This is a genomic window from Bradyrhizobium sp. USDA 4501 (genome assembly GCF_054062115.1).
In genome coordinates, this window is sequence record NZ_JBSSEX010000001.1 from 115,343 (window position 1) to 227,880 (window position 112,538).

General features: G+C 64.8%; 104 protein-coding genes, 1 tRNA gene and 4 pseudogenes (2 of these 109 running past the window's edge). 44 read left to right on the forward strand and 65 right to left on the reverse strand.

Features of this window, described 5'->3' with window-relative positions; all coding sequences use genetic code 11:
- The 6 genes from exbD to ACVWZM_RS00535 form a co-directional block, all read right to left on the reverse strand.
- Positions 1–443, reverse strand: the 5' portion of a protein-coding gene (gene exbD / locus ACVWZM_RS00510) for a TonB system transport protein ExbD (RefSeq protein ID WP_168855707.1). The gene continues 22 nt to the left of window position 1, outside the view; the window shows 443 of its 465 coding nt (coding positions 1–443); it begins with the start codon at positions 441–443; its stop codon lies beyond the left edge, outside the window.
- A 3-nt stretch (positions 444–446) separates the two neighbouring features.
- Positions 447–1,490 carry a tonB-system energizer ExbB gene (gene exbB / locus ACVWZM_RS00515; RefSeq protein ID WP_310884785.1) on the reverse strand — a complete coding sequence of 348 codons (1,044 nt, stop codon included), beginning with the start codon at positions 1,488–1,490 and terminating at the stop codon, positions 447–449.
- 3 nt (positions 1,491–1,493) lie between these two features.
- Positions 1,494–2,183 carry a Fe2+-dependent dioxygenase gene (locus ACVWZM_RS00520; RefSeq protein ID WP_456851434.1) on the reverse strand — a complete coding sequence of 230 codons (690 nt, stop codon included), beginning with the start codon at positions 2,181–2,183 and terminating at the stop codon, positions 1,494–1,496.
- A gap of 20 nt (positions 2,184–2,203) precedes the next feature.
- Positions 2,204–4,771 carry a TonB-dependent receptor gene (locus tag ACVWZM_RS00525; RefSeq protein WP_229189754.1) on the reverse strand — a complete coding sequence of 856 codons (2,568 nt, stop codon included), beginning with the start codon at positions 4,769–4,771 and terminating at the stop codon, positions 2,204–2,206.
- Between the two features lie 259 nt (positions 4,772–5,030).
- Positions 5,031–5,270: a hypothetical protein gene (locus tag ACVWZM_RS00530; protein WP_028344615.1), complete on the reverse strand. Its 240-nt coding sequence runs from the start codon at positions 5,268–5,270 to the stop codon at positions 5,031–5,033.
- 127 nt (positions 5,271–5,397) lie between these two features.
- Complete coding sequence (locus ACVWZM_RS00535; RefSeq protein ID WP_016841339.1) at positions 5,398–5,859, reverse strand: MarR family winged helix-turn-helix transcriptional regulator; 462 nt, start codon at positions 5,857–5,859, stop codon at positions 5,398–5,400.
- Positions 5,860–6,041: 182 nt separating this feature from the next.
- Between ACVWZM_RS00535 and ACVWZM_RS00540 the strand changes: the two genes are divergently transcribed.
- From ACVWZM_RS00540 to ACVWZM_RS00550, 3 genes are all read left to right on the forward strand, one after another.
- Positions 6,042–7,211: an efflux RND transporter periplasmic adaptor subunit gene (locus tag ACVWZM_RS00540; RefSeq protein WP_456851436.1), complete on the forward strand. Its 1,170-nt coding sequence runs from the start codon at positions 6,042–6,044 to the stop codon at positions 7,209–7,211.
- Positions 7,208–10,360, forward strand: coding sequence for an efflux RND transporter permease subunit (locus ACVWZM_RS00545; RefSeq protein WP_456851438.1), 3,153 nt, complete (start codon positions 7,208–7,210; stop codon positions 10,358–10,360). Before ACVWZM_RS00540 ends, ACVWZM_RS00545 begins: the two co-directional genes overlap by 4 nt.
- A gap of 104 nt (positions 10,361–10,464) precedes the next feature.
- Positions 10,465–10,971, forward strand: a complete 507-nt coding sequence (locus tag ACVWZM_RS00550) for an invasion associated locus B family protein (protein WP_225160697.1) — start codon at positions 10,465–10,467, stop codon at positions 10,969–10,971.
- Between the two features lie 10 nt (positions 10,972–10,981).
- Here ACVWZM_RS00550 and ACVWZM_RS00555 read toward each other — a convergent pair whose 3' ends face one another.
- The 4 genes from ACVWZM_RS00555 to ACVWZM_RS00570 form a co-directional block, all read right to left on the reverse strand.
- Positions 10,982–11,389 carry a GNAT family N-acetyltransferase gene (locus ACVWZM_RS00555; RefSeq protein ID WP_253587135.1) on the reverse strand — a complete coding sequence of 136 codons (408 nt, stop codon included), beginning with the start codon at positions 11,387–11,389 and terminating at the stop codon, positions 10,982–10,984.
- Between the two features lie 175 nt (positions 11,390–11,564).
- Positions 11,565–11,638: transfer RNA gene (locus tag ACVWZM_RS00560), tRNA-Gln, on the reverse strand.
- A gap of 218 nt (positions 11,639–11,856) precedes the next feature.
- Positions 11,857–12,060 (reverse strand): hypothetical protein, encoded by a 204-nt coding sequence (locus ACVWZM_RS00565; RefSeq protein ID WP_253587136.1) that lies wholly within the window; start codon positions 12,058–12,060, stop codon positions 11,857–11,859.
- A gap of 210 nt (positions 12,061–12,270) precedes the next feature.
- Positions 12,271–14,751 (reverse strand): penicillin-binding protein 1A, encoded by a 2,481-nt coding sequence (locus ACVWZM_RS00570; protein WP_456851440.1) that lies wholly within the window; start codon positions 14,749–14,751, stop codon positions 12,271–12,273.
- Between the two features lie 464 nt (positions 14,752–15,215).
- Here ACVWZM_RS00570 and ACVWZM_RS00575 point away from each other — a divergent pair, with 464 nt between their 5' ends.
- Positions 15,216–15,644: a hypothetical protein gene (locus tag ACVWZM_RS00575; protein ID WP_456851442.1), complete on the forward strand. Its 429-nt coding sequence runs from the start codon at positions 15,216–15,218 to the stop codon at positions 15,642–15,644.
- Positions 15,645–15,762: 118 nt separating this feature from the next.
- Here ACVWZM_RS00575 and ggt read toward each other — a convergent pair whose 3' ends face one another.
- The 8 genes from ggt to ACVWZM_RS00615 all read right to left on the reverse strand — a co-directional run bounded on the left by ggt (position 15,763) and on the right by ACVWZM_RS00615 (position 25,364).
- Positions 15,763–17,499 (reverse strand): gamma-glutamyltransferase, encoded by a 1,737-nt coding sequence (gene ggt / locus ACVWZM_RS00580; RefSeq protein WP_456851444.1) that lies wholly within the window; start codon positions 17,497–17,499, stop codon positions 15,763–15,765.
- Positions 17,500–17,583: 84 nt separating this feature from the next.
- Positions 17,584–19,083: an amino acid permease gene (locus tag ACVWZM_RS00585; protein ID WP_456856584.1), complete on the reverse strand. Its 1,500-nt coding sequence runs from the start codon at positions 19,081–19,083 to the stop codon at positions 17,584–17,586.
- 146 nt (positions 19,084–19,229) lie between these two features.
- On the reverse strand, positions 19,230–19,538 hold the full coding sequence (locus ACVWZM_RS00590) for a BA14K family protein (RefSeq protein ID WP_063607138.1): 309 nt from the start codon (positions 19,536–19,538) through the stop codon (positions 19,230–19,232).
- A 136-nt stretch (positions 19,539–19,674) separates the two neighbouring features.
- Positions 19,675–20,172 (reverse strand): c-type cytochrome, encoded by a 498-nt coding sequence (locus ACVWZM_RS00595; protein WP_057020025.1) that lies wholly within the window; start codon positions 20,170–20,172, stop codon positions 19,675–19,677.
- Between the two features lie 34 nt (positions 20,173–20,206).
- The gene (gene soxC, locus ACVWZM_RS00600; protein ID WP_168855715.1) at positions 20,207–21,484 is read right to left on the reverse strand and encodes a sulfite dehydrogenase; all 1,278 of its coding nucleotides are present in this window, start codon (positions 21,482–21,484) and stop codon (positions 20,207–20,209) included.
- Between the two features lie 221 nt (positions 21,485–21,705).
- Entirely contained in the window at positions 21,706–22,176 is a 471-nt protein-coding gene (locus ACVWZM_RS00605) for a DUF1801 domain-containing protein (RefSeq protein WP_076826501.1), read from the reverse strand.
- A gap of 157 nt (positions 22,177–22,333) precedes the next feature.
- Entirely contained in the window at positions 22,334–23,290 is a 957-nt protein-coding gene (locus tag ACVWZM_RS00610; protein ID WP_253587141.1) for a catechol 2,3-dioxygenase, read from the reverse strand.
- 181 nt (positions 23,291–23,471) lie between these two features.
- Positions 23,472–25,364, reverse strand: coding sequence for a putative bifunctional diguanylate cyclase/phosphodiesterase (locus tag ACVWZM_RS00615; RefSeq protein ID WP_456851447.1), 1,893 nt, complete (start codon positions 25,362–25,364; stop codon positions 23,472–23,474).
- A 398-nt stretch (positions 25,365–25,762) separates the two neighbouring features.
- Here ACVWZM_RS00615 and ACVWZM_RS00620 point away from each other — a divergent pair, with 398 nt between their 5' ends.
- The 3 genes from ACVWZM_RS00620 to ACVWZM_RS00630 all read left to right on the forward strand — a co-directional run bounded on the left by ACVWZM_RS00620 (position 25,763) and on the right by ACVWZM_RS00630 (position 28,709).
- Positions 25,763–27,511 (forward strand): ATP-binding protein, encoded by a 1,749-nt coding sequence (locus ACVWZM_RS00620; protein ID WP_137479616.1) that lies wholly within the window; start codon positions 25,763–25,765, stop codon positions 27,509–27,511.
- Between the two features lie 98 nt (positions 27,512–27,609).
- Positions 27,610–28,188 carry a peroxidase-related enzyme gene (locus ACVWZM_RS00625; protein WP_076826497.1) on the forward strand — a complete coding sequence of 193 codons (579 nt, stop codon included), beginning with the start codon at positions 27,610–27,612 and terminating at the stop codon, positions 28,186–28,188.
- Between the two features lie 8 nt (positions 28,189–28,196).
- Complete coding sequence (locus tag ACVWZM_RS00630) at positions 28,197–28,709, forward strand: MgtC/SapB family protein (protein WP_456851449.1); 513 nt, start codon at positions 28,197–28,199, stop codon at positions 28,707–28,709.
- On the opposite strand, the gene ACVWZM_RS00635 is transcribed toward ACVWZM_RS00630, so the two are convergent.
- Positions 28,670–29,296, reverse strand: coding sequence for a ParB-like protein (locus ACVWZM_RS00635; RefSeq protein WP_057019711.1), 627 nt, complete (start codon positions 29,294–29,296; stop codon positions 28,670–28,672). The genes ACVWZM_RS00630 and ACVWZM_RS00635 overlap by 40 nt on opposite strands.
- 436 nt (positions 29,297–29,732) lie before the next feature.
- Between ACVWZM_RS00635 and ACVWZM_RS00640 the strand changes: the two genes are divergently transcribed.
- From ACVWZM_RS00640 to ACVWZM_RS00665, 6 genes are all read left to right on the forward strand, one after another.
- Positions 29,733–30,074, forward strand: a complete 342-nt coding sequence (locus ACVWZM_RS00640) for a hypothetical protein (RefSeq protein WP_057019710.1) — start codon at positions 29,733–29,735, stop codon at positions 30,072–30,074.
- A gap of 181 nt (positions 30,075–30,255) precedes the next feature.
- Positions 30,256–30,555, forward strand: a complete 300-nt coding sequence (locus ACVWZM_RS00645) for an acyl carrier protein (protein ID WP_024582229.1) — start codon at positions 30,256–30,258, stop codon at positions 30,553–30,555.
- 9 nt (positions 30,556–30,564) lie between these two features.
- Positions 30,565–31,041 (forward strand): 3-hydroxyacyl-ACP dehydratase FabZ family protein, encoded by a 477-nt coding sequence (locus ACVWZM_RS00650; protein WP_057019709.1) that lies wholly within the window; start codon positions 30,565–30,567, stop codon positions 31,039–31,041.
- A complete protein-coding gene (locus tag ACVWZM_RS00655) occupies positions 31,034–32,218 on the forward strand; it encodes a beta-ketoacyl-ACP synthase (RefSeq protein ID WP_057019708.1) in 1,185 nt (394 codons plus the stop codon). Before ACVWZM_RS00650 ends, ACVWZM_RS00655 begins: the two co-directional genes overlap by 8 nt.
- Before the next feature lie 106 nt (positions 32,219–32,324).
- Positions 32,325–33,602 (forward strand): beta-ketoacyl-ACP synthase, encoded by a 1,278-nt coding sequence (locus ACVWZM_RS00660; protein WP_028344597.1) that lies wholly within the window; start codon positions 32,325–32,327, stop codon positions 33,600–33,602.
- Between the two features lie 17 nt (positions 33,603–33,619).
- The gene (locus tag ACVWZM_RS00665; RefSeq protein WP_456851451.1) at positions 33,620–34,555 is read left to right on the forward strand and encodes a lipid A biosynthesis lauroyl acyltransferase; all 936 of its coding nucleotides are present in this window, start codon (positions 33,620–33,622) and stop codon (positions 34,553–34,555) included.
- Positions 34,556–34,647: 92 nt separating this feature from the next.
- Here ACVWZM_RS00665 and ACVWZM_RS00670 read toward each other — a convergent pair whose 3' ends face one another.
- The 7 genes and pseudogenes from ACVWZM_RS00670 to ACVWZM_RS00700 form a co-directional block, all read right to left on the reverse strand.
- Positions 34,648–35,757: a polyamine ABC transporter substrate-binding protein gene (locus ACVWZM_RS00670; protein WP_456851453.1), complete on the reverse strand. Its 1,110-nt coding sequence runs from the start codon at positions 35,755–35,757 to the stop codon at positions 34,648–34,650.
- A gap of 6 nt (positions 35,758–35,763) precedes the next feature.
- On the reverse strand, positions 35,764–36,933 hold the full coding sequence (locus tag ACVWZM_RS00675; RefSeq protein WP_456851455.1) for an aminotransferase: 1,170 nt from the start codon (positions 36,931–36,933) through the stop codon (positions 35,764–35,766).
- Between the two features lie 8 nt (positions 36,934–36,941).
- Positions 36,942–37,271 carry a rhodanese-like domain-containing protein gene (locus ACVWZM_RS00680; RefSeq protein ID WP_016848419.1) on the reverse strand — a complete coding sequence of 110 codons (330 nt, stop codon included), beginning with the start codon at positions 37,269–37,271 and terminating at the stop codon, positions 36,942–36,944.
- Between the two features lie 136 nt (positions 37,272–37,407).
- The gene (locus ACVWZM_RS00685; RefSeq protein ID WP_092085565.1) at positions 37,408–39,333 is read right to left on the reverse strand and encodes a potassium transporter Kup; all 1,926 of its coding nucleotides are present in this window, start codon (positions 39,331–39,333) and stop codon (positions 37,408–37,410) included.
- A 155-nt stretch (positions 39,334–39,488) separates the two neighbouring features.
- A pseudogene (locus tag ACVWZM_RS00690) lies at positions 39,489–41,388 on the reverse strand (potassium transporter Kup).
- A 112-nt stretch (positions 41,389–41,500) separates the two neighbouring features.
- Entirely contained in the window at positions 41,501–42,331 is an 831-nt protein-coding gene (locus ACVWZM_RS00695) for an OmpA/MotB family protein (protein WP_016848417.1), read from the reverse strand.
- 28 nt (positions 42,332–42,359) lie between these two features.
- Positions 42,360–43,133, reverse strand: coding sequence for a motility protein A (locus ACVWZM_RS00700; RefSeq protein ID WP_016848416.1), 774 nt, complete (start codon positions 43,131–43,133; stop codon positions 42,360–42,362).
- A gap of 374 nt (positions 43,134–43,507) precedes the next feature.
- On the opposite strand from ACVWZM_RS00700, the gene ACVWZM_RS00705 reads away from it, so the two are divergent.
- Together ACVWZM_RS00705 and ACVWZM_RS00710 are read left to right on the forward strand one after the other, a co-directional pair.
- On the forward strand, positions 43,508–44,488 hold the full coding sequence (locus ACVWZM_RS00705) for an NADPH:quinone oxidoreductase family protein (protein ID WP_456851457.1): 981 nt from the start codon (positions 43,508–43,510) through the stop codon (positions 44,486–44,488).
- 296 nt (positions 44,489–44,784) lie between these two features.
- Positions 44,785–44,973 (forward strand): hypothetical protein, encoded by a 189-nt coding sequence (locus tag ACVWZM_RS00710; protein WP_016848414.1) that lies wholly within the window; start codon positions 44,785–44,787, stop codon positions 44,971–44,973.
- A gap of 6 nt (positions 44,974–44,979) precedes the next feature.
- On the opposite strand, the gene ACVWZM_RS00715 is transcribed toward ACVWZM_RS00710, so the two are convergent.
- Positions 44,980–45,291, reverse strand: coding sequence for a hypothetical protein (locus ACVWZM_RS00715; protein WP_229189756.1), 312 nt, complete (start codon positions 45,289–45,291; stop codon positions 44,980–44,982).
- 42 nt (positions 45,292–45,333) lie between these two features.
- Here ACVWZM_RS00715 and ACVWZM_RS00720 point away from each other — a divergent pair, with 42 nt between their 5' ends.
- Entirely contained in the window at positions 45,334–45,567 is a 234-nt protein-coding gene (locus tag ACVWZM_RS00720; RefSeq protein WP_057019701.1) for a hypothetical protein, read from the forward strand.
- A gap of 20 nt (positions 45,568–45,587) precedes the next feature.
- Here the strand turns inward: ACVWZM_RS00720 and ACVWZM_RS00725 are convergent, their stop codons facing one another.
- Positions 45,588–46,859, reverse strand: coding sequence for an NAD(P)/FAD-dependent oxidoreductase (locus ACVWZM_RS00725; protein ID WP_168855720.1), 1,272 nt, complete (start codon positions 46,857–46,859; stop codon positions 45,588–45,590).
- 42 nt (positions 46,860–46,901) lie between these two features.
- Positions 46,902–48,563 (reverse strand): thiamine pyrophosphate-binding protein, encoded by a 1,662-nt coding sequence (locus ACVWZM_RS00730; protein WP_456851459.1) that lies wholly within the window; start codon positions 48,561–48,563, stop codon positions 46,902–46,904.
- A gap of 882 nt (positions 48,564–49,445) precedes the next feature.
- Between ACVWZM_RS00730 and ACVWZM_RS00735 the strand changes: the two genes are divergently transcribed.
- Positions 49,446–50,936, forward strand: coding sequence for a methyl-accepting chemotaxis protein (locus ACVWZM_RS00735; RefSeq protein WP_063790157.1), 1,491 nt, complete (start codon positions 49,446–49,448; stop codon positions 50,934–50,936).
- Between the two features lie 151 nt (positions 50,937–51,087).
- Here ACVWZM_RS00735 and ACVWZM_RS00740 read toward each other — a convergent pair whose 3' ends face one another.
- The 5 genes from ACVWZM_RS00740 to ACVWZM_RS00760 all read right to left on the reverse strand — a co-directional run bounded on the left by ACVWZM_RS00740 (position 51,088) and on the right by ACVWZM_RS00760 (position 55,339).
- Positions 51,088–52,233, reverse strand: a complete 1,146-nt coding sequence (locus ACVWZM_RS00740) for an acyl-CoA dehydrogenase family protein (protein ID WP_057019698.1) — start codon at positions 52,231–52,233, stop codon at positions 51,088–51,090.
- Positions 52,234–52,245: 12 nt separating this feature from the next.
- A complete protein-coding gene (locus tag ACVWZM_RS00745) occupies positions 52,246–53,073 on the reverse strand; it encodes an SDR family NAD(P)-dependent oxidoreductase (protein ID WP_076826488.1) in 828 nt (275 codons plus the stop codon).
- Between the two features lie 217 nt (positions 53,074–53,290).
- A complete protein-coding gene (locus ACVWZM_RS00750) occupies positions 53,291–53,695 on the reverse strand; it encodes a MaoC family dehydratase (protein WP_076826486.1) in 405 nt (134 codons plus the stop codon).
- Positions 53,692–54,147, reverse strand: a complete 456-nt coding sequence (locus tag ACVWZM_RS00755) for a MaoC family dehydratase N-terminal domain-containing protein (protein ID WP_456851461.1) — start codon at positions 54,145–54,147, stop codon at positions 53,692–53,694. Before ACVWZM_RS00755 ends, ACVWZM_RS00750 begins: the two co-directional genes overlap by 4 nt.
- A gap of 7 nt (positions 54,148–54,154) precedes the next feature.
- A complete protein-coding gene (locus tag ACVWZM_RS00760) occupies positions 54,155–55,339 on the reverse strand; it encodes a lipid-transfer protein (RefSeq protein WP_076826483.1) in 1,185 nt (394 codons plus the stop codon).
- Positions 55,340–55,434: 95 nt separating this feature from the next.
- Between ACVWZM_RS00760 and ACVWZM_RS00765 the strand changes: the two genes are divergently transcribed.
- From ACVWZM_RS00765 to ACVWZM_RS00775, 3 genes are all read left to right on the forward strand, one after another.
- Positions 55,435–56,229, forward strand: coding sequence for a TetR/AcrR family transcriptional regulator (locus tag ACVWZM_RS00765; protein WP_076826481.1), 795 nt, complete (start codon positions 55,435–55,437; stop codon positions 56,227–56,229).
- Positions 56,159–57,715: an acyl-CoA synthetase gene (locus ACVWZM_RS00770; RefSeq protein WP_076826479.1), complete on the forward strand. Its 1,557-nt coding sequence runs from the start codon at positions 56,159–56,161 to the stop codon at positions 57,713–57,715. Before ACVWZM_RS00765 ends, ACVWZM_RS00770 begins: the two co-directional genes overlap by 71 nt.
- Before the next feature lie 194 nt (positions 57,716–57,909).
- Complete coding sequence (locus ACVWZM_RS00775) at positions 57,910–58,506, forward strand: DUF2889 domain-containing protein (protein ID WP_456851464.1); 597 nt, start codon at positions 57,910–57,912, stop codon at positions 58,504–58,506.
- 116 nt (positions 58,507–58,622) lie between these two features.
- Here the strand turns inward: ACVWZM_RS00775 and ACVWZM_RS00780 are convergent, their stop codons facing one another.
- Complete coding sequence (locus tag ACVWZM_RS00780; protein WP_244558753.1) at positions 58,623–60,236, reverse strand: winged helix-turn-helix domain-containing tetratricopeptide repeat protein; 1,614 nt, start codon at positions 60,234–60,236, stop codon at positions 58,623–58,625.
- A gap of 79 nt (positions 60,237–60,315) precedes the next feature.
- The gene (locus ACVWZM_RS00785; RefSeq protein ID WP_456851466.1) at positions 60,316–60,576 is read right to left on the reverse strand and encodes a hypothetical protein; all 261 of its coding nucleotides are present in this window, start codon (positions 60,574–60,576) and stop codon (positions 60,316–60,318) included.
- Positions 60,577–60,604: 28 nt separating this feature from the next.
- Here ACVWZM_RS00785 and ACVWZM_RS00790 point away from each other — a divergent pair, with 28 nt between their 5' ends.
- Together ACVWZM_RS00790 and ACVWZM_RS00795 are read left to right on the forward strand one after the other, a co-directional pair.
- Complete coding sequence (locus tag ACVWZM_RS00790) at positions 60,605–61,618, forward strand: methyltransferase (protein ID WP_456851468.1); 1,014 nt, start codon at positions 60,605–60,607, stop codon at positions 61,616–61,618.
- A gap of 92 nt (positions 61,619–61,710) precedes the next feature.
- Positions 61,711–63,033 (forward strand): MFS transporter, encoded by a 1,323-nt coding sequence (locus ACVWZM_RS00795; RefSeq protein ID WP_456851470.1) that lies wholly within the window; start codon positions 61,711–61,713, stop codon positions 63,031–63,033.
- A gap of 34 nt (positions 63,034–63,067) precedes the next feature.
- On the opposite strand, the gene ACVWZM_RS00800 is transcribed toward ACVWZM_RS00795, so the two are convergent.
- Together ACVWZM_RS00800 and ACVWZM_RS00805 are read right to left on the reverse strand one after the other, a co-directional pair.
- Complete coding sequence (locus ACVWZM_RS00800; RefSeq protein ID WP_057017277.1) at positions 63,068–63,538, reverse strand: carboxymuconolactone decarboxylase family protein; 471 nt, start codon at positions 63,536–63,538, stop codon at positions 63,068–63,070.
- Complete coding sequence (locus tag ACVWZM_RS00805; protein ID WP_057017276.1) at positions 63,535–63,942, reverse strand: cupin domain-containing protein; 408 nt, start codon at positions 63,940–63,942, stop codon at positions 63,535–63,537. Before ACVWZM_RS00805 ends, ACVWZM_RS00800 begins: the two co-directional genes overlap by 4 nt.
- An 88-nt stretch (positions 63,943–64,030) precedes the next feature.
- On the opposite strand from ACVWZM_RS00805, the gene pdxR reads away from it, so the two are divergent.
- The gene (gene pdxR, locus ACVWZM_RS00810) at positions 64,031–65,485 is read left to right on the forward strand and encodes a MocR-like pyridoxine biosynthesis transcription factor PdxR (protein WP_456851472.1); all 1,455 of its coding nucleotides are present in this window, start codon (positions 64,031–64,033) and stop codon (positions 65,483–65,485) included.
- Here pdxR and ACVWZM_RS00815 read toward each other — a convergent pair.
- Positions 65,463–66,290 carry an SDR family NAD(P)-dependent oxidoreductase gene (locus tag ACVWZM_RS00815; protein ID WP_076826468.1) on the reverse strand — a complete coding sequence of 276 codons (828 nt, stop codon included), beginning with the start codon at positions 66,288–66,290 and terminating at the stop codon, positions 65,463–65,465. The genes pdxR and ACVWZM_RS00815 overlap by 23 nt on opposite strands.
- 274 nt (positions 66,291–66,564) lie before the next feature.
- Here ACVWZM_RS00815 and ACVWZM_RS00820 point away from each other — a divergent pair, with 274 nt between their 5' ends.
- Positions 66,565–66,918, forward strand: a complete 354-nt coding sequence (locus ACVWZM_RS00820; protein WP_082653787.1) for a hypothetical protein — start codon at positions 66,565–66,567, stop codon at positions 66,916–66,918.
- A gap of 178 nt (positions 66,919–67,096) precedes the next feature.
- Positions 67,097–67,729: a TerC family protein gene (locus ACVWZM_RS00825; RefSeq protein WP_076826466.1), complete on the forward strand. Its 633-nt coding sequence runs from the start codon at positions 67,097–67,099 to the stop codon at positions 67,727–67,729.
- A 207-nt stretch (positions 67,730–67,936) separates the two neighbouring features.
- On the opposite strand, the gene ACVWZM_RS00830 is transcribed toward ACVWZM_RS00825, so the two are convergent.
- From ACVWZM_RS00830 to ACVWZM_RS00845, 4 genes are all read right to left on the reverse strand, one after another.
- Positions 67,937–68,656: an RraA family protein gene (locus ACVWZM_RS00830; RefSeq protein ID WP_028344569.1), complete on the reverse strand. Its 720-nt coding sequence runs from the start codon at positions 68,654–68,656 to the stop codon at positions 67,937–67,939.
- 406 nt (positions 68,657–69,062) lie between these two features.
- Positions 69,063–69,944 (reverse strand): CDP-diacylglycerol--serine O-phosphatidyltransferase, encoded by an 882-nt coding sequence (gene pssA / locus ACVWZM_RS00835; RefSeq protein WP_057017306.1) that lies wholly within the window; start codon positions 69,942–69,944, stop codon positions 69,063–69,065.
- Between the two features lie 77 nt (positions 69,945–70,021).
- Positions 70,022–70,720 (reverse strand): phosphatidylserine decarboxylase, encoded by a 699-nt coding sequence (locus tag ACVWZM_RS00840; RefSeq protein ID WP_456851475.1) that lies wholly within the window; start codon positions 70,718–70,720, stop codon positions 70,022–70,024.
- Between the two features lie 53 nt (positions 70,721–70,773).
- On the reverse strand, positions 70,774–72,762 hold the full coding sequence (locus ACVWZM_RS00845; protein ID WP_456851477.1) for an ABCB family ABC transporter ATP-binding protein/permease: 1,989 nt from the start codon (positions 72,760–72,762) through the stop codon (positions 70,774–70,776).
- A gap of 213 nt (positions 72,763–72,975) precedes the next feature.
- Between ACVWZM_RS00845 and ACVWZM_RS00850 the strand changes: the two genes are divergently transcribed.
- Positions 72,976–73,581 (forward strand): LOG family protein, encoded by a 606-nt coding sequence (locus ACVWZM_RS00850; RefSeq protein ID WP_141340547.1) that lies wholly within the window; start codon positions 72,976–72,978, stop codon positions 73,579–73,581.
- Positions 73,582–73,774: 193 nt separating this feature from the next.
- Positions 73,775–74,610: pseudogene (locus tag ACVWZM_RS00855) on the forward strand (IS5 family transposase).
- Positions 74,611–74,668: 58 nt separating this feature from the next.
- On the opposite strand, the gene ACVWZM_RS00860 reads toward ACVWZM_RS00855, so the two are convergent.
- The 4 genes from ACVWZM_RS00860 to cysS all read right to left on the reverse strand — a co-directional run bounded on the left by ACVWZM_RS00860 (position 74,669) and on the right by cysS (position 78,669).
- Positions 74,669–75,046, reverse strand: a complete 378-nt coding sequence (locus ACVWZM_RS00860; RefSeq protein WP_229192507.1) for a VOC family protein — start codon at positions 75,044–75,046, stop codon at positions 74,669–74,671.
- A 109-nt stretch (positions 75,047–75,155) separates the two neighbouring features.
- Entirely contained in the window at positions 75,156–76,754 is a 1,599-nt protein-coding gene (gene cimA / locus ACVWZM_RS00865) for a citramalate synthase (RefSeq protein ID WP_456851480.1), read from the reverse strand.
- Positions 76,751–77,257 carry a GNAT family N-acetyltransferase gene (locus ACVWZM_RS00870; protein WP_310884805.1) on the reverse strand — a complete coding sequence of 169 codons (507 nt, stop codon included), beginning with the start codon at positions 77,255–77,257 and terminating at the stop codon, positions 76,751–76,753. Before ACVWZM_RS00870 ends, cimA begins: the two co-directional genes overlap by 4 nt.
- On the reverse strand, positions 77,254–78,669 hold the full coding sequence (cysS, locus tag ACVWZM_RS00875; RefSeq protein ID WP_456851482.1) for a cysteine--tRNA ligase: 1,416 nt from the start codon (positions 78,667–78,669) through the stop codon (positions 77,254–77,256). The genes ACVWZM_RS00870 and cysS overlap by 4 nt, the downstream gene beginning before the upstream one ends.
- Positions 78,670–78,963: 294 nt before the next feature.
- Between cysS and ACVWZM_RS00880 the strand changes: the two genes are divergently transcribed.
- The gene (locus tag ACVWZM_RS00880; RefSeq protein WP_057017266.1) at positions 78,964–79,287 is read left to right on the forward strand and encodes a hypothetical protein; all 324 of its coding nucleotides are present in this window, start codon (positions 78,964–78,966) and stop codon (positions 79,285–79,287) included.
- A 143-nt stretch (positions 79,288–79,430) separates the two neighbouring features.
- Complete coding sequence (locus ACVWZM_RS00885; protein ID WP_076826456.1) at positions 79,431–80,597, forward strand: DUF2865 domain-containing protein; 1,167 nt, start codon at positions 79,431–79,433, stop codon at positions 80,595–80,597.
- A 7-nt stretch (positions 80,598–80,604) separates the two neighbouring features.
- Here ACVWZM_RS00885 and ACVWZM_RS00890 read toward each other — a convergent pair whose 3' ends face one another.
- The 3 genes from ACVWZM_RS00890 to ACVWZM_RS00900 all read right to left on the reverse strand — a co-directional run bounded on the left by ACVWZM_RS00890 (position 80,605) and on the right by ACVWZM_RS00900 (position 84,297).
- A complete protein-coding gene (locus ACVWZM_RS00890) occupies positions 80,605–82,356 on the reverse strand; it encodes an NAD+ synthase (protein WP_456851484.1) in 1,752 nt (583 codons plus the stop codon).
- A 149-nt stretch (positions 82,357–82,505) separates the two neighbouring features.
- The gene (locus ACVWZM_RS00895; RefSeq protein WP_028334253.1) at positions 82,506–82,859 is read right to left on the reverse strand and encodes a diacylglycerol kinase; all 354 of its coding nucleotides are present in this window, start codon (positions 82,857–82,859) and stop codon (positions 82,506–82,508) included.
- Positions 82,860–82,908: 49 nt separating this feature from the next.
- A complete protein-coding gene (locus tag ACVWZM_RS00900) occupies positions 82,909–84,297 on the reverse strand; it encodes a class II 3-deoxy-7-phosphoheptulonate synthase (RefSeq protein ID WP_028334252.1) in 1,389 nt (462 codons plus the stop codon).
- Positions 84,298–84,448: 151 nt separating this feature from the next.
- On the opposite strand from ACVWZM_RS00900, the pseudogene ACVWZM_RS00905 reads away from it, so the two are divergent.
- Positions 84,449–85,376: pseudogene (locus tag ACVWZM_RS00905) on the forward strand (alpha/beta hydrolase family protein).
- A gap of 186 nt (positions 85,377–85,562) precedes the next feature.
- Here ACVWZM_RS00905 and ACVWZM_RS00910 read toward each other — a convergent pair.
- The 6 genes from ACVWZM_RS00910 to ACVWZM_RS00935 form a co-directional block, all read right to left on the reverse strand.
- Positions 85,563–85,916, reverse strand: a complete 354-nt coding sequence (locus ACVWZM_RS00910) for a cupin domain-containing protein (RefSeq protein ID WP_456851486.1) — start codon at positions 85,914–85,916, stop codon at positions 85,563–85,565.
- Between the two features lie 57 nt (positions 85,917–85,973).
- The gene (locus tag ACVWZM_RS00915) at positions 85,974–86,183 is read right to left on the reverse strand and encodes a DUF2934 domain-containing protein (protein WP_057017262.1); all 210 of its coding nucleotides are present in this window, start codon (positions 86,181–86,183) and stop codon (positions 85,974–85,976) included.
- A 473-nt stretch (positions 86,184–86,656) separates the two neighbouring features.
- A complete protein-coding gene (gene gor / locus ACVWZM_RS00920) occupies positions 86,657–88,042 on the reverse strand; it encodes a glutathione-disulfide reductase (RefSeq protein ID WP_456851488.1) in 1,386 nt (461 codons plus the stop codon).
- A 215-nt stretch (positions 88,043–88,257) separates the two neighbouring features.
- Positions 88,258–88,788 (reverse strand): DUF2059 domain-containing protein, encoded by a 531-nt coding sequence (locus ACVWZM_RS00925; protein WP_057017260.1) that lies wholly within the window; start codon positions 88,786–88,788, stop codon positions 88,258–88,260.
- A gap of 23 nt (positions 88,789–88,811) precedes the next feature.
- Complete coding sequence (gene rpiA / locus ACVWZM_RS00930; protein ID WP_156436204.1) at positions 88,812–89,510, reverse strand: ribose-5-phosphate isomerase RpiA; 699 nt, start codon at positions 89,508–89,510, stop codon at positions 88,812–88,814.
- Positions 89,511–89,618: 108 nt separating this feature from the next.
- The gene (locus ACVWZM_RS00935) at positions 89,619–90,452 is read right to left on the reverse strand and encodes an SDR family NAD(P)-dependent oxidoreductase (protein WP_168858327.1); all 834 of its coding nucleotides are present in this window, start codon (positions 90,450–90,452) and stop codon (positions 89,619–89,621) included.
- Between the two features lie 76 nt (positions 90,453–90,528).
- On the opposite strand from ACVWZM_RS00935, the gene ACVWZM_RS00940 reads away from it, so the two are divergent.
- The 6 genes from ACVWZM_RS00940 (at position 90,529) to ACVWZM_RS00965 (ending at position 97,124) form a co-directional block, all read left to right on the forward strand.
- Complete coding sequence (locus tag ACVWZM_RS00940; protein WP_092084387.1) at positions 90,529–91,209, forward strand: HAD hydrolase-like protein; 681 nt, start codon at positions 90,529–90,531, stop codon at positions 91,207–91,209.
- A 161-nt stretch (positions 91,210–91,370) separates the two neighbouring features.
- Positions 91,371–91,859 (forward strand): hypothetical protein, encoded by a 489-nt coding sequence (locus tag ACVWZM_RS00945; RefSeq protein WP_456851490.1) that lies wholly within the window; start codon positions 91,371–91,373, stop codon positions 91,857–91,859.
- 252 nt (positions 91,860–92,111) lie between these two features.
- A complete protein-coding gene (gene moaA, locus ACVWZM_RS00950) occupies positions 92,112–93,146 on the forward strand; it encodes a GTP 3',8-cyclase MoaA (RefSeq protein ID WP_168858324.1) in 1,035 nt (344 codons plus the stop codon).
- A gap of 342 nt (positions 93,147–93,488) precedes the next feature.
- Positions 93,489–94,028: a TRAP transporter small permease subunit gene (locus ACVWZM_RS00955; RefSeq protein ID WP_028334243.1), complete on the forward strand. Its 540-nt coding sequence runs from the start codon at positions 93,489–93,491 to the stop codon at positions 94,026–94,028.
- Positions 94,025–95,626 (forward strand): TRAP transporter large permease, encoded by a 1,602-nt coding sequence (locus ACVWZM_RS00960; protein ID WP_057017254.1) that lies wholly within the window; start codon positions 94,025–94,027, stop codon positions 95,624–95,626. Before ACVWZM_RS00955 ends, ACVWZM_RS00960 begins: the two co-directional genes overlap by 4 nt.
- Before the next feature lie 217 nt (positions 95,627–95,843).
- Positions 95,844–97,124, forward strand: a complete 1,281-nt coding sequence (locus ACVWZM_RS00965) for a M20/M25/M40 family metallo-hydrolase (RefSeq protein ID WP_456851492.1) — start codon at positions 95,844–95,846, stop codon at positions 97,122–97,124.
- A 33-nt stretch (positions 97,125–97,157) separates the two neighbouring features.
- Here ACVWZM_RS00965 and ACVWZM_RS00970 read toward each other — a convergent pair whose 3' ends face one another.
- The 7 genes from ACVWZM_RS00970 to ACVWZM_RS01000 all read right to left on the reverse strand — a co-directional run bounded on the left by ACVWZM_RS00970 (position 97,158) and on the right by ACVWZM_RS01000 (position 104,346).
- Positions 97,158–98,486 carry a sensor histidine kinase gene (locus ACVWZM_RS00970; RefSeq protein ID WP_253623955.1) on the reverse strand — a complete coding sequence of 443 codons (1,329 nt, stop codon included), beginning with the start codon at positions 98,484–98,486 and terminating at the stop codon, positions 97,158–97,160.
- A 2-nt stretch (positions 98,487–98,488) separates the two neighbouring features.
- Complete coding sequence (locus tag ACVWZM_RS00975; RefSeq protein WP_028344544.1) at positions 98,489–99,163, reverse strand: response regulator transcription factor; 675 nt, start codon at positions 99,161–99,163, stop codon at positions 98,489–98,491.
- Positions 99,164–99,552: 389 nt separating this feature from the next.
- Positions 99,553–100,641 carry a TRAP transporter substrate-binding protein gene (locus tag ACVWZM_RS00980; RefSeq protein ID WP_028334238.1) on the reverse strand — a complete coding sequence of 363 codons (1,089 nt, stop codon included), beginning with the start codon at positions 100,639–100,641 and terminating at the stop codon, positions 99,553–99,555.
- Positions 100,642–100,881: 240 nt separating this feature from the next.
- On the reverse strand, positions 100,882–101,970 hold the full coding sequence (locus ACVWZM_RS00985; RefSeq protein WP_092084399.1) for a TRAP transporter substrate-binding protein: 1,089 nt from the start codon (positions 101,968–101,970) through the stop codon (positions 100,882–100,884).
- A 308-nt stretch (positions 101,971–102,278) separates the two neighbouring features.
- Positions 102,279–102,515 (reverse strand): hypothetical protein, encoded by a 237-nt coding sequence (locus ACVWZM_RS00990; protein ID WP_076826437.1) that lies wholly within the window; start codon positions 102,513–102,515, stop codon positions 102,279–102,281.
- Positions 102,516–102,720: 205 nt separating this feature from the next.
- Positions 102,721–103,851 (reverse strand): Mrp/NBP35 family ATP-binding protein, encoded by a 1,131-nt coding sequence (locus tag ACVWZM_RS00995; protein ID WP_456851495.1) that lies wholly within the window; start codon positions 103,849–103,851, stop codon positions 102,721–102,723.
- Between the two features lie 57 nt (positions 103,852–103,908).
- On the reverse strand, positions 103,909–104,346 hold the full coding sequence (locus ACVWZM_RS01000; protein WP_016843272.1) for a VOC family protein: 438 nt from the start codon (positions 104,344–104,346) through the stop codon (positions 103,909–103,911).
- 203 nt (positions 104,347–104,549) lie between these two features.
- Between ACVWZM_RS01000 and ACVWZM_RS01005 the strand changes: the two genes are divergently transcribed.
- The 4 genes from ACVWZM_RS01005 (at position 104,550) to ACVWZM_RS01020 (ending at position 108,401) form a co-directional block, all read left to right on the forward strand.
- Positions 104,550–105,422, forward strand: a complete 873-nt coding sequence (locus ACVWZM_RS01005; RefSeq protein WP_076826435.1) for an NAD(P)-dependent oxidoreductase — start codon at positions 104,550–104,552, stop codon at positions 105,420–105,422.
- A gap of 295 nt (positions 105,423–105,717) precedes the next feature.
- Positions 105,718–107,325 (forward strand): sensor histidine kinase, encoded by a 1,608-nt coding sequence (locus ACVWZM_RS01010; RefSeq protein WP_057017245.1) that lies wholly within the window; start codon positions 105,718–105,720, stop codon positions 107,323–107,325.
- 256 nt (positions 107,326–107,581) lie between these two features.
- A complete protein-coding gene (locus ACVWZM_RS01015; RefSeq protein WP_028334232.1) occupies positions 107,582–107,785 on the forward strand; it encodes a DUF1289 domain-containing protein in 204 nt (67 codons plus the stop codon).
- 25 nt (positions 107,786–107,810) lie between these two features.
- Positions 107,811–108,401 (forward strand): TIGR02281 family clan AA aspartic protease, encoded by a 591-nt coding sequence (locus tag ACVWZM_RS01020; RefSeq protein WP_076826434.1) that lies wholly within the window; start codon positions 107,811–107,813, stop codon positions 108,399–108,401.
- Between the two features lie 22 nt (positions 108,402–108,423).
- Here the strand turns inward: ACVWZM_RS01020 and catC are convergent, their stop codons facing one another.
- Positions 108,424–108,714: a muconolactone Delta-isomerase gene (gene catC / locus ACVWZM_RS01025; protein ID WP_141342335.1), complete on the reverse strand. Its 291-nt coding sequence runs from the start codon at positions 108,712–108,714 to the stop codon at positions 108,424–108,426.
- Positions 108,715–108,802: 88 nt separating this feature from the next.
- The gene (locus ACVWZM_RS01030) at positions 108,803–110,380 is read right to left on the reverse strand and encodes a 4-hydroxyphenylacetate 3-hydroxylase N-terminal domain-containing protein (protein WP_141342334.1); all 1,578 of its coding nucleotides are present in this window, start codon (positions 110,378–110,380) and stop codon (positions 108,803–108,805) included.
- 251 nt (positions 110,381–110,631) lie between these two features.
- Here ACVWZM_RS01030 and ACVWZM_RS01035 point away from each other — a divergent pair, with 251 nt between their 5' ends.
- The 4 genes and pseudogenes from ACVWZM_RS01035 to ACVWZM_RS01050 form a co-directional block, all read left to right on the forward strand.
- Entirely contained in the window at positions 110,632–111,249 is a 618-nt protein-coding gene (locus tag ACVWZM_RS01035; RefSeq protein WP_246786706.1) for an FAD synthetase, read from the forward strand.
- The gene (locus ACVWZM_RS01040; RefSeq protein ID WP_141342333.1) at positions 111,246–111,770 is read left to right on the forward strand and encodes a flavin reductase family protein; all 525 of its coding nucleotides are present in this window, start codon (positions 111,246–111,248) and stop codon (positions 111,768–111,770) included. The genes ACVWZM_RS01035 and ACVWZM_RS01040 overlap by 4 nt, the downstream gene beginning before the upstream one ends.
- 176 nt (positions 111,771–111,946) lie before the next feature.
- Positions 111,947–112,060: pseudogene (locus ACVWZM_RS01045) on the forward strand (dioxygenase); the annotation flags it as partial.
- Between the two features lie 119 nt (positions 112,061–112,179).
- Positions 112,180–112,538: the 5' portion of a dioxygenase family protein gene (locus ACVWZM_RS01050; protein ID WP_456851497.1), read on the forward strand. The gene runs 181 nt beyond the window's last position; 359 of the gene's 540 nt are visible here — the first part of the coding sequence; its start codon is at positions 112,180–112,182; the stop codon falls past the right edge of the window.

A 112,538-nucleotide genomic window follows, 5' to 3' on the forward strand; every position in this document is an offset into this window, starting at 1 on the left:
TGCGCCGCCGCGGGCGCTCCCGGAACGCCCTCGAGCGCGACCAGCTTCACGTGCGTGTAGCCGCCGGCGCGCAACAGCTCCATCACGCCCATCAGCTCGCCATAGGGTACCATCCGATCGGCCCGCAGGAACACGTATTTGTCCCGGCTCATGTCGGGCACGGCATCCAGCGAATTGACCAGGTCGACGCGCTTCACCGCGTTCTCCCCGATCGCCAGCGTCAGATCGGGCTTGATGCTGAGATAGGTCGGCTTGTCCGGCTTCTTCTGCGGCGTCGCGCTGGAGGTCGGCAGATCGATCGGAAGATCGACGGTCGAAAGCGGTGCCGCCACCATGAAGATGATCAGCAGCACCAGCATGACGTCGATGAACGGCGTGACGTTGATCTCGTGGGATTCCGCGAAATCGTCGTCGCCATCGTTCTCGGAGATCGAGACTGCCATCGCCTACTCCGCCGCCGCGGCGCGCGCATGCGCGTTGCGCGGAACGTCGCCATGGGTGCGGTCGAGATCGCGCGACAACAGCCGTCCTGCGGCACCCGAGGCGCGGTTGACGAGCTCGAGATAGACCTTCGTGACGCGCGAGAAATGGTTGTAGATGATGACCGCGGGGATCGCCGCGACGAGGCCGATCGCGGTCGCGAGCAGCGCTTCCGCGATGCCCGGCGCCACCACGGCAAGGTTGGTCGTCTGCGACTTCGAAATGCCGATGAAGCTGTTCATGATGCCCCAGACGGTGCCGAACAGGCCGACGAAGGGCGACGTCGCGCCGATGGTCGCGAGCAGGCCCATGCCGATGCGGATCTTGCGGGCTTCGGCGCGCACGATCTCGGCGAAGCTCGACGCCGCGCGCTCCTTGATGCCGCTGTCGCTCGAGATGCCCGCCGACAGGCGCCCCTCCCGCATCGCAGCTGCGATGAATGACGACAGCACGCTGCCCTTGGCACCGAGCGCGAACTGCGCTTCGGCCAGCGAGCGGGATTCAGCGATCTTGGCCAGCGCGCCACGCAGCCTGCGCTGCGCTACCGTCAGCTCGACCATCTTGGCGATGAACACCGTCCACGTGACGAGCGACGCGAATGCCAGACCGAGCATCACCGCCTTCACAATGATGTCGGCGTTTAAGAACATGTTCCACGGCGACAATTCGTGCAGGCCGGTCGAGGTCGACTTCAGCGACTTGCTGTCGCCGCTCGCGGGCGCAGCCAGGGACGCCTCGTTCGCCGTCGGTGCCGGAGCCGCCGCGGCAGGGGCCGGCGCGGCCTGAGCCTGCGGCGCCGCTTGTGCCGGCTGGGCGGCCACCGGCGCGGCCTGGGCAGCCGCCGCAGGCTGGGCCGCCGCCGGCTGGGCGGGTGCGGCCTGAGGCCGGGTCACGGGTGCGGGCTGCGCTACAGGCGCCGTTTGCTGCTGCGCCGAAGACGGCGCGGCCAGCATCAGCATCGCCAGCGAGGCGATCATGGCGGATGCAGCGGGGAACTTGAATGTCATCATCAGTTACACTTCAGCCCAGTGACGGATCAGGTTGTGATAAATCCCGGTCAATTTGACCGTTTCGGGGTCATCGCGCCCCAGCCGCTCCACCAGAGCCTGGATCGCGGTATCGAGATCAAAGATCAGGCTGCGCCCGTGTGCATCCCGTATCATGCTCTGCAGCCAGAAAAAAGACGCTACCCGGGTCCCCCGCGTGACCGGCGTGACCAGATGCAAGCTGGAAGCAGGATAAACTACGAGATCGCCCGCCGGCAGCTTGATTTCATGGGATCCGTAGAGGTCTTCGATGACGAGCTCGCCGCCGTCGTAGTCCTCCGGCTCCGATAAAAACAGCGTGACCGAGAGGTCGGTGCGGATCCTCATGCCCGTCAGCCTGTCGCCGCGCACCGCATTGTCGACGTGCAGGCCGAAATGGTGCCCGTCGCTGGCGGCATAGCGGTTGAACAAGGGGGGAAAGATTCTAAGCGGGATCGCCGCCGAGATGAAGCGCGGGCTCGCCGACAGCGCCGACAGGATGCGGTTGCCGAGCTGCCGCGCGACCTCGCCGTCGGGCGGCAGCTGCTCGTTGCGCTTGACCATCGCGGACGCGGCGCCGGCGGTCGAGCGGCCGTCCTCCCATTCGGCTTGCGCCATGATGCGGCGGAAGTCCGCCACATCAGCCTTGCTCAATACGTTGGGAACACAGACCAGCATCTCGTGCCGCGAAGCCTCCGTCAGTAACGCGCAGAAACAACCAGATACGCGGCGCGTCCCGGCGCTTCGAGCACGAACGGCGCCGCGCTCTGGTACAGCGCGTCGTAGTAGCGCTTGTCGAAGATGTTGTTGACGAACAGCTTCATGGTCCAGTGCTTGTCGATCTTAGCTTCGGCAAAGGCGTCGAAGCGCCAATAGCTCGGGATCGAGGTGCCCTGGTTGGCCGCGAGCAGCGTGCCGCCGTAGACCTTCGAGCGATACACCGCCTGCCCGCCAAGCTCCCACATGTCGGTGAGCTGGTACTTGGTCAGCATGCTGAACGACTGATGCGCGACGTTGGCGAGCGGCAGTCCGACATTGCTGGAATACAGGATGGTGTTGGCCGGCGGCGCCAGCGACCTCGTCACTGCCGACTGCATCAGCACGAGACCGCCGAACACGCTCCATTTGTCGGTGATCTTGCCGCCGACGCCGAGATCGATGCCGCGGATGCGGTAGGCTGCGCCCGCGGTGATGCAGGAGATATTGCCGGTCGTCCCGGTCGGATAGGAGCAGCCAAGCGCCGCGGCCGCGGTTGGGTTGTTCACGTTCTGCGATTCGCGCGCATTTTCCTTCTCGGTCTGGAACAGCGCCGCCGTCACCAGCAGATGACGATCGAACAATTCCCACTTGGTGCCGACTTCGATCGCCTTGTTCTTTTCCGGCCCGAAGATCTGGGTATTGCCGCCGTTCAGGACGGGAGACAAGCCGCCATACGCCGTGCTGGTGCCGTCGAATTCGGCGCCGACTGGGTTGGATGAGGTCGCATAGGCCGCATAGACGCTGCCGTTCGGCAACGGCTTCAAGGTGAGGCCGAGGTTGAAGTTCGGCATCCCGAAGTCGGCCGACTGACTGCCGAATGTGGTCCTGCCGCCCGAAGTCAGATAGCCTGACGTGTTGATCTTGTAGTCGTCGTAGCGGATGCCGCCATTGAGGATCACGAAGTCATTGTAGTTCGCGGTATCCATGATGTAGCCGCTGGTGGTGTCGATCCCGATCTTGGTCGGCAGCCCGGACAGCCCCGACGGAATCGGGAACGGAATGTTGGTGTATTGCGGATTGAACACGCTGACGCCGGAGAGCGATCCGCTTCCCGTGAATGCCGATGTGCCGGTCGTTATTTCCGAGCTCAGGCCGAGATATCTGTCGATCGACGACCGCTCGTTGTCGTATTCGACGCCGGCCGTCGTCGTGTGCTTGAAGCCGAGCCCGTCGACCGACTTGTACGTCGCCTCGGTCTGGTTGGCGAACACGTCGGTGACCTGGTAGCGGCTTTGCGGATTGGCGCTCAGCGTATACGCCGTGAACGGAGCGCCGGCGGCCAGCGTCGGCGCTTCCGGCAGCGTGCCGATGTAGTTCTGGGTCGAACGCGATTCCCGGATCTTGTTGCTGACCACGAGGTCCGGCGTGATCTGCACCTCGGCGTTGATGGTGCCGATGTCCTGCCCGGTCCTGAAGAAGTCGCGGTTGACGAAACCGTACCAATTGTTGCGGTTGACGCCGAAATCCGGGAACGGGCCGCCGGCCGTGCTCGCGGTGCTCGGCCGATAGTACGGCACGCCGAAATCCGGGAGTCCGGTCAGTTCGGTGTGGATGTAGTTGCCGGTGATCTTCACCGCATCGACCGGCTTCCATGTTCCGGCGACGAACGCGCCGTTGCGGTCGTCGGTGACATAGCTGCGGCCGGCGACGCCGGCATCCTGGAACAGGCCGCCGGCGCGGATCGCCAGCGTCGGGCTGATCACCTGGTTGACGTCGAGCGTCACGCGCTTGGTGCGATCGGTGCCGAACGTGGTGTCCATGTTGTAGAAGCTGTTCTGCGTCGTCGCCTGCTTGGTGACGATGTTGATCGCGCCGCCGGTGGTGCCGCGGCCGGCAAAGGACGAGCCCGGGCCGCGCAGGATCTCGACCTGCTCGGTGAAGAAGTTCTCGCGGACGCTGACGCCGGAGTCGCGCACGCCGTCGATGAAGATGTCGTTGCGCGCATCGAAACCGCGGATGAAGAAGCGGTCGCCGAAGGCATTGCCGCCCTCGCCCGTGCCGAGCGTGACGCCGGCCGTCGACAGGATCGCCGACTTCAGCGATGTGGCGTTCTTGTCTTCGAGCACGTCCTTGGTCAGCACCGTGACCGATTTCGGCGTGTTCAGGATCGGCTCGGGATATTTCCCGGACGACTGCAAACGGTCGCCCTTGTACGGCGCGGCCGGATCCGCATAGGGATCGCGGTCGGCGGGAAGACCGCCGGCGTTGGGAAACGGCACCGGCGCTTGCTGTGCCTGCTGGTTGTTACGGCGCGCGGCGCGGCGCAGCGCGTTGCGGGCGCGGACCTGGTCCGCAGTGGGCCTTGACGTCACGGGCCGCGGGCGAGCGACCGGCGCATCGACATTCACCGGCGGCAGGTTGGATTGCTGCGCTTCAGCCCCCGAAAACGACGCCACCGCGATCAGGCTCGCGACTGCGGAGACCTTCGTGGCGGAATAACCGGTGTCATCAGCCGAACCGATCGCTGCATCAAAGCGCAGCGATCTCGGCGCCTTCACATTGCTCATGTCTTGCTCGCCCCAGAAAAATCAGCTCGTTCGCGAAATGAAGCTGCGACGAACTGTCTCCATCGGTTATCGAGCGTGACCTTTTTTATCAATGCGACGAGCGCAACAGTCGGCTTGAATCGCCCCAATTCAAAGCGATTCTAATCTACGGTTTGAAATCGTTCTAAACTGTAGTTTTTAAGTGTTCTAATAATCGTTCTAAATCGATGCCGCCCGTCATTGGCTGCCGCGTGCGGGCGCTGTCCATGCGACCACGCGATTACTCGGCGCTTGGCGGCTTCATCAGCGAAAACAGCTCGTCGATCGTCCGCTGCGCGACCTGCCGCACGCGGTCGCTGTTCTCAAGGCCGGCGATGTTGACGCCGTTGACGACCGCTTTGATCTCGTCGCGGAAGTCGGTGAGAAAGCGCAGCGGGTCGCGCTGCTCGTTGGCGACGCGCGCGATCAATCCTGTAACCAGGATCTGGCATGCCATCATGCGCCCGTTCAACTCATCCATCGCAGCCCTCGTCCTCTCGCATCGTCGCTGCGCGATATGGACGACATCCCGCGACGATTCAACCGGCTCGCGCACGCTGCAACGGGTGAATGGATGGAGCGAAGGAATCTGCGCACGATGAGATGCGCTATTTCGCGGCGATGCGCTCCGCCTCCTCGCCGAGCGCCTTGATGCGATCCTTGACCTCGCGCAGCGTGGCGAGGCCGCTTTCGACATGCTTGTCCGAGACGTCGCGCAGCACATCGCCGGCGATCGCGTCGCGCAAACTGTCGAGATCGTCGACGAGACGGCGCCCGCTCCGGGTCAGGAACAGGCGATTGGCACGGCGATCCCTGGGATCGGGACGCCGTTCGAGCAGGCCATGCTCGACAAGGCGGTCGAGCAGCCGCACCAGCGAGATCGGCTGCAATTCGAGGACGTCGGCGAGATCGACCTGGGACAGTCCCTCCTGCTCGCGCAGGCGGAACAGCACGATCCATTGCGCACGCGTGGTGCCTCGCGCCTTGGCGCGATGATCGATATAATTGCGCAGCAGCCGGGAACTCTCGACGAGCTGCGCGATAAACTGGCGTTTGAGATCGAGCGACATAGGGGTCCTCGGTGCGTTTCCCAGGCGAATTGTTTCTGCTCGTTTCTGACCTAAACCTTTCCAAATGTTTAGGATTCTCAAGCCTTGGTGTGTTTACACATTAAGTGCACGCATATTATATCCGCAAGCTCTGTGAACCGTTTCGATCAGCCTTTATTGTTACGTCGAACCCAAGAGTCCGCATGTCAAAGTCACGCACCATCGGTTGGGTTTTAGTGATCGCTGCGGTCGGCGCCGCCGGTTATTTCGGCTGGCAGAAACACACGAGCAACCAGCAGGCGATCGAAGCCGCGCAGAAGCGATCCGCCCAACGCCCGGCCGTTCTGGTCAAGATCTCGCCGGTCGAGAAAGCCGACTTCCCGGTCTATCTCACCGGCCTCGGCACCGTGCAGGCGTTCAACACGGTCCAGGTCCGCACCCGGGTCGACGGTCAGATCACCAGGATCGCTTTCAAGGAAGGCCAGTTCGTCAAGGCCGGTGACACGCTGGTCGAGATCGATCCGCGGCCCTATCAGGCGACGCTCGACCAGGCCAAGGCCAAGAAGGCCCAGGACGAAGCCAATCTCGCCAACGCCAATCTCGACCTGCAGCGCACCACCAGGCTCGGCGAGTTCGCGACACGCCAGCAGCTCGACACCCAGCGCTCCACGGTGGCCCAGCTGACCGCCCAGATCTCGGCTGACGAGGCCGCCATCTTCAACGCCCAGACCCAGGTGGACTACACGACCGTCAAATCCCCGATCGACGGGATTGTCGGCCTGCGACTGGTCGATATCGGCAACATCGTCAATGCCTCGGCCCAGACCGGCATTGTCACGATCACCCAGATCGAGCCGATCACGGTGATCTTCACCGCGCCGGAAGACCAGCTGCCGGATATCAAGGCGGCGCTGGCCGTGGCGCCGCCCAAGACCATTGCCCTGACCACCGACGGCAAGCGGGTGCTATCCACGGGAACCCTGGCGCTGATCAACAATCAGGTCGACACGTCAAGCGGGACTGTCCGGCTGAAGGCGGTGTTTGATAACAAGGACCACGCGCTGTGGCCGGGCCAGTCGGTCTCGACCCGCCTTCTGGTCAGGACCTTGAAGGATGCCACCGTCGTCCCGGATGACGCGGTGCAGCATGGCACCGATGGCCTCTACGCGTATTCAGTCAATCAGGAGAACAAGGCCGAGCTTCGCAAGATCAAGGTCAGCCAGTCGATCGACGGCAAGTCGGTGATCGACGAGGGCCTGTCGCCCGGACAGCAGGTGATCACCGCGGGGCAGTACAAGGTCTCGCCGGGAACCCCGGTGACAACGGCAGTGGCGAGCTCGGATCCGTCCCAGTCGAAGGTTGCGCAGGAATGAGCGTCGGCGCCGGAATTTCCGCACCATTCATTCGTTTCCCCATCGGCACCTCGCTGCTGATGGCGGGCATCCTGTTCGTCGGTCTCGTCGCCTATCCCCTGCTGCCGGTCGCGCCGCTGCCGCAGGTCGACTTCCCCACCATCCAGATCACTGCGACCCTGCCCGGCGCCAGCCCGGAAACGATGGCGACATCGGTCGCCCAGCCGCTGGAACGCCAGTTCGCGCAGATCCCCGGCATCGCGCAGATGACCTCGACCAGCTATCTCGGCACGGCGGCGGTCACCATCCAGTTCGACCTCAACCGCAGCATCGACGGCGCCGCCAACGACGTGCAGGCCGCCATCAACGCGGCCAGCGGCCAGTTGCCGAAAACCCTTCCCTCGCCGCCGACCTACCGCAAGGTCAACCCGGCGGACTCGCCGATCATGCTGCTGTCGGCGACATCGGACACGCTGCCGCTGACGACGGTCAGCGATGCCGTCGACGCCCAGCTGGCGCAGCAGATCAGCCAGATCTCGGGCGTTGCGCAGGTCATCATCGGCGGCCAGCAGAAGCCGTCGGTTCGCGTCCAGATCGACCCCGCCAAGCTCGTCGCCAAGGGCCTGTCGCTGGAGGACGTCCGCGCCGCGATCAACATCGCCACCGTCGACAGTCCGAAGGGCAACATCGACGGCGCCACCCGCGCCTATACCATCTACGCCAACGACCAGCTGCTCACGGCGAGCCCGTGGAACGACGTCATCATCGCCTACCGCAACGGCGGGCCGCTGCGGATCCGTGACATCGGCCAGGCCGTCACCGGGCCCGAGGACGCCAAGCAGGCCGCCTGGGCCAACGGCAAGCGCGGCGTATTCCTGGTCATCTTCAAGCAGCCCGGCGCCAACGTCATCGACACCGTCGACAAGATCAAGGCGGCGCTGCCCCGACTGGTCGCCGCGATCCCGCCGGCGATCAAGATCGACGTGATCAGCGACCGCACCACCACGATCCGCGCGGCGGTCGAGGACGTCCAGTTCACCCTGCTGCTGACCATCTTCCTGGTCGTGATGGTGATCTTCGTCTTCCTGCGCAGTTTCTGGGCGACCGTGATCCCGACGGTCACGGTGCCATTGGCGCTGCTCGGCGCCTGCGCGCTGATGTGGGTGTTCGGCTACACGCTCGACAATCTGTCGCTGATGGCGCTGACGATCGCGGTCGGCTTCGTGGTCGACGACGCCATCGTGATGCTGGAGAACATCAGCCGCTACATCGAAGAGGGCGAGAAGCCGATGGCTGCCGCCTTCAAGGGCTCGCAGGAAATCGGCTTCACCATCGTTTCGATCAGCATCTCGCTGGTCGCGGTGCTGATCCCGCTGCTCCTGATGGGCGGCATTATCGGCCGCCTGTTCCGCGAATTCGCGGTCGTGCTGGCGATGACCATCTTCGTCTCGATGTTCGTGTCGCTGACGCTGACCCCGATGATGGCCTCGCGCTTCCTGCGCGCCCACAATGACGAGAAGCACGGTCGGTTCTACCAGCTCAGCGAGCGCGGCTTCGACGCCATGCTGCGCGGCTATCAGAGCGTGCTCGACCTCGCGTTGCGCTGGAAGTTCACGACGCTGATGATCTTCTTCGGGACGCTGGCGCTGTCAGTCTACCTGTTCGTCGTCATCCCGAAGGGCTTCTTCCCGCAGCAGGACGTCGGCCTGATCACCGCGACCTCGGAAGCCAACCAGGACATCTCCTTCGCCGACATGAAGCGGAAGCAGGAGGAACTCGGCAAGATCGTGCAGCAGGATCCCGCGGTGGCGACGGTGGCGATGGCGATCGGCGGCAGCGGCCGCGCCGGCAACAACGGCGCGATGTACATCACGCTGAAGCCGCTGAAGGATCGCGACGCCAACGCGCAGCAGGTCATCGCCCGGCTGCGGCCGAAGCTGGAGAAGGTCGAGGGTGCCCGGCTGTTCATGCAGGCGGCGCAGGACGTCCGCCTCGGCGGCCGCCCGACCCGCACCCAGTTCGAATTCACGCTGCAGGATGCCAACCTCGCCGAATTGAACGAATGGGCGCCGAAGATTCTCGGCAAGATGCAAACGCTGCCGCAGCTGCGCGACGTCGCCACCGACCAGCAGACCAACGGCACCACGCTCGAATTGAAGATCAACCGCGACACCGCCTCGCGCTATGGCATCCAGCCGCAGCTGATCGACGACACGCTCTATGACGCGTTCGGCCAGCGCCAGGTGACGCAATATTTCACCCAGCTCAACAGCTACCACGTCATCCTCGAGGTGTTGCCTGAGCTGCAGGGCGCGATCGACACGCTGAACAAGATCTACATCAAGTCGCCGCTGACCGGCGAACAGGTGCCGATCTCGACCTTCGCGACCTGGACCAGCGTGCCGGTACGGCCGCTCTCGATCAGCCATCAGGGCCAGTTCCCGGCGATCACCATCTCGTTCAACCTGGCGCAGGGTGTTGCGCTCGGCCAGGCGACGGAAGCGGTGCAGAAGGCGATGGTCGACCTCGGCGCGCCGCCGACACTGAGCTCGAGCTTCCAGGGTACCGCGCAGGCGTTCCAGCAATCGCTGTCGACCGTCCCGCTGTTGATCCTCGCGGCGCTCGTGGTCGTCTACCTGATCCTCGGCATTCTCTACGAGAGCTACATCCACCCGATCACGATTCTGTCGACGCTGCCGTCGGCCGGCGTCGGCGCGCTCGCGATCCTGATGGCGGCCGGCTTCGACTTCTCGCTGATCGCGCTGATCGGCATCATCCTTTTGATCGGCATCGTGAAGAAGAACGGCATCATGATGGTCGACTTCGCGATCGCGGCCGAGCGCGACCAGCACATGGAGCCTGTGGCGGCGATCCGCCAGGCCGCCCTGCTCCGCTTCCGCCCGATCATGATGACGACGATGGCCGCCTTGCTCGGCGGCGTGCCGCTGATGTTAGGGACCGGCACCGGTTCGGAAATCCGCCAGCCGCTCGGCTACGCCATGGTCGGCGGCCTGATCGTCAGCCAGGCGCTGACGCTGTTCACGACGCCGGTCGTCTACCTCTATCTCGACAGGCTCTCGAATGCGTTTGCGAACTGGGGCCGCTCGGTGCGCACCGACCACGATGCTGACGACGACGAGCATGGATCGGTCAAGGAGGCCGCCGAGTGACTTGACTTTGCTGGCATCCCGGCACATCCGAAAGATGTCCATTCGGAGCCGGTACCGTGAAGATTGTCGCCAAGTCGCTCTTCGTCCTGCTGACCGCGTTCGGCATGGCCCACTCTGGCCACGCCCAGACGGCCAAGAGCAAGAACGCGCCCGCTCCGGCAGCTGCGCCCGCGGCTCCTCAGGGTGATACAGCAGCCCCCAACAATTCCGGCTGGATTGCGCGCTGCACCAGTGCGAGCCGCGACGCTCCGCTCGAATGCGCGATGGAACAGACCGCGGTGCTCACCAAGACCGGCCAGCTCATCGTGCTGGTCAATATCCGCGTTCCCGGCGACACCCGCACGCCGGTGGCGCTGATCCAGCTTCCACTCGGATTGAACCTGCCTGTCGGCGCCAAGCTGCAGGTCGACGACGGCAAGGCCGTCGACGTGCCGATCCAGACTTGCGAGGCGCGCGGCTGCTACATCAATACGCCGATCGCCGCCGATGTCCTGACCCAGCTGAAATCGGGCAAGCAGCTCAAGGTGTCGTTCCAGAATCTCGGCAAGGAAACCATCTCCATCCCGATGCCGCTCGCCGACTTCGCGACGGTCTACGACAAGATCAAGTAACGCCGCGCAGTTATCGCTCCCGCTTGTAGAGGAACGCGTTGTCCGGCTGCGGCATGCCGATGGTCTTGTAGAACCCGATCGAGTCCGGCGCCGACAACAGCAGGCACATCGATTCAGGTCCGGCGAGGCGCCGCGTTTCCGCGATCAGACGCTTGCCGATGCCATGTCCCTGGTACCCGCGATCGACCGCAAGGTCCGACAAATAGCAGCAATAGGCGAAATCGGTCAGCGCGCGCGACACGCCGACCAGCTTGCCCGCCTTCCGCGCCGTCACTATCAGATTCGCATTGGCGATCATGCGCTCCATCCGGTCGGTATCCGCCAGCGGTCGCCGCTCGCCGAGGCCGGACTGCCGCAGCACCTCGACGAACTCATCGACGCCGATCGACGCCTCGCGGGCATAGAGAATTTCGTCCATCAGCCTAAACCTCTGTTGCAACGAGCCGGACCACACGCGCGAGACCATGGTGGATTACGCCGGACCAATCCACCCTCATGCCGTGATGGCACACATACGACTGGACCTCCGTCGGCAGCTGCAGCCGGCAATCTCGTCGGGATTTGAGAGGCTGATTCACGCCACCGAGGCGGATTGGCTGGGGAACCTGGATTCGAACCAAGACAAACAGAGTCAGAGTCTGTTGTGCTACCGTTACACCATTCCCCAAGAATAGTCCGTGGTATCAACAGCTTAGCTGGATGACTGGACATCTCGGTGCAGCGGGTTCGCCTGCCAAACTAGCGCCCGCGCGAGAGCGACCTTCTACCCGCTTCATCCCAGCCTTGGCAAGCATAGTTGGCGGGGAATGGGCGTGAAAATCGCGGACGGACCGCGGAGCCGGATGCGACCATCGACAGGCGGCAGCTTCCCCTTCGGTCGCGGTGTCAAACGCCCCCGTGAAGGAATTCAAGAACAATGAGCGGATCGATGGCAAGGAATGCCCCGACGCTGAACCCAACAATGCCGAGCGCGATCGCGCCGATCCAGCCGTGATGCGCCCACCCATAGCTCGCGCCGATCAGCGTCCCGAGCCCGATCATGGAAACCGCCCACACGATGTGGGCGACGACCTTGAGCACCTTGATCATTCGCGATCCACCGTCGGGACACACCGCCCACGCGGAAGCCGTTGCTCAATCTCCGGCAATTCTGCCGACCTCTCCGATAGGTCGATCCCGCAAGCCGCGCGTTCAACCGCTGCGCCCCGCACGTCCCCTGACAAAGCGCCGCACCGTCGCGTTGCCGCGGCGGTGCACGAGCTGCAGGGCTTCAGTCGGCGGATGCCCCGCCGGCGGGCGTCAGTACAGCCCGCCCGTCCCTGACCGCATCACGGCCCGATCGGCGTCCGGAGAAATGCCCTGCTGGGTTCCGTCGATCACGTCGGTGCCGGCGACCATCCCGGGATCATTGAACGGCGGCGCCTGGCCCGGCTTGAAGGCTTCGAGCACCACGCCCTTGTTCTGACCGGGCGCGGCGCGCTGGCCGGTCTTGGCATCGACCAGGACCAGCCGGATGCCGACCGGCTGCTTGAACGGGGTGGCGGGCTTGTCGGCCAGAGCGAGCTTCAGGAAGTCGCGCGCGATCGGCGCCGCGGTATGGCCGGCCTGCGCGTTGCGGCCGAGCGAGCGCGGCTTGTCGTAGCCGACATAGAGACCGACCACGAGGTCCGGCGAGAAGCCGACAAACCAGAGATCCTTGGCCTCGTTCGAGGTGCCGGTCTTGCCGGCGAGCGGCTTGCCGACATCCTTCAGCGCGGTGCCGGTACCGGCCTGAATCACGCCCTCCATCAGCGAGGTGATCTGGTAGGCGGACATCGCGTCGAGCACCCGCTCGCGGCGGTCGACGAGCTGCGGCTCCGGCTGGTTCTTCCAGCCCTCCGGCGCGTCGCAGCCGCGACATTCGCGCTGATCGTGCTTGAAGATGGTGTGGCCGTAGCGGTCCTGGATGCGATCGATCAGGGTCGGCTTCACGCGGACGCCGCCATTGGCGATCATCGAATAGGCCGTGGCCATCCGCATCACCGTGGTTTCGCCGGCGCCGAGCGCGTAGGCGAGATAGTTCGGCAACTCGTCATAGACGCCGAAGCGCTTTGCATATTCGCCGATCAGCGGCATGCCGATTTCCTGCGCCAGCCGCACGGTCACCGTGTTGAGCGACAGCCGCAGCGCGTTGCGCAGCGTCACCTGGCCCTGATACTTGCCGGTGGAGAAGTTTTCGGGCCGCCAGATGTTGCCCTGCCCCTGGTCGATCTCGATCGGGGCGTCGATCATCATGGTCGATCCGGTGTAGCCGTTGTCGAGCGCCGACGAATAGACGATCGGCTTGAAGGTCGAGCCGGGCTGCCGATAGGCCTGCGTCGCGCGGTTGAACTGGCTCTGGTCGAACGAGAAGCCGCCGACCATCGCCAGCACGCGGCCGGTGTGCGGATCCATCGCCACCATCGCACCCGACAGCTCAGGGATCTGTCGCAGCCGGTACTGGCCTTCGACGCGCTGGCCGTCCTTGCTGAAGAGCGGGTCGGCGTAGATCACGTCGCCTGGCTGCAGCACCTGCGCCACCGATGTCGGCGTCTTGCCCTTGCTCTTGGCCCAGCGCGCGCCGTCCATCGTGATGATGCCGGTCTCGCGCTGCTTGCTGATGGCGCCGCCGAGCTCGCGGCCCGGCTGGAAGCCGATCCGTGCCGACTGGTCGTTGCTCTCCAGCACCACCGCCATTCGCCACGGCGAGATGTCGGACAGCGATTTGATCTCGGCGAGCGGCACGCCCCAGTCACTGGTCAGGTCGAGCTTTTGGATCGCACCGCGATAGCCCTGCTGCTCGTCATAGTTCACGAGCCCAGCCACCATGGCCTTGCGCGCCATCACCTGGACCTTGGGGTCGAGCGTGGTGCGCACCGACAGGCCGCCCTCATAGAGCTTCTTCTCGCCATAGCGCTCGAAGATGTCGCGGCGGACTTCTTCCGAGAAATATTCGCCGGCGAAGGTGTGCGCGCCATTGCTGCGGTTGGTGACGGTCAGCGGCTCCTTGCGCGCCTTGTCGGCGTCGGCCGCGGTGATCCAGCCGTTCTCCTGCAGGCGGTCGATCACGTAGTTGCGGCGCTCGACGGCGCGCGCGCGGTTGCGCACCGGATGCAGGCTGGCCGGCATTTTCGGCAGCGCCGCCAGATAGGCCGCTTCCGCGACCGTCAGCTCATTGACGGACTTGTCGAAATACACCAGCGAGGCCGCCGCGATGCCGTAGGCGCCAAGGCCGAGATAGATTTCGTTGAGATAGAGCTCGAGGATCTTGTCCTTGGAGTAAGCCCGCTCGATTCGCATCGCCAGCAAGGCTTCCTTGATCTTGCGGGTGAACGACACCTCGTTGGTCAAAAGGAAGTTCTTGGCGACCTGCTGGGTGATCGTCGAGGCGCCCTGCGGCCGCCGGTTGGAACCGAAGTTCTGGATGTAGGCGACACCGGCGCGCGCCATGCCGGTGTAGTCGACGCCGCCATGCTCGTAGAAATTCTTGTCCTCGGCGGCGAGGAACGCGTTGATCACGAGCTTCGGCACCGCCTGGATCGGCAGATAGAGCCTGCGCTCCTTGGCGTATTCGCCGAGCAGCGAGCCGTCGGCCGCGTGCACGCGGGTCATCACCGGCGGCTCGTAGTTCTGGAGCTGCGAATACTCGGGCAGGTCCTTGGAGAAATGCCAGAACAGCCCTGCGACCGCGGCCAGACCAGCCAGGAACAGGATGGTGCCTGCGGTGAACAGGAACCCGAAGAACCGCAACAGAAATTTCATCGACCAGATTTCCGTGGCGAATACGTCGCTCGTTCTGAGCGCGCTGCGTGCCACTTAGGCCGCCCGGTATATCGGTCGCTCCATGGACCTGCAATTCAACACCGGAGAATTAAAGCAAGCCAGGCGTCAAACTTATGCCATAGAGCCCGGCTCGCGCCCGCAGCCAAATCGGCAGACCTCGCCGACTGGCGGTGCCCGCGGGGCTGCATCGATCTCCGCTGCAGCGCTGCGCGGTTCGCGCGCCGCGCCTGATAGCGCTGCGGTCCCGATACGCTTGCGCGGAGAGCACGTTCCGAAAGAAAAGCGCGGGCCGGACGGATCGATTCCCCGATCTGGCCGACGATTTGGGTGCTGCGACATCAGAAACCGGTGGACAGCGCCGGCGCGCCAATCACATTAAGGATTTGTTAACTATAACTACCGCAAGTTGTTGGCATACACCGACTCGCGACGGGCTGATTTGGATGGCACTGCGCGGATTTAAACGGCCATTTACGGCCGACCCTAACGTTCTTGGATTTCCAAGACCACCCGCATCGGCCATGGGCACAGAAGCCTTGGACCTCGTCTACCAGGCGGCGGATTTGTTCCGCAGCATCGAGGACAGGGCTCGCGCCGGCGAAGCGCGCGCCGAGGCCGCCGAACAGGCGCAGCTCGAAATCATTGCCGCCACCGAGCGCAAATTGAGGGATGCGTCGCGGGCGCTTGAGGAAGCCCGACGGCGCATCGAGTCCCAACAGGAGCAACTCGATGCGGTCGAATTCCGCGCCCAGGCCGCCGAAGCCGAGGCGCGCGAAGCCAAGCAATCCCTGGCTCTGATCGAAGACGCGATCCGCCAGCGCTTGCTGCTGACCAGCGGGCAAAAGGACGGCAGGTCGACTGCCGTCGCCTGACCGCAGCGCGGATCAATTGGAGCGGCAGCCCGCACGAGCGGAGCGACATGCGGGAGCTCAACAAGACCCGGATATCGCTTCGCTCATCCGGGCTACGGATTGTCGCTAGCCGTCACGATCAATAGCCCGCGGCGAGCCCCGAATTGCGCCGCGGGTCGTTCGCGCCATAGAAGCGGTTGTTGCCGACCGGCTTGCCGCCCAGCGACGGCGCGCCGATGATGATCACCGCGAGGTGGTTGGCCGGATGCGGCGGGCCGAATTTGTGGCCCATGCCCTCCAGGATCTTCCGCGTATCCGGCGACAGCGTGTAGTCCTCGAGGTTGGTCACCTCGGGAAGCCACTGCTGGTGGAAGCGCGGCATGTCCACGGCCTCCTGCGCGTTCATGCCATAGTCGATCGCGTTGATCATCGTCAGCAGCACGGCGGTGATGATGCGGCTGCCGCCCGGGGTGCCCATCACGATGACCGGCTTGCCGTCCCTGGAGACGATGGTCGGACTCATTGAGGACAGCGGACGCTTGCCGGGGACGATCGCGTTGGCCTCCCCCTGCACCAGCCCATACAGGTTCGGCACGCCGACCTTGGCGGTGAAGTCGTCCATCTCGTCGTTGAGCAGCACGCCGGTCTTGGCCGCCGTCACCTTGGCGCCGAACCAGTCGTTCAGCGTGTAGGTGACCGACACCGCGTTGCCGTCCTTGTCGGCAATCGAATAGTGCGTGGTGTTGCTGCCCTCATGCAGCGGAACGCCGGGCTTGATGTCGCTCGACACACCGGCCTTGGCCGGGTCGATCGCGGCACGGATCTTCGCGGCGTAGGTCTTGTCGAGCAGGCGCTCGAGTGGATTTTTCACGAAGTCCGGATCGCCGAGATAGCTGTTGCGATCGACGTAAGCGTGGCGCATCGCCTCGATCTGGTAGTGCACCGCTTGCGCCGAGTGGTAGCCGAGCTCCTTCAGCGGATAGCCCTCGAGGATGTTGAGCATCTCGCAGATCACCACACCGCCCGAACTGGGCGGCGGCGCCGAGACCACGTGGTAACCGCGATAGTCACATTCGACCGGCGCCAGCTCGCGAACCCTGTAGTTGTCCAGATCCTCCTGCGTCAGCAGTCCCTTGCCGGCCTGGCTCGCGGCGACGATCGCAGCACCAACCCAGCCCTTGTAGAAGCCATCACTGCCGCGCTTGCTGATCTCGCGCAGCGTCTCGGCGAGCTCATGCTGCGTCAGCCGTTCGCCGACCTGGAACGGCTTGCCGTTGTTGAGGAAGATCGCGGCCGAGGCCGGATCGTCCTGAAAGTCCTTGGTCGAGGTCTGCAGCATGCTGACGTCGCCCTGGTCGAGCACAAAACCATCCTCCGCCAGTTGCAGCGCCGGCGCGATGACGTCAGCGCGCTTCATTGTGCCGTATTTCTCGCGCGCATACTCCATCCCGGCCACCGAGCCCGGTACGCCGACAGCGAGATGCCCCTTGGTCGAAAGGCCGGGGATAACGTTGCCGTCCTTGTCGAGATACATGTCGGCTGTGGCGCCTTTCGGCGCGGTCTCGCGGAAATCCAGGAAGGTCTTGCGGCCGTCGGCGAACTGGATGGTCATGAACCCGCCGCCACCGAGATTGCCGGCGGCGGGATAGGCCACCGCAAGCGCGTAACCAACGGCGACCGCCGCATCGACCGCATTGCCGCCCCGCTTCAACACCTCGACGCCGACCTGGGTCGCGAGATGCTGCGCGGAGACCACCATGCCGTTCTCGGCAGCGGCCGGCGCAACCGAGGCTGCGCGACCGGGCGCAGCCGACGCGATGCTGATCGAGACGAGCGCGGCGACCATCCATCGCGCGCCTGCCGTTGGATTTTGCATGGAAGTCTCCCCGGGGAATGCCGGCCTGTCGCGGCTTGCGGTGCTATCTCAACGCGTACATCTAGCAGGCCGCACGCGCGCGCACTATAGGCCCGCGCGGTCCCCGCCGCCTGCCAGCAGCCGGCTGTGCCGTCTGCCATAGGCCGCATAGATCACAAGCCCGATCACGAGCCACACTGCGAGCCTGATCCAGGTGTCGAGCGGCAGGCCGAACATCAGGAACAGCGAGGTTGCAGCGGCGGCGGGGGCCACCAGCCAGATCGCCGGCGCCTTGAACGGACGCGGCAATTCCGGATCGCGCACGCGCAGCACCAGCGTGCCGATCGAGACCACCGTGAACGCGAACAGCGTGCCGATCGAGACCAGTTCGCCGACCAGCCCGATCGGCAACAGCCCACCGAGAAGAGCGGCCACGGTGCCGGCGAAGATGGTCGAGACATAGGGGGTCTGGAAGCGCGGATGGATTTTGGCGGCAAAGCCCGGCAGCAATCCGTCATACGCCATGGCGCGAAAGATCCGCGGTTGCGCCAGCAGCATGATGAGGATCACCGATGTCAATCCGAACAGGATGCCGAGCTTGATGAACGGACCGAGCCAGCCGATACCGATCGCATCGATGCCGACCGCGATCGGATCGGGCACGCTGAGCCGGTCATAGGGCACGATGCCGGTCAGCACGAATCCGACGGCGACATAGAGCGCGGCGCAGATCACGAGCGAGCCGAGAATGCCGATCGGCATGTCGCGCTCCGGCGTCTTCGCTTCCTGCGCCGCGGTGGAGATCGCGTCGAAGCCGATATAGGCGAAGAACACCACTGCCGCGCCGCGGACCACGCCGGACCAGCCGAACACGCCAGGACCGGCATTCGGCGGGATCAGCGCGCCCTCCGGGTTGCTCGCCGTTACCCAGTTCGCCAGGGTCACCGAGGAAGCCGCGGTAGCGAGGAACAGCGCGATCACAACGAGCTTGACCACGACGACGAAGCTGGTGAAGCGCGCGGACTCGCGAATGCCGACCACCAGCAGCGTGGTCACGAAGGCGATGATCGCCATCGCCGGGATGTTGATGACCGCACCGGTCGATGACCACGCGCCGGTGTTGACGTCGTAAGCGAGCGGCGCCGAGGTGAATTGCTGCGGCAGGTTGATGCCGAAATCGCGCATCAGACTGACGAAATAGCCGGACCACCCGACCGAGACCGCGATCGCGCCGACCGCGTATTCGAGGATCAGGTCCCAGCCGATGATCCAGGCGATCAGCTCGCCGAGCGTGGCGTAGGCATAGGTGTAGGCGCTGCCGCAGATCGGCACCGTCGACGACATCTCGGCGTAGCACAGGCCGGCGAAGGCGCAGGCCACCGCACCAAGCATGAAGGAGAGCGTGACCGCGGGACCGGCATTGGCGGCGGCCGCGTGGCCCGTCAGCACGAAGATGCCGGCGCCGATGATGCCGCCGATGCCGAGCGTGACCAGTTGCAACGCCGACAGCGAGCGCCTGAAGATCGGCGTCTCCGCGTCGCCATCGGCCCGCGCCGCCTCCCGCAATAGGTCCGAGGTCGACTTTCGGTCCCAGAAACCGGCCAGAGCGTCTGTCACGCCGGGTGTCCTCCGCTGCTCGGGTCCGGCGGGACCCGACACGATCGGCGGACTATAACGCGCCTAACGTCCAGTCGTTCGCACGCCGGGCGAATGCCGGCGCCCTTATCCACCGCCAAGCGCGGTGCAGGGCCTTATCGGCAGGGATGGCGGCGGCCGTCGCGGCCAAGGAAGGTGCCGGACGCCGGATCGAATGAACGGTAACGCGCGCAGGCGGAAGATGGCTCCGCCGCAGGCATGGCACCGTAGGCGTTCGCCGGATTGCGCCCGCGCTGCGCGGCCTCCTGCGCCTCACCCCATGGCGTCAACGCGCCGCCGTTGATCGCGCTGCGTCCTGGATTTTGCGCGTCGAAATATGCCGGCTCCGACATCTGGGCCGCGACCGGCGTGAACGTCATTCCCACGAGCAGCATGGCGGCTGCGACTGCCCATGACCTGGTCATGCGGCCTCTCCTATCGATCATAAACGTGTGCCGGATGACGGCCGAGCCGCCCCCAAACGGACATAGGGACGGCAATCCTCCGGGCACAGGGGCCACGACGTCACGATGCTGCGAGCCACCCGGCCGTGCCTGCCGCTCAGTGGTTGTGCACGTCGGGCCGCGGGTCGGAGACGAAGCCGTCGCGGTTCGGCATCTTGATGGCGGCCAGCGACTTGGCGTCGAGCACCGCATTGGCCGGCACGATGCCGTTCAGACTGAGGATGTAGGCGGACACCGCGTAGACGTCCTCATTGCTCAGCGATTGTGGCGCGTTCTGCGGCATCGCGCGGCGGATGTAGTCGAACAGCGTCGGGGCATAGGGCCAATAGCTGCCGACGGTGCGGATCGGTTTTGGGCTCGCCAGCGTGCCCTGTCCGCCGACCAGGCGATCGCCGATGCCGCCCTGCCCGCTGTCGCCATGGCACGCAGCGCATTGCTCGCTGAACACCGTGCGGCCGTGCTCGACACTGCCGCTGCCCGGCGGCAGGTTGGAGCCGTCACGGCCGATATCGATGTTCCAGCCGGCGATCTCGGCAGGCGTCGCCGCACGCCCGATGCCAAAGCGATCCTCGGCCTGCCCGGCAGTGGCGAGCATCGCGATCGCACTCACAACGAACGCCGTCTTGAGCTTACGCCTGGCCATTGCTCACCTCACCATTCGCATCGATGCGCCAGGGCCAGATCGCGTTGTTGTGGTAGAACGAGTTGAGACCGCGCACCTTGACCAATTCCGCCAGCGTCGGCTGCACGTATCCGGTCTCGTCGATGGCGCGGCTCTGGATCACGGCAGGTTTGCCGTCCCAATGCCAGGGCAAGCGAAAGCGCGTGAGCGCGCGCGTCAACACCGGCTCCTGCAATTCGGCCTGCTGCCAGCTTTTGCCCTCGTCGAGCGAGACCTCGACGCTCTTGATCTTGCCGTGACCGCTCCACGCGATGCCGGTAATCTCGTGAAAGCCCTGCGCGGTCAGCTTCTGCCCGCCGGACGGCCGTGTGATGATCGACTTGGCTTCCATGTAGAAGGTGAATTCGCGCGACGTGCCGTCAGGCATCGGGTCGGTGTATTTCGAGGTCTCCTCGCGCGAATAGGCCGGCTCGGCGACGACCTTGAGCCGGCGCAGCCACTTCACGTTCATGTTGCCCTCGAAGCCGGGCAGCAACAGGCGCAGCGGATAGCCCTGCTGCGGGCGCAGCCGCTCGCCATTCTGGCTGTAGACCAGCATGGCGTCGTCGAGGCATTTCTCGATCGGGATCGAGCGCGTCAACGCAGCGGCGTCGGCGCCTTCGGCCACGATCCATTTGGCGCCGGTCTGCAGGCCCGCTTCGTCCAACACCGTCTTGAGCGGCACGCCGGTCCATTCCGCACAGCTCAGCAGGCCGACGAGGTCGGAGGCCGTCTTGCCGTACGGCTTGGTGTAGACCGGATTGCCGGAGCACTCGAGGAAGTGGATGCGCGACTGCGACGGAAAGCGGCGGATGTCCTCCATCGTGAACACCAGCGGGCGATCGACCATGCCATGCAGCACCAGCCGGTGCTCGGCCGGGTCGATGGTCGGCACGCCGCCATGGTGGCGTTCGTAGAACAAACCGTTCGGCGTGATGATGCCGTCGAGCTCCTGCAGCGGCGTGCGGCCCGAAGCGGAGATGTATTGCGGCAGCGTCTTCGAGATGTTCTTGACGACAGCCTTCTCGTGAACCGACGGCGTGCCATAGGGCTGGCTTCCCATCGGGTCGCCGGGCGCTTTCATCCATTCCGGCACATTGGGCGGAAGATTATTCCCCTGTTCGGCAAGCGCGGTAGAACCGGCAACTCCCGATATGGCGGAGCCACCGGCCAGTGCTGCGCCGGCCTGAAGGAATCGCCTGCGAGACGCCTCTCGCACGCGCTTGTCCGTCGTGTGTTCGCTCATCGACGTTTTCCTCTGACGTTACCAGAGCATGATCCGGAAAAGTGCGAAGCGGTTTTCCGAAAAGATCATGCCAGGACAACAATCCAAAGCGCGATGGCGATTCATCGGGCTTTGGTGCAGCCTAACACCAAAGGGCTGAGGCGAGGCAATGCTCTATCGCGCAGAGCTGCATCGACAGCGCGTCGTGGCCGCTGCTTACCGGTCCTGACCTGCGTTGCCACTCACATCCGTTCGCCGGGCAATTGACTGGCTTGCTTCACCCACGCGGTGAACTGGGCTTCGTCGAGCTCGTCGTTCTCGTGAATGTCGAGATAGCGCGTGTGCTGCTGCTTGGACTCGCCCGGCGGCACCGGATGCAGCGACGCACCGCGAAAGAAAGCCACCTTGACGTAGCGCGTGAAGACATGGATGCCGAGGAACCAGCCGTCGCCTTCCATGCCGTAGAGCGGCGAGTTCCACTTCACCGCCTTGTGCACGCCGGGGACGGCACGCACGATGAGCGCGTCAAGCTTGCGCCCGACCTCGCGCTTCCACCCGGGCATCGCGGCGATATAGGCTTGCACCGGAGCATCGCCATAGCCTTTTGCGATCTGCGGATTGCCGCCCGCGAGCAGGCGCGGCTTTGCAGAGACACGCTTCGCGGCGCTCTTTTTCGCCCCCTTCGCCGACGTCTTTCGCGTCTTGCCAGCCATTGTGCCCGCTCTCACCGGTTCAAATTTCGCGCGGCGCAGAGTCCGCCGCCGCGAACCGGATCATATCGGTTGCGCGTCGGCGCTGTCGTCAGCGACCGCGGGTGTTCGCGGCGGCGTATCGACGCGCTCGGGCGGCCTTCGTGCGGCGGTCTCGCATCTAGTCGATCACGGGCGGGGTGCCGTGGGTGTGAAACGACTCGATCGTCTTCAACCCCCACGCCTGTCCCTTCCTGCGCTCTTCCTCGGTCCACACGATCGGCTTCCAGTCCGGCGCAAGGATCAGGCGTGCGCCGGCGTTGGCGACCTCGACGCGGTTGCCGCCGGGTTCATAGACATAGAGGAAGAAGGTCTGCTGGATCGCGTGCTTGTGCGGCCCGGTCTCGATATGCACCCCGTGCTCGAGAAAAATATCCGCAGCACGCAGGATCTCCTCGCGGCTGTCGAGCGCGTAGGTAACATGGTGAAACCGGCCGCGCTTGCCGTAATGGTCGCGCGCATAGGCGAAGTCGTAGCTCTTGTTCGACATCGTCATCCACATCGCGGCTTCCGTGCCGTCGTTGAGTACGATCTGCTCGGTGGTGCGGCAGCCGAGGTAGTCTTCGAAGAACAGACGGTTGGCCTTGATGTCGACCGCGAGGCAATTGAGATGGTCGAGCCGGCGGACATTGACGCCGCGCGCCGGAAAGCGCTGCGCCTGGTTTTTCAGCGCGGGCTTCAGCTCGGCCGGCGCCTCGTACCACTCGGTCTCGTAATAGAGCTCGATGACATGGCCGTCGGGATCGCGGCAGCGGAATGCCGGCCCCTGCCCCATGTCACCGTCGATCCAGCCGATATCGAAGCCCGAGCCCTTCAGCGCGGCAACGCGGCGTTCGAGCGCCTGCGGGCTGCGCGCCCGCAGCGCCATGTGCTCCATCCCCGAAGTCTTCGACGCCGTCAGCTTCAGCGAATAGCGCTCGTAATCGTCCCAGCCGCGCAGATAGACCGACTTGCCCTTGCGGCCGCTGACGGTCATGCCCATGACGTCGACAAAGAATTTCAGGCTCTCGTCCGGCTTCGGCGTCAAAAGCTCCATGTGCCCGAGATGCGCGAGATCGAAGATCGGTTCCGGCTGCATGGACGGTCTCCCTCCGCGACGACGCCGGATCGACGACTTGCGGTTGGACAGGTGAGCGGCGCGCCGATTTGTACTAGTGTACAAATGATTAGGTCCCGTCAACAAATTACTGGCGACGGCAATTGCGCTCGCAGGGCATTCCATGGCCGGAATCACCTCGTGAAAGCGGTCAAGGCAGGCGTCAGGCGACCGAGACAGCCTTCTCGTGATCCGACGACAGGAGCTTGCGGATTTCAGCCGATGACACCGGCCGGCTGAACAGATAGCCCTGCATCTCGGTGCAGCCGAGGATGCGCAGCAGGTTGCGCTGCTGCTCGGTCTCGACGCCCTCCGCGGTCGTGGTCATGTCGCTGGCAGCGGCGATGTTGACGACGGCCTGGACGATCGTGGACGACGCGCCGGTCCCGGCGAGATCCTTGATGAAGGCGCGATCGATCTTGATCTTGTCGAAGGGGAAGCGCTGCAGATAGCTCAGCGAGGAATAGCCGGTGCCGAAATCGTCGAGCGCGATACGGACGCCGAGTTCGCGCAGCTGATGCAGGATATCGAGCGCAGCCTCGTCGTCGCGGATCAGCACCGCCTCGGTGATCTCGAGCTCGAGCCGCGAAGGTGCCAGACCTGTCGCGGCGAGCGCGGCGGCGACGTTGAGTGCCAGCGTCTGGCTCTTGAACTGGATCGGAGACACGTTGACCGCAACATGAACATGCTCCGGCCAGTTCATCGCCTCGCGGCACGCGGTGTTGAGCACCCAGTGACCGAGATCGTTGATCAGGCCGGTGTCCTCGGCGATCGGGATGAAATCCGCCGGCGAGATGGTGCCGCGTTCGGGATGACGCCAGCGCACCAGCGCCTCGCAGCAACTGACCTGCCCCTCCTCGAGATGGAGCAGCGGCTGATAGTGCAGCTCGAAGCTGCCGTCGGCGATCGCCTGGCGCAGCTCGAGCTCGAGGCTGCGCCGCGCCTTGGCGCGTGCATCCATGCCGGTCTCGAAGAACCGGTAGGTGCGGCGGCCGTCGCTCTTGGCCCCGTAGAGCGCGAGGTCGGCATTGCGCAGCAATTGATCGATGTCGAGGCCGTCGGCGGGCGCAACGGCGATGCCGATGCTGGCATCGGTGGTGATCAGATGCCCGCTGCAGTCGATCGGCCGGCGGATCGACTGATAGATCGCAGCGAGGAGCTGCATGGTCTCGGTCTGATCGCGGACGGTGGTCTGGATCACGGCAAACTCGTCGCCGCCGAGCCGCGCCGCGACGTTGGTGTCCCCAACGCAGCCGCGCAGGCGGTCGGCGATCGCCCTGAGCAATTCGTCGCCGATCTGATGGCCGAGCGCGTCGTTGACGGCCTTGAACTCGTCGATGTCGATATACATGACCGCGAGCTGCTGATCCGGCCGGATCGCCTTCAGCGCCCGCTCCAGGCGTTCGCGGAACAGCACGCGGTTCGGCAGGTCGGTCAGCGCATCATAATGCGCCATGTGGGCGATCTTGTTCTCGGTGCGCGCACGCTCGGTGACATCCTGGATGGTCGCCACCCAGCCGCCTTCCGGCAGCGGCTTGTTGACGATCTCGATCGCGCGCCCGCCCGGCGCCTGCGTCAGCTGACGCGTGGCGCGGCCAAGCTTCACGTTGCCGATGATGGCGTCGCAGAAGTCGTCGACATCGCCGTCGAACGAGCCCGTCTCCTGTCTATGCGCAATCAGCCGGTGCATCGTGCAGCCGGGCTTGGCGACGTCGGGCGAAAGCCCGAACATCTCGATGTAGGGGCGGTTGCAGATGATGATGCGCGCCGATGCATCGTAGAGCACGAGGCCCTGCGGAATGTTGTTCACGGCGGTCATGAGATTGCGGCGTTCGCTGGCGAGCCGCTCGTCGGAGATTTCGTGCCGCTTGAGCAACAGGAAGACGATCACGGCCATGATCGCGAATGCCGCCATCAGCAGGCCTTCGCGCTCACTCCATTGCGCGGTCGCGCTTCCGAGCAGGCTGCCGACCAACAGGCCGGCACAGAACGCCAGCCCCTTGGTCGAGCCAGCATCGGCATTTCCTGACGATGAATTGCGGTATTCGATGCGCACGCTGATCTCTCCCAGGGCGCGGCATCGTTACGCAGCACAAATGGAAAGGTCGTTACAACTCGCAGTTAGCAATCGGTTACGCGATACCGGGCGACAGGGTATGACAAATCGCGCCCAATGCCCCGTAAACCTACGGAGCTGCCGATGCACTCCTCAGAGATGGTGAATCCCGCCTTAACGGAAAAACCGGGAAACAAACGCGGCTGTGCCGGAAAGCGACGATTCCGCCGCCGATGCGCGCGACAGCGCGTAATCTCCCGGTACGATAGAAACAAATCGTCACCGGGAAGGTGTAGATTTAGCCGATGCGGAACCCCGGCGATTTAACGGTTTTTCCAATCCCGGGCGGGCATATTGGTCCGGACATTTAGATTTTGAGAACGAGCCAGGCTGGAACTGTGACACCCTTCGGACGTGTGATCTCTGTGCGCGGCTCGCAGGCCCGGGTTGGGCTGCTGGCGGGCGGCCAGATGCAACTTTCGGAAATGCGAGCGACCGTCGGCCGGTTCGTCAGTATCCGCTGCGCGAGTTCGGTCATTGTCGCTATGATCACCGAAGTGACGTGCGAGAACCTACCGGCGTCCGACGAATACATGGCGACCGCCTCGGTCGACCTGCTGGGCGAGATCCTGGGCGGCGACCGCCCGAAATTCCAGCGCGGTGTCACCCACTATCCGACCATCGGCGACAGCACCGATCTGATCACGAACCAGGAGCTGCGCACGGTCTATGCGCCGAGCGGCTCGGACCAGATCAATGTCGGCACGCTGCAGCAGGATCGTTCTGTCATCGCCTATGTCGACGTCGAGGAGATGCTGTCCAAGCACTTCGCGGTGCTCGGCTCGACCGGCGTCGGCAAGTCGACCGGCGTGTCGCTGCTGCTCAACGAGATCCTGAAGTCGCGGCCGAACCTGCGCATCTTCCTGCTCGACGTGCACAACGAATACGGCCGCTGCTTCGGCGAGCGCGCCCAGGTGCTCAACCCGCGGAACCTGAAGCTGCCGTTCTGGCTGTTCAACTTCGAAGAGATCGTCGACGTGCTGTTCGGCGGCCGGCCCGGCGTGCCCGAGGAGCTCGACATTCTCGCCGAAGTGATCCCGATGGCGAAGGGCATCTACACCCAGTACCAGAACTCCGACCGGGTCGGTCTCGGGCTGAAGCGCATCGACCCCAAGCAGGTCGGCTACACCGTCGATACGCCGGTGCCCTATCGCCTCGTCGACCTGATCTCGCTGATCGACGAGCGCATGGGCAAGCTGGAGAACCGCTCTTCGCGCATCATCTATCACAAGCTGATCTCGCGCATCGACGCGGTGCGCAACGATCCGCGCTACGCCTTCATGTTCGATAATGCCAATGTCGGCGGCGATACAATGGCCGAGGTGATCAGCCATCTGTTCCGCCTGCCCGCCAACGGCAAGCCGATGACGATCATGCAACTCGCCGGCTTCCCCGCCGAAGTCGTCGATTCCGTGGTGTCGGTGCTGTGCCGCATGGCGTTCGATTTCGGGCTGTGGAGCGACGGCGTCTCGCCGATGCTGTTCGTCTGCGAGGAAGCGCACCGCTACGCCTCGGCCGACCGCAATATCGGCTTCGGGCCGACCCGCAAGGCGGTGTCGCGCATCGCCAAGGAAGGCCGCAAATACGGCGTCTATCTCGGCCTGATCACCCAGCGTCCGGCCGAGCTCGACGCGACCATCATCTCTCAGTGCAACACGCTGTTCACAATGCGCCTCGCCAACGACCGCGACCAGGCGCTGCTACGCTCCGCGGTCTCGGATGCCGCCGCCAACCTGCTGTCCTTCGTGCCCTCGCTCGGCACCCGCGAGGTGCTGGCGTTCGGCGAAGGCGTGGCGCTGCCGACCCGGCTGCGCTTCAAGGAGGTGCCGCCGCACCAGCTGCCGCGCGGCGAGGCCACCATCGCCACGGTACCGTCGGTCACCGCCGGCCATGACATGCATTTCGTCAGCGCCGTGCTGGAGCGCTGGCGCGGCGCCACCTCGCATCGCGATAGCCCGAGCGGCGACGCCAACTTCAACTCTCCGGCGCCGGCGCGCACCATGGCGCCAGCCGAGGCGCCGATGCTGCAGCCCTCGCTCGGCCTCGATCCGGACCGCTTCTCGCTGCTGAAGAAGCCGCTGCGTTAGCCGAATTCCGCCAAGGCGCCGATGCGCCTTGCGCCCAAGGCGTCATCCACTATGGTCTCGCGTGACGCCGCATCCAGGCGGCACGCCGGAACCATCTCATGACGCAGCCGACCGCAAAACGCTTCCCGACGCCCGCTCTCGACAAGCTCCCCGAGGACATCCGCGCCCGCATCCTGGCGGTGCAGGAGAAATCCGGCTTCGTGCCGAACGTCTTCCTCACCTTGGCCTATCGCCCCGACGAGTTTCGCGCCTTCTTCGCCTATCACGACGCGCTGATGGAAAAGGACTCCGGCCTCTCGAAGGCCGAGCGCGAGATGATCGTGGTGGCGACCAGCGCCGCCAACCAGTGCCAGTATTGCGTGATCGCCCACGGCGCGATCCTGCGCATCCGCGCCAAGAATCCGGAGATCGCCGACCAGATCGCGGTCAACTACCGCAAGGCCGACATCACGCCGCGGCAGCGCGCGATGCTCGACTTCGCCATGAAGGTGAGCCGCGCCGCTGAGGAAGTCTCGGAGGCGGACTTCGCCACGCTTGCGGCCCACGGCTTCAGCGACGACGACGTCTGGGACATCGCCGCGGTTGCGGCATTCTTCGCGCTGTCGAACCGGCTCGCCAACGTCACCGGCATGCGGCCGAACAGCGAGTTCTACATGCTCGGCCGGCAGCCGAAATAGAGGACGCCTTGGCGGACTGGAGCGAGATCGTCCTGCGTCTCGGCTCGGCCACCCTTGCCGGTTGCGCGATCGGGCTCGACCGTGACCTGCGCGGCAAGCCGATCGGCCTGAAGACGCTGGGTCTCGTCAGCCTTTCGACGGCCATGGTCGTGCTGCTGGCATTGCAGGCCGTCGAGCCCGGCAAATTCACCGACGCGGTGAGCCGCGTGATCCAGGGCGTGCTGACCGGCATCGGATTCCTCGGCGCCGGCGTGATCGTGCGGCAGGGCGACCGCTTCCAGGTCCGCGGCCTGACCAGCGCCGCATGCGCTTTCTTCGCCGCTTGCGTCGGCATCGTCTGCGGCGCCGGACATTGGCCGCTCGTCGTCACCGCCGTCGCGCTGGCGTTCCTGCTGTTGACCTTCGGCAAGCGGACCGAGCGGTGGCTGCACCACTTGCTCGGCGGCAGGGAGGATCAACACGGGCCGGCGGTCGCGGCAGATCAGTCGTCAGATGCCGGCCCGCACCAGCCGGGCAAATAGACCGCGTCCTTGCTGCGGCCGAGCGCCAGTCCCTTCTCCAGCGCCTTGGCGAAATTGTTCTCCACCGTCTTGCGCGGGATGTGGCGGCGCAGGAAATCGGCCCACAGGAATTCGCTGAACGGCGTCGTGTCCTTGGCAAAGCCGCCCGCCCGGCGCATCTCGCCGGCGAGGCTGCGGAACGGATCGTCCCTGAGGTCCTTGATCGATTTCGGAATGTCTTTGAAGTGGCGGCGCTCGCCCTTGGAATCGTAGGGATAGACCCAGCGCTTGTTGTCCATCACGCCCCAGAACACGTCACGCTCGACCATCGTGAGATCGCCGATCACCGTGACCAGGATGTCCTTGACGCCCTCGTCGTGCAGCGCCCGCGCCATGTGATGGTGATCGACCACGTAGTAGCGATCGTCGGGACCATGGACGACCGGGATCATGTGCTTGCCCAGCAGTTCGGCGCGCTTCTTGTCCGACTTGTGCTCGCGCCAGCGCTTCCGCTTCTCCGTCACCTCCTGCATGCCGACCGTCATCTGGGTCGGCCGCAGCGACAGGATCGGGACCGGTTTGACGTAAGGCTCGCGCGTGTGGGCCATGACTTATGCTCCCTTTTGACCGGCACTCCGGAACGGGTTCCACTATGTCATGAGCCCGCAGGCGGGTGAAAGAGTCCGGTGTGCCGGAATGGCTTCACGAAGCGGTGGGGGCCGATGGCCGGATGGTCCGCCCTCGGCTGTCGATGCTCCCGGGCTGTCAATGCCCGGGCTGCCAATGCCCGGGCGCGCAGCCTCAACCTCCGTGACGGCGTTGCAGCGCAAACTGTGCATGCGCGAAGGTCGAACAAGTGTGTCGACATCGGCTTGGTCATCGCAATGCCGAGCATCCCGCGCTCCGCAGCAGCCGCCTCGACGGCAAGCCAGTTCCTGGAGGTGATCGACGCATGAATACCACCTCTGCGCGCACCAAGATTTTAGGTGTGAAGTGCAGCGAACATGCTAAACATAACCGGCGACGCGACCGGACTGACAAACAGTGAAGACGCAGCGGCCAATCTCCTCGGATGCCGAGCACGTGGTGCTCAAATTCCGGCCGCGTACCTCGGCGCAGCCGCCCGGCAAGCGCGAGGAGCCGCACCGAACGACGCGCCCGGCTTCCGTTGCCAACGATCTCTCTCGCTATGAGAAGCCGCGCGAGGAGCCCGACGATTTCCGCCAGCGCATGCTCGCCAACATCGCCGCCTTCGCCTTCACGGTGGCGCTCACCGCGATCGGCATCTGGCTTGCCATGAGCATCGCCGATTTGCGCAAGACCCAGGATTGCGTGCTGATGGGCCGCCGGGATTGCGCGAAGATTACGGTGATGCCGCGCAGCTAGGCTGGCCGGAACCCTGCCCAAAAACCGTCCTTGCGATGCCGGCCAAGCTCCATTGAACTAACGGCCCTGCTCCGATATACGGGCACACGACTCCGGCACCAGCAATCGGGCATTCCGGGGCAACGCGCCCGCCTCCTCTGAGCCGACCCGGAATTACCTTCAATATATCAAAGGCTTAATGATGTCCTCCACATTCGAGCAGATCGCCAACATTATCGCGGAGACCTGCGACATCCCGCGCGACACGATCAAGCCGGAGAGCCACGCGATCGACGATCTGGGGATCGACAGCCTCGACTTCCTCGACATCGCCTTTGCCATCGACAAGGCCTTCGGGATCAAGATGCCGCTCGAAAAGTGGACCCAGGAGGTCAACGACGGCAAGGCCACGACGGAGCAGTATTTCGTGTTGAAGAATCTCGCCGACCGCATCGACGAGCTGGTTGCAGCCAAGAACGCGGGCACGGGCACGGGCTCGTAATCGCCCATCATGCAGCTCGAGATCTTTCAGCTGATTGATCGGATCGTCGACCTCAACCTCGACGCAAGGACCATTGTCGTCGAGGCGGATGTTCCGCCCGACAGCCATTCGGTGTTCGCGGGGCACTTCCCGGGCTACCCGATCATGCCCGGCGTGCTGCTGACCGAAGCAATGGCCCAGAGCTCGGGCTGGCTGATCCTTGGTCTGACCAAGTTCGAGCGCATGCCCTTCCTCGCCATGGTCAAGGAAGCCAAGATGCGCGGCTTCGTCAGCCCCGGCTCGGTCCTGACCATCGAGGCCAAGATCGAGCACGAAGGTTCAGGCTTCGCCGTGACCTCGGCGAAGGTTCGCGTCGGCAAGGAGCTCAAGTGCAATGCCGAGCTGACCTTCCGTCACATCCCCTTCCCCAGCCCGGACTTGCGCGTGCACATGGATGCGATGGCCGCCAAGATCGGGTTTCCGCAGCAGGCAATGAGTAATGGCTGAGAAGGAAGTCTGGATCACCGGCGTAGGCCTGCTCTCCTCGCTTGGCGAGGGACTGGATGCGCATTGGGAGGCGCTCGGCGCCCGGCGCGTCAATGCCGACGAGAAGCGTCTCGCGCCATACGTGATCCATCCGATCGCTCCCGTCAGCTTCGACGCCCAGATCCCGAAGAAGGGCGATCAGCGTCAGATGGAAACGTGGCAGCGGATCGGCACCTATGCCGCCGGGCTGGCGCTCGATTCCGCCGGCGTCAAAGGCAATCAGGAAATCCTGTCGCGGATGGACATGATCATCGCAGCCGGTGGCGGCGAGCGTGACCTCACTGTCGACCTCGCGATCATGAACGCCGACGCACAGGGCAAGTTGCCGCCAGCCCTCCTCAACGAGAAGCTGATGAACGAGCTGCGCCCGACGCTGTTCCTGGCGCAGCTCTCCAACCTGCTCGCCGGCAACATCGCGATCGTTCACGGCGTGTGCGGGACCTCGCGCACCTTCATGGGCGAGGAAGCCTCGAGCATCGACGCGGCACGGATCGCGGTCGCGCGCATCGGGGCCGGCCAGAGTGACATCGCCTTGGTCGGCGCCGCTCATAACGGCGATCGCGGCGACCTCTTGATGCTCTATGCATTCGGCGATCTCGCCCTCAAGGACCAGCATAGCTCGGTCTGGGCCCGCAGGAACAACCCGGGCTTTGCCATCGGCTCCGCCGGCGCCTTCCTCGTGATGGAATCGCGCGAACATGCCGAGGCCCGCGGCGCAAAGCCGTACGCCAAGCTGACCAAGGTTGTCGCCGACCTTGCCCGACGCAAGGAGCCGGGCGCCGTGACGAAATCGCTGCAGGCGTTGTGGCCGCAGCTCGGCGTCAGCGGCGACAACGGTATCCTGATCACGGGCGCGACCGGCGCCGAGCCTGCGACCGCCGAAGAGCGCGCATTCCTCAGCCAGCATGCCGGCTTAGCCGTCCGCGCCACCGGAACGACCTTTGGCCACACCATGGAGGCGCAGTTCCCGCTTGGGCTCGCGCTGGCCGCGTTGTCGATCTCGCGCGGCGCGCTCTATCCGGCCAACGACCCGACCGGGCTGGAGGTTGAAAAGACCGAAGCACCAACCCAAATTGTGGTGTTGGGGGTCGGCCACTGGCAGGGCGAAGGCATGGCACTGGTCGAGGCCGTCAGTTAGAGCATGATCCGGAAAATTGTTTCCGAACATCATGCTCGAACAAACAACTAGGGTGCGATGAAGCTCATCGCGCTTTAAGTCCGGCGCAAGCACCGACGGGGAAACCATGACAGCACCACGCGATAAATTCGGCCGACCGATCGTCGTCGTGACCGGCATGGGAATCGTGACGTCGCTCGGCGGCGGCAAGACCGACAATTGGAAGCGCCTCACCGCGGGCGAGTCCGGCATCAAGACCGTGACACGCTTCCCGCTCGACAGTATGAAGACGACGATGGCCGGCGCCGTCGATTTCGTCACCGTCGACCCGTTCTCCTCGACCAGCCTGTCGCAGCGTCTGGCGGAGATCGCGACCGAAGAAGCGCTCGAGCAAGCCGGCATCGGCAGCAAGGGCGACTTTCCCGGCCCGCTGTTTCTGGCAGTCGCCCCGATCGAGACCGAGTGGCCGCAGCGGCTCGAAGTCGCGCGCGAGGTTCCGACCAAGGACTTTGGAATCATCGAATACCTGGCGACCTGCAGTGGCGGGAAGTTCGCGCACTTTCACCGGCGCTTCACCTTCGGCTCCGTCGCGCTCAACCTCGCCGAGACCTTCGGTACCAAAGGGTCCCCGATTTCGCTGTCGACGGCTTGCGCCTCCGGTGCGACCGCGATCCAGCTCGGCGTCGAGGCGATCCGCCGCGGCGAAACCGATGCGACGCTGTGCGTCGCAACCGACGGCTCGGTGAACCCGGAAGCCATGGTGCGCTTCTCGCTGCTGTCGGCTCTCTCCACCCAGAACGACCCGCCGCAGGCCGCCTCGAAACCGTTCTCGAAGAACCGCGACGGCTTCGTGATGGCCGAAGGCGCCGGCGCGCTGGTGCTCGAGAGCTACGAGGCCGCGATGGCCCGCGGCGCGCGCATCCTCGGCGTCGTCGCCGGCTGCGGCGAGCTCACCGATTCCTTCCATCGCACCCGCTCGGCCCCGGACGGCAAGCCGGCGATCGGCTGCGTGCGCAAGACACTCGCCGATGCTGGAATGGAGCCCGAGCAAATCGATCACATCAACGCGCACGGGACCTCGACGCCGGAAAACGACAAGATGGAGTATCTTGCGACGTCTGCCGTGTTTGGCGAACACACCAAAAACATTCCGGTGTCGTCGAACAAGTCGATGGTCGGCCACACTATCTCGGCCGCCGGTGCAGTCGAGGCGATCTTCTCGCTGCTCACGCTCGAGCATCAGCGGATTCCGCCGACGATCAACTACGAGGTGCCTGATCCCGCGATCCCGTTCGACGTGGTCGGCAACAAGGCGCGCGATGCCAAGGTGACCGCCGTGATGTCGAACTCGTTCGGGTTCGGCGGGCAGAACGCCTCACTGATCTTGACGCGCGAGCCGGCCTAGCGCCCTCGCCTCATCAGATGAAACGTCTGCTCCTTCGCACCAGGGCGCACCTGCGTGACGCCGCGAAGCCCGTGACCGACGCGGCGATCGGCGGGCTGACGATCGGCCTGCTGCGCACGACGCGCTATTTCGATCCCGAGAAGACCGCAAGGTTCTTCGGCCGCGCCGCCCATTTCATCGGCCGCCGGCTGCGCGAGGATCGCATCGGCCGCGAGAACCTCAAGGCCGCCTTCCCGCAAAAGTCACCGGAGGAGATCGAGGAGATCCTGACGGGCGTCTGGCACAACCTCGGACGCATCGGCGCTGAATTCGCGCACATCGACCGCATCTGGGACCACGATCCCCAGAATCCCGACAAGCCGGGTCGCGTCGAATTCTCGGCGCGCAGCAAGCAGCTGTTCGATCAGTTGCGTGACGACGGCAAGCCGGCACTGTTCTTCGCCGCACATCTCGGCAACTGGGAGCTCTCTCCAATTGCCGCCGCAGCGCATGGGCTCGACGCCACCATCCTGTTTCGCCGGCCGAACATCGAAGCCGCCGACCGCGCCATCGAACGCATCCGCGCGGTCAATCTGGGCACGCTGGTGCCGGCCGGCCGTGACGCGCCGCTCAGGCTGGCGCAGGCGCTGAAGAACGGCCAGCACGTCGCGATGCTGGTCGATCAGTATTTGACCAACGGCGTTCCCGTCACCTTCTTCGGCCGCAAGACCACGGCGAATCCGCTGCTGGCGCGCCTGCGCCGGCAGATCGATTGCCCCATCCACGGCACGCGGATCATCCGCCTGCCCGACGGCCGCTTCCGCGGCGAGGTCACCGAGGAAGTCAAGCCGGTGTTCGACGCATCCGGCCAGATCGACATCCAGGGCACCATGCAGGCGATCACCGACGTGGTCGAGGGCTGGGTCCGCGAATACCCGGATCAGTGGCTCTGGCTGCACCGGCGCTGGCGGTAGGCTGGCAGCCCTACCTCGTCATTGCGACGAGCGAAGAGCCTGTCGTCGGGCGCGCGTTCGCGCGATCCGTTGGCTCGCAATGACGGATAGACCTACTTCCCGGTCTTCACCCGCGTCCACAGGCGATTGATGATCCGCTGCGTCGCCGGATCGCGCGCGGTGATCACGAACAGCTTCTTCTGCATCGCTTCGTCGGGATAGATATTCTTGTCGTTGAAGATCTTCGGGTCGATCAGCTTCTGGCTCGCCAGATTGCCATTGGCGTAGGACAGGAAGTTCGAGTTCTTCGCCGCGACCTCGGGACGGTAGAGGTAGTTGATCAGCTCGTAGGCCTCGGCGACATTCTTCGCATCCGCGGGGATCGCGAGATTGTCGAAGAACATCTGCGCGCCCTCCTTCGGGATCGTGTAACCGATCTCGACGCCGGTGTTGGCTTCCGCCGCCCGGCTGCGCGCCTGCATGATGTCGCCCGACCATCCGACCACGAAGCAGATCTCACCCGAGGCCAGCGCGCTGAGATATTCGGATGAGTGGAATTTGCGCACATAGGGCCGGATCTTGATGACGAGATCGGCGGCCTTCTCGAGGTCGGCCTGCTTGGTCGAATTCGGATCGAGGCCGAGATAACTCAGCGCCGCCGGCAGGATGTCGTCGGCGGAATCCAGCATGTGGATGCCGCAATCCCTGAATTTGGCGAGGTTCTCCGGCCTGAACACCATGTCCCAGCTGTCGATCTTCGCGTCCGGACCGAGTATCTTCTGCGCGATCCTGACGTTGTAGCCGATGCCGGTGGTGCCCCACATGTAGTTGGCGCCGTAATTGTTGCCGGGATCGTAAGTCGCAAGCTGATCCGTCACCACAGGCCATGCATTGGCGAGGTTCGGCAGCTTCGACTTGTCGAGCCTGAGGAACACCTTCGCGGTGATCTGGCGCTGCAGGAAGTAGCCGGTCGGCACCACGACGTCGTAGCCCGACTTGCCGGCGAGCAGCCGCGTCTCCAGCGTCTCGTTGGCGTCGAACGTATCGTAGACCACCTTGATGCCGGTTTCCTTGGTGAAGTCCTCGAGGACTCCCGGCGCCATGTAGTTCGACCAGTTGTAGAAGTTGACCGTGCGCTCCTCGGCGTCGGCGGACGCCGAGAGCAGCAGGACCGTCGCGACCGCGCCGACGAAGCTGACGAGACGACGGTTCTGCTCTCGCATTCTGGCCTACCTCTTGCGGCGGTGGACAGCGTCCGACAACCGCTCCAACGCGGCGTCGAGCGTCGAGTCTTTCTTGGCGAAACAAAAGCGCACGACCGACATCACCGCATCCTGCTCGTAGAACGCCGACACCGGGATCGCCGCGACCTTGTAGTCCTGCACGATCCGCCAGCAGAACTCGGCATCGGTCTCGTTGAGCCCGAGAGGCGACAGGTCCACGGTGAGGAAGTAGGTCCCCTGCGACTTCAGCACCGGAAAGCCGATGCTCTCCAATCCCTTGGTCAGGCGGTCACGGCTCCGCGCCATGTCCTTGCGCATGTCGAGGAAATAGTCGTCGGGCTTGCCGAGGCCAAATGCCACCGCCGCTTGCAAATTGGGCGCCGTCGTGAAGGTGAGGAACTGGTGCACCTTCGCAGCGACGCGCAGCAGCGGCGGCGCGGCGCAGACGAAGCCGATCTTCCATCCGGTCAGCGAGAAGATCTTGCCGGCGCTGCCGACCTTGATGGTGCGGTCGCGCATGCCCGGGATCGTGATCAGCGGGATGTGCTCGCGGCCGTCGAACACCACGTGTTCCCAGACCTCGTCGCAGATCGCAACCGCGTCGAATTCCTGGCAGAACCGCGCCAACAGTTCGAGGTCCTCGCGCGGATAGACCACCGCCGCCGGATTGAGCGGATTGTTGAACAGCACCGCCTTGGTCTTGTGGTTGAAGACGCTGCGCAGCATCTCCTCGCTCAGCCGCCACTCCGGCGGTTCGAGCCGCAGCAGCCGCGGAATGCCGCCGGCCTGGCGGATGATCGGCAGATAGGAATCATAGACCGGCTGGAAGCACACCACCTCGTCACCGGGCTCGACCACGGAGAGGATCGAGGCGGTCAGCGCCTCGGTGCCGCCGGAGGTGACCATCACCTCGGTCATCGGATCGAGCTTGAGTCCGTGCCAGTGGCCGTAATGCGATGCGATCGCCTGACGGAGTTCCGGGATGCCCATCATCGACGGATATTGATTGTAGCCGTTGATCGAGGCGTCCGCGGCGGCGCGGCGGATGTCCTCCGGACCGGGATCGTCGGGAAAGCCCTGGCCGAGATTGATGGCGTTGTTGTCGCGCGCGGCCTGCGACATCGCCTCGAAGATGGTGACAGGAAGGTCCGCGAAGACCTTGTTCATGGAGGTCATGTCAGGGATCAGCCGCCGGTCTTGGTCGGCAGTCCCGCCGCCTTCCAGCCGATGATGCCGCCCGCCAGGTGCTTGTCGTAGGGCAGGCCCGCGGCCTGGGCGGCCAGCGAAGCCGTCACCGAGCGCTTGCCGGAGCGGCAGGCGAACACCACCTGCTTGCCCTGCGGATCGGGAATCGCCGCCGGATCGAACGTCGACAGCGGCACTACGACGCCATCGGGATAGGCCTCGACGGCGACCTCGTTGGGCTCGCGGACGTCGACCAGCAGATAGCGGCCTTCCGCTATGCCCTTCGACACCTCGTCCGGAAACAAATCTTCCACCTTGTGGTCCGCCACGGAAATATCCTCCCGATATCAGCTTGGCGAGCGTCGCGCGGCCCGCCGTTCCGGGCCGCAAAGTCGCCTCTTGCGCAGAGAAAATCAAGCGTCCGAAACGGGTTAGATGCCACGCGGAAAAGCTGGATCGTGGCCTCTAGATCGTGACCTGCGTGCCGACCTCGACCACCCGCCCGGTCGGAATCTGGAAATAGTCGGTGGCATCGTTCGACGAGCGGCTCAGCGCGATAAACAGATGGTCCTGCCAACTCGGCATGCCCGAATGCGCCGCCGGCTTCAGCGCACGGCGGGACAGGAAGAACGAGGTCGACATGATGTCGAACTGCCAGCCGAGCTTGCGGGCGATCGCCAGCGTCTTCGGCACGTTCGGCTGTTCCATGAAACCGAACTTCAGCGTCACCTTGGAGAAGGTCTCACTCAGCTGCTCCATCCGCACCCGCTCGGACGGATCGATGCGCGGCGTCGGCGCGGTCTCGATGGTCAGGATGACGTTCTTCTCGTGCAGCACCTTGTAGTGCTTGAGGCTGTGCATCAGCGCGGTCGGCGCGCTGACGGGATCGCTGGTCAGGAACACCGCGGTGCCGGAGACCCGCTGCGGCGGCCGCTTCTCCAGCATCGCGACGAGATCGGCGAGAGGGAATTCCAGCTTGCGCGACTTCTCGAACAACAGGCGGCTGCCGCGCCGCCAAGTGTACATCACCACGATCATGGCGCCGCCAAGCGCGAGTGGAACCCAGCCGCCCTCGAACACCTTGAGCAGGTTGGCGGCCAGGAAGGTGATGTCGAGGAACAGGAAGGGCGCGACCAGCGCGGCGGCCGCGATCGGCGACCAGCGCCAGACCTTCCAGATCACGACAAAACCCATCATCGCCGTCACCACCATGGTGCCGGTCACCGAGATGCCGTAAGCCGATGCCAGTGCGCTCGACGAGCGGAACATCAGCACCAGCACGATGACCGCGATGAACAGGAAACGGTTGATGCGCGGCATGTAGATCTGCCCGGAATGCGCCTCCGAGGTGTGGCGGATCTCGAACCGCGGCAACAGGCCGAGCTGGATCGCCTGCCGCGTCAGCGAATACGCGCCGGTGATGACGGCCTGGCTCGCGATCACGGTCGCCATGGTCGCCAGCGCAACCATCGGGATCAAGGCCCAGTCCGGGAACATGAGGAAGAACGGGTTCTCGATGCCCTTGGGATTGCCGATCAGGAGCGCGCCCTGCCCCAGATAGTTCAGCGCCAGCGACGGCAGCACGATGAACAGCCACGCGGTCTGGATCGGGCGTTTGCCGAAATGGCCGAGGTCAGCATAGAGCGCCTCGGCGCCAGTCACCGCGAGGAAGACCGCACCGAGCGTGATGAAGCCGATCACGCCGTGATGCAGCATGAACGACACCGCGAGAATCGGATTGAGCGCGTATAGCACTTCGGGATGCCGCGCGATCTGCGGCAGCGCCGCGACCGCGATCAGGGCGAACCATACGCACATCACCGGGCCGAAGAAGGCCGCGACGCGCGCGGTGCCGCGCGACTGCACCGCGAACAGGACGACAAGGATCACCACCGTGAGCGGCACGACATAGGGATCGAATGTCGAGGTGACGAGCTTGATGCCCTCGATTGCCGACAGCACCGAGAGCGCCGGCGTGATGACGGCGTCGCCATAGAACAGCGCGCCGCTGATGATGCCGAGCAGCACGATCGCGGCGCCGCCCTTGGTCGCCGCGCGCTGCGCCAGCGCCATCAGCGCCAGCGTGCCGCCCTCGCCATTGTTGTCCGCGCGCAGCAGGATCACGACGTATTTCAGCGTGACGACGACGATCAAAGCCCAGAGGATCAGCGAGAGCACGCCGAGCACCGCATGCGCCGTCACCGCGCCCTCGCCGCCGGCGGCGGCAACGACGGCCTCGCGCAAGGCGTAAAGCGGGCTGGTGCCGATGTCGCCATAGACGACACCGATGCTGCCGAGCATCAGGGCCTTGAAGGTGGCGGTTGAATGCGCCTCACCATTGCCGTTTGCCGCCGGCGTTTCCGCCGCGGTGATCGCACTCTCGGATGACATGGGGAAGCTGTGCCTCTGTCTTCTGCCGCACCGCACAATGCCGGGTCGCAGCGCTATACTCCCGGCAGGAATGCATAGGTTAGCCCGGATTCAGGCCTCCGCCATGCACATCACGCATGGGTCACGGCCGATCAATGTCAGAATCCTGCGCCCGGTCAGATAGTTACCTGGGTACCCACTTCAACCACCCGGCCGGTCGGGATCTGGAAATAGTCGGTGGCATCATTGGCGGACCGGCTCATCGCGATGAACAGGTGGTCCTGCCATTGCGGCATGCCGGACTGGGCCGACGGCTTCAGCGAGCGGCGCGACACGAAGAACGAGGTCGACATGATGTCGAACTGCCAGCCGAGCTTGCGCGCGACCGCCAGCGCCTTGGGCACGTTCGGCGATTCCATGTAGCCGAAGCGCAGCCGCACCGCGGTGAACTTGTCGCTCACCTTCTCCATGTTGACGCGCTCGGATAGATCGACGCGCGGCGTCGGTGCGGTCTCGATGGTCAGGATCACGTTGTGCTCGTGCAGCACCTTGTTGTGCTTGAGATTGTGCAGCAACGCGGTCGGCACGAAGCTCGGATCGCTGGTCAGGAACACCGCGGTGCCCTTGACGATATGCGGCGGCCGCTTCTCCAGACTGTGGATCAGGTCGCGCAGCGGCACCTCGATGCGTCGGGTCTTGGCGACCAGGATGGCGGCGCCGCGGCGCCAGGTCCAGATCATCGTCGCCATCACAACGCCGAACAGCAGCGGCACCCACGCGCCCTCGAACAGCTTCAGGAGATTGGCGCTGAAGAAGGTCATGTCGACGATCACGAACGGCAGGATCAATGCCGCCGCCGACGCCACGCGCCAGTTCCACAGCTTCCAGATCACGATGAAGCCCATGATGCCGTCGGCGACCATCGTGGTGGAGACGGCGATGCCATAGGCCGACGCCAGCCCGCTCGAGGTGCGGAATAGCAGCACCAGCAGCAGCACGCCGATCAGCAGCAGCCGGTTGACGCGCGGCAGATAGATCTGACCGGCATGGGTCTCCGAGGTGTAGCGAACCTCGAAGCGCGGCAAGAGCCCGAGCTGCACCGCCTGGCTGATCAGCGAATAGGCGCCGGTGATGACCGCCTGGCTTGCAATCACCGTCGCGGCGGTGGCTAGCCCGACCAGGGGCAGCAGCAGCACGTCGGGCACCATGCGGTAGAACGAGTTCTCGATCGCGCTGGGATCGGACAGCACAAGCGCGCCCTGCCCGAAATAGTTCAGCAGCAGCGACGGCAGCACGAAGAACAGCCAGCCGGACTGGATCGGCTTGCGGCCGAAATGCCCGAGATCGGCATACAGCGCCTCGCCGCCGGTCACCGCGAGGAATACCGCGCCCAGCGTCACCAGGCCGATGGTGCCGTGGGTCAGCATGAACTGGAGCGCGTAATAGGGATTGATCGCCGCCAGCACCGACGGGTCGTCCATGATGTGAACGAGCCCCATCACCGCCAGCGAGGCGAACCACACCACCATCACCGGACCGAAGGCGGAAGCGACGCGCGCGGTGCCAGAACTCTGCACAGAGAACAGCACGACCAGGATCAGGATCGTCAGCGGCACCACATAGTGCTCGAGATGCGGGGTGGCGAGCTTGAGGCCTTCGACCGCCGACAGCACCGAGATCGCCGGCGTGATCATGGAATCGCCGATGAACATCGAGGCGCCGACCACGCCGAGCGCGAGCAGCGGCCAGCTGCGCCGACCGATCGCGCGCTGGCCGAGCGCCATCAGCGAGAGCGTGCCGCCCTCGCCATTGTTGTCGGCGCGCAGCAGCAACAGCACGTATTTCGCGGGTGACGACGGTGAATAGCGCCCACAGGATCAGGCTGAGCACGCCCAGCACCATGATGCGGGTGACCGGTTGGCCGTGCGCGGCGCCGCCGACCGCCTCACGGAATGCGTAGAGCGGCGAAGTTCCGATATCGCCGAACACCACCCCGATGCTGCCGAGTGTCAGGGCCCAGAAGCTGGAGGTCGGTTGTCCTTCCTGAGCTTCGGTAGATGAGACGCTGACAGCCATGGCGAGGTTGGAACGCCCGATCGGTTGATTTGATCCGCGCGGCTATCGACGCTTCCGCATCGCGTGTCAACCGCGCAACAATGGTAGTTGACGGTAGTATGGTAACCCAGAGCTACGGCTTCAGATCCGGCGGCAGCGGCGGATTTTCCCGCATCAACGTGATGGTCACGCGACGGTTGGCCGGCAGCGTCGGATCGTCGGGAAACAGCGGCTGGCCGTCGGCCTTGCCGGAAACCGCGAAAATATGCGACGGCGGCAGCCCTTCCCGCTCCAGGATCTGCCGCACCGCGTTGGCGCGGTCCGCGGACAGGTCGAAGCCGTCATAATCGCTGCGCGCCGGCACGAAGCCTGCGGCTGTATGCCCCACGATCGCAACCCGCAGCGGCGTCGCCTTCAGCGGCGCGGCCAGCTTCTGGATCAGCCGGCGGGTGCGGTCGTACGGCTCCCTGGAACCGTCCGCGAACATCGAGCGGCCGTCCTGGTCGACGATCTCGAGGTTGAGCCCCTCCTTGGTCTCCTCGAACATGATGTTCTTGGAGATCTCGGTCAGCTCCGGCATGTCCTGCAGCGCCTGGCGGAGCGAGGCCGAGGCGAGCGCAAATTCGCGGTCGATCTTCAGCCGCGCGCCGTTGATCTGGCTGCGCTCCTTCTCGTCCGGCGTCGGATTGGCCGAGGAGTCCTCCGGCGAGATGTGCTCGACGTTCTTCAGCTTCGGCCGGGTCGGCAGGCCGTCGGATTCGACGATGCCGGAATAGCGCACATTGGTCTGCACGCCGAAGGCATCGCGCATCGAGCCGGCGACGATCTTCAGCTTGTTGTTGTCCATGGTGGAGAACGCGACGAGCATCACGAAGAAGCTCATCATCAGGCCCATCAGGTCGGCGAAGGTCACGAACCAGCCGTGACCTCCGGTATGGGCGTCGCCGCGCTTTTTCTTGGCCATCGCTGCGTTTCCCGAAAGCGCGGTCCGGTCAGGCCGGAACCGGCTCGCCTTCCTCCTGGCGATGCTTCTCCGGCAGATAGGCCAGCAGCATCTCGCGCACCAGCGCCGGGCTCTTGGAGTCGCGGATCATCAGGATGCCGTCGATGATCAGCGTGCGGTTGGTCTCCTCGTCAAGCAGCTTGCCGTGCAGCTTGTCGGCGATCGGCAGGCAGAACAAATTGGCGACCAGCGCGCCGTACAGCGTCGCGAGCAGCGCGGTCGCCATGAACGGGCCGAGCTTGGAGGGGTCGGTCATGTTGGCGAACATCTGCACCATGCCGATCAGCGTGCCGATCATGCCGAACGCCGGCGCGCAGTCGCCGATCGCGCGATAGATCTTGCTGCCCTCGTCGAGGTGCATCAGGAAGTTGTCGCGGTCGCGCTCCATGTTGTCGCGGATGAATTCGAGGTCGTAACCGTCGGCGACGTAACGGATGCCCTTGGCGAGGAACGGCTCGTCGGTCTCGACCTTTTCCAGGCCGACCGGCCCCTGCTTGCGGGCGATCTCGGCGATGCGGGCGAGCTCGTCGACGAGGTCGCGGGCCGACAGCCGGCTCATCGTGAAGGCGAATTTGGCGCCGAGCGGCAGCCCATGCAGCATCACGCCCAGCGGGAAGCGGATCATCGTCGCCGCGATCGAGCCGCCGAAGATGATGATCATGGCGTGTTCGGAGATGAACATGTGCAGGTCGCCGCCCATGAACATCATCACCGCGATGACGATGATGCCAGCCAACAGCCCGGCGCCAGTCATGATATCCATAGGAGACTCCAACGCGTACGCAACCTGCCCGTCCTGGACGGCGCGCAGCCCAAGGCGGGCCGCGTGGAAAACCCTAACGTTAACGCCATTAAGGACGCGTTACCGAATTTGGTAGGGATAACAACGGGTAAACGCCGGTCTTTTCGCGATGTCGTTGAAGATGCTGGCTTTCCGCATGCGAGCCTGCCGTCGCATGCGCAAATCCCCTCCCCGTAGAACAACGGACATGGGATAGGTTTGCCGGAAGCGTATTCGCGCGAACTGGCTACCGGCTCGCGTGAAGAAGACGCGTCAACACAAGAATCCGGGGCCCCATTCCGATTCAATCGGAGCGGAAAAGGCTCTCGAGGAAACCAACCAATGAGCAGGACAGGATGAAGGCCGTCGTCGTCGAGCAATACGCGCCCATCGATCAGATCGGGCTGAGGGAGATCGCCACCCCCGAACCCGGCCCCGGACAGATCCGAGTCCAGGTCCACGCCGCGAGCATCGGCTTCGTCGATGGGCTGAAGGTCGAGGGCCGCTATCAGACCAAGGATGTCCTGCCCTTTACGCCGGGCGCGGAATTCGCCGGCGTGGTCGATGCGGTCGCAGGCGACGTCGCCGGCATCGCGCCGGGCATGCGGGTGATGGGCGCGGCGCGCTCGGGCGCGCTGGCCGAGCACATCGTGGTGCCACGCGACGCCGTCGAGATCATGCCCGACGGACTGTCGATGGAGGCCGCCGCGGCCTTTCGCACCAATTACCTCACCGCGCTCTATGCTCTCGGCGAGCGCGGCTCGCTCAAGGCCGGCGAGCAGTTGCTGGTGCTCGGCGCCGCCGGCGGCACCGGCATCGCCGCCATTCAAGTCGGCAAGCTGCTCGGCGCGCGCGTCGTCGCCGCGGCCTCGACGGAGGAGAAGCGCAACTTCGCCGCAAGCTTCGGTGCCGACGCTGTCGTCGACTACACGAAGCCCGACTGGCGCGACGCGCTGAAGGACGCGACCGGCGGCCACGGCGCCGACGTGATCTTCGATCCGGTCGGCGGCGAGGTCTCGCTGCAGGCGTTCCGCTCGATCGCCTGGAACGGCCGCCACGTCGTGGTCGGCTTCGCGGCCGGCAACATTCCCGCTTTGCCGTTCAATCTGCCGCTCCTGAAAGGCGGCTTCCTGATCGGCGTCGATGCCGCCCAGATCGCGCGGCGCGAGCCCGACGCGCAGGCGCGCGTGATGACGCAATTGTCGGCATGGCTGAACGATGGCCGACTGACGCCTGTTGTCGGTAAGGTGTTCGCATTCGACGATTTTCGCGCGGCCTTCACCACCATGCAGACCCGCGCGGCGCTCGGCAAGATGGTGGTGCGGATCGGGTCGTGAGAGAGGCAGCGCTATCGCCTCATCCTCGCTGTCGTCCCTGCGAAAAGCAGGGACCCATACGCCGCGGCGGATGTTGTGAACAGAGCTGGTCATTCCAGCGAAGCACACCAATCAGCACTTGTGGTTATGGGTCCCTGCTTTTCGCAGGGACGACACTGAATGTCGCAAGCCAAGCTTGCCCTGAGGGTCAGAAAAATACGCGACCCTCGCCAAGGTTCGCGAAAATTATCACAGGTTATTGTTACGCGGTTCTGTGCCGCCTTAGCGTTGCGAAGTACGGCATTCGGGGACGAAACATGCAGGACATGCTGACGCATCTCGAAAAGCTTCGCCGCGACGCGGCGGAATGTGCGTTGATCCGAGACCTGGCGACTGACATGCGCAAGCGCGAGTTGTTCAGCAAGCTCGCCGAACATCTCACGGCCCTTGCCGCCGAGGTGGAGGAAACCATCAACGCAGCCCGCAAGGAGGACCAAGTCATCTAGCGAGGCCTACGTCGAGCGTTCGAAAGTATCGACACTTGTCGTGACGGCTCGCCACCAGTTCACGGGCTTCAGGGCCGCCGCTTCGCCCTCGCGGACCGCGACCAGCGCCTCGTCCGACATGGCAATTTGCCGGATGGAACCAACGTCGCAACGGCGCATTGTCATTTCACCCATCGGTTGACAGGTAATATGCCGCCAGTATCGGTAGACGTGCCGATGCTGTAGCATTGCTGGTTCGCCGAGGAGCCTATTCGCCGCAATGTGTTGTATTTCAGGATTCTTTGTCTTGGCACTTTTTGCACATCGAGCATCGAGCATCACGTCGCGATCGCGCGGGCGGATTACCACCAAAGAGGCGCGATGAAGACCGACAAGGCCATCTGGTACGTCTCGTTCGCCATGCGAAATCCTGACGCCGGACATCACCGCTTCGCGCGCCAGACCCGTACCTTCACGACCGAGCAGGACGCCAAGGCGTTTGCGCGCACGCTGCTCGTTCAGACGCAGGACGTCAGCGCCGGAACGATCAATCCGCACGCACCGCGACGCGTGATCGCACCGGCCGCGATCACGGCCTGGGCCGGCGACAGCTGAGGCTTCGCCGCCGTTGCTTCCTACAGGAAGCGCGAGGGCGCAAACGGGGCGAGCGGAATCTCGGGCGCCTTGCCGCTCAGGAGTTGCGCGACCAGCCGGCCGGTCCGGGCCGATCCGACCAGGCCGACATGGCCGTGGCCGAAGGCGTAGACCACATCGCGCGTGGCACGGGCATAACCGATGCAGGGGCGCCCGTCCGGCATGCTCGGCCGATGGCCGAACCAGGTCTTGATCCGCGATGGCGGAATATCCGTCGGCAGCTTCGGGAACATACTGAAGAGGTGCTCGCGCAGGATTTCGGCGCGCTTCCAGTTCGGCGCGGCGTCAAGCCCCGCGATCTCCACCGTGCCGGCGGCGCGCAGGCCCTTGTCGGTCCAGTTGACTACCATCTTGGCATCGGAGGCCATCATCGAATTGCGCGGGCCGGATTCCGGATTTTCGATCATGACGTGATAGCCGCGCTCGGTCTCCAGCGGCAGCGGATCGCCGATCGAGGCGGTCAATTGCCTGGAGCGCGCGCCCGCGGCGACGACGGCGGCGTCGCAGGCGATCTCGCCGCTCTCGGTGATCACAGCGACAAGCCTGTCACCGGCAAGCCTGAGGCCCGTTGCCTTGGCGGCGACGCGTTCGGCGCCGTTCGCGACGGCGTGCGCGGCAAGCGCCGCGACATAGGCGCCGGGATCGCGGCAGCGGCCCGCCTCCTCCACCACGACGCCGAATTTGTAGCGCGGATGCAGATCGGGCTCGCGCTGGCGCATCTCGTCTTCATCGAGCTCCAGCCATTCGATGCCGACGCGCTTGCGGATGCGCCAGCCGAGATCGCGGTCGAACGGCGCGCGTGAGGGAAACACATGCATCACGCCGCGCCGCTCGATCAATTCGCCCACGCCGGCTTCCTCGGCGAGCTGCCGGTGCAGCAGCGGTGCATCCTTCAGGAGATCGCGCATCGCCCGCGCGGTGGCCTCGACCTGCGCCTCGGTCCGGCTCGACAGCAGATACTTGACCAGCCACGGCAAGGCCTTCGGCAGATACGACCAGCGGATCGCCAGCGGCCCGAGCGGATCCATCAGATAGCCCGGCACCTTCTTCCAGGTGCCCGGCTCGGCCGGCGGGATCACCGAATGCGACGAAAGCCAACCGGCATTGCCGTAGCTCGCCGCCTGGGTGCCGCCGGGCTCGCCCGGATCGATCAAGGTTACGCTGTGGCCCGCACGCAGCGCCTCGATGGCGCTGATGACGCCGACCGCGCCGGCCCCGATGATCGCGACGTGACGGGACTTTTGTTTGGGCATGATCTCCTCGGAAAACCGCTTCGCACTTTTCCGGATCATGCCCTACCGCGTGGCCTGCGGCGCAAAATCCTTGCCGACCGACAGCGCACGCTGATCGACCAGGCAGTGCAGGATCGCGGGCTTGCCGGAGGCCAGCGCGCGCTCGAACGCGGGCGCGAAGTCTTCGGTGCGCTCGACCCGCTCGCCATGGCCGCCGAACGCCTTGGCGTAAAGCGCGAAGTCCGGGTTCTTGAGCTGGGTGCCGACGACGCGGCCCGGATAGTCGCGCTCCTGATGCATGCGGATGGTGCCGTATTGCGCGTTGTCGATGACGACGACGATCAGCGGCGCGTCATACTGCACGGCGGTGGCGAACTCCTGCCCGTTCATCAGGAAGCAGCCGTCGCCGGCGAACGCCACGACGACCCGGTCCGGATGATGCCGCTTGGCCATCACAGCCGCCGGCACACCGTAGCCCATCGAGCCCGAGGTCGGCGCGAGCTGCGCGGCGAAAGCGTGGAAGCGATGGTGGCGATGAATCCAGCCGGCGTAATTGCCGGCGCCGTTGCAGACGATCGCATCCTTCGGCAGCCGGTCGCGCAGCCAGGTCACGACCTCGCCATACTGGAAGCTGCCCGGCAGCTCGCGCGGCTTGTCGGTCCAGGCGAGGTAATCCGCGTGCGCCTTGGCCGCCTCGCCCTTCCAGGCCGGCACTGCCGCCGGCATCATGGTCTCGACCGCGGCGGCAAAGGCCGCAGGCGTCGCCTGGATCGCCAGCGCCGGCTGGTAGACACGGCCGAGCTCCTCGGCGCCGGGATGGACATGGATCAGTTTCTGGCTCGGCACCGGAATGTCGAGCAGCGTGTAGGACGAGGACGGCATTTCCGACATGCGGCCGCCGATCAGGAGGATGACGTCGGCGCCGGTGATGCGATCCCTGAGCTTCGGACTCGGGCCGATGCCAAGATCGCCGGCATAATGCGAGTGGTCGGCGTCGAACAGCGAGGCGCGGCGGAACGAGGTGGCAACCGGCAGGTCGAAGCGCTCGGCGAAGCGCGCGATGCCCTTGGCGGCCTCCGCGGTCCAGGCCGAGCCACCGAGCACCACGATCGGCGCCTTGGCGCCGGCGAGCATGTTGCCGAGGCGCTCGAGATCGGCCGGCGCAGGCCAGGTCGCCGCAGGCTCGACCTTCGGCGCGTCGGCGACCGCGGCGGTTTCAGTCAGCATGTTCTCCGGCAGCGAGATCACCACCGGACCGGGCCGGCCCTGCAGCGCGACGCGGAAGGCGCGCGCGACCAGTTCGGGAATGCGATCCGGACGATCGATCTCGACCGCCCATTTCGCCATCGTGCCGAACACCGCCTTGTAGTCGAGTTCCTGGAATGCCTCGCGCTCGCGCATGCCGGTGTCGACCTGGCCGACGAACAGGATCATCGGGGTGGAGTCCTGCATCGCGATGTGCACGCCATGGGCGGCATTGGTCGAGCCCGGACCGCGGGTGACAAAGCAGATGCCCGGACGTCCCGTGAGCTTGCCATAGGCCTCCGCCATCATCGCGGCCCCGCCCTCGGCGCGGCAGATCACGACGTCGATCGGGCTGTCGTGCAAGGCGTCGAGCGCCGCCAGATAGCTCTCGCCCGGCACGCAGGTGACGCGCTCCACCCCTTGCGCGACCAGCTGGTCGATCAGGATCTGGCCTCCGGTGCGAGCATTGCTTTTGGTCATGAGGGCTCCCTGCAAGTACTGGCGCGCGTTTGAGCTTCGCGCGGATCGTGGTCCCACGGGGTATGATAGACGGAAATGGGGTGCAAGGCCGAAGCTGCGTCTCGCGGCCGCAGCGGCGTCAAGCCATGCGGTAGGCAATGGGCAACGCAGTTTCGTCATCGATTTCCGCAGAGCGGACGATCGCCGGCAGGATTGAAGCCGCCGGCCGGCAAGCAACGCAGGTCACGATCGTCCGGCTCGAGGGCGATCTCGTTGCGCTCGCGCGGGACCACGACGCCGGTCCGTGACCCCGATCGGGTCTCGCGCGGCATGATCAACCTGCGCGGGCTCCTTTCACGAACACCCGCATCGACGATGCGGCAGCCTGTCATCACGGAGGCGCCGACCGACGCAACAGAGCGCAGGCGAAAGAATGCTCGCACGCCACGTTGCCAAGACCGACAGCGCGTGGCCGCCGAGAAGATTGCAGTCAAGAACTCTCCGCTGCGCGCGATGGCGTGGCACAATCTGCATGAGCCACCGCGTTATGTGCACGATAACAATCATTAGGAGCGCACGCTTCTGCTTCCGTATGATTACGGTGCAGCGATCGGCCGCTTCGCATCTTCGTCGCCGGATCGCGTGGATTTCACGGCAAATCGCGGTGTTGCGCAACGTTTTCGGCTGCGCTCATCGCGAGCATCGCGCGTTCGACCTGCGCGAGCGCACGCGGCGCATTGCGCGCCCTTCTTGGTGGAACTCGAATCGCCTACCGTTCCACGCAGTCAGAAATTGTAAATCGTGTAGCGCACCTGCGTGGGGCCGGCGGTGGAAGGCATTCGGTCGCCGATCAGGTGCACCGTTTCAATTCACCAAGATCATTATCAAGGCTGGAGGCAATGCATGTTGGGGATGAAGAGCGTCGCAAGCGTGATCGGCTCGGACAGTTCGTACCGGCTGTTCGACGACATGCCGATCAGTGTCATGCTCTGCGAGCTGGACAATTTCAAAATCACCTACATCAACGAGTCGACGCGGCAGAACCTGAAGAAGATCGAGCATGTGCTGCCGGTAAAGGTCGACGCGCTGATCGGGCAATCGATCGATATATTTCACAGGAACCCGCAGCATCAGCGCCGGCTGCTGTCCGACCCGAAGAACCTGCCGCACAAGGCGCGTATCACCATCGGCGGCGAGACGCTCGATCTCACCGTGACGGCTATGACCAATTCGCGCGGCCGCTACACCGGCCCGATGCTGACCTGGGAGCTCGCGACCGAGAAGGCGCGGCTTGAAACGCAGACCGAACGGCTGTTGCAGATGCTCGACAACATGCCGATCAACATCATGATGTGCGACACCGATTTCAACATCACCTACATCAACCAGACCAGCCTCAAGACGCTCGACACCGTGAAGCACCTGCTTCCGGTGGCGCCGGACAAGATCCTCGGCAACTCGTTCGACATCTTCCACAAGAACCCGGCGCACCAGCGCCGCATCGTCGGCGATCCCAAAAACCTGCCGCATGCGGCCAAGATCAAGCTCGGTCCGGAAACGCTCGACCTGCGGGTCTCCGGGCTGACCGACAAGCGCGGCAACTACACCGGCGCGATGCTGAGCTGGTCGGTCGTGACAGGCAATGTGAAGCTGGCGGACGATTTCGAGAAGGACGTGAAGGGCCTTGCCGGGATGCTGGCGTCGGCGTCGACGCAAATGCAGGGCACTGCGCGATCGCTGACGACGACCGCCGAATTCGTCAATCAGCGCTCGGCGAGCGCGGCGTCCGCGTCCGAGGAGCTGTCGTCCTCGGTCAACGAGATCAGCCGCCAGGTGGCCGAGGCGAGCCGCATTGCCCGCATGGCGGTCGACGAAGCCGAGAAGTCCGACAAGCTGGTCGCGGGTCTCGTGACCATGGCGCAGAAGATCGGCGACGTCGTCGCCCTGATCAGCCAAATCGCCGGCCAGACCAACCTGCTTGCGCTCAACGCAACCATCGAATCCGCGCGGGCCGGTGAGGCCGGACGCGGCTTCGCCGTCGTCGCCTCCGAGGTGAAGGCGCTGGCCAACCAGACCGCCAAGGCCACGGAAGACATTTCGGCGCAGATCAACGAGATGCAGGCCGCGACCGGCAACACCGCCACGGCGCTGAAGGCGATCTCGCAGGTCATCGTCCAGATCAGCGAGATCTCGACCGTGATCGCCAGCGCGGTCGAGGAACAGGCCGCGGCCACCAAGGAGGTCACCGCAAACATCAACGGCACGACCAAGGCGATCGACGATGCCAGCAAGGCCGCCGAGAACGTGCTGGCGGCCTCCGGAGAGCTCGCCAGCAACGCCTCAGAGCTGGAAGTTCAGGTCGACAAGTTCCTCAAGAACGTACGGGCGATGTAGCGGCGCACGGCCGAAGGAGATGAGCGCGCACTCACCCCTCCGCGTCATTGGGGCGATGCGCGAGCATCGAACCCGGAATCTCAAGCCGCAACTTCGAGATTCCGGGTTCACGCTTCGCGTGCCCCGGAACGACGGCCAAAGATGCGCCCGCCTACAGCGAACGCGCGATCAGGAGCTTCATGATTTCGTTGGTGCCGCCATAGATCTTCTGGATGCGGGAATCGATGAACATGCGCGAGATCGGATATTCCTGCATGTAGCCGTAGCCGCCATGCAGCTGCAGGCATTCGTCGGCGGTCTCGACCTGCTTCTGCGAGCACCACCATTTCGCCATCGACGCCGTCACGGTGTCGAGGTCGCCGGCGACCAGGCGCTCGACGCACCAGTCGACGAACACGCGGGCGATCATCGCCTCGGTCTTGCGCTCGGCAAGCTTGAAGGCGGTGTTCTGGAATTCGAGCAGCGGCTTGCCGAACGCGGTGCGCTCCTTGGTGTATTCGGCGGTGATCCTGACCGCGCGCTCCATCGAGGCGACCGCGCCGATCGCGAGCGACAGCCGCTCCTGCGGCAATTGCTGCATCAGCTGTACGAAGCCGTTGCCCTCCTCGGCGCCGAGCAGGTTCTCCGGCGGCACCGTGACGTTATCGAAGAACAGCTCCGACGTGTCTGATGCGTGCAGCCCGATCTTGTCGAGGTTGCGCCCGCGCCGGTACCCCTCGGCGCCCGCGGTCTCAACCACGATCAGCGAGATGCCCTTGGCGCCCGGAGCCCCGGTCCGCGCCACCACGATGACGAGATCGGCGGCCTGGCCGTTGGTGATGAAAGTCTTCTGGCCGTTGATGACGTAGGAATTGCCCTGCTTCTTCGCCGTGGTCTTGACGGCCTGCAGATCCGAGCCGGTGCCGGGCTCGGTCATCGCGATGGCGCCGACCATCTCACCCGACGCCATCTTCGGCAGCCAACGTTTCTTCTGCTCCTCCGAGCCATAGTTGACAATGTAATGCGCGACGATCGCGCTGTGCACGGAGACGCCGGTGGTCAGCTCCGGCACCGTGCTCTCGAGGTCATCGAGCACGGCGGCGTCATAGGCGAAGCTGGCCCCTAAGCCGCCATAGGCCTCGGGCACGCTCGGCAGCAACGCGCCCATCTCGCCGAGCGCGCGCCAGGCCGAGCGATCGACCAGCTTCTGCTCGCGCCATTTTTCGGCGTGCGGCGCCAGATCCTTGGCGAGGAATTTGCGGAACTGGTCTCGGAAGGTGTCCAGCTCCTCGGTCATCCAGGACGATCGGTAGTGCATTCTGCCCTCGTATTAAATCAGAAGACCGCCGCCGGCGACGATCACCTGACCACTGATGTAATTCGATTCCGGAGCGCAGAACAGATAGACCGCATCGGCCGCCTCCTCCGGCGTGCCGCCGCGGCCGAGCGGGATCATGCGGCCCATCGCCTCCAGCATCTGCGGCTGGACGCCGACCTTGATGTCGCGGCCGGCGACGTCGATGGTTTTCTGCTGGGTCTCGATCGGCTGGGTCAGGCGGGTGTTGATCAGGCCGAACGCCACGCAATTGACGTTGACCTTGTAGCGGCCCCACTCCTTGCACATCGTGCGCGTCAGCCCGATCAGCGATGCTTTGGCGGACGAATAGCTCGCCTGCCCGGCATTGCCGTAGAGGCCCGCGATCGAGGAGATGTTGACGACCTTGCGGAACACCTCGCGGCCCGCCTCGGCCTCCCTCTTCGCCATCACTCGGATCGGCTCCGACACCGCGCGCATGATGCGGAACGGGGCGACCAGATGGACGTCCAGCATCGCCTGGAACTGCTCGTCGGTCATCTTCTGGATCGTCGAGTCCCAGGTGTACCCGGCATTATTGACGATGATGTCGAGACCGCCGAACCGCTCGATCGCGGCGCCGACGAAGCGATCGGCAAAGCCGGCTTCGGTCACGCTGCCATTGACCGCGATCGCCTCGCCGCCCATGGCCTTGATCTCCGCGACGACCGCATCGCCCGGCTCGGCATCGAGGTCGTTGACCACGACGCGCGCGCCCTCGTTCGCGAGCTTCAGCGCAATCGCGCGCCCGATGCCGCGGCCGGAGCCCGAGACGAGCGCGACTTTGCCTTGCAGCTTTGACATTCAAACCTCCCTCAAACAACGTGATCTTTGCGGTATGCCCGCCTCACCTCGCCCCGCTTGCGGGGAGAAGTCGGAACGCATTGTCAGATGCGTTCCGGGTGAGGGGGTACAGGTCTCACCACCTCCAGAGTGCGCGGAAGCAGCCCCTCACCCCAACCCTCTCCCCGCAAGAGCGGGGCGAGGGAGCGCACAATCCCTCGTGGCGAGACCTTTCGCACTACAGCGCGATAACCGCCTCGCCGGCGAGCTTGATCTCGCCGTTCTGATCCCTGGTGGTCAGCGCGAGTATTGCGCGCCTCTCACCGCCCTGCTCGACCAGCTCGGTCACCGTGCCCTCGCAGGTCAGCTTCGCGCCGAGCTGGGTGATCGCCGCAAAGCGGGTCGAGAACGAGCGGATGCGCGACGGCGCCACCGCGTCGGTCAGCGCCTGGCCGAGATAGCCCATCACCAGCATGCCGTGCGCGAACACGTCGGGGAAGCCGGCCGCCTTCGCGAAATCGATGTCGACATGGATCGGATTGTGATCGCCGGAGGCGCCGCAATACAGCGCGAGGCGATGGCGGGTGATCGGTGGAAACTCCTTGTGGACGATGCGGTCGCCGACAGAGGGAGAGCTGCTCATGACGGCCTCGCATTGCGTACCACGACGGTGCGCGAGACATCGGCGACATGGACACCGTTCTGGTTGGTGACCGGGGTGTCGACCACGATCAGCGTCATCGCCCCGCCCTTCTTGTCGGTCATGCCAGTGACGCGCGGGCGGAAGGTCAAGGTGTCGCCGACCACGACGGGCGCATGATAGTCGAAGCGCTGCTCGCCGTGCAGCACGCGCGCCAGATCGATGTCGAGCGCCGTGAGGAACTCGAACGGGTCCGGCGCATCCATCATCTCGAGGCAGAACAGATAGGTCGGCGGCACCGGCGCCGCCGTGAAGCCGGCCGCCTGCGCGGCCGCCTCGTCGCGATAGACGGCATTCGTCTCGCCGAGCGTATCGAGGAAGAAGCGCAGCCGCCCCGGCTCGACGCGCGCGGTCACGGGCGTAAATGTACGCCCGACAGCGGATTGATCGACCATGACGACCTCAAGCGCGTTCGTAGAGCGTCACGACGCAGGCGCCGCCGAGGCCGAGATTGTGCTGCAAGCCGATCCGCGCGCCCTCCACCTGCGTCGCCGCAGCGGTGCCGCGCAGCTGCCGCGTCAGCTCATAGCACTGCGCAAGCCCGGTGGCGCCGAGCGGATGGCCCTTCGACAGCAACCCGCCGGACGGGTTGGTGACGATCCTGCCGCCATAGGAGTTGTCGCCGTCGTCGATGAATTTCGCGGCCTCGCCCTCGCCGCACAGGCCAAGCCCCTCATAGGTGATCAGCTCGTTGTGCGCGAAGCAGTCGTGCAGCTCGACGACGTCGAGATCATCAGGCCCGATGCCGGCGGCCTCATAGACCTTGCGCGCGGCATCCCGCGCCATGTCGTAGCCGACCACCTGCATCATGTCTGACGCACCGAAGGTCGAGGGCGTGTCGGTCGTCATCGCCTGCGCCGCGATGCGGACCTGCTTGTTGAGGCCGTGCTGGTCGGCGAATTTCTCCGAGACCAGGATCGCGGCGGCGCCGCCGCAGGTCGGCGGGCACGCCATCAGCCGCGTCATCACGCCGGGCCAGATCACCTGGTCGTTCATCACGTCGTCGGCGGTGACCTCTTTGCGGAACAGCGCCAGCGGATTGTTCTTGGCATGACGGCTCGCCTTGGCGCGCACTTTTGCAAAGGCGGAGAGCGGCGTGCCGTATTTCTTCATGTGGCTGAGGCCGGCGCCGCCGAAATAGCGCAGCGCCAGCGGCACGCCGGGCGCGTCGACCAGCTTGTCGGCCGCGGCGTCGAAATCGTCGAACGCACTGGGACGGTCGGTGAACACGGCCCCGAGCGCGCCGGGCTTCATCTGCTCGAAGCCGAGCGCCATCACGCAATCGGCCGCGCCCGACTCGATCGCCTGCCGCGCCAGGAACAGCGCGGTCGAGCCGGTCGAGCAGTTGTTGTTGACGTTGACGATCGGGATGCCGGTCATGCCGACCGGATAGAGCGCGCGCTGCCCGCAGGTGGAGTCGCCATAGACGTAGCCGACATAGGCCTGCTGCACGCGGCCGTAGTCGAGCCCGGCGTCGGCGAGCGCCAGCTTCGCCGCTTCGGCGCCCATCACGTGATACGGCGCATTGGCGCCGGGCTTGACGAACGGGATCATGCCGACCCCGGCAATATAGGTGCGTGACGTCATCGCGTGTCCTCCCGGAAATTACCCACTGGACTATTTATTACCCATGGGTAATATACGGGCGATCTTCCGGAGTCAATGCGACAACAGCCGACGCGATGGACGCCCACTCCCCCTCTTCCAGCAACGAGTCGCCATGGCTGCCATTCGAAAGCCGGCGCCGCGCCCGCGACGAGAAGCGCGAGGCAGTGCTGCGCACGGCCGTAGCCCTGTTCCTTGAACAGGGCTATCACCGTGCCACGCTGAACGACGTCGCCAAGCGGCTCAACATCACCAAGCCGGCGCTCTACAACTACTTCCGCGGCAAGGACGAGATCCTGTTCGAGTGCTGGTCGATCGGCAATGAGCTGGTCGACGAATGCATTGCCGAGACGTCGGCGGGCGGCGGCTCAGGGCTCGACAAGCTGCGCAAGCTCACCGTCCGCTATGCCGAGCTGATGACCGCGGACTACGGCAAGAGCCTGGTCCGGTTCGACATCCGCGACCTCAGCAAGGACAACCGCAAGATCGTGCAGACGGCGAAGCGGCGGATCGACCGCGCCTTCCGCGACTATATCGCACAGGGCGTCGCGGACGGTTCGGTGAAGCCGTGCGACCCGAAGCTCGCGGCTTTCGCGATCGCCGGCTCGCTGAACTGGATCGGCCACTGGTTCCAGCCGGGCGGCGAGCTGAGCGGACGCGCCGTCGCCGACGAGTTCGCGATCCGCCTCACCGAAGGCATCGCCAAAACAACAACGCAAATGACATCAACGCGCAAGACAACGGCGCACGAGAAGGCGGACAAACCGCCTCGCAGGGGAAACGCATCAAGGGAGGAGACGAGTGAACATCACACACGGACTGCGGCGCGCGCTGCAGGTCAATCCAAACGGGCTCGCAGTCGTCTGCGGTGAGCGGCGGCGCAACTGGCGCGAGGTCGGCGAACGCGTCGCCCGCCTCGCCGCCGCGATCCGCGGCCTCGGCGCCCGGGACGGCGACCGCGTCGCGATCCTGTCGCTGAACTCCGACCGCTATCTCGAGCTCTACCTCGCCGTCGGCTGGGCCGGCGCCGTGATCGTGCCGCTCAACATCCGCTGGTCTCCGATCGAGAACGAGGACGCGCTGCGCGACTGCCGCGCAACGATCCTGTTCGTCGACAGGGCGTTTGCGCCGGTCGGCACGGCGCTGGCAGGCGCCGTCCCCGGCCTGCGGCTGGTCTATGCCGACGAGGGCGACACGCCTGCCGGCATGGAGAATTACGAGACGCTCATCGCGCGCAGCGCGCCTGTTCCGGATGCGATGCGCAGCCGCGACGACCTTGCCGGCATCTTCTACACCGGCGGCACCACCGGCCGCTCCAAGGGCGTGATGCTGAGCCACGGCAATCTGATGGCCAACGCGCTCAACGCGCTCGGCGAAGGCTTGTGGCCGAGCAGCACGATCTACCTGCACGCGGCGCCGATGTTCCACCTCGCCAATGGCGCGGCGATGTATTCGGTGCTGCTGTCCGGCGGCTCCAACGTCGTGATCCAGGGCTTTACGCCTGACGGCGTCGCAGCCGCCGTGCAGAAGGAGCGCATCACCGACGTGCTGCTGGTGCCGACCATGATCCAGATGTTCGTCGACCACCCGACGCTCGGCAATTACGACCTGTCGTCCTTGAAGCGAATCTCCTACGGCGCCTCCGTGATCAGCGACGCCGTGCTGATGCGCGCCATGAAGGCGCTGCCGCATGTCGAGTTCACGCAAGCCTACGGCATGACCGAGCTGTCGCCGATCGCGACCCTGCTGCACTGGAAGGAGCATATCGGCGACGGCCGCGTCAAGGGCCGGCACCGCGGCGCCGGCCGGGCGACGCTTGGCGCCGAGGTCAAGATCGTCGATGCGGAGGACAAGGTCGTACCGACGGGCACCGTCGGCGAGATCGCGGTGCGCGGCGACATGGTGATGATGGGCTATTGGGAGCGTCCGGAGGAGACCGCGCGCGCCGTGATCGACGGCTGGATGCACACCGGCGACGGCGGCTACATGGACGAGGACGGCTTCATCTACGTCGTCGACCGCGTCAAGGACATGATCATCTCCGGCGGCGAGAACGTCTATTCGGCCGAGGTCGAGAACGCGCTCGCCCAGCACGCGGCGGTGGCGCAATGCGCCGTGATCGGGATCCCGAGCGAACGCTGGGGCGAGCAGGTTCACGCCGTCGTGGTGATGAAGAGCGGCGCCAGCGCCACGCCGGAAGAGCTGATGGAGCACTGCAAGGTGCTGATCGCCGGCTACAAATGCCCGCGCAGCGTCGACATCACCTCGACGCCGCTGCCGCTCTCCGGCGCCGGCAAGATCTTAAAGCGCGAGCTTAGAAAGCCGTATTGGGAGAACCGCGAACGGCGGGTGAGCTGAGGGACAGCTCTCAACGTCACCCCCATCATTCCGGGGCGATGCGAAGCATCGAACCCGGAATCTCGAGATTCCGGGTCTGGCGCTAACGCGCCATCCCGGAATGACGACCTCTCATGACGCCATTCGACCGCGAGCGTTGACATCGGAGCACATGGCCGATTGGATCGGTTCGAGATTCAATCCAGCGAGTTCCGATGTCCGCACCCGATACCAATACCGACGGCAAGCCCCGCCGCCTGATGCACCGCCGCTCCGTCGAATGTCTCGGCTATCTCCGTGACGACGGATTGTGGGAAGTCGAGGCGCAGCTGGTCGACACCAAACCCTATGCCCGACAGGACAAGCATCGCGGGCTGCAGCAGCCCGACGATCCCGTGCACGACATCCGCCTGCGGCTCGCGGTCGACGACAGTTTTACGATCCGCGAGACCGGCACCACGATGGCCTCAACGCCCTACCCGTCCTGCCTCGACGTCGAGGGCATCTTGCAGCGCCTGGTCGGCGAACGCATCGGCAAGGGCTGGCGCGAACTGGTCCGCCGCAAGATTGGCAAGCTCGAAACCTGCACCCATCTCGCCGAGCTGCTGGGTCCGGCGGTGACGACGCTGTTCCAGACCGCAACCTCCGGCAAGGACCCGCAGGGCCGCGGCGCGCTCGATCACCAGCGCGATGTCACCGAGCCGCCATTCTTCGTCGGCGGCTGCTATTCATGGCGGCTGGATGGGCCTGTCGTGGCCGAGACCTTTCCGCAGTTCGCGCAGAAGCCTGTCGAGGCGAAGCCGGGTTCGTGAGTGGTGCTCCTGCTCCGCCGCTGACCAAGACGCGAGTATGGCGCGCCGCTGCTGGAGCTCAAATGTAGCTCCTCGTCGCAGCTTTATCCCATTCACGCAGATGATCGAACGCGGCACTAGCTCTCCGGCACGCCGGCCATGCGCATTCCCTCATAAAAGCGCTTACGCTTGGCGAGCCATACCGGATTGTCGGACAGGAAGACGACATTGACGTCGTATCGACGAATGCTGAAGTTGGGATCGAGTGCCAGTCCGGCTTTGGCACTGGATCGTGCTTCCTCGAGGTCTCCCATCATGGCCAACGCGCCAGCCAAGTGAAAGTGAGCGAGCGCAAAATTGGGATTAGCCTCAATGCTCCGGCGAAGCCAGTCCAGCGCCTCGAGGTCTGCGTTGGTGCAGGACATCAACTTGGCCATCCCGACAACCATGATCCAGAGAAAGGCACGCGTATCGCGAGGGGACAGTCGTAACGCCTCTTGAATATGCCCCTCGACTTCCTCACCACGCCCCAGCGCATGCTTCCCGAGGCCAATGAACCCATGCGCATCGGCCAAATTCCGATCGAGCGCCAGCGCCTGGCGACATTCAGCGATACCCTTTGCAGCGCGGCGCGTCCGAATTTGAACCGCGCCGAGCAACATGTGGGCTCTGGGGTGATTGGGCGCACGCAACAACACGCCATTCAGCGCCTTCTCCGCGGCCCTGAAATATGCCGGTCCGTCATCGGCCATGGAGGAAGAACCGATCGCAAAATCGACCTGAGCCGCGGCAACCGCTGCTTCAATATTGTCGGGATCAAGCGCGAGGGCGCGCATGAAGAAATCCCTTGCTCGCGCCATAACCGCAGGCGCTATTCCTTTGTTCAGGACAGCCCTGCCCTGAAAATAGAGATCCATCGCGTCCGGCTGGGGCAACCGTTCTGCCCGTCGTGCTTCGGCCTTGATAAGCTCGGCGTTCAATGTATTGGCGAGCCGGGATACGATCTCATCCTGCATGTCCAGCAAGTCGGCAGCGGGCTTGTCGAAGCGCTCGGCCCACACATGGGCTCCGGTTTCCGTGTCAGTCAACTGAACGTTCAGGCGAAAGCGATTGCCGCCGTGTTGCACCGACCCTTCCAGCGCGTAACGGACATTCAATTCGCGACCGATCTCCCTCACGTCCACCGCCTTTCCCTTGAAGGTGAACGCAGTGCCCCGGCCGATGACGAACGCGCCGGCGATGCGCGACAGGTCAGTAGTCAGACTGTGAGTCACGCCATCGACAAAATATTCCTGCTCCAGATCGCCGCCAATATTTGTGAATGGTAGAACAACAATGGACAGGTGTGGGATCGAAGATGAACCCGCTGGCCTTCCAGCGTTGTCTGGCATCGACGAGGTCGTGACACTGGCAGAAGCCGGGCGGTCGGCCTGCTCGCCATCCACGACCAGCATGTAGCCGCGGCGAGGCAAGGTTCTCAGGGCCAATCGGCCCGCCCCTCCCAAGGCCTGCCTGATGTCGCCGATGGCCTGGACAAGCGAGTCTTCCGTGACCTCGCAGTCCGACCAGACCTCATCCAATATCTCGTCCTTATGCACCAGGCGCCCGACGCGTTGCGCGAGGAGCCGCAGCACCGCCCAGGCTTGAGGACGCAACGGCACGATGTCGCCGCGCCCGTCGAGCAGCAATTCGCGGGCCAGGTCCAAGGTCCGGTCGCCGATCACAATCGAAGGCTGCGATGACTTAAGCAAGAACGCCTCGTTGGGCCATTTCGGAAAATATCGGCAGAATATCGGCGAGGTTTCGGGACCTGGCGGCAATTGTACAGCATCATCTTGCGGCGCGGGATAGCAAAACCGTCCCGAGCAGCGATCCACCAAAAGCGGTCAGCGCCAGGCAGGCCTCCATGATCAGTTCTGTCATCCATACTGCGCTAAGTATTTCAGGTTTCAACCCTTCCCCGGTTGCGGGGACGGACCGGCGATGCGGCCCCGGCGTCAGCGACACCGAGATCAGGATCGGCCAATCAATGCCGCGCAGCGCGCCGCCTTCGAGCCTGAGCAGGCTTGCCCGGGCGTGCTGAACCGGCACCAACGAGCAACATGAGAGGGAATGATCGATGTCCTCTATCCACGCATCCGCAAGATTGCTGCACCTTATTCAGTCGCAGCGCGTGACCGCGGTCATCTATGTCGCCGCGAAGCTGGGGATCGCTGAACTCCTGCGCGATGGATCGCGGCCCCTTGGCGAACTCGTCGAGGCAACCGGCGCGAACAAGCAGGCGCTCCGCCGCCTGCTGACCGCGCTTTCGACCATAGGCATTTGCACGGTCGCTGAAGAGCAATACGCATTGACCGAACTGGGGACTTGCCTTGACGGGGCCGCAACCCAGTCCCTCAAGAACTGGACGATCTTTGAAGGCCAGTTTCTGACCGAATCGTGGACCGGGCTACAGGACTCGATCATGACCGGCAAGACCGCCGCGCAACTGCTTGGCCATGAAAACAGCTTTGATCTGATGGCGCGCGATCCGGAGATGGTCAACATATTCAACGCAGCGATGATGGAGGGGACGCGTCTGGCGATTCCGGATATCCTGGGGGCCTACGACTTCGGTGCGTTCGCTCATCTCATGGATGTCGGCGGCGGCTCCGGCGAACTCGTTGGCGCCATAGCCGGGCAACATCCGCATATCCGAGGGACTATTTTCGACCTTCCGCGCTGCGCCGAATCCGCGACTGGCCACCTGAGGCGCAGCGGGCTCAGTGATCGCGTCGAATTCATGGCCGGCGATTTCTTCCAGACGATTCCATCGATCGCGGATGCCATCGTCATGAAGAACATTATTCACGATTGGAGCGATGAGCGCAGCATGGTCATCCTCGCAAACTGTCGAAGGGCGCTCCCCGGAGGTGGCGTGCTCCTGCTTATCGAACGGATCATGCCGGAATTCCCGAGCGTAAGCGATGCGCACAGGGAACAGACGCTGACCGATCTGCTCATGCTTCGCGGGCCTGGCGGTCTCGAAAGAACGGAAAAGCAGTACGCTTGGCTGTTTCGCGAATCCGGCTTTACTCACACCGCGACCTATCCGGCCGGGCGTCTCAGCGTCATCGAGGCAAAGGTCACCTGAGCTTTCGAGGTCAGACCATTACTCCCGCGCAATGGAGCAGCGACTGGTTCGAAGGACATCATAGGCAAAAGCATACTTTGGAAGGAACAAGAATGCATCTGCCTGCTGCAAGCAAGTCGTCGTCGCCGATATTGGAGAACCCGGCGTACAAGGCCGTGTTCGCCAAGGTCGACTGGCGCCTTATACCTTTGCTACTGATCGCCAGCATGGTCGCCTTTCTCGACCGCATCAACATCGGCTTCGCACAGCTTCAGATGAAGCAGACACTACCGTTTGATGATGCAGTCTACGGGCTCGGCGCTGGCATCTTCTTCGTCGGATATTTCCTGTTTGAGGTGCCCAGCAATCTTCTTCTGGAAAGGATCGGCGCGCGCAAGACCCTGTTGCGGATCATGGTGCTCTGGGGATTGGCGGCGACCGCCATGATGTTCGTATCGACGCCGCTCCAGTTCTATGCGGCGAGGTTCTTTCTTGGTGTCTTTGAGGCCGGCTTCGCCCCGGGCGTGCTGCTGTACTTGACGTACTGGTACCCGTCGGTAAGGCGCGGGCAGGTCATCGCGATCCTCGCGTCGGCGCCCCCCATTGTGATGTTCATCGCTGGTCCGCTGTGTGGTTCGATCCTGAAGTATTTCGACGGCGTCAGCGGTCTTTACGGCTGGCAATGGCTGTTTCTGATCCAGGGGTTGCCCGCGCCAATCCTCGGCGTTCTCATGTATTACCTGCTCAAGGACAAGCCGTTCCAGGCCACGTGGCTCTCGAAGGGGGAGAAGGCGCTGCTGGACGATGCTTTACAGCATGACGAAGAGAACATCGTGAAGGCGACCTCGGGGACGTTCCGGCAGCTGCTGCGAGACCCGAAGGTCTACCTGTTGTCGCTGGCCTGTTTTTGTCTGCTGGGCGCCAACTACACGATGGTATTCTGGATGCCGACCCTGATCCATAGCTGGGGAGTAAAGGATCCGCTACTGGTCGGCGTCTATCACGCAGTAGCCAACGCTGCGGGTATCGTCTGCATGATCCTGATCGGTCGTCATTCGGACAAACGGCATGAGCGCCGCTGGCACTATGCGACCTGCGTCACGATTGCCGCCGGCGGCTTGTTCTTTCTCATGTTGCTCCACGGCACTTTTGTTGGTTCGATCCTGGCTCTCTCCTTCGCCGTCATCGGGTTTGTATCAGCGCCGCCGCTCTTCTATGCATTGACCAGTGAATATCTCTCAGCGGGCGCGGCGGCCGGCGGCCTTGCCCTCGTCACCAGCCTCGGAAATCTCGGTCCGGCGGTAAGCCCGTCGATCACCGGGTTCATCGTGCGGAACACCGGCGACAACATCTATGGCATGTACTTCGTCATGGCGCTGTACTTGCTCTCCGGCGCACTCCTGCTGCTGAGCATGCGGCCCGCAACGAATGAGTAGCTTCCGTCCAGGAGTTGACCCATTCCTGCCAAGATCAAGCCGCCGCAGCGGAATGCTCGACCACAGCCTGCGGCGGGTTGCGGAAGCCGATTGCGATGCGGTTGTAGGTGTTCATCAGGCCGATCGCGATGGTCAGGTCGACCAGTTGCTTCTCGTTGAACACCTCGCGGGCCGCCTGGTAATCGGCATCCGGAATCGCGGTCTCCGCCACGCGGGTGACGGTTTCGGCCCAGGCCAGCGCGGCGCGCTCCTCGGCGTCGAACAGCGCCTCGGCCTCGCGCCAGACCTGCAGCACCGCAAGCTTCTCGACCTTGACGCCCATCTTCCGCAAGCTGCGGGTATGCGAATCCAGGCAATAGGCGCAGCCGTTGATCTGCGATATCCGCAGATAGACCAGTTCGACGAGCTGCGCGGAAAGCCCGCTTTGCGTGATGTAGCCATAGACGCCACCGAGCGCCTTGATGCCCGCTGGCGCGACCTTGTTGTAGTCGATCCGCATGCTCATTGCTTGTGTCCTTCCTTGTCGAACACAGTCAGCGCCTTGTCGTTGCTGTCGACGACGAACACCGCAAGCAGCTTCGCCGGTTCGGTCGCGCTCGCGTTGCGCCCGAGCACGTGATGCGCGCCGGGCGGCTCGAAGAAGCTGTCGCCGGCCCGATAGATATGCGCGGCCTCGCCTTCCAGCTGGCTCTCGATCGCGCCCTGGAGCACGTAGACATAGAGAAACGCCGATTTGGCGTGATGATGCGGCGCCGACGGCTCGCCCGGCGGGAAGTTCACCTCCACCGCGATCAGCGACTTGCCGGGAATGTTCGTGATCATATGCTCGAACTTCGGCGTCACCGATTGCGCCATCGCCGGAGTCGCAAGGGCCGCGCAGGCCAGCAGCGTTGTCATCAAGGTCTTCATCTCGTGCCTCCATTGCTACCGGATAGATGCGGGCACGCATGGCCAAAAAGAAGCACCAAGAATGAACCGAATTGGTGTACCACGGGCCATGTCCAACCCGCTTCCCATCGCGCTCGACCGGTCGGCCAGGACGCCGCTCTCCGAGCAGATCCGCAAGGCGATCGCGGCGGCGATCGACAACGGCGTGCTGGTGCCGGGCGCCCGGCTGCCATCGTGGCTCGACCTTGCCGCGCAGCTCGGCGTTGCGCGCGGCACCGTGCGGGCGGCCTATGACAAGCTGTCGGACGCCCAGCACATCGTGTCGTCGAAGGCGGGCGGCACCACCGTCGCGAGGCGGCCCAGGAAGGCCGCCAAGCCCGATGCGCCGGTCGCTCCCGGATCGGTCGTGGAGATGTTTCGCGATCTGAGCGGTCAGGGACACTTTCGGATGGGCGTCCCCGCGCAGGATAGCCTCCCCGCCAAGCTGCTGGCGCGAATCCGCGCGCGCGCCGTCCGTGCGGAATTGAGCGCGGTGATGCGCTATGTCGATCCTCGCGGCGAGCTCGAATTGAGACGCGAGATCGCGGCGCATCTCGCGATCGCGCGCGGGCTCGAATGCTCGCCCGCGCAGATCGTCATCACCTCGGGATTCAGCGGAGGACTCGGCCTCGCGCTGCGCGTGCTCGGCCTCGAAGGCCGCCGCGCTTGGATGGAAGACCCGGGATTTCCATTGACGCGAAAGGGCCTCGAGCTCGGCCGGCTGGAGGTCGTCCCGATGCCCGTCGATGCCAACGGCATCGATGTCGAGCACGGTCTCAAGCACGCCCCCGACGCGGCGCTCGCGGTCGTGACCCCGGGCCAGCAGGCGCCGCTCGGCCCGCCGCTGTCGCCGCAACGTCGCGCGCAGCTGCTCGACTGGGCCGCCCAAACCGGAGCCTTCATCATCGAGGACGACTATCTCGGCGAATTGCAGCTCGATGGCCGTGCCGCGCCGGCGCTCGCCTCGCTCGATCGCGCCGGCCGGGTGATCCACCTCGGCTCCTTCAGCAAGACGATCTCGCCGACGCTGCGCCTCGGCTTCCTGGTTGCGCCAGAGCCATTGGCGGCGCAGTTCGCCGATGTCGCGACGTGCTTGGTCCCCGCTCCCGGCCCAGCGGTGCAGCTGTCCACCGCGGAATTCATGCGCGACGGTCACTACATCCGCCATCTCAGGCGAACCAAGCGGGCCTATTGCGACAACCGCGATGCGCTAACGACGGCGCTACGGAGCTGGAGCAACGACGTGCAGGTTGCCGGCCTCGCCGTCATGCTGACGCTGCCGGACAAGACCGCCGATGTCGAGATCGTCAGGGCACTGCTCGCGCACGGGCTGGCGCCCGCCCCGCTCTCGCCCTGGTATTTCTCACCGAAGCGCGCGCAGCCGGGTCTCTTGCTCGGCATTGCGACGGTGCCGGATCGCGGCGTTCCGGCCGCATGCAAGCGCCTGTTCGAGGCGATCCGCGCCCAAGGTCGCGTCCAAAGTGCGCCGGTCTCGCGCCGGATCAGGAAGCCCGCAGCCCGGTGAGCGTCAGGCTCAACGCCTTGAGCCGCTTGCGCGCCTCGGCGTCATAGGCCTGGGCATGGGCGCGCGCCTCGCGCTTGCCGTCGAAGAACAGCCCGCTCCGGCCTGCCACATCGTCGTCCTGGACCAGACGCAGGATGGCATCACCGCCCTGCTCGACGGTCGAGATCGGCGTCGCGCCGCTGGCGCGCACCATGGTGGTGTTCATGTAGGTCGCGGGGTGCAGCGAGTTGACGGTCACGCCGGAGCCTTCCAGCTCCGCGGCCAGGTCGATGGTGAACATGATCTGCGACAGCTTGCTCTGCGCATAGGCGCGCGCACCGCTGTAGTTCTTCGTGATCATCACGTCGCCGAAATCGATCGGGTGCTGGCCGAGCGACGCGACATTGACGATGCGCGCCGGCGCGCTCGCCTTGAGCCGCGGCAGCAACAGATGCGCGAGCAGGAAGCCGGCGAGATAGTTGACCGCGAAGCGCAGCTCGTGGCCGTCCTTGCTGGTCTGCCGCGCCGGCCCCTCGTTTTGCGAACCGATGCCCGCGTTGCTGACGAACACATCAAGGCGTTCCTGGTCGTCGAGCACCAGCTGGGCGAACTCGCGGACCTCGGCGAGCGAGGACAGGTCGGCCTGGTAGAACATCGGCTCGCGGCCGCTGAGGCGCTTGATCTCGTCGGCGAGCGTCTGCGCCCGCTTGGTATCGCGGCCGTGGATCAGGACCCGGGCGCCGGCCGACGCCAGCTTCATCGCGACGTAGCGACCGACGCCGTCGGTGGAACCGGTGATCAGCACCGTCTTGCCTGCCATATTCATCGAAATTGCCTTTCGATCGTTCGCCCAGCGCTGTCAGCAAAGATAAAGGCGCCGCACGGACTTTGCCATGGCATGCCACCGCGGCGGCGGTGCCAAAATGGCGTCCAAGATCACCCCCCCCCCCCCCCCCCCCGGGGCTCGGGCCTTCTCCGGAACCGCATACGTACATCTTGTCGCGCGGCCGGCGGTCGCGCGGCGCCGCGTCGCGCGTCAAGGAGATCGCGTTCTGATATCCTCGACGTGAACGACAAGTCAGGATCGGTAAAGGACCGGAATGTCCTCGATCATTCCAGACACGATGCTGCGAAAGACTCCCTCTCTGGAGCCGTTCGGCATGCTGCTGTTGTTCGGCGCGCTGACCGCGCTGCCGATCGTCCTGACGCTCCGTCTGGTTGAGCCTGCACTCGTGCTGCCCGTTCTCAGCCTGTTGTTGTTCGTCCAGGCAGCCATTGCCGCGATTGCGGCGCGCGTGATCCACGCGCGCTCAACCGTGGCGAACCTCACGCTGTGGGATTTTGCCGGCGCGTTCACCTTCATGGGGTGCGCAGCGGCGATCCTCGGCGAACCGGATCAGGCGGCGCTGTTCTTCGAGGAAGAAGCAGCAATGCGTCCGGTGTCACGACCGTAATCCCAGGCCGGGCCCCTCTGGCAGCCACAAGCTGCGATGTCGGACTGGAACTCAGTTGGAGTGGCCCTGCTTCGACCCGTGACGCGATAAGTGTCGCGGTGGATTTGCCGTCCGCATGACGGCAAGAGCCGGTTTCGTCGAAAGGGTCCGCTCCCCGACCTCAAGGGGAACATGACCCATGTCCGAACTATTTTCGCCCGAGTTGTTTTCACTCGACGCCCTCAGCGCATTGCTGCAGGTCGTCGTCATCGACCTCGTGCTGGCCGGTGACAACGCCGTCGTGATCGGCCTTGCCGCGGCCGGCCTGCCGGAGAAGCAGCGCGGCAAGGCGATCCTGATCGGCATCGGTGCCGCGACACTGCTGCGCATCATGTTCGCGCTGGTCACCACGCAGCTGATGCAGATCGTCGGCCTGCTGCTGGCCGGCGGCATCCTGCTATTGTGGGTGTGCTGGAAGATGTGGCGCGAGCTGCGCGCCGACGCGCACGAGACCACGGCCGAACACGCCGATGGCGCAAAGGGCCAGCGCAAGACGCTGTGGCAGGCCACCACGCAGATCATCGTTGCCGACGTCTCGATGTCGCTCGACAACGTGCTGGCGGTCGCGGGTGCGGCGCGGGAGCAGCCGATCGTGCTGGTGTTCGGCCTCGCGCTCTCGATCGCGATGATGGGCGCGGCGGCCTCCGTCATCGCGCGGCTGCTGCAGAACCACCGCTGGATCGCCTATGTCGGACTCGCCGTGATCCTCTATGTCGCCATTGACATGACGGTTCGCGGGGCGAACGAGATCGCGAAGGTGGCTCCGGCCTGACCTTAGCCAACCTGTTTTGCGTCATTGCGAGCCATCCGGTCGGCGCAAAGCACCGCCGGATGACAGGCTCCGCGAAGCAATCCATCTCGACACTTGCGGAGACATGGATTGCTTCGTCGCTTCAGCGCAAAATTGCTCTGCAATTTTGTCGCGAGCTCCTCGCAATGACGGAGGGCACCTGCCCGCCGTCAGCACCATGCGCCTGCCTCAGTGGATTTCCGCCGAACGCTTCAGCGCGTCCTTGAGCTTCTCGAGCGAGAAATCCTTGCTGCGCGCGATGTCCAGGATCGGGGTCTCGCGGCGGCCGCAGAGTTCGGCGGCCTCGGGCAGCTTCGCCGCGACCTCATAGGGGATCACGATGGCGCCGTGGCTGTCGGCGTGGATCAGATCGTCGGATCGCACCGTCATGCCGGCGACGCGGACCTCGCCGCCAAAGCTCTCGGCATGCACCCAGGCGTGCGACGGGCCGATCGAGCCGGCCAGCGCCTGGAAGCCCGGCGCCCATTGCGGGATGTCGCGGATCGAGCCGTCGGTGATGACGCCGAGGCAGCCGAGCGCCTTGTGCACGTTGCTCTGCACCTCGCCCCAGAACGCACCATAGCCGACGTCCGGGCCGTCGATGTCCTGGATGACAGAGATGCGCGGGCCGAAGCCGGTGCCGACATATTCGTAATATTCGATGCGGCGCTTCGACTGCTCCTCGGCCGAGAGGCCGGATTTCAGCACCGAGCGGATCGTCGTGGTGCGGGCGTAGCCGACCATCGGCGGCAGCGTCGGGAACGGGCAGACCAGCGGCTTCACGGTGTAGCCGATCAGACGGCGCTCCGGCGCGACGATCTCCATCGCGTTGCAGATCGTCGGCGTGTCGTAGCGCGCCAACGCTTCAAGGACGGAAGCAGGAAGCGGGGCGGAAGCGGATGTCGTCACGGCGTTTCTCTCCTGATTTTTGGCGTCAGATCATGATGCGTTTCCAGGGAAACGCATCATGATCTCATTTCTTTGTTTGAGCATGATCTTTTCGGAAAACCGGTCTCCACTTTTCCGGATCATGCTCGAGCGGGCCGTCTCAGCCTATAGCCGAGATCGCAGGCGAACCCAACCGAGGCACGCTCATGGCTGATATTTGCTGGAATGAAACCACTCTATCACCGTCACCCCCGCGCAACGGCGAAACCGTTGTCGCTGGAAGTGGCCGCTTCTTCAGCGGCCCTCGAAGGGTCGACGGCCCCAATCTCGGAGGAGCCGGGCAGTACATCCTTCGAGGCTCGCCCGGCGGCGCAATTGCGCCGCAAGGCTCGCACCTCAGGATGACGGTCGACTACCGAGGGCGCACTCAGTGCAGATGCGTCGGACGATCGTCGTGGTCGCTCTCCGCGACCGGCGCCGTATAGGGAGCAGCGGCCTGCGCCGCCACCGGCGCGCCCGCAGCTTGCGTCTGCGCGGCAAGCTGGCGCTCCTGGTCGCGGTAGGACTTCCAGCCCCAGGGCAGGCTGATCAGATAGAGCACCGAGCCCGCCGACAGGATGTGCCAGGGATAGCCGATCAGCAGCGCGACGATGAACACCACCGACACGAACACCGGCAGCACCATTTCCGGCGGCACGCGCATCTTCACGGTCTTGCCGGAGAACACCGGCAGCCGCGACACCATCAGGAAGGCGATCAACAGCGTGTAGAACGCCGTCAGCGTCGCCGGCGGCATCGGCACGCCGAGGAAGGCGAGATAGATCGGCAGCAGCACGGTGATCGCACCGGCAGGCGCCGGCACGCCAGTGAAATAGTTGGCGGCGAAGGCCGGCTTGTTCGGATCGTCGATCGAGGCATTGAAGCGCGCAAGCCGCAGGCCGCCGGAGATCGCGAACACCATCGCGGCGATCCAGCCGCCATTGTTCAATTCATGCAGCTGCCAGAAATACAGGATCAGGCCCGGCGCGACGCCGAAATTGACGAAGTCGGCGAGGCTGTCGAGTTCGGCGCCGAATTTCGACTGGCCCTTGATCATGCGCGCGACGCGGCCGTCGATGCCGTCGAGGATCGCGGCGAACACGATGGCGGCGACCGCCAGCTCCATCCGCCCTTCCGTCGACAGCCGGATCGCGGTGAGGCCGGCGCAGATCGCCAGCAGCGTGATCATGTTCGGCACCAGCATCCGCACCGGGATCGGGCGGAACCGCCGGCGGCGATACTCGGTGGAATTCGGATCGAATGGCGTCATGGCCTGATGAATATAGCAAGCGCCGCCCGGCTCCGCCATTGCGGCGGGAACCGGCTGATGGGGCTGGCGAAACAGAGTTAATCGGCGCGGTAGGTCCGGCCCGGATCGGCGTTGCGGAAATCCGCCAGAATCGTCTCGCCGGCGACCGCGGTCTGCCCCTCGGAGACCAGCGCCTTCGTGCCCTCGGGCAGATAGACGTCGAGCCGCGAGCCGAAGCGGATCAGGCCGAAGCGCTCGCCGGCGCCGATCGACTGGCCCTCCTTGACGAAGCAGACGATGCGCCGCGCCACGAGGCCCGCGATCTGGACCACGCCAATGCGCCCGTTGGAGGTCGAGATCACGAGCGAATTGCGCTCATTGTCCTCGCTCGCCTTGTCGAGCTCGGCATTGATAAAGGCGCCGGGCCGGTAGGCAATGCGGTCGATGCGGCCGACCACCGGGCTGCGGTTCACATGGCAGTTGAACACGCTCATGAATACCGAGACACGCGGCAGCGGCTTGTCGCCGAGCCCGAGCTCGGCCGGCGGCAGCGCCTGCACCACCATCGAGACGCGGCCGTCGGCCGGCGATACCACGATGCCGTCGCGCAGCGGCGTCACGCGAACCGGATCGCGGAAGAACAGCGCGCACCAGACGGTCAGCAGCGTCCCGATCCAGCCCAGCGGGGTCCAGATCCAGAACAGGATCAGGCTCGCCAGAGCGAAGCCGCCGATAAAGGGACAGCCCTCGGGGTGGATCGGCGGGATCTGCGCGCGGATGGAGTTGGCGATCGACATCAGAGCTCGCTTGCGTTTCCCCGCCCCATTTGGCGGGAGAGGCCCTAAATCGACTATTCCGCGGCGGTCGGCAAGGGTTTCTCACCCGCATCAGGGCTGGAATCCTCCGACGTTTTGGTGACCGCCGGCGGCAGCCGATTCGGCGCGGTGCCGTCGTCATCGACCTGGGCGAGCCGTTCGCGGGCCTCCTCGGCCTCGCGTTGCCGGTTCCACATGCTGGCATAGAGGCCGTCGGCGGCCAAAAGCCGCGCGTGGGTGCCGCGCTCGGCGATCCGGCCCTGGTCCAGCACGATGATCTCGTCGGCGCCGACGATGGTCGACAGCCGGTGCGCGATCACCAGCGAGGTGCGGTTGCGCGAGACCCGCTCCAGCGCGCCCTGGATCTCGTGCTCGGTGTGGCTGTCGAGCGCGGAGGTCGCCTCGTCCAGCACCAGGATCGGCGGCGCCTTCAGCACCGTGCGCGCGATCGCAACGCGCTGCTTCTCGCCGCCGGAGAGTTTCAGGCCGCGCTCGCCGACCTGCGTCTCATAGCCCTGCGGCGACATCCGGATGAAGCCGTCGATCTGCGCGAGGCGCGCCGCCTCCTCCACCTCGTCGTCGCCGGCATCCCAGCGGCCATAGCGGATGTTGTAGCGGATGGTGTCGTTGAACAGCACGGTGTCCTGCGGCACCATGCCGATCGCCGAGCGCAGCGAGGCCTGCGTCACGGTCTTGATGTCCTGGCCGTCGATCAGGATGCGGCCGCTCGAGACGTCGTAGAGGCGGAACAGCAGCCGCGAGATCGTCGACTTGCCGGCGCCGGAGGGACCGACGATCGCAACCGTCTTGCCGGCCGGCACCTCGAAGCTCAGGCCCTTGAGGATCGGCCGGTCCGCCTCGTAGGAGAAGCGGACATCCTCGAACCGCACGCTGCCGGATGACACCGCGAGCGGCTTGGCCCCCGGAATGTCCCTCACCTCGGGATCGCGCGCCAGCACGTCGAACATCTTCTCGATGTCGATGATCGCCTGCTTGATCTCGCGATAGACCATGCCCATGAAATTCAGCGGCTGGTAGAGCTGGATCATCATCGAATTGATCAGCACGAAATCGCCGACAGTGTGGGTGCCGTTGCGGATGCCGAACGCGCACATCAGCATGGTCGCGGTCAGCCCGGCGGTGAAGATGATCGCCTGCCCGGTGTTGAGCACCGCGAGAGAGGTATAGGTCTTCACGCTGGCCTGCTCGTAGCGCTCCATCGAGCGATCGTAGCGCCGCGCCTCGCGCTCCTCGGCGCCGAAATATTTCACCGTCTCGTAGTTGAGCAGCGAGTCGATCGCCTTGGTGTTCGCCTCGGTGTCGGAATCGTTCATCCTGCGGCGGATCTCGATCCGCCACTCGGTCGCGATATAGGTGAAGTACATGAACACGACGACCGTGAGCAGCACCGCGAGCACGTAGCGCCAGTCGAACTGCCAGAGCAGCACCGCCGCCAGCAGCGCGACCTCGACGATGGTCGGGATCAACTGCAGGATCACCATCCGCACGATGGTCTCGATGCCGGAGCGGCCGCGCTCAAGGACGCGGGTCAGGCCGCCGGTCTTGCGCTCGAGATGGAAGCGCAGCGACAGTTCGTGCATGTGCACGAAGGTGATGTAGGCGAGCCGCCGCACCGCATGCATGGCGACGCGGGCGAAGATGCCGTCGCGCCACTGCGTCAGCACCGCCATGATGATGCGCACCGCGCCGTAGCTGATCGTCATCAGCACCGGCGAGGCGATCAGCCAGACCACCCAGTTCGAGGCCGCGACCGGCGCCGAGCCGGTGCCGTTCAGCGCATCGATCGCCCATTTGAAGGTGAACGGCACCGACAGCGTGGCGAGCTTGGCGAACAGCAGCAGCACCACCGACCAGATCACGCGCGTCTTCAAATCGGCGCGATCGCCGGGCCAGATGTAGGGCCACAGATGAACGAGGGTGCCGAGCAGCGTCCCCTTCTCGGCGGCCGGCGGCGTGGCCGTGGGCTGTGCGGCGCCGGTCACACTCTGTTGCGGCGGCACCATCAGGCGCCCGCCCGCGCGGTCACGGCGCGGCGGTCCGCTGCCACATCTTTTCCACGGTTTGCCATTGTGCCCGTCATATAGATCGTTTGAACGCGGCGTACAGGCTTATGACGAAAATTGTTCGCGATTCGCGGGAATTTACGGGATTTTTTGGCCCTCAATCCCCATATGGGAGTCTTGACCCTGTTTACGCTGCAGTGCCACAAGGAACGTATGAACCAAATCAAGACTGTCTGTGTTTATTGCGGCTCCGGCCCCGGTAACAATCCCCGTTTCGTTGAAGCTGCCGTCGCGCTCGGCAAGAGCTTTGCCGAAAACAACGTGCGCCTGGTCTATGGCGGCGGCTCGATCGGCCTGATGGGCGCGGTCGCGAGATCGACGCTCGATCACGGCGGCTCCGTCACCGGCATCATTCCCGAATTCCTGCGCGCGCGCGAGAACGCGCTGACCTCGGTTCAGGAGATGATCGTCACGCCCGACATGCATGAGCGCAAGCGCCTGATGTTCGAGCGCTCGGATGCGTTCGTCGCGCTGCCGGGCGGCATCGGCACGCTGGAAGAGCTGGTCGAGCAATTGACCTGGCAGCAGCTCGGCCGTCACCACAAGCCGATCCTGCTCGCCAACATCGACAATTTCTGGGAGCCCCTGCTCTCGCTTTTGAACCACATGCGCATGACCGAGTTCATCCGCCCGACGCTGCCGATCAACGTGCTGATGGCCGATCGCATCGACGAGATCCTGCCGCGGCTGCGTTCGGCGGTGGCACGCACGCCCGAGGCCGCGAAGGATCTCGCGCCCGAAGTGGCGCGGCGGCTGTAACTGTTCGCCGCACTTTCGGCTCCATGACCGTCATGCTGAGGAGGCCGCAGAGCGGCCGTCTCGAAGCCCCCGCTGGTGGCCGTGCATCCTTCGAGACGCGCTACGCGCTCCTCAGAGCCTGACTGAAAAATGGGTGAGTGATCTCAGTGGGGTGTGATTCCATCGGATTTGCAAAGATTCGAGGGAGAGCACGATGCCCTGGACCAAGATCACTCGGGAGCAATATCGGCGGGACGATCTGCGTTATGCAAGCGATATGACCGATGCGGAGTGGGCGGTGATCAGACGCCTGTTGCCGCGAGCGAACCGGCGCGGCCGGCCGCGTAAGACGGAGCTGCGTCGTGTGATCGAAGCGATCCTCTATATCGTTTCGACCGGCTGCCAGTGGCGGGCGTTGCCGCAGGAGTTCCCGCCCTATTCGACGGTGCAGGGCTATTTTTATAGATGGCGGGATACAGGCCGGTGGCAGAGGATTGTCAGCGTGCTTGTCCGCCGGGCGCGAAAAAAGCTTGGACGGACACCGAAGCCGACGGCAGCCGTGATCGACAGTCAAAGTGCGCCAACCACGCAAGCTGGTGGACCGCGCGGCTACGATGCAGGCAAGCGCATCTACGGCCGCAAGCGGCATATCGTGACGGATACCAATGGCCTCCTCCTTGGGGTTCATGTTCATCCGGCCAACGTTCAGGACTGCCATGGCGCCGTACCGCTACTGAAGAACGTGCGGAAGAACTTCCCCCGGCTGCGCCACGTCTTTGCCGACCGGATCTACCGCGGAAATCAACTCCTCGACGCGCTCTCAGACTGCGGTCCATGACTGTCGAGATCGTCGAGCGGCCTCAAGGCGTCAAAGGCTTCCAGCTTCTGCCGAGGCGGTGGGTGGTTGAACGCACATTCGCTTGGTTCGGCAGATGCCGCCGCCTCGCCAAGGACTTCGAGGCGACGGTGGCAACCGAAGCTGCCTGGCTGCTGATTGCACACATCAGGCTCCTGACCCGCAGACTCGCGGCTGCAGCTAAGGTTGGGTGATTTATGAGTCAGACTCTCAGGATGACGGGTCGAGACAAGTGCTAGCCTGAAATCCTTACTACTCGCTCGGAAACGTCACGGCCTCGATGCGGTTGCCGTCGGGATCGAGGACGAAGGCCGCATAGTAGCGCACGCGGTCGTGCGGGCGCAGGCCCGGAGGACCATCGGAGAGGCCGCCGGACGCCAGCGCGGCGGCGTGAAAGGCATCGACCTCCGCGGTGGTCTTCGCGCGCAGGCAGATATGGGTGCCGCTCTCATGCGGCACCTGCGCCATCGTGGCGCGCAGATTGATCCAGAACTCGGGATAGGCCTTGCCGAAGCCGATCGTCGCCGGCCGCGTGACGAGGCGGCTCAGGCCAAGCGCGGCCAGCGTCGGCTCGTAAAACCGCGCGGCCCGTTCCAGATCGCGGACGCCGACGGAGACGTGGTCGATCATGGATACTCCCTCCCCGTTGTCATTCCGGGATGGTCCGAAGGACCAGACCCGGAATCTCGGGATTCCGGGTTCGCTGCTTCGCATCGCCCCGGAATGACGGCTCAATCACTCACGCCTGCGCGCCCGACTTCACCAGCTTGTAGAACACCGAATCCATCAGCGCCTGGAACGAGGCGTCGATGATGTTGGGCGAGACGCCGACCGTGGTCCAGCTCTCGCCGGTCTCGTCCTCGCTCTCGATCAAGACGCGCGTGACCGCCTCGGTGCCACCATTGAGGATACGCACGCGGTAGTCGATCAGCTTCAGGCCATCGATATATTTCTGGTACTTGCCGAGGTCCTTGCGCAGCGCGACGTCGAGCGCGTTGACCGGGCCGTTGCCTTCGGCGGCCGAGATCAGCCGCTCGCCGTCGACATCGACCTTCACCACCGCGAGCGCCACCGTGACGCGCTGGCCGTTGGCGTTGTAGCGCTGCTCGACATTGACGTCGAACTGCTCGACCTTGAAATATTCCGGCACCTTGCCGAGCGTGCGGCGCGCCAGCAGGTCGAAGGAGGCGTTCGCCGATTCATAGGCAAAGCCCGCGGCCTCGCGCTCCTTCAATTCCTCGACCAGCCGCATCAGCCGCGGATCGCTCTTGTCATAGGCGATGCCGGCACGGTCGAGCTCGGCCATCACGTTGGAGCGGCCGGCCTGATCGGACACCAGCACCTTGCGGTGATTGCCGACGGAATCCGGCAGCACGTGCTCATAGGTCTGCGGATCCTTCATGACAGCCGAGGCATGGATGCCGGTCTTGGTGACGAATGCGCTTTCGCCGACATAGGCCGCATGGCGGTTGGGCGCGCGGTTCAGCATGTCGTCGAGCGTGCGCGACACCTTCATCAGCGTCGCCAGCTTCTCCGTGGTGACGCCGATCTCGAACTTGTCGGCAAACTCCTGCTTCAGCTTCAAGGTCGGGATCAGTGAGCAGAGGTTGGCGTTGCCGCAGCGCTCGCCGAGGCCGTTGAGCGTGCCCTGGATCTGCCGCGCGCCGGCCCGCACCGCGGCGAGCGAATTCGCCACCGCCTGCTCGGTGTCGTTATGGGCGTGGATGCCGAGATGGGCGCCGGGCACCTGCTTGATGACTTCGCCGACGATGGTCTCGATCTCATGCGGCATGGTGCCGCCATTGGTGTCGCACAGCACCACCCAGCGGGCGCCGGCCTTATAGGCCGCCTTGGCGCAGGCGAGCGCGTAGTCGCGGTTCTCCTTGTAGCCGTCGAAGAAATGCTCGCAGTCGACCATCACCTCGCGGCCGAGCGCCTTCGCGGCAGCGACGCTGTCGCGGATCGAGGCGAGGTTCTCCTCATTCGTGGTCTCGAGCGCGACGCGGACCTGGTAGGCGGAGGATTTCGCGACGAAGCAGATCGCGTCCGCCTTGGCCTCGAGGATGCCGGCAAGCCCGGGATCGTTCGACGCCGAGCGGCCCGGCCGCCGCGTCATGCCGAAGGCGGTGAAGCGTGCGTGGTCGAACGCAGGCTTCTTGCTGAAGAACTCGGTGTCGGTCGGATTGGCGCCGGGATAGCCGCCCTCGACATAGTCGATGCCGAGCGCGTCGAGCATGCCTGATATCACCTGCTTGTCCTGCAGGGTGAAGTCGACGCCATTGGTCTGCGCGCCGTCGCGCAGCGTGGTGTCGAACAGATAGAGGCGCTCGCGGCTCACGCGTGGCCTCCCGGGGTCGCGACACCATCGAGCTGCTTCTGCATCGTGGTGTTGGCGAGCCACTCGTCGTTGATAGTGACCGAGTTGCGCTGCTGAGCGACGTAGCCGCGCTTGCGGAAGAATTCCAGCGCGGTGTCGCTGGCATCGACCTTCAGGGTCTTGGTGCCGCGGGCACTCGCGATCTTCTCAAGCGCATCGCACAGCGCGCCGCCGACACCCTGCCCGACCGCGCTCGGATGCACATAGAGCATGTCGATGAGATCGGCGCCCTTCAGCGAGGCGAAACCGACCGGGGCGCCCTGCAAGGTCGCGATCAGCGTGAGCTGGCCGGCGAGCTTCTTGCCGAAGGCCGCCTCGTCGTCGGCGGCCATCGCCCAGGCTTCCTGCTGCGCCTCGCTGTAGTCGTCGCCGGTCAGGTCCATGATCGAGGCCGAGAAGATCGCCGCCAGCAGCGGCGCGTCGTCGGGCAGATACGGGCGCAAGGCGGGCGCGGAGCGGCTCATCGCGCGACCTCCCAGGTGGTGATCGGCTTTCCTTCGGCATCCTTTCCGTCCTTGATCGCCACGCCCATCGCGGCGAGCTGATCGCGGATCCGATCCGACTCCTTGAAGTCCTTGCGGGCCCGCGCCGCGGTGCGCTCGGTGATCAGTGCTTCCACCGCGGCGGCATCGACACCGCTCGCCTGCTGCTTGCGGGCCTCCCACGCGGCCGCGCTCTCCGACAGGAAGCCGAGCAGCCGGAGCGAGCCGGCAAACTCCCTGCGGCTCTGTTCGCTGCTCGACGCAGCACCGCGCAGGCCGTGCAGCACGGCCATCGCCTGCGCCGTATTGAGGTCGTCGTAGAGCGCCTCGACCATCGCCGGCGACGGCGCGCCGGGATCGGCGTCGGCCGCGACCGCGTACCAGTCGTCGAGTGTCTTCGCGGCCTCCTCGGTGGCCTTGGCGGTCCAGTCGAGCGGCGAACGATAATGCGTCTTCAGCATGGCAAGCCGCAGCACCTCGCCGGGCCAATCGGCCAACAGATCGCGGATCGTGAAGAAGTTGCCGAGCGACTTCGACATCTTCTCGCTTTCGATCTGCAGGAAACCGTTGTGCATCCAGACATTGGCCATGCGGTCGGAGTGGAACGCGCAGCAGGTCTGGGCGAGCTCGTTCTCATGGTGCGGGAACACCAGGTCGATGCCGCCGCCATGAATGTCGAACTTCTCGCCGAGATGCTTCCAGGCCATTGCCGAGCACTCGATGTGCCAGCCGGGGCGGCCCTCGACCTTGATGCTTGCGGGCGACGGCCATGACGGCTCGCCCGGCTTCGACGGCTTCCACAGCACGAAATCGGTGTTGTCGCGCTTGTAGGGCGCGACATCGACGCGGGCGCCGGCGATCATCTCGTCGAGCGAACGCTTCGACAGCGCGCCGTAACGCGGCAACATCGAATTGGCCGCGTTCATCGCCTGCGGCGAGAACAGCACGTGATCCTCGGCGACATAGGCAAAGCCGCCGGCAACCAGCTTCTCGATGATGGCGCGCATCTCCGGGATGTGCTCGGTCGCGCGCGGCTGCACGGTCGGCGGCAAGCAGCCGAGCGCCGTGACGTCGTCCTGATACTGCTGATAGGTCTGCTCGGTGACCTTGCGGATCGCCTCGTTCAGCGGCACGCCGGGATAATCCCGCGCGGCGCGGACGTTGATCTTGTCGTCGACGTCGGTGACGTTGCGGACATAGGTCACGTGATCGGCGCCATAGCGATGGCGCAGCACGCGAAACAGCACGTCGAAAACGATGGCGGCGCGGCCGTTGCCGATATGGGCGAAGTCGTAGACCGTCGGTCCGCAGGCATACATGCGGACGTTGTCGGCATCGAGCGGCACAAACGGCCGCTTCTCCCGGGTCAGCGTATCGTAGAGGCGCAAATCCATGGAAACCGTTCCCTTGCGGCCGGGCGGTCCAATGCTCTCATGTGTTGAGAAAAGACGGCCTCAGCCAGCGAATCGCTAGCTCATAATCTCGCGGCAAATGCTGCAGATGGCGAGGTGGCCGTTCATGGTTCCACCATGTCTCACGGCCCCATTATTGCGTCAAGGGGCTGTTTTCGGGCGGTTAGCCACCCGCTCCGCACCGAAATCACGTCAACGCCCTCATGGTTAATCATTATTAAGGATTTGGGCGTATCCGGTCGCTTGCGGATTCCCCGCCATTTTCACTGGTGCACCATGCGGCCTGTTTCAGCATTGATTGCCTGCACGCTCTTTGTTGCTCCGTCCTTCCTTGTTTCCTCGGCCGCGCTGGCCGACAGCCGCGTCTTCATCGTCGCCAACCAGGCCGACGGCTACGGCATCGACCAGTGCCTCGCCCGCGGCGATCGCTGCGGTGCCTCCGCCGCCCGCGCCTATTGCCGGTCACGCGATTTTGCGCAGGCCACCAATTACCGCCGCGTCGATCCCGACGAGATCACCGGTGCGGTTCCGCACGCCGCGAATGAAAAATGCAACGGCAACAGCTGTGGTGAATTCGTCGCCATCACCTGCCAGCGCTGAGCCAAGCCGCTGGCCAGACGGGGTTATTGCCACACCGGCGCCCCGGAAACGACGTGACGCTGCCCCGAGAAACGGCTATTGCAGCGGCCTTGCCCGCGCGCTTTGGCGTTGATCGCCGCGCGGCGTCGTTTTAATGGCCGGATATGCCCAATAGCTCCCGTTCTCGCTTCTCCCGCTGGTTTCTGAGTTGCGCCGTGCTGGCCGGCATGTCCCTGCCCGCCACGCATGCCCTGGCGCAAGTGCCGCCCGGCCCGCCCGGTCCGGCTCCGCAAGGCGCGCCACAGCCCAATCCGCAGGCCAATCCGATGTGCGGCCGGCTCGAAGGCCAGCTGGCGGCGATCGACCGCGGCGGCGGCTCCGGCGACCCGGCCAAGGACGAGCAGATCCGCCGCTATCAGGACGCGGCAACCCGCCAGCAGGGCGAGCTCGATCGCGTGACGGCGCAGGCCCGGCGCATGGGCTGCGACAGCTCCGGATTCTTCTCGCTCTTCAACAACAATTCGGCGCAGTGCGGTCCGGTCAACACCCAGATCCAGCAGATGCGCGCCAATCTCGACCAGATCACCGCCAATCTCGAGCGGCTGCGCTCGGGCGGGCTCGGCGGCGCCGACCGCGAGAACCAGCGCCGTTCGGTCCTGACCGCTCTGGCGCAGAATAATTGCGGCCCGCAATATGCCGCGGCCGCGCGTGGCCCCGGCAACTTCCTCGAGAACCTGTTCGGCGGCGGTGGCGGCGGCAATCCCAACAATCCGCTGCCCCCGCCCGATGCGCAGTATGGCGCCCAGTCCGGGACCTTCCGCACCGTCTGCGTCCGCACCTGCGACGGCGCCTATTTCCCGATCTCGTTCGCGACCGTGCAGGCGCGCTTCGCCGCCGACGAGCAGATCTGCAAGGCGCAGTGCCCTGCCGCGGATGCCAGCCTGTTCACCTACCGAAATCCCGGCGAGGACATCAACCAGGCGGTCTCGATCAGCGGCGTGTCCTACTCGTCGCTGCCGAACGCCTTCAAGTACCGCACCGAGTTCAATCCATCCTGCTCCTGCAAGCCGGCCGGCCAGAGCTGGGCCGAGGCGCTGAAGGCGGTCGACGACAAGGCGTCCGCCGAGCAGCAGGGTGACATCATCGTCACCGAGGAGAGCGCGCGGAAGATGCAGCAGCGCGCCCAGACCAAGGCCGCCGCCGGCAAGAAGGGCGCGCCCGCAGCCGCAGCTCAACAGCAGCCCGCCGCCGCTGACGCCGCGGCACCGGCCGCGCCGGCGAGCGACGGCCAGATCCGCACCGTCGGCCCGACCTTCATTCCCAAGCGGTAAGAAGAGTTCAGCCCTCGAACGCTTCCGCCGACGCGCGCGAGGTGCGCGCCACCAGCGTCTCGTCGGGCGCCGGCAGCGCCTTGCCGAAATCGCGGAAGCGGTTGGTGATGGGATAGCGGCGGTCGCGGCCGAAGTTCTTCCGCGTCACCTTCACCCCCGGCGCCGCCTGCCGCCGCTTGTATTCGGCGATGTTGAGCAGGCGATCGACCCGGGCCACCACGTCGCGGTCGAAGCCGGCTTCGATGATGGTCGCCAGCGGCTCCTCGCGCTCCACCAGCCGCTCGAGGATCGCGTCCAGCACGTCGTAGGGCGGCAGCGAATCCTGGTCGGTCTGGTTCTCGCGCAACTCGGCGGTCGGCGGCCGGATGATGATGTTGACCGGGATCACCTCGCCTGACGGCCCGAGCGCGCCGTCCGGCTTCCAGCCATTGCGCAGGCTCGACAGGCGAAACACCTCGGTCTTGTAGATGTCCTTGATCGGATTGAAGCCGCCGTTCATGTCGCCGTACAGCGTGGCGTAGCCGACCGACATCTCCGACTTGTTGCCGGTGGTCACCACCATGGCGCCGGTCTTGTTGGAGATCGCCATCAACAGCGTGCCGCGGGCGCGCGCCTGCAAATTCTCCTCGGTGATGTCGCGCTCCAGACCCTTGAACACCGGCGCCAGAATCGTCTCGAAGCCGTTCACGGCATCGGCGATCGGCAGGATCTCGTAGCGGATGCCGAGCGCCGCGGCGAGCTTGGCGGCATCGTCGAGCGACACCTGCGCGGTGTAGCGGAACGGCAGCATCACGCCGCGCACCTTGTCGGCGCCGAGCGCATCGACCGCGATCGCCGCGCACAGCGCCGAGTCGATGCCGCCGGAGACGCCGAGCAGCACGCCGGGAAAACCGTTCTTGCGGACATAGTCGCGCAGACCGAGCACGCAGGCCGCGTAGTCGGCCTTGTCGCCCTCGAGCTGCGCCGTGATCGGCCCGTTGCAGCGCCAGCCGTCGGCGGTCTTGCGCCAGGTCAGCGTCGTGATGTTCTCCTCGAACGCCGGAAGCTGCGCCGCGACGGAAAGATCGGCATTCAGCGCGAACGAGGCGCCGTCGAAGATCAGCTCGTCCTGGCCGCCGACCTCGTTGAGATAGACCAGCGGCAGCCCGCTCTCAGTGACGCGCGCGACGACGATCGACAGCCTGAGGTCGGCCTTGTCGCGGGCATAGGGCGAGCCGTTCGGCACCACGAGAATCTCGGCGCCGGTCTCGGCGAGACATTCGACGACGTTCTCGTATTCTTCGGACTCCTCGAGCCAGATGTCCTCGCAGATCGGCACGCCGATACGCACGCCGCGCACCGTCACCGGGCCCGGCGCCGGGCCGCGCGCGAACAGCCGCTTCTCGTCGAACACGCCGTAATTCGGCAGATTGGCCTTGAAGCGCAGCGCGGCGATGCGGCCGCCGTCGAGCAGCGCGCAGGCATTGTAGAGCTTGCCGTCCTCGACCCACGGCGTGCCGATCAGCATCGCTGGGCCACCATCCCTGGTCTCGCGCGCCAGTTCCTCGATCGCGGCGCGGCAGGCCGACTGGAACGCCGGCTTGAGCACCAGATCCTCCGGCGGGTAGCCGGCGATGAACAGTTCCGACAGCACCACGAGGTCGGCGCCGTCGGCCTTGGCTTTCTCGCGCGCGGCGCGCGCCCTCGCGGCGTTGCCGGTGACGTCACCGACCGTCGGATTGAGTTGCGCCAGGGTAATCTTGATCTGTTGTTCGCTCATACGCTTAAGTTGTCCTGCACAACAGCAAACTTCAATCATCTTCCAGTCATGGTGCGATTGCAGAAATCGCGCCATGACCGGCGGGAGCTTCTTTTGAGCATGATCTGATCGGAAAACCGGTTCCCACGTTTCCGGATCATGCTCGGGAATCAGAACGCGCCCATGCGTTCGGCGAGGGCGAACAGCCAGAACAGCCCGGCCATGACGAGCGCGACGCCGACCGCGGCCGAGCCCATGTCCTTGACCCGCCCGATCTGCGGATCGTGATCCATGGTCAGGCGATCGGCTAGCTTCTCGATCGCGGTGTTGAGCAGCTCGATGACGAGCACCAGCACCACGGTCGCAACCAATTCGACCCGGCGCATCACGGTGGCGCCGACCAGCCAGGCCAGCGGCAGCGACAGCGCCAGCGCCACCACCTCCTCGCGAATCGCCTGCTCCGAGCGAATGGCGAATGCCAGCCCGTTGCGCGAGTTGATGGTGGCTCGCCAGAACCTCAGCAAGTCACGGCCCCCAAGTCCAAGTCACTGCCTGCCCAAGCCACAGCCCCAATCACAACCCCGCAGCGGCCGGCATCGGCTTGACCTTGCCGGCGCGCTCCTGCTTCAGGAGTTCGGCGATCAGGAAGGCCATGTCGATCGACTGTTCGGCATTAAGACGGGGATCGCAGACCGTGTGGTAGCGGTCGTTGAGGTCCTCATCGGTGATGGCGCGCGCGCCGCCGATGCATTCGGTGACGTCCTGTCCGGTCATCTCCAGGTGCACGCCGCCGGCATGGGTGCCTTCGGCAGCGTGGATCTGGAAGAACGACCTCACCTCCGACAGCACGCGATCGAACGGCCGCGTCTTGTAGCCCGAGGTCGAGGTGATGGTGTTGCCGTGCATCGGATCGCACGACCACACCACCTTGCGCCCTTCCCGCTGCACGGCGCGGATCAGGCCTGGCAGATGGTCGCCGACCTTGTCGGCGCCAAACCGGTTGATCAGGGTCAGGCGCCCCGGCTCATCGTCGGGATTGAGGATGTCGATCAGCTTCAACAGTTCGTCCGGCTTCAGCGACGGGCCGCATTTCAGGCCGATCGGGTTCTTGATGCCGCGGAAATATTCGACATGGCCGTGATCGAGCTGACGGGTTCGGTCGCCGATCCAGATCATGTGGCCGGAGGTCGCGTACCAGTCGCCGGTGGTGGAATCGACCCGCGTCATCGCCTGCTCGTAGCCGAGCAGCAGCGCCTCGTGGCTGGTGTAGAAATCGGTGGCGCGCAGCTCGGGATGGCTCTCGAGGTCGAGGCCGCAGGCGCGCATGAAGTTCAGCGCATCCGAGATACGGTCGGCCAGCTCCTTGTAGCGGCGTGATTGCGGCGAATCCTTCAGGAAGCCGAGCATCCACTGATGCACGCTGCCGAGATTGGCGAAACCACCGGTGGCGAACGCGCGCAGCAGGTTCAGCGTCGCGGCGGATTGCCGATAAGCCATCAGCTGGCGCTGCGGATCGGGAATGCGCGCTTCCGGGGTGAAGGCGATGTCGTTGACGATGTCGCCGCGATAGCTCGGCAGCTCGACGTCGCCCTGCTTCTCGGTCGGCGACGAGCGCGGCTTGGCGAACTGGCCGGCGATCCGGCCGACCTTCACCACCGGCAGCGCGCCGGCATAGGTCAGCACGACCGCCATCTGCAACAGGACGCGGAAGAAGTCGCGGATGTTGTTGGCGCCGTGCTCGGCAAAGCTCTCGGCGCAGTCGCCGCCCTGCAGCAGGAAGGCCTCGCCGGCGGCGACCCGCCCCAGCGCCTTCTTCAGGCTGCGCGCCTCGCCCGCGAACACCAGCGGCGGAAAAGTCGCCAGCTGGGCCTCGACATCGGCCAATGCCTTGGCATCGGGATAATCGGGCACCTGCAGCACCTTCTTGGCGCGCCAGCTATCGGGTGTCCACCGCTCGGACATGAGGTCAACTCCTGAGCAAAAACCGCAACTTAATCACGGCATGACGAAAGCCCGGCTTATACACAGGGCCCCGCTTTCCCGCTAGAAGGATTCCTGCAATCTGGTCAAACCCTTGCAGGGAAATCCGAATTCGCATTTGGTAGAGCATAGCATGAATGCCGGGGAAATCGCCGTGGCCTCCGCCGCGCTGGACGACGTTTTTAGCGACGACATCGTCGTGCCGGCCGCGGATGGCTATCCGCTCGCCGCGACGCTGTTCCTGCCGCGCGGCACGCGGCGTCAGGCCGTGCTGATCAATTCGGCGACTGCCGTGCCCCGCAAGGTCTATCGCGGCTTCGCCGGCTACCTCGCCCGCCGCGGCGCCCGCGGTACTGACCTACGACTACCGCGGCACCGGCGGTAGCCGGCCGATGGCGGCGACCGGCCTCAACAAGCCGAAATCACTGGCCGGCTTCAAGGCCACGATGGCGGACTGGGCTGCGCTCGACGCCACCGCGGCGGTGAGCTGGATGCGCGAGCGCTATCGCAGCCTCCCCTTCGCCTATGTCGGCCACTCCTTCGGCGGCCAGGCGCTCGGGCTGCTTGCCAACAATGCCGAGATCCCGCGCGCGCTCCTGATCGCATCGCAGGCTGCCTATTGGAAGCTGATGGCCTCGCCCGAGCGCTACCGCGTCGTCGCCTTCATGACCGGCGTCGGCCTGCCGCTGGCGCGCACGCTCGGTTACCTCCCCGCTTGGGCCGGCCTCGGCATGGACCTGCCGAGGGGCGCGTTCGAGCAATGGCGGAGCTGGGTGATGCGGGAGCGCTATCTGCTCGATGATGCCACGCTGACAGCGCGCGAGAATTTTCCGAAGTTCAAGGGCAAGCTCCGCGCGCTTGTCATGACCGACGACACCTGGGCAACGCGGCCGGCGGTCGAATTGCTGTGCTCCGCCTTCACGTCGATCACGCCGGAGATCATCTCGATCCGTCCCGCCGACGCCGGCGCAAAAGCGATCGGCCATCTCGGCTTCTTCCGCAGCGACCACCGCGACGCGCTGTGGCGCGGTGCCGCGGAGTGGATTGAGGCGGAGGGATAGACGCGGCACTCTCCGTCGTCGTCCCTGCTTTCGCAATGCGAAAGCAGGGACGACGCCGCATTTATTGCGCTGCTGGTGAGTCATAATTTCGCATTCTCGCGACATGAATCGCGCGAGCTTTGCTCTTCAACTCGGATTCGCGGTCAAGATGATGGGTATCGCTTCGCTCCACCCATCCTGCCAGCCTCACACCACCTTCCGCGGCGCCGCCGTCGCAGCGTCGCCCGTGTTCGGTGTCCCGGTCGGCTCGATCAGCAGCAGATGCACCTCTTCCCGCGCGACGGGGCGATGCTCGACGCCTTTCGGCACGATGTACATCTGGCCGGGCGTTAGCGTCACGGTGCGGTCGCGCAGCTCGATGTCGAGGATGCCTTTCAGCACGAGGAAGAAATCGTCGGTGTCGTCGTGCTTGTGCCAGACGAATTCGCCCTGCACCTTTACCACCATGACGTCGCAGGCATTGAATTGCGCCACGGTGCACGGCGACCAGTGATCACTGAATGTCGACAGTTTCTGCGAAAGATCGATCGCGCCGTTCATGATGCCTCCGGGTCCGGGCCAGCCTGCCGGACTCGTTAGCTCAGCCGCGCGACGCACTCAATGCACGCCCCTCAGCCTCTCCGGATATGTACTCGGCCCATTGTGCCCGTTGATGTCGCAAGGCGCTTCGCCGTTGGTGGCCCGCCGCGCCAGCAGTTCCTTTTCGGCCTGATACCAGAGCTGATCCATCTTGCCCGGCGGCTCGCCGGCGTCCTTCCATAATTCGTAGGCGCGGGTCCGGATCTCCTGCTCGGTTGGGCCTCTCATGCGCGGCTCCCTCAATTTGAGACATCAAACTGTTTGAGAGTGGAACGGACAGCATAGCGCAAGGTTCCAGGGTGCGCGAGACGGCCGCGCGCCGATGGCGCATCGCCTGTGCACAAGCGCCGTTGCGCAGACCATTCGCCGGAAACCGCGTTCGATTTGAGCGCGCGAAGCGGCCCTGAGGAAAAGTCCCGGGTGGATGTGCATGTCAACAAGGGTGCCCTAATTCCCGGGCACGAAGCGCGGCCGTCGGCGCCGGTCTTGCGGAGGCGCGCTACCCCTTCCGAGGTATGAAACCTTTGCCCCGCTTCCGCAGACAAAAACTCATCAGGATTTTGCCAACCTTCCTGGGGCTAGAGACAGCGCCGTCCGCATGTATTTTAAGCGGGCGGCGTTGGGCTGTCAGGCAGGGCTCATTCCCCGTTCCCCATCGCCAGGAGAACACCAGGACGGCAGCGCCGGCCTGCGGGCTACCGCTACTCCGCCGCCTGGCGCACGTGGCGCGCGGTGGGCGTCCGCATCGTCACCAGCTCTTCGGAAGCGGTCGGATGCAGCGCGATGGTGGCGTCGAAATCGGCCTTGGTCGCCTTCATCTTGACGGCGATCGCGACGGCCTGGGTGATTTCGGCGGCGCCATCGCCGACGATGTGGCAGCCGAGCACGCGGTCGCTCGCCCCGTCGACCACGAGCTTCATCAGCACGCGGGTGTCGCGGCCGGACATCGTCGCCTTGATCGGGCGGAAATCGGTCTTGTAGATGTCGACGTGGCTGAACTGCGCCCGCGCCTCCTCTTCCGTCAGACCAACGGTGCCGACCTCCGGCTGCGAGAACACCGCGGTCGGGATCGTGGCGTGGTCGACCTCGACCGGGCGCTTGCCGAACACCGTGTCGGCGAAGGCATGGCCCTCGCGGATCGCAACCGGCGTCAGATTGGTGCGGTGGGTGACGTCGCCGACCGCATAGATGTTGTCGACCGAGGTCTTCGACCAGCCGTCGACCTGGATGCCGCCATTGGCGGGATTGATGGCGACGCCGGCGGTCTCAAGCCCGAGATTGGCGACATTGGGATGCCGGCCGATCGCGAACATCACCTGGTCGGAGGCGATGCTCGAGCCGCTCGACAGGTGCGTGGTGAAGTCACGGCCGTGCTTGTCGACCTTCGCCACCGTGCATCCGGTGATGATGGTGATGCCGCGCTTCTCCATCTCGGCGCGGACATGCTTGCGCACGTCCTCGTCGAAGCCGCGCAGGATGTTGTCGCCGCGATAGATTACCGTGACGTCGGAGCCGAAGCCGGCGAAGATGCCGGCGAATTCCAGCGCGATGTAGCCGCCGCCCTGGATCACGATCCGGTTCGGCAGCTCCTTGAGGTGAAACGCCTCGTTGGAGGAGATCACGTGCTCGATGCCGGGCACGATTGGCCCGTGATTGGGCGCGCCGCCGGTCGCGATCAGGATGTACTTCGCCGTCACCTTCTCGCCGGTGGCGAGTCTGATGGTGTGGGCATCCTCAAGCACCGCGCGGGTCTTCGCGATCCGTGCGCCCGACTTCTCGACGTTGGTGGTGTAGGCGCCCTCGAGCCGGGCGATCTCCTTGTCCTTGTTGGCGACGAGAGTGGCCCAGTCGAACGAGACCTGCCCGATGCTCCAGCCGAAGCCGGCCGCGTCCTCGATCTCGTCGTGGACGTGGCTGCCGATCACGAACAGCTTCTTCGGCACGCAGCCGCGGATCACGCAGGTGCCGCCCATCCGGTACTCTTCGGCGACCATGACCTTCGCACCGTAACCCGCGGCGATGCGGGCGGCACGAACGCCGCCCGAACCACCACCGATGACAAACAGGTCGACGTCAAACTCGGCCATGGTAAATCTCAGCTCTAATCGCCGGAATTCGGCTTGATCAACTGCTTTCCCTCAGCTTGAGGGCATCTAGTCTTTCACCGCCGTCATTGCGAGGAGCGATAGCGACGAAACAATCCATCTCTCCGCTTTTGGGACAATGGATTGCTTCGCTTCGCTCGCAATGACGTAGATAGTGCGGCGCACTCAACTTGACGCCCGTCATGCTGAGGCGTCGTTTAGATATCCTTGCCGCGCTTCTTCATCTCGGCCTTGAACTGGGCGTTGACGATCACGCCAAACTGCTGCGCCCACTGCTGCATATATTGCAGCGAATCGTTGATTGCCTTGGGCTCAGAGGTCAGAAGCTTCTGACCGAGCGGCGTCTTGTAGAAGATCACGAGATCCTTCAGCTCCTGCTCGGTGAACTCGGCGGCGTAGAGCTGCGCCATGCCTTCGCCGATTTCCTTCTCACTGCCACCCAGGTTCTTGGCGATGACGAGCGCGACCTCGTTGAGGTCCTTCTGGTAGTTGAGGTATTGCTGGAGCAGACCGGTCTTGGTCTTCTCGATGATTCCAGGAACGGCGCCGGCATACATCACCTGCACGTTCTTCATCTGAAGGATTTCCTTGGCGTACCCAATCGCCGCGGGGGTCGACTGCTTGACCTGGGGCATGGGAGGCAGCTGCGGCTGCTGCGCCATCGCCGGTGCGAGCGCCAGTCCAGCCGCCAGGGCCGCAGCCGACAAAAGTCCCGAAAAACGATTCATTCCAAGTCTCCTTGCTTGCGGCCTCATGGCCGTTCAACAACCCGAATTCCCTGCGCGCCGGCCAGCACGGCGACGCTGCCAAGCCCGATGAACAGGCCGTGTTCGACCACGCCCGGAATCACGCTGAGCAAACCGGCAAGACGCGGCGGATCGCCGATCCGGCCGAGATGGGCATCGACGATCCAGTGGCCGCCATCGGTGACAAAAACGTGACCGTCCTTGCCCTGACGGACCAGCATTTCGCCGGATACGCCGGCCTCTGAAAACGCCCGCGCCATCGCGGCCTGGGTCGCGGCGAGCCCGAACGGGATCACCTCGACCGGCAACGGAAAGCGGCCGAGCACGTCGACCCATTTGCTGTCGTCGGCGATCACGATCATGCGATCACTGGCGGCCGCGACGATCTTCTCGCGCAGCAGCGCCCCGCCGCCGCCCTTGATCAGGTTGAGCGCCGGGTCGATCTCGTCGGCGCCGTCGATGGTGAGGTCGAGATGGTCGATCTCGTCCAGCGTGGTCAGCGGAATGCCGCAGCGGATCGCATCCGCGCGGGTCGCTTCCGAGGTCGGCACGCCGATCACCTTCATGCCCGACCGGACCTTCTCGCCGAGCAGCTCGACGAAATGCTTCGCGGTCGATCCGGTGCCGAGCCCGAGCTTCATGCCGTCGCGCACCTCTTCGAGCGCGCGCGCCGCCGCCTGGCGTTTCAGTGCGTCCATGTCCACGTGCCGATAGCCCCTCGATTGGTCCGTTACGGGCCGCCATCGGGTGGCCCGGCGGGCGCATATCTAGCGTCGTTTTGCAGGCAGGAATAGCGGCAAGCGGACCAGTCTTTAGGCCGAAACGGCGTCCATCGCGGCCAAAATCGCCGAAAAGCGCTGTTCGACCTCGGCCCGCATCCCGGGGTGGGTGAAAATGTAGAACTGGTCGTCGCGGATCGCGGCCAGCACATGTCCTGCAACCGACGCCGGATCGAGACCGGCCTCCAGGCGTCGCGCGATCTCGGCGACGACAGCGGCCATCGGGCTTGCCGGATCGAGCTGACGGGTCGGGCCGTACTGCTCCGGGCGGTTGCGCCCGCTCTCGCCGATCCGGGTCCGCACAAAGCTCGGACAGAGCACGCTGACGCCGATCCCGAGCGGCCTGAGCTGCATGGCGAGCCCTTCGGACAGGCTGACGACGGCGAACTTGGTCGCCGAATACGGGCTCAAGCCAAGCCCGGCATTCATCCCGGCCATCGAAGCCGTATTGACGATATGGCCACCCTCGCCGTGCCCGCGGATGTGCGGCAGGAAGCTCCTGATGCCGTGCACGACGCCCATCAGATTGACGTCGATCACCCAGCGCCAGTCGTCGACCGAGATCGGGTCAATGCCGCCGCCGGCCGCGACGCCGGCATTGTTGCAGACGACATGGACCTTGCCGAAGGCGCGGAACGATGCCTCCGCCGCGCGATCGATGCTTAGGGGATCGGCAACGTCGCAGACCACGCCATGAGCATCCGCGCCGCCGGCGCGCAGCGCATCGACGGCCTTGTCCAGCGGACCGGCTTCAATGTCGGCGAGCATCACCTTCATGCCCTCGCGAGCAAAGGCGGTTGCCATCGCCAGTCCGATTCCGCTGGCCGCGCCGGTGACGAAAGCGGCTTTTCCGGCAAGTTCCCGCATCTCAGCCTCCCCTATCTCATGACGTGCCCACATCTACTCTTGCATCGCAGCGCCCGGCCCGATAGCCAAAAGCATCATGTCCGCCGCCTCTCCCCCCATCGTCGTATTCGATCTCGACGGCACGCTGGTCGACACCGCGCCTGATCTGATCGGCGCGCTGAACCATGTGCTCGACCGCGAGGGCCTGCGGCCGGTGCCGCTGGCGGCCGCGCGCAACATGATCGGCGCCGGCGCGCGCAAGCTGCTCGAACGCGGGCTCGAGGTGGAAGGACGCGCGGTCAGCGTCGGTGACCTCGACCGCTTGACCGCGGATTTCGTCGACTATTATGCCGAGCATATCGCCGACGGCTCGCGACCTTTCGACGGGCTCGAGGCCGCGCTCGACCGGCTCGAGGCAAAGGGCCATCGCTTTGCGGTGTGCACCAACAAGCTGGAATGGCTGTCGAAGCTGCTGCTCGACCGGCTCGGCCTGACCAAGCGCTTCGCCGCGATCTGCGGCGCCGATACCTTCGGCATCGCAAAACCCGATCCGACGTTCCTGCGCGAAACGGTGGCCCGCGCCGGCGGCCGGCTGCCCGGCGCCATCATGGTCGGCGATGCTGGCCCCGATGTCGGGGTCGCAAGGCGCGCCCAGGTCCCGGTGATCGGCGTCGATTTTGGCTATACCGACGTTCCGATGACCGAGCTGAAGCCGGACCGGCTGATCAGCCATATGCGCGATCTGCCGGACGCCGTCGCCAGCCTGAGCGCGGCATAAACTTTCCGCAACACACTGATATCGCTTGGCAATATTTAGCCATGCGATTCCACCATTAACCATCCTTTAACGAGCAGGGCCCCCGCTGTTGCGCCTCTGTTCCGACGCACCTATGGTCCGCTCCGGGGATTGTGGCTGATTGCCGCAGTAGAGTGTGGATCATGCGTCGTATCATCGTAATTGCGGCCGCCGGGCTGAGCCTGGCCGGCTGCTCCTCTTTCTCATTGGATTCGTTCAAGTCGGCGCCACCGCCGATGCCGGTGCAGCTGGATTCAAACCCGCCGGGCGCCGACGCCGTGACCTCGCTCGGACCGGGCTGCAAGACGCCCTGCACCGTGTCGATCCCGGCGCCGGAGACCAACTTCTCCGTCACCTTCAACATGCCGAAGTTCCAGCCGGCGACCGTTCCGGTCACCGTGACTCGCGTTCCCGGCGACTTCACCACGCCGGCGACCACGACGCTGGATCCCAGTCCGGTGTTCGCCGAGCTGCAGCCGGCCGGACCGCCGCCGCGCGCGGCGAAGATGCGGCCGAAAAAGAAGAAGCCGAAGCCGGCTGCCGCCGCGGCGCCTGCCGCCGCCGCTCCAGACTCCGCGTTCCCCGCCCCGAGCGCGGCCGCGCCGGCGCCGGCCGCGGCTCCGTCGCGCTAGCGCGGGCTGCACCGGATTTGCACTGCACAAGAGCGCGGCCCAAAGCCTGGTTTTTGCATTTGGTCGAGACACATCCGCGATTGCGATCATGCATCGCGCGATCTGCCTCGCCTATCGCTTTGCATGCTGCGGATCATCCATACGATCATCCCTTGGGACGCATTGTGACAACGCGCCAACATGCATAGATTGCGGATGCCGGAGCCGATCACGGCGCGGCAGGCAGGAAACAGATTGCAAGGCCCGAACTGAATGAACGGATCCACGCAAGCACATTCCGACACGCTGTTTCGTCCGATGACCGATCCGTTCGGCCGGACCATCCGTTATTTGCGCGTCTCCGTCACCGACCGCTGCGACCTGCGCTGCTTCTACTGCATGTCGGAGGACATGACCTTCCTGCCGAAGGCCGATCTCTTGACGCTGGAAGAGCTCGACCGGCTCTGCTCGGCGTTCGTCGCCAAGGGCGTGCGCAAGATCCGCCTCACCGGCGGCGAGCCGCTGGTCCGCCGCAACGTGATGGGCCTGGTGCGCTCGCTGTCGCGGCATCTGACCACGGGCGCACTCGACGAATTGACGCTGACCACCAACGGTTCGCAGCTGGCGCGCTTCGCCCAGGAGCTGGCCGATTGCGGTGTGCGCCGCGTCAACGTCTCGCTCGACACCCTCGACCCCGTAAAATTCCGGGCCATCACCCGCTGGGGCGACATCGACAAGGTGCTGTCGGGCATCGAGGCGGCGCGGTCGGCGGGACTCGCGGTCAAGATCAACGCGGTCGCGCTGAAGAACCTGAACGAGGACGAGATACCGGCGCTGATGGAATGGGCGCACGGCAAGGGCATGGGCCTCACCTTGATCGAGGTGATGCCGATGGGCGACATCGGCGAAGGCCGGATCGATCAGTACGTGCCGCTGTCCTTGATGCGCGCGCGGCTCGAGAAACACTACACGCTGACCGATCTGCCCGACGACACCGGCGGCCCCGCTCGCTACGTCCGGGTCGCCGAGACCGGCGGCAAGCTCGGCTTCATCACGCCGATGACCCATAATTTCTGCGAATCCTGCAACCGGGTGCGGATCACCTGCACCGGCACGCTGCACACCTGCCTCGGCCACGAGGACGCCTCCGACCTGCGCCGGCCGCTGCGTGCCTCCGCCGACAACGATTTGCTGGCGGCGGCCATCGACCGGGCCATCGGACTGAAGCCGAAGGGGCACGATTTCATCATCGACCGCCGCCACAACCGTCCGAGCGTCAGCCGCCACATGAGCGTGACCGGCGGCTAGTCTTCAAGCTCCCTCCCGACGCGCGGCCTGTCCCCCGATTACCAAGGCGGGACAACAGTTTGCCGCGGCGTCAATTTGTCCATTTTCCGATTGACGGCGTTCCATGGCGCTGATTTGGTGAATCAGCTTTCACGCTAGTCTGGCCAGCATAGGCCGCTGCCCTCCGTCGGCTCCTGTCGACGATTCCCGGCAGCCAAGAACGGCTGAAGCGGATTTCGGGGGAGGACGAACGTTTGCAACTGCTCCTGAAAGTGAGCCGTGGCTCCGTGCGCATGCGCGCGGCGGCCAGATGATGCTTGAAGAGATATTCGGCGCGCGGATGGCGCGACCGTGGAGATCGTGATGCGCCCATTGTTGGCATTAAGTCAGGCCATCGACCAACTCAACGAGAAGATCGGCTACATCTGCAACCTGCTGGTGCTGATCTCGTGCCTGGTCAGCGCCGGCAACGCCATGATCCGCTACGCGTTCAGCTACTCGTCGAACGGCTGGCTCGAGGCGCAGTGGTACATGTTCGCGATCCTCGTGATGTTCGGCGCCTCCTACACCTTCAAGCGCAACGAGCATGTCCGCGTCGAGATCATGTATCTGATGCTGTCCGAACGCGGCCAGCTCTGGCTCGACCTGATCGGAACGCTGTTCTTCCTGATCCCGGCCTGCCTCCTGCTCGCCTATCTGTCATGGCCGTTCTTCTACCAGGCCTATGCAGTCGGCGAGATGAGCGGCAACGCCGGCGGCCTGCTGCGCTGGCCGATCAAGTTCGTTATCCCGTCCGGCTTCGTGATGCTTGCGCTGCAAGGCGTCTCAGAGGTGATCAAGCGGATCGCCGCGCTGCAGGGCTACGTGACCATCGACGCGAAGTATGAGAGGCCGACTCAATGATCACGCTGGAGATGATGCCGCCACTGATGTTCGGCGGCCTGATCGTAGCGATGCTGATCGGTTATCCGGTGGCGTTCACGCTCGCCGCGGTCGGCCTGTCGTTCGGGTTCCTCTCGATCTATCTCGGCTTCTTCGACCTCAACTTCCTGCAGGCGATCCCGGGCCGCATCTTCGGCAGCGTGCTGTCCAACGAGCTGCTGCTGGCGATCCCTTTCTTCACCTTCATGGGCGCGATATTGGAGAGATGCGGGCTCGCCGAGGACATGCTGGATTCGATGGGCCAGCTGTTCGGCCCGATCCGCGGCGGCCTCGGCTATTCCGTGATCATCGTCGGCTTCATCCTCGGCGCCATCACCGGCACGGTGGCGGCGCAGGTGATCGCGATGGCGCTGATCTCGATGCCGGTGATGATCCGCTACGGCTACAACATCCGCTACATCACGGGCGTGCTCGCCGCCTCCGGCACCATCACGCAACTTGTCCCTCCCTCTCTCGTCCTGATCGTGCTCGCCGACCAGCTCGGCAAGTCGGTCGGCGACATGTATCTCGGCGCCTGGGGCCCATCGGTGTTCCAGATCCTGCTGTTCGCCGGCTACACCTTCCTGCTCGGCATCTTCAAGCCGAGCCATGTGCCGGCGGTGCCGATCGAGGCGCGCACGCTGACCGGGTGGGCGCTGTGGAAGAAGTGCCTGCTCGGCATCATCCCCTCGGCGGTACTGATCTTCGTCGTGCTCGGCACCATGATGATGGGCCTTGCGACCCCGACGGAAGCCGGCGCCATGGGCGCGGTCGGCGCCATCGTGCTCGCCGCCATCCACCACAAGGATTTCAGCGCCACCGGCAACAAGGTGCTGATGGTCGGTGTGATCGCCGGCGGCATCGGCACCATCATCGCGATGCTCTACAGCGAGAACCTGCTCTTCAAGCTCGCCTTCGCGATCACCTACGCCGCGGTGGTCTGGATCTGCCTCGAGGCCGTCAAGATCCCGGACCTGCGCGACCTGATCAAGCAGGGCTACGAGACCACCATGCGGATCACCTGCATGGTCACCTTCATCCTGATCGGCTCGACCTGCTTCTCGGTCGTGTTCCTCGGCGTATCCGGCGGCACCTGGCTGGAGCACCATCTGACCTCGCTGCCCGGCGGCGTCTGGGGCTTCCTGATCTTCATCAACCTGTTCATCTTCTTCCTGGCGTTCTTCCTCGACTTCTTCGAGATCGCCTTCATCATCCTGCCGATGGTCGCGCCGATCGCGCAGAAGGTGCTGGCGCCGGTGGTCGGCCCCGACGCCGCGCTGATCTGGTTCGGCGTGATGCTCTGCGTCAACATGCAGACCTCGTTCCTGCATCCGCCATTCGGCTTCGCGCTGTTCTATCTGCGCGGCGTGGCGCCCAAGGAAGTGAAGAGCTCGGACATCTACTGGGGCGCAATGCCGTGGATCGGCTTGCAGGCGATCATGGTGGCGCTGGTGATCGCGTTCCCGGTCGTCGTCACCGGACTGCTCGACAAGCCGCTCGATGTCGACCTCAACAAGGTCAAGATCGAGGTGCCGCAGATCGACCTGCCGCCGCTCGACTTCGGACAGCCGAAACAGTAGCCCGGCATCAGCGCATTCGGCGTGCCCAGAGCATTTCGGTTCTGATTAAATCAGAACCGAAGCCCTGGATTCTCGTTTTGTCGCGTTTTCTTCACGCGAACCGGCGTCCACTTCGCTCGAAAACGCTCGCGGGCGCGAGGCACGCCGCTGTTGACGGCACCGGCGAGGCCTGTGAAGACGGGGATACGGATCGTCCTCCAACTCACAGATCGCCGCCATGCCCCGATTGCATCCCGCCCGCTCGCTCATTCGCCCGCTGATGCTGTCGCTTGGTCTGGCGCTTGCCGCGCCCGCAGCGCATGCAGCCGACATTCGCGCGCTGGCGCAACAGGAACAGCAGCCGCTGCTCGACACCCTGCGCGACCTCGTGCAGATCGAATCCGGCAGCAAGGACATCGAGGGCCTGAACCAGCTCGCCGAGCGCGTCGCCGGCCAGCTCAGGCAGCTCGGCGGCACGGTCGATATCCTGCAGACCACCGATATCTACCGCCTCGACGACACGCCGGAGAAGATCGGTCCCGCCGTGCAGGCCGTCTTCAAGGGCACGGGCAGCGCGAAGATCATGCTGATCGCGCACATGGATACGGTGTATCTCAAGGGCATGCTGAAGGACCAACCCTTCCGCATCGATGGCGACAAGGCCTATGGGCTCGGCATTGCCGATGACAAGCAGGGCGTCGCCACCATCCTCCACGCCGCGGCGTTGCTGCAGAAGCTGAACTTCAAAAATTACGGCACGCTCACCGTGCTGATCAATGGCGACGAGGAGATCTCTTCGCCCGGCTGGCGCAGCACCATCACCCGCCTCGCCGCGGAACAGGATGCCGTGTTCTCGTTCGAGGGCGGCGGCACCGACGGCACGCTGCGCCTCGCCACCAGCGGCATCGGCTCGGCCTACCTCACGGTGCACGGCAAGTCGTCGCATGCCGGCGCCAGGCCCGAAGGCGGCGTGAATGCGCTCTATGAGCTGTCCCACCAGGTGCTGCAGATGAAGGACCTGTCCAAGCCGGAGCAGGGCCTGAAGCTGAACTGGACGGTGTCCAAGTCCGGCACCAACCGCAACGTGATCCCCGCCGAAGCCACCGCCCAGGCCGATGCGCGCGCGCTCAAGGTGGCGGATTTCGACGAGCTCGAGAAAGCCCTGCAGGACAGGATCAAGAACCGCCTGCTGCCGGACTCCAGGGTGGACGTGAAGTTCGAGGTGCGCCGCCCGCCGCTCGAAGCCAGCGACACCTCGCGCCGCGTGGCCGGCCACGGCAAGACGATTTATCAGGAACTCGGCCTGTCGCTGAACGTCGCCGAGCGGGCCACCGGCGGCGGCACCGACGCCGCATTTGCCGCCCTCAAGACCAAGGGCGCCGTGGTGGAAGGCATGGGCCTGTCGGGCTTCGGCGCGCACTCCAACGATGCGGAATACGTGCAGATCAACAGCATCGTGCCGCGCCTCTATTTGATCACGCGCATGATCATGGATCTGTCCGACGGCAAGGTGAAGTAGACCGGCAAGGCCGCGGCGCGTTCGCTGGCCGGCTCAGGACGCCGCCGGCTCCGCCTTGGCGAGGCGGAAGCGCAGCGTGAACTGGGCGCCGCCGGACGGCAGGTTCTCCACCCTCACCGTCGCATCGTGATCGTCGACGACGCCGCGCACGATCGAGAGCCCGAGCCCCGCGCCGTCGGTGCGCTGGCGATCGCTGCGCCAGAAGCGCTGGAAGATCAGCCCCTGCTCGGCGGGCGCAATCCCCGGCCCGCAGTCGCGCACCTGCACCGAACCATTGTCGTGCACCTCGACATCGACCGAGGTTCTCTCGGCGGTGTACTTGATGGCGTTCTCCGCCAGATTGAAGATCGCCCGCTGCAGCATCTCCGCATTGCCCCTGACCTGCACCGGACTGTCGGTGCCGCGCAACGCGATATCTTTCCGCTGCGCCAGCGCGTAGGGCGCGATCGAGCCGACCACCTCGGCGCACACCGCGCGCAAATCCGCGGTCTCGCCGGGATCCAGCACCAGCGTGTCGAGCTCGGCGATCTCGAGCAGCTGGCTGACGATGCGGCTCATGCTCTCGATGTCGGCATGCAGCTCCCTGGTCCCCTTGGCCGCATCGAGCGTCTCGATCCGGGTCCTGAGGATCGCAAGCGGCGTGCGCAGCTGATGCGCGGCATCGGCCGTGAACTGGCGCTGCACGTGAAAGCCTTCCTCAAGGCGATCGAACGCCTGGTTGACGGCGGTCACCAGCGGCAGGATCTCGCTCGGAATCCCCTCCGTCGGGAGGCGGATATCGGTCCTTGCCGGCCCGATGCTTCTCGCCTCCTCCGAGGCCCGCAACAGCGGTGTCACCGCGCGGCGGAAGATCAGGATGTCGGTGGCAAGCAGGATCAGAAGGATCGGGATGGTGATCCAGCCGACCCGCCGAAAGAAATTGGAGACGATGTCGTCGATGATCACGTCGCGATGCGACAGGTCCTCGGCGACCAGGATGCGCAGCGTCTGGCCGCCGAGCAGCTTGGTGACGCTGGCACCGGAAATCCGGTTGGCGGACGCCGGCAGTCGCGGCGCCTCGCGATGCGACGAAAACAGCAGGTGACCGTCGGCATCGTAGATGTCGTAGCGGTAGCGGCCATAGGCGTCGGAATAGAGTCCCTTCAGGCTGTCCGGCAGGTTGAGTTGCACCTTGCCCGCGGCATCGACCGAGAGGTTCTGGCCGAGATCGGCGGCCTGGTCGCGCATCGCTTCGCGATGCAGCTGATTGATCTCCGAATTCAACAGCCACAGCAGCAGCAGCGGCAGGAAGATCGCCGCGACCGCGACCGCCACGATGTGCAGGAACGCGATCCGCGACGTCAGCGACTTGAAGCGGAACACGCCTACTTCTCCTCCGCCATCAGATAACCGACGCCCCGAATGGTATGAATGATGACCCTGGCGCGGTGCTCGGTGAGCAGCTTGCGCAGCCGCGACACGTAGACCTCGACCGCGTTCGAGGCGACCTCGCCGGACAGGCCGAAGATGTGGTCCTCGACATTCTTCTTCGGCACCACCCGCCCCTGCCGTCGCAACAGGATCTCCAGCACCGACGTCTCGCGCGCCGAGAACACGTGCGGAGCGCCGTCGACGAACACCTGCTTGCTCTCGGTGTCGTAGACCAGATTGGCGAGCTTCAGCGAGGAGCCGAGCAGCTGGCCGGGTCGGCGCAGGATGGCTTCGAGCCGCGCCACCAGCTCCTCCAGCGCGAACGGCTTCGCCAGATAGTCGTCCGCGCCGCTGCGCAGGCCGCTGACCCGATCCTGCAGGCCGCCCCGCGCGGTCAGCACCAGGACCGGCAGCGGATCGGTCTTGCGGCGAAGCTCCGACAGCACCGACAAGCCATCGCCGTCGGGCAGACCGAGATCGAGGATCATGGCGGCATAACTGACGCTGCGCAGCGCATCGCGCGCCTCGGCAACGCTGTTGACGACATCGGACTCATATCCCGCCGCCATCAGCCCGCTGGCGAGCAGCCGCGAGAGCTCGACATTGTCCTCGACGATCAGAAGGCGCATCGCAGCAATCCTGACTTCATTCAATCGATCTTCTGCTTGCTGTCGTCAAAACAAGACGCATGCGAAGGTGACGTCTCGATGGCGACACAAGCGCATGTTGCTCCAGCTCGTGTTACTGCCCTGAAAACAGATACCGCCTCCCCGCTGCAATCAAAATCTACGCCAGGCGCCTTTGATTGCGCCCGTGTAAGGCTGACGTCAGCTAGCCATGATAACATAACGGATTGCGCGTTCGCGCCCGGAGATCGAGAACTGGCAGCTGCCGCCACGGCCAGCGACCGGCGGTCATGCGTCTTCGCAAGCCGCGTCGCGCCGCGGCCGCGATCGCGGCATGGAAAAAGCCCCGGCGCTTTCGCTCCGAGGCTGATTTCCTGTCCAACTCGCAGCAATCACGCCTGCGAGTGGCGCGCCATGAAATTGTCGTAGCCGACCTCGGCGACCTGGAACCATTGATAGCCGTTGTTGGAGAACGAGGTCAGCGAGTCATAGACCTTCTTGAAGTTGGCGTTGGTCGCGGAAACCTCGGCATGCAGCTCCTTGGCGGCCTTGAAGGAAGCTTCCATCACCGCAGGCGGGAACGGACGCAGCTTGGTGCCGACCGCGAGCAGCTTCTTCAGTGCGATCGGATTGGCCTGGTCGTAGCGCGCCATCATCCAGTTGTTGGCGAGATGGCCTGCCTGCTCGAGCACGAACTGATAATGCTTCGGCAGCGCGTTCCACTTGTCGAGATTGATCATCGCCACCAGCATGGGGCCGCCTTCCCACCAGCCGGGGAAGTAATAGTTCGGCGCGACCTTGTAGAAGCCGAGCTTCTCGTCGTCGTAGGGACCAACCCACTCGGCCGCATCGATGGTGCCCTTCTCGAGCGCCGGATAGATGTCGCCGCCGGCGAGCTGCTGCGGCACCGCGCCGAGCTTCTGCATCACCTTGCCGGCAAAGCCGCCGATGCGGAATTTGAGGCCCTTGAGATCGTCGACGCTGTTGATCTCCTTGCGGAACCAGCCACCCATCTGGCAGCCGGTGTTGCCGGCGAGCAGCGAGGTGACGTTGTAGCTCTTGTAGAACTCGTTGAGCAGGTCCTTGCCGCCGCCCAGCATGAACCAGGCCTGGTTGAGGCGCATGTTGGGCCCGAACGGCACCGCCGAGCCGAAGGTGAAGGTCGGGTCCTTGCCGAAATAATAATAGGGCGCGGTGTGCCCCATCTCGACGGTGCCGTTCTGCACGGCGTCGAGCACCTGCAGGCCCGGCACGATCTCGCCCGCGGCAAAGGTCTGGATCTGGAATTTGTTGTCGGTGGCTTCACCGACCGCCTTCGCCATCAGCTCGGCGCCGCCGTGCAGCGTGTCGAGCGACTTCGGCCAGCTCGTCGTCAAGCGCCACTTGAGCTCCGGCATCGACTGCGCGATCGCGGGAGCTGCGACCGTGGCGGCGCCGGCGACGCCCAGACCCGTGACCTTGATGAAATCTCTTCGCTTCATTTGAATCCTGCCCTGTTCGATTGTGTTGTCCGAGCGTCGACTGCTTTCGATCGTCGCGCCGCTTTTCTTTTTGCCGTCATGACCGGTGACCGATCACACGCCGCCTTCGTGCCGAGGCTTCGGATGCGAGCATGGAGCATCCCCTTCACGAATGCCAGACGCAAAAAACCCGGCCTCCTTGCGGAGGCCGGGCAATGCGTTCGCGTCGCGCGAACGCTCGTCCAAAAGGCTAGACGCCAATCAGCCGCGGGTGCGCGAGCGGATCATGAAGCTGTCGAAGGTGTATTCGGCGACCTGCCACCACAGATACTGGTCGGAGCGGTACGCCTGCATGGCCTCGATCGACTTCTTGAAGTCGGCATTCTTGGCCGAGATTTCACCCCACAGCTCGTTGGTCGCCTTGAGGCAGGCCTCGAGCACCTCGTTGGTGAACGGACGCAGCTGCGTGCCGCCGGCAACCAGCCGCTTCAGCGCGGAGGGGTTCTGCATGTCGTAGCGCGCGGCCATCCAGCTGTTGGCGTTGGCGGCGCCGTTGGCCAGGATCGCCTGGTAGTTCTTCGGCAGCGCGTTCCACTTCTCCAGGTTGACGAAGGAGTGCACGGTCGGACCGCCTTCCCAGAAGCCCGGATAGTAGTAGTACTTGGCGACCTTCTGGAAGCCGAGTTTCTCGTCGTCATAGGGACCGACCCACTCGGCCGCGTCGATGGTGCCCTTTTCGAGCGCCGGATAGATGTCGCCGCCGGCGAGCTGCTGCGGCACCACGCCGACCTTCTGCAGCACCTGGCCGGCAATGCCGCCGATGCGCATCTTCAGGCCCGACATGTCGGCGACGGTCTTGATCTCCTTGCGGAACCAGCCGCCCATCTGGGTGCCGGTGTTGCCGGTCGGGAAACCGATCACGCCGAACTTCTTGAAGAACTCGTTGCCGAGCTCCTGGCCACCGCCCTGATACCACCAGGAGTTCTGCATGCGGGCATTGAGACCGAACGGCACCGACGCGTAGATCGCGAAGGTCGGGTCCTTGCCGACATAGTAGTAGGCGACGGTGTGCGACATCTCGACCGTGCCGTTGGAGGTCGCGTCCAGCGCCTGCAGGCCGGGGACGACTTCGCCCGCCGCGAACACCTGGATCTGGAACTTGTTGTCGGTCATTTCGGCGACGTACTTCGACAGCTCGACGGCACCGCCATAGATGGTGTCCAGCGACTTCGGGAAGCTCGAGGTCAGGCGCCACTTGATTTCAGGCGAGGACTGCGCGATCGCCGGCGCGGCAACCGCCGTCGCGGCAGCACCGGCCGCAGAAACTTTCAAAAAATCACGACGCTTCATCGTAAGACTTCTCCTTCAGGGGCGTTTCCCAGTGACCGCAAGCAGTTCTCCGGCAGCCGCGTGAAAGGCTTGCCGAGGCGCTCTGGGTCGGCCCTTTAACACGGAAGGCGGCGTCACGGAAACGCGACAATGGCATGACCGCGCCAATTAAACGAAAGTCTGATGAGGCTGGAAATCAGCCGGAAAATGCGCCTTCAGGCAGCGACGATGACGCCTGGCAGGTGGCCGCGGAGCTGCCGCCGACCGCGCGGTAAATCGCCGCGTGCGGACCGTCCGGCCCGCTCTCAACCGTCGGGTTACCGGAGCTATCAGCGCCGCGTCGTCGCCCGCGCCTTCTTGGCTTGATCAGCCAAATACCGCCCGCGCCGGATCCAGCTTTGCGCGGTTGTCTTGCTGACACCATACGTCTTGGCGATCACCTCGGCGGCCTCGCCGATCGAGTCGGATTTCTTGGCCATGTTGAATGCCAGCCGGGAGGCCTCTGCGCGCTTCTCCCGCGTCAGATGTTTGCGGTGCTGTTTGTTTGCTTCGCGTGATGCTGCCATGTCGATGGTCGCCTCACGGCCCCTTCCCGCAGTTTGGTTTCACCCGTGGCCGCCTTCCGCTGATCGAAGGGTGGTACGATTCGGCCACTCCTGCATAAACATACAGGCCGGAACCGATTCAGCAATCGTCCAAACGCCACGGGCCTGTGAAGAAAGCCCGCCGGGCTCCCGACGCTTCGCGACCAATCGGCCCAGCAGCGCAGGCTCAGGCAGCCGCGATGACGCCTTGCAGCTGCTCACGGACCTTGCCGCCGATCGCGCGGTAGATCGCCGCGTGCGGGCCGTCCGGTTCGCTCTCGACCACCGGGTTGCCGGCATCGGAGGCGGTGCGGATCGCGATGTGCAGGGGAATCTCGCCGAGGAACGGCACCCCCAGCTTCTCGGCTTCGTGGCGGGCGCCGCCATGGCCGAAGATATCCGAGCGGGTGCCGCAATGCGGGCACTGGAAATAGCTCATGTTCTCGACGATGCCGAGCACCGGCACGCTGACCTTCTTGAACATCGCAAGCCCGCGCCGGGCGTCGATCAGCGAGAGGTCCTGCGGGGTCGAGACGATGACGGCGCCCTTGAGCGGAACGTTCTGCGCCAGCGTGAGCTGGGCATCGCCGGTGCCGGGCGGCATGTCGACCACGAGCACGTCGAGCGTGCCCCAGGCGACGTCGCGCAGCATCTGGGTGATCGCCGACATCACCATCGGCCCGCGCCAGATCATCGCGGTGTCCTCCTCGACCAGGAAGCCGATCGACATGATCGACAGGCCGAAGCGCTGCAGCGGGACCATCTTCTTGTCGTCATTGAGCTGCGGCTTCTCGCGGATGCCGGTCAGCCGCGGCACCGACGGGCCGTAGATGTCGGCGTCGAGCAGCCCGACGCGCAGGCCGAGGTCGCGCAGGCCGAGCGCGAGGTTGAGCGCCGTGGTCGACTTGCCGACGCCGCCCTTGCCGGAGGCGACGGCGATGACGGCGGAGATGCCGGGGATCTCGGCCTGCCGGGCCATCGGCGATTGCCCGCCGGGCGGATGCGGATGGCGATGGGCGGACGCCGGCGGGACGCCGCCGGCCGGCCGCGGCGCCGGTGCCGCAGCGCCCGCCTTGCGCTCGGCGGTCAGCGCGATCATCGCGACGCTGACGCCGGGAACGGCGCGCACGGCATTCTCGGCCTGCGCACGCACGCTCTCCCAGGCGCGGGCCTCCGCGGCGTCGACATTGATCGAGAAGAACACCTTGCCGTCGGTGACCGTGATCGCCGACAGCACATTGGCGTTGGTCAAGGCTGTGCCGCGTGGCGACATCACCTTGGCAAGGCAATCGAGGACCTGTTGCTGCGTCACGCTCACCGCGCATCTCCTGGAAAGTTCAAGAGACCGACCCATAGAGCGTTGCAGCGCAAAAGGCTACCTCGCTCCGACGTCGTCCCGCCGCTCGGCCGGCGCGGCGGAGCCGCCTTCCTTGGCGGCCTCGTAGTTCAGCTCGATCATGACCCCGTTGGGGTCGTTGACGAAGATCTGCCAGAGATCGCCGCCGGGAACCTGGCGCGAGTCGAATTCCATGCCCTTGGACTGAAGCCGCTGCCGCATCCCATCGAAGCCCTGGCTGGCAAAGGCGACGTGATGGACGACGCCCGAGTCAGGCTTTTGTGCCTCGTCGGTCGCCGAAATATCGACCAGATGCACGACCGCCTTGCCCTCGCTGTACATCCACGCACCGGGGAACGCGAAGTTCGGCCGCGCGCCCTTTTCCAGGCCCAGGATGTCCTCATAGAACCGCACCGTGGCGGAGAGATTCCGGGTCCGGATATTGAAATGATCGAGCACACCGACGCTCATGCCCATGCGATACACTCCCTTTTTTGTGAAGTTCGTTGGTGGCCCAATCCTAGCACAAAACCGCCTTCTGCCATCCCACCAAGGCCGTTGCCCTCCGCTGCACAGGGGGTATGGTGCGGCTCCTTCCATGGACGGAATGCCCTGCCCGCCGCGACGTTTTCCGGCGGTCTCAAGGGGCGATCACCACGGCAAATCACAAGGTAACAGATATGGCTAAAGTCGCTTTCCTCGGTCTCGGCGTGATGGGTTTCCCGATGGCGGGACACCTCGTGAAAAAAGGCGGCCATGAGGTCACCGTGTACAACCGGACCGCGGCGAAGGCGAAGGAATGGGCCGACAAGTTCGGCGGCAAGACGGCGCCGACCCCGAAGGCCGCCGCCGAAGGCCAGGATTTCGTGATGTGCTGCGTCGGCAACGACAACGACCTGCGCGCGGTCACGATCGGCCCCGACGGCGCCTTCGCCGGGATCAGGAAGGGCGCGACCTTCGTCGATCACACCACCGCCTCCGCCGAGGTCGCCCGCGAGCTCGATGCCGCCGCGACCAAGGCCGGCTTCAAATTCGTCGACGCGCCGGTGTCGGGCGGCCAGGCCGGCGCCGAGAACGGCGTGCTGACTGTGATGTGCGGCGGCAGCGAAGACGCCTATGCGGGCGCCGAGCCGATCATCACCGGCGCTTACGCGCGGATGTGCAAATTGCTCGGGCCGGCGGGCGCCGGCCAGCTCACCAAGATGGTCAACCAGATCTGCATCGCCGGTCTGGTTCAGGGCCTGTCGGAGGGCATCCACTTTGCCAAGAAGAGCGGCCTCGACGTCGCCGCCGTGATCGAGACCATCTCCAAGGGCGCGGCGCAGTCCTGGCAGATGGAGAACCGCTACAAGACCATGAACGAGGGCAAGTACGATTTCGGCTTCGCGGTCGAGTGGATGCGCAAGGACCTCTCGATTGCGCTGGCGGAGGCCCGCCGCAACGGCGCCACCCTGCCCGCCACCGCGCTGGTCGACCAGTTCTATGCCGAGGTCGAGAAGATGGGCGGCAAGCGTTGGGACACGTCGAGCCTGCTGGCGCGGCTGCAGCGGTAACACTTCCCACCATTTCGTCATGCCCGGGCTTGTCCCGGGCATCCACGTCTTTGGATCCACGAAAAGCAAGACGTGGATGGCCGGGACAAGCCCGGCCATGACAACATGGAATTGTCAGACCCGGCGTGCGCGTGTGCGCCCGCCATCGCACAACAGCGGGACCCCCGCGCAAAAGTTAATTTAACTCCCCGTTTACGCTTTTCCTTAGCTCTTTAAGGCAACGCTTAATGATTTAGCGTCACAGATAGACAATGCAAAAAGCCCGCGCGGTTCGTGGGCAGGATTTGTGTTGTTGATGAGTAATCCCGCAGAAAAGCCTGAAGTTGTAGCGCTTCCGGCAGGACCTCAGGTGACGGTGCCGGTGAACAGCCGGCGCGTCGCCGCGCAGCGGGTGCGCGAGGCGCGGGATCGGTTAACGTCAACCAGTGGAACCCGCCCGGCGTTCGACGCCGAACTGCTCCGTCAATACGCCCAGACCCGGATCTCGGCGTCCTACGTCGTGATGCTGCTCGTGGTGGCAACCGGCGTGCTGTTTGGCCTCTGGATGAAGCCGATCGTGGCCGGCGCCTGGACAGTCGGCATCCTCTGCGTCCATCTCGCGATCATCCGCAGTTGTTCCCGCTTCCTCGCCGAACCAACCTCGGTCGCGGTCACCCGCAAATGGCGGACCCGCTTCGTGCTGCTCGACCTGCTCTACGGCCTGTGCTGGACCGCGATCCTGATCCACCCCGCCGGGCGCGATCTCGCCTCCAACACGCTGATGATGTTTTTGATGCTGCTGGTGATCGCGGTCTCCAGCATGCTGGCCGCGAGCCTGCCGATCGCGGCCCTTGCGGCAACGGTTCCGGTGACGGTCGGGATCGCGCTCGACCTCGTGCTCAATGGCGCGTTCGACAATTACGTGCTGGCGCTGCTGGCGCTTGCGGCCGAAGGCTATTTCGCCTTGCTCGCGCACCGCCTGCATTCGACCACGCTGGCGACGCTGGAGGCCCGCGCCGAAAAGGATGCGCTGATCGGCGAGTTGGAACAGGCCAAGGCGATCTCGGACGAGGCGCGGCACCGCGCCGAGTCCGCCAACGTCGCCAAGTCGCGCTTCCTCGCCCAGATGAGCCACGAACTGCGCACGCCGCTCAATGCGATCCTCGGCTTCTCCGAGGTGATGAAGAGCGAGATTTTCGGCGCGCACACCGTGCCGGTCTACAAGGAATATTCCGCCGACATCCATAATTCCGGCGTGCATCTGCTCAATCTCATCAACGAGATCCTCGACCTGTCGCGCATCGAAGCCGGCCGCTACGAGCTGAACGAGGAGGCCGTGGCGCTGGTGCATGTCGTCGCCGATTGCCACCATCTCCTGAAGCTGCGCGCCTCCAGCCGCGGCATCACCATCCACGAGGTGTTCGAGCACGGCATGCCGAGGATCTGGGGCGACGAGCGCGCCATCCGCCAGGTCGTGCTCAACCTGCTCTCCAACTCGATCAAGTTCACCCCGCAGGGCGGCGAAATCTGGCTGAAGGTCGGCTGGACCGCGTCGGGCGGGCAATATCTGAGCGTCAAGGACACCGGAAGTGGCATCGCCGAGGACGAGATCCCGGTCGTGCTGGCCTCCTTCGGCCAGGGCTCCAACTCGATCAAGTCGGCGGAACAGGGCGCGGGCCTTGGCCTGCCGATCGCGAAAAGCCTGATCGACATGCATGGCGGCACCTTCACGCTGAAGTCGAAGCTGCGCATCGGCACCGAGGTGATCGTCACCTTGCCGCCGGAACGGGTGATGAGCGCGCTGGCGCCGATGGCGGAAGAAGCGCCGCCGATGCAGCCGCCGGAGCCCGTCGAGCCCGCGATGGGCGCCGACCGGAAGCGCGTGCGCCGCAAGTCGATCATGAGTGCCGGCACCGGATTGTAGAGCATGTCGCGGAAGATCTTGACGCAGTTATCGATAGAGCCCTTTCCGTTCCGATCGATTCGGAACGGGGCTCCAGATCTTGGTTCTGACGCGCTCTCTCTACGCGAACCGGTATCCACTTCGCTCGAAAACGCTTTGGCAACAAACCCAAGGCGTTCGCGCCAGGACCATGCTCGCGACAAAATGCCGAGGCGTGATGCAGCATCCCATGTCAACCGGCTTGCACCGGCCGCCGAAACCGTTCAACACTTGAACAATGAGCTCAGAGACGCCGTGTATCGCAGTCTGCATGATGGACCCCAGGACGAAGCTCTGCTTCGGCTGTGGCCGCACGCTTCCGGAGATCGCGCGCTGGCACAAGATGGACCGCGCGGAGCGGCTATCGGTGATGGCGACGTTGCCGGCGCGCATGGCCGAGGCTGGGCTCGAGCGCATGGAGCCGCGTCCGAAGCGCGCGTGATCGGCGTTGCGGCGGGAGTGGCGCCGTGACCCGTATCCTCCTCGTCATCGTGCTGCTGATGGCAACCGCCGGCGCCGTCGTTGCCTATGGCGACCCCGAGCAGATCGCCCGCGCCAGGGAGAATCTGACCCAGATCTTCGGCCGCAGCATCACCGCCTCAGCCTCGACCTCCAGCTCCGCCCCCGCCGTGCAGATCGCGCGCGGCCAGGGTGGCGAGTTCGCGTTCCGCGCCAAGATCAACGGCGTCAGCGCCCCGATGGTGATCGACACCGGCGCGACCTCGGTCGTGCTGACCTGGGAAACCGCGAAAGCGATCGGGCTGCCGATCGATATGCTCGAATACAATGTCGACCTCGAGACCGCCGGCGGTCACACCAAGGCGGCGCGGCTGACGCTCGACCGGCTCGCGGTCGGCAAGCTGGTCGAGAAATCGGTGCCGGCGCTGGTGGTGCAGCGCGGGCAGATGAAGACCAACCTGCTCGGCATGAGCTTCCTCGACCGGCTCGAGAGCTGGGGCGTTCGCGCCGACACGCTGAGCCTGACCGGCTACCCCGATGTCACCGGCAGCATCAACACCTCAAGCCGCCACCGGCGCGCGCGCACGGCCGTCGACTAGCGCGACGGCGCCTACTCCACCACTACCGGTCGTCGTCGTGGATCGACGACGGGTGCCGGCACAGCGGCGTGACCTGGATCTCCATGAACGGAAACAGCGGCAGGCTGGACAGGATGTCGTGCAATTCCTGCGCGCCGGAGACGTCGAAGATGCTGACATTGGCGTAGCGCCCGGCCACCCGCCACAGATGGCGCCAGGCCCCGGTACGCTGCAGCTCCATGGCACGGACGCGTTCCGCCGCCTTCAGCGCGTCGACCTTCTCGACCGGGAGATCGTGCGAAACCCGCACATCCATTTCGACGTGGAACAGCATGACAAGTGAACCCCTTCTGCAACAAGATGGAACAGCGTGGAGCCGCCACGCAACTTGTGGCGGCTCCATTGATCCGTCTAACAAATCGTCAGCCCTGCACCAGACCGCGGCTGACGAGGTTGATGTCGTCGGGGTTGACGAGGTCCTTCGCCGTCCAACCGGAGACGTCGTAGTCGCTCATGCAATTGCGCACGAAATCCTGCATGGCGCCGAGGTCGCCGGTGGCGCTCGCGGCCATCAGCGTCTCGACGCGCAGGTTCTCGTAATTGCCCGCATAGTTGCGCTCGTAGAGCTCATGCCGGCCGCCGAACTCGGAGCCGACCGCGTCCCAGAGCAGCTTCAGCAGCTTGATCCGGTCGATCGCGGCATAGCCGTTGGAGCCGCGCACGAAGCGGTCGAGATAGGGCCGGATCGCCTCGCTCTCCAGATCGGCCGAGCTCGACGGCAGATAGATCAGGCCGCTCGCCACATGACGCTCGATCAATTCCTTGATCCGCGGATAGGCCATCGGTGCGAACACGCGATAGGCCAGCCCGTAGTTCAGATTCGGCAGATTGTAGCCATCGGTCCCCTGCCAGGCGATCGGCGATTTCACCATCGCATCGGCAATGCCGTGGAACAGATTGCGCCAGGCGATCACCTCGCCCACCGCCGTCTGCACGCCGCGAAAATCCTTCGACCCGGTCGCCTCGACTGCCATCGAGAACAGGCCGGCGATGAAGTCGAGCTTGACGGCAAGCCGTGTCACGCCGTGCAGCGTGAACCGCGGGATGAAGCCCGAGGCCGGGAAGAACTGGTTGATCTTGTCGGCGTCGCCATAGATGAAGACATTCTCCCAGGGCACCAGCACCTTGTCGAACACGAGAATCGAGTCGTTCTCGTCGAAGCGGCTGGACAGAGGATAGTCGAACGGCGAGCCGGTCGCCGCCGCGGTGAATTCGTAGGACGAGCGGGCAATCAGCTTGATGCCCTTGGCATCCATCGGCGCCGTGAAGATCAGCGCGAACGACTTGTCCTTGATCGGAATGCCGTAGTGGGCGATGAAATTGTAGTGCGTCAGCGCCGAGCCGGTCGCGACCACCTTCGCGCCCGAAACGATCAGGCCGGCGTCGGTCTCCTTCTCGACATGCATGAAGACGTCACGCACCTCCTCGATGGCGCGGTCGCGATCGATCGGCGGATTGACGATGGCATGATTCCAGAAGTCGAGACGCTCCTGGGTCCGGGCATACCACTTTTTCGCATTGCCGGCGTAATCGCCATAGAAGCTTGAATTCGCCCCCAGCGTGCCGAGGAACGACGCCTTGTAGTCCGGCGAGCGGCCCATCCAGCCGAACGCAACCTTCTGCAATTCGGCAATCGCATCGCGGCCCTTGACGAGGTCGTCGGCCGTCTTCGAGCCGAGGAAGAACGGATGGGTCAGCTGTCCCGAGCCGGTGTCGGTCAGGACGCCGATCTGATCCTTCTTCTCATGGAAACGGTCGTACCAGCGCGCCACCATCCGCGCCGAATTGCGGAAGGCTGGATGCTGGGTGACGTTCTTGACGCGCTCGCCGTAGATGTAGATTTCCCGGCCATCCTGGATGCTGTCCAGGAATTCCGCACCGGTATAGACGCTGGTGGTCGACGCTGGCACGTCGGCCCGCAGGGCTGCTGCTGTAGTCATGGGTTTCTCCTCCGCTTGTGTCGCTGGACCGGCGGCGTTGCCACACCGGCCTTAAGACCATCTCGTCACGCTCTTGGACGGCGTGACATCGGAGGAAACGCTACGCGCTCACCCGAAGCGGGCGAAAGGTATCACACCATACCGCGCAGACCGGCCTGGCTCGGGCTATGACTCGATGGCACGGACCGGACGGCAGGGATCGTTCGGCCGGCGCAAGCCGCAGCTGATGCAGCACGGCAAGGGAGCGAACCATGGGCAAGGGTTTTGACAGCAGCGCTGTCGCTTTCCATCGCGATGGGAAATTGGCCCTCGACGCCTGCGTCGTGACCATCGGCGCATTTGACGGCGTCCACCGCGGCCATCAGGAGCTGCTGCGGCAGACCATCGCGGCAGCGCGGCGCCGCGGCATTGCAGCCGTGGTCTACACCTTCGATCCGCCGCCAAAAGTGTATTTCGGCCAGGCCAAGCCGCTGATTTCGCTTCGCGAAAAACTCGAGCGCATCGCAACATTCGCGCCTGACCACGTCGTCGTCGCCGATTTCAACCAGATCTACGTCCGGCGCACCGCGCTCGATTTCCTCGCCGAATTGCAGCTTCTGCGACCACGCGAAGTCATCGTCGGCGAGGATTTCCGCTTCGGGTCCTGCAAGGGCGGCACCGCGCTGCTGTTGCGGCAGCACTTCAACACCCGCATCCTGCCGCCGGTGCGCTGCGGCAATGGCGAGATCGTCTCCAGCAGCCGGATTCGCGCCTTGCGACGATCCGGCCTTGCCGCCACCGCGGCGACGCTGGAAAACTGGCGGGATATCGTGACCGCGCCACCGGCCAACCGATCCGGTTTGGCCCAACTCGAGGTCGCAAGCCAATGACCGCCATCGATCCGCGAGAGTTGCGCTATGCCTGTGGCCAGTTCGGCACCGGCGTCACCATCATCACGACACATTGCGAGGGCCGCGATCACGGCATGACGGCCAACGCCTTCATGTCGGTCTCGCTCGATCCGCCGCTGGTCGCGATCTCGATCGCGAAGAGCGCGAAGATGCTGTGCAACATCCAGAACACCGGCCGCTTTGCGGTCAGCATCCTCGCCGAGGGCATGGAGGATCTCGCCTGGCATTTCGCCGGCAAGCCCAAGCTCGACCTCTGTGACGTGTTCGAGCGCCGCAACGAGTTGCCCGTCATCGCCAACGCGGCAGCGTATTTCGTGACCGATCTCGCCGATGAGATCGTCGCGGGCGACCACACCATCTTCCTCGGCCATGTTCGCGAGATGGCGCTGGAGCCCGGCAAGAAGCCGCTGCTGTTCTGCCGCGGCCGCTTCGGCGGCCTTGCCGATCCGCACCCTGCACCCGCGACGCTGGAGAATGCCGCTTACGAATTTGTCTGGTGAGACCAGCAACCGATATTCCCGAGAACGGGAATGCAAGTTTGAGGAAACTGCAAAAAAAAGGAGGAACGACCATGCTGAACGTCAACAAGGACACCATCACCGACCACGTGATCGCCGCGCTCTCCAAGGACATTCCGGATCGCAACCGGCAGATCATGACGAGCCTGATCCGCCACATGCACGACTTCTGCAAGGAGGTCGACCTGACCTTCGCCGAGTGGTTCGCCGCATGCGAATTCCTGCGCCGCGCCGGCGACATCTCGGACGAGAAGCGCAACGAGTTCATCCTGATCGCCGACATCCTCGGCGTCGAGGTGCTGGTCGACATGCTCGATCATCGGGTCACCGACGGCGAGAGCGAGTCGACCGTGCTCGGACCGTTCTACCGGGGGGGGGGGAAAACCCGCCGGTGCTGCCCAAGGGCGCCTCCATCATCAAGAAGACGTTCGACAACGCGCAGACCGTCAAGGTCTCAGGGCGCATCAGCGACACCGCGGGGCGGCCAATCGAGGGCGTCACGATCGACGTCTGGGAAGACGCGCCGAACGGCCTCTACGACCTGCAGGATCCGGAACAGCCGGCCTACAATCTGCGCGGACGCTTCACGACCGAGGCCAACGGCGAGTATGCCTTCATGGCGCTCCGCCCCGAGCCCTATCCGATCCCCTATGACGGCGCCGGCGGCGAGCTGCTGAAATATATGGGCCACCATCCCTGGCGTCCTGGCCACATCCATTTCATGCTTTCGAAGGACGGCTATCAATCGCT

What these genes read in the sequence shown, in the direction of transcription:
- exbB (WP_310884785.1), bottom strand. Translation starts at nt 1,490, where the DNA reads ATGATGACATTCAAGTTCCCCGCTGCATCCGCCATGATCGCCTCGCTG.
- ACVWZM_RS00520 (WP_456851434.1), bottom strand. Translation starts at nt 2,183, where the DNA reads ATGCTGGTCTGTGTTCCCAACGTATTGAGCAAGGCTGATGTGGCGGAC.
- ACVWZM_RS00525 (WP_229189754.1), bottom strand. Translation starts at nt 4,771, where the DNA reads ATGAGCAATGTGAAGGCGCCGAGATCGCTGCGCTTTGATGCAGCGATC.
- ACVWZM_RS00530 (WP_028344615.1), bottom strand. Translation starts at nt 5,270, where the DNA reads ATGGATGAGTTGAACGGGCGCATGATGGCATGCCAGATCCTGGTTACA.
- ACVWZM_RS00535 (WP_016841339.1), bottom strand. Translation starts at nt 5,859, where the DNA reads ATGTCGCTCGATCTCAAACGCCAGTTTATCGCGCAGCTCGTCGAGAGT.
- ACVWZM_RS00540 (WP_456851436.1), top strand. Translation starts at nt 6,042, where the DNA reads ATGTCAAAGTCACGCACCATCGGTTGGGTTTTAGTGATCGCTGCGGTC.
- ACVWZM_RS00545 (WP_456851438.1), top strand. Translation starts at nt 7,208, where the DNA reads ATGAGCGTCGGCGCCGGAATTTCCGCACCATTCATTCGTTTCCCCATC.
- ACVWZM_RS00550 (WP_225160697.1), top strand. Translation starts at nt 10,465, where the DNA reads ATGGCCCACTCTGGCCACGCCCAGACGGCCAAGAGCAAGAACGCGCCC.
- ACVWZM_RS00555 (WP_253587135.1), bottom strand. Translation starts at nt 11,389, where the DNA reads ATGGACGAAATTCTCTATGCCCGCGAGGCGTCGATCGGCGTCGATGAG.
- ACVWZM_RS00565 (WP_253587136.1), bottom strand. Translation starts at nt 12,060, where the DNA reads ATGATCAAGGTGCTCAAGGTCGTCGCCCACATCGTGTGGGCGGTTTCC.
- ACVWZM_RS00570 (WP_456851440.1), bottom strand. Translation starts at nt 14,751, where the DNA reads ATGAAATTTCTGTTGCGGTTCTTCGGGTTCCTGTTCACCGCAGGCACC.
- ACVWZM_RS00575 (WP_456851442.1), top strand. Translation starts at nt 15,216, where the DNA reads ATGGCACTGCGCGGATTTAAACGGCCATTTACGGCCGACCCTAACGTT.
- ggt (WP_456851444.1), bottom strand. Translation starts at nt 17,499, where the DNA reads ATGCAAAATCCAACGGCAGGCGCGCGATGGATGGTCGCCGCGCTCGTC.
- ACVWZM_RS00590 (WP_063607138.1), bottom strand. Translation starts at nt 19,538, where the DNA reads ATGACCAGGTCATGGGCAGTCGCAGCCGCCATGCTGCTCGTGGGAATG.
- ACVWZM_RS00595 (WP_057020025.1), bottom strand. Translation starts at nt 20,172, where the DNA reads ATGCTCGCCACTGCCGGGCAGGCCGAGGATCGCTTTGGCATCGGGCGT.
- soxC (WP_168855715.1), bottom strand. Translation starts at nt 21,484, where the DNA reads ATGAGCGAACACACGACGGACAAGCGCGTGCGAGAGGCGTCTCGCAGG.
- ACVWZM_RS00605 (WP_076826501.1), bottom strand. Translation starts at nt 22,176, where the DNA reads ATGGCTGGCAAGACGCGAAAGACGTCGGCGAAGGGGGCGAAAAAGAGC.
- ACVWZM_RS00610 (WP_253587141.1), bottom strand. Translation starts at nt 23,290, where the DNA reads ATGCAGCCGGAACCGATCTTCGATCTCGCGCATCTCGGGCACATGGAG.
- ACVWZM_RS00625 (WP_076826497.1), top strand. Translation starts at nt 27,610, where the DNA reads ATGACGCAGCCGACCGCAAAACGCTTCCCGACGCCCGCTCTCGACAAG.
- ACVWZM_RS00635 (WP_057019711.1), bottom strand. Translation starts at nt 29,296, where the DNA reads ATGGCCCACACGCGCGAGCCTTACGTCAAACCGGTCCCGATCCTGTCG.
- ACVWZM_RS00645 (WP_024582229.1), top strand. Translation starts at nt 30,256, where the DNA reads ATGTCCTCCACATTCGAGCAGATCGCCAACATTATCGCGGAGACCTGC.
- ACVWZM_RS00650 (WP_057019709.1), top strand. Translation starts at nt 30,565, where the DNA reads ATGCAGCTCGAGATCTTTCAGCTGATTGATCGGATCGTCGACCTCAAC.
- ACVWZM_RS00655 (WP_057019708.1), top strand. Translation starts at nt 31,034, where the DNA reads ATGGCTGAGAAGGAAGTCTGGATCACCGGCGTAGGCCTGCTCTCCTCG.
- ACVWZM_RS00660 (WP_028344597.1), top strand. Translation starts at nt 32,325, where the DNA reads ATGACAGCACCACGCGATAAATTCGGCCGACCGATCGTCGTCGTGACC.
- ACVWZM_RS00665 (WP_456851451.1), top strand. Translation starts at nt 33,620, where the DNA reads ATGAAACGTCTGCTCCTTCGCACCAGGGCGCACCTGCGTGACGCCGCG.
- ACVWZM_RS00670 (WP_456851453.1), bottom strand. Translation starts at nt 35,757, where the DNA reads ATGCGAGAGCAGAACCGTCGTCTCGTCAGCTTCGTCGGCGCGGTCGCG.
- ACVWZM_RS00675 (WP_456851455.1), bottom strand. Translation starts at nt 36,933, where the DNA reads ATGACCTCCATGAACAAGGTCTTCGCGGACCTTCCTGTCACCATCTTC.
- ACVWZM_RS00685 (WP_092085565.1), bottom strand. Translation starts at nt 39,333, where the DNA reads ATGTCATCCGAGAGTGCGATCACCGCGGCGGAAACGCCGGCGGCAAAC.
- ACVWZM_RS00695 (WP_016848417.1), bottom strand. Translation starts at nt 42,331, where the DNA reads ATGGCCAAGAAAAAGCGCGGCGACGCCCATACCGGAGGTCACGGCTGG.
- ACVWZM_RS00700 (WP_016848416.1), bottom strand. Translation starts at nt 43,133, where the DNA reads ATGGATATCATGACTGGCGCCGGGCTGTTGGCTGGCATCATCGTCATC.
- ACVWZM_RS00705 (WP_456851457.1), top strand. Translation starts at nt 43,508, where the DNA reads ATGAAGGCCGTCGTCGTCGAGCAATACGCGCCCATCGATCAGATCGGG.
- ACVWZM_RS00710 (WP_016848414.1), top strand. Translation starts at nt 44,785, where the DNA reads ATGCAGGACATGCTGACGCATCTCGAAAAGCTTCGCCGCGACGCGGCG.
- ACVWZM_RS00715 (WP_229189756.1), bottom strand. Translation starts at nt 45,291, where the DNA reads ATGCTCGATGCTCGATGTGCAAAAAGTGCCAAGACAAAGAATCCTGAA.
- ACVWZM_RS00720 (WP_057019701.1), top strand. Translation starts at nt 45,334, where the DNA reads ATGAAGACCGACAAGGCCATCTGGTACGTCTCGTTCGCCATGCGAAAT.
- ACVWZM_RS00725 (WP_168855720.1), bottom strand. Translation starts at nt 46,859, where the DNA reads ATGCCCAAACAAAAGTCCCGTCACGTCGCGATCATCGGGGCCGGCGCG.
- ACVWZM_RS00730 (WP_456851459.1), bottom strand. Translation starts at nt 48,563, where the DNA reads ATGACCAAAAGCAATGCTCGCACCGGAGGCCAGATCCTGATCGACCAG.
- ACVWZM_RS00735 (WP_063790157.1), top strand. Translation starts at nt 49,446, where the DNA reads ATGTTGGGGATGAAGAGCGTCGCAAGCGTGATCGGCTCGGACAGTTCG.
- ACVWZM_RS00740 (WP_057019698.1), bottom strand. Translation starts at nt 52,233, where the DNA reads ATGCACTACCGATCGTCCTGGATGACCGAGGAGCTGGACACCTTCCGA.
- ACVWZM_RS00745 (WP_076826488.1), bottom strand. Translation starts at nt 53,073, where the DNA reads ATGTCAAAGCTGCAAGGCAAAGTCGCGCTCGTCTCGGGCTCCGGCCGC.
- ACVWZM_RS00750 (WP_076826486.1), bottom strand. Translation starts at nt 53,695, where the DNA reads ATGAGCAGCTCTCCCTCTGTCGGCGACCGCATCGTCCACAAGGAGTTT.
- ACVWZM_RS00755 (WP_456851461.1), bottom strand. Translation starts at nt 54,147, where the DNA reads ATGGTCGATCAATCCGCTGTCGGGCGTACATTTACGCCCGTGACCGCG.
- ACVWZM_RS00760 (WP_076826483.1), bottom strand. Translation starts at nt 55,339, where the DNA reads ATGACGTCACGCACCTATATTGCCGGGGTCGGCATGATCCCGTTCGTC.
- ACVWZM_RS00765 (WP_076826481.1), top strand. Translation starts at nt 55,435, where the DNA reads ATGGACGCCCACTCCCCCTCTTCCAGCAACGAGTCGCCATGGCTGCCA.
- ACVWZM_RS00775 (WP_456851464.1), top strand. Translation starts at nt 57,910, where the DNA reads ATGTCCGCACCCGATACCAATACCGACGGCAAGCCCCGCCGCCTGATG.
- ACVWZM_RS00790 (WP_456851468.1), top strand. Translation starts at nt 60,605, where the DNA reads ATGTCCTCTATCCACGCATCCGCAAGATTGCTGCACCTTATTCAGTCG.
- ACVWZM_RS00795 (WP_456851470.1), top strand. Translation starts at nt 61,711, where the DNA reads ATGCATCTGCCTGCTGCAAGCAAGTCGTCGTCGCCGATATTGGAGAAC.
- ACVWZM_RS00800 (WP_057017277.1), bottom strand. Translation starts at nt 63,538, where the DNA reads ATGAGCATGCGGATCGACTACAACAAGGTCGCGCCAGCGGGCATCAAG.
- ACVWZM_RS00805 (WP_057017276.1), bottom strand. Translation starts at nt 63,942, where the DNA reads ATGAAGACCTTGATGACAACGCTGCTGGCCTGCGCGGCCCTTGCGACT.
- pdxR (WP_456851472.1), top strand. Translation starts at nt 64,031, where the DNA reads ATGTCCAACCCGCTTCCCATCGCGCTCGACCGGTCGGCCAGGACGCCG.
- ACVWZM_RS00815 (WP_076826468.1), bottom strand. Translation starts at nt 66,290, where the DNA reads ATGAATATGGCAGGCAAGACGGTGCTGATCACCGGTTCCACCGACGGC.
- ACVWZM_RS00820 (WP_082653787.1), top strand. Translation starts at nt 66,565, where the DNA reads ATGTCCTCGATCATTCCAGACACGATGCTGCGAAAGACTCCCTCTCTG.
- ACVWZM_RS00825 (WP_076826466.1), top strand. Translation starts at nt 67,097, where the DNA reads ATGTCCGAACTATTTTCGCCCGAGTTGTTTTCACTCGACGCCCTCAGC.
- pssA (WP_057017306.1), bottom strand. Translation starts at nt 69,944, where the DNA reads ATGACGCCATTCGATCCGAATTCCACCGAGTATCGCCGCCGGCGGTTC.
- ACVWZM_RS00840 (WP_456851475.1), bottom strand. Translation starts at nt 70,720, where the DNA reads ATGTCGATCGCCAACTCCATCCGCGCGCAGATCCCGCCGATCCACCCC.
- ACVWZM_RS00845 (WP_456851477.1), bottom strand. Translation starts at nt 72,762, where the DNA reads ATGGTGCCGCCGCAACAGAGTGTGACCGGCGCCGCACAGCCCACGGCC.
- ACVWZM_RS00850 (WP_141340547.1), top strand. Translation starts at nt 72,976, where the DNA reads ATGAACCAAATCAAGACTGTCTGTGTTTATTGCGGCTCCGGCCCCGGT.
- ACVWZM_RS00860 (WP_229192507.1), bottom strand. Translation starts at nt 75,046, where the DNA reads ATGATCGACCACGTCTCCGTCGGCGTCCGCGATCTGGAACGGGCCGCG.
- ACVWZM_RS00870 (WP_310884805.1), bottom strand. Translation starts at nt 77,257, where the DNA reads ATGAGCCGCTCCGCGCCCGCCTTGCGCCCGTATCTGCCCGACGACGCG.
- cysS (WP_456851482.1), bottom strand. Translation starts at nt 78,669, where the DNA reads ATGGATTTGCGCCTCTACGATACGCTGACCCGGGAGAAGCGGCCGTTT.
- ACVWZM_RS00880 (WP_057017266.1), top strand. Translation starts at nt 78,964, where the DNA reads ATGCGGCCTGTTTCAGCATTGATTGCCTGCACGCTCTTTGTTGCTCCG.
- ACVWZM_RS00885 (WP_076826456.1), top strand. Translation starts at nt 79,431, where the DNA reads ATGCCCAATAGCTCCCGTTCTCGCTTCTCCCGCTGGTTTCTGAGTTGC.
- ACVWZM_RS00890 (WP_456851484.1), bottom strand. Translation starts at nt 82,356, where the DNA reads ATGAGCGAACAACAGATCAAGATTACCCTGGCGCAACTCAATCCGACG.
- ACVWZM_RS00900 (WP_028334252.1), bottom strand. Translation starts at nt 84,297, where the DNA reads ATGTCCGAGCGGTGGACACCCGATAGCTGGCGCGCCAAGAAGGTGCTG.
- ACVWZM_RS00910 (WP_456851486.1), bottom strand. Translation starts at nt 85,916, where the DNA reads ATGAACGGCGCGATCGATCTTTCGCAGAAACTGTCGACATTCAGTGAT.
- ACVWZM_RS00915 (WP_057017262.1), bottom strand. Translation starts at nt 86,183, where the DNA reads ATGAGAGGCCCAACCGAGCAGGAGATCCGGACCCGCGCCTACGAATTA.
- gor (WP_456851488.1), bottom strand. Translation starts at nt 88,042, where the DNA reads ATGGCCGAGTTTGACGTCGACCTGTTTGTCATCGGTGGTGGTTCGGGC.
- ACVWZM_RS00925 (WP_057017260.1), bottom strand. Translation starts at nt 88,788, where the DNA reads ATGAATCGTTTTTCGGGACTTTTGTCGGCTGCGGCCCTGGCGGCTGGA.
- ACVWZM_RS00935 (WP_168858327.1), bottom strand. Translation starts at nt 90,452, where the DNA reads ATGCGGGAACTTGCCGGAAAAGCCGCTTTCGTCACCGGCGCGGCCAGC.
- ACVWZM_RS00940 (WP_092084387.1), top strand. Translation starts at nt 90,529, where the DNA reads ATGTCCGCCGCCTCTCCCCCCATCGTCGTATTCGATCTCGACGGCACG.
- ACVWZM_RS00945 (WP_456851490.1), top strand. Translation starts at nt 91,371, where the DNA reads ATGCGTCGTATCATCGTAATTGCGGCCGCCGGGCTGAGCCTGGCCGGC.
- moaA (WP_168858324.1), top strand. Translation starts at nt 92,112, where the DNA reads ATGAACGGATCCACGCAAGCACATTCCGACACGCTGTTTCGTCCGATG.
- ACVWZM_RS00955 (WP_028334243.1), top strand. Translation starts at nt 93,489, where the DNA reads ATGCGCCCATTGTTGGCATTAAGTCAGGCCATCGACCAACTCAACGAG.
- ACVWZM_RS00960 (WP_057017254.1), top strand. Translation starts at nt 94,025, where the DNA reads ATGATCACGCTGGAGATGATGCCGCCACTGATGTTCGGCGGCCTGATC.
- ACVWZM_RS00965 (WP_456851492.1), top strand. Translation starts at nt 95,844, where the DNA reads ATGCCCCGATTGCATCCCGCCCGCTCGCTCATTCGCCCGCTGATGCTG.
- ACVWZM_RS00975 (WP_028344544.1), bottom strand. Translation starts at nt 99,163, where the DNA reads ATGCGCCTTCTGATCGTCGAGGACAATGTCGAGCTCTCGCGGCTGCTC.
- ACVWZM_RS00980 (WP_028334238.1), bottom strand. Translation starts at nt 100,641, where the DNA reads ATGAAGCGAAGAGATTTCATCAAGGTCACGGGTCTGGGCGTCGCCGGC.
- ACVWZM_RS00985 (WP_092084399.1), bottom strand. Translation starts at nt 101,970, where the DNA reads ATGAAGCGTCGTGATTTTTTGAAAGTTTCTGCGGCCGGTGCTGCCGCG.
- ACVWZM_RS00990 (WP_076826437.1), bottom strand. Translation starts at nt 102,515, where the DNA reads ATGGCAGCATCACGCGAAGCAAACAAACAGCACCGCAAACATCTGACG.
- ACVWZM_RS01000 (WP_016843272.1), bottom strand. Translation starts at nt 104,346, where the DNA reads ATGGGCATGAGCGTCGGTGTGCTCGATCATTTCAATATCCGGACCCGG.
- ACVWZM_RS01005 (WP_076826435.1), top strand. Translation starts at nt 104,550, where the DNA reads ATGGCTAAAGTCGCTTTCCTCGGTCTCGGCGTGATGGGTTTCCCGATG.
- ACVWZM_RS01010 (WP_057017245.1), top strand. Translation starts at nt 105,718, where the DNA reads ATGAGTAATCCCGCAGAAAAGCCTGAAGTTGTAGCGCTTCCGGCAGGA.
- ACVWZM_RS01015 (WP_028334232.1), top strand. Translation starts at nt 107,582, where the DNA reads ATGAGCTCAGAGACGCCGTGTATCGCAGTCTGCATGATGGACCCCAGG.
- catC (WP_141342335.1), bottom strand. Translation starts at nt 108,714, where the DNA reads ATGCTGTTCCACGTCGAAATGGATGTGCGGGTTTCGCACGATCTCCCG.
- ACVWZM_RS01030 (WP_141342334.1), bottom strand. Translation starts at nt 110,380, where the DNA reads ATGACTACAGCAGCAGCCCTGCGGGCCGACGTGCCAGCGTCGACCACC.
- ACVWZM_RS01035 (WP_246786706.1), top strand. Translation starts at nt 110,632, where the DNA reads ATGGGCAAGGGTTTTGACAGCAGCGCTGTCGCTTTCCATCGCGATGGG.
- ACVWZM_RS01040 (WP_141342333.1), top strand. Translation starts at nt 111,246, where the DNA reads ATGACCGCCATCGATCCGCGAGAGTTGCGCTATGCCTGTGGCCAGTTC.